Raw genomic sequence first — 115,343 nt, forward strand, 5'->3', positions numbered from 1 at the left:
TTCAATGGCTGAAGTATCATCCCAATGTCCCAAAGAAACAACTGTTTTCGTGGATGTACGAGATTATGAGGCAGCTGGCCCTGTTTCACAGGCTGCGGGGCAGGCCGTGCTATCAGTATGTCAATCCGTACAGCGTTATCGTAAGCAGCGAAGAGAAACTGTACCTGCTCGATGCGGGAGCAAAGTCCAGCGAGATCCTTATAAGAAAGATGCAGAGAAAGGCTGTGCGGGAAAATTTTCTGCCGCCCAAAGAGCATATATACCGTAAAGCGAGTGAAGCGCTTGACATATATGGCCTTGGAAGAACATGGCAGTATATACTGGCAGTCACGGAGCCGGATCCTCCGCTCACAAAAAGAGAAGAACAAAAGTTAAGAAAAATCATTTCCAGATGTCTGAACAGACAGTCAAAACATGCATATCAAAAAGTCGAAGAAATTCAAAAACATTTTCCAGCAGAAAGAATGAAAAAAACACAGTTCCAAAGAAGAAGTAAAGTGCTCGCAGCGGCAGTGATTTTAATACTCGCGGCTGCGGTAATAAAAGCAAAGGTCTATTCCGGCGGCCTTGCCGGCGCCGGGCGGCAGAACGCCGGCGTCAGTGACGCTTCCCCCAGAGGTAAAGAGGAAAAAGAAGAGACTGATGACAGTGACCTTTTGAAATTTGACATGGGTATGGTCTGTCTTCTGGAGCTTGAAGAATACGCTAAAGCGGCCGGATATCTTGAAGAGATAAGCCGGTACGGCGCAGACTGCTACGCCGCCATTGCAAGAAGTCTGGAAAAAGATACGGCTGCCGCGGAGAGCCGGAAACTGGAGGAGGCGCTCATACGCGCGGAGAAAAATATACCGGCCGGCAGAGAAGAGGTGTGCCTTAAGGGACTGATAAAAGGTTATACATTACTGGATACAGAAGAAGCGGGTGAGGAAATCGTGAGGCTGGGAGAAATATATCTCAGGCTTGGGGGTGAGAAGGGGGGTGCCAAAGAAGCGGATAAAGAAATAATGGAAGCTGTGGCGCTGTCCTATGAAGGAATGGATAAAAAGAGGGAAGCTGCCTCCATGTATGAAAAGGTACTTGAACATGAGGACGGGAATGAGAAAAGAGAGGAGCTGTACATGAAAATGACGCTAATGTGGGAAGGCACAGGTGATCGGGAGAAAGCCTGGGAGTGCTGCAGAAAAGGTATCGATGAACTGCAGGAATCGGCAAAACTCCGGCTTTTATATATCCGCCTTCAGTGTATGGACACTTCGGTTGGAAGAGAAGTATGTGAGGAGACGATAAGAGAATACATAAAGAGTATGCCAAAGCTGACTGGGCTGGAAGAGTTCAAGAAGCTGCAGAGAGAATATGATATCAGGGTGGAAGGGGAAGAAGTATGGGTCGGAAGATAAGAGAGATAACAGTTGTGATCATAATAATGCTTACAGTGATGGTCATTGGATACTCACAAGTTTCAAAGAGTCTGGCGGTAGATACGGATAAGGAGCCAAAGAGCGTTTTGGGGACGGAGGATAAGGACGGGACAGAAGGAACAATAGAGCCGGAGGAACCGGACGGGCCAAAAGAGCCGGACGGGCCCGAACCTCCGGAGAGACCGGACAGGCCGGTGGAAAAATATGAGTTTAAATGTCCCGCTCCGGACGGAAAAAACGGATATTATGTGACAGCCCCCAAGATAGAGCTTATCCACGTAAGTGAGTATGGAATCACAAAGTACCGTTTTACGGACAGTGAAGGCGGTACGGCTGAGGGAGAGCTGAAAGAAAGCGGAGACCGGGTCTGTATCGGGCCGGATCAGTTTAAGGACGGCGGCAACAGCATATATGTCTGGATGGAAGATGAAGAGGGAGTACAGGCAGAGGATTCCGAATACAGTAAAGAGTTGTATATAGATACGGCGCCGCCTGATATTCAGCTTCGGGCGCCGCGGGGACTGGATGCATGGTACCAGAAACAGGTTATGCTCAACGTAAAAGGAGATGACGGGGACAAAGGAAGTCAGGTGGAGCAGATATCAGTATATGCCGGTAAACAGCTGCTCGGCACGACTTCCAACTCTCAGGCAGCGTTCCAGATCAGCCAGACATCCGTTAAGGGAAATGGAGTTTCCGTCACAGTTGCTGTTGCTGACAGAGCTGGAAACAAGAAGGAAGTGACGAGGAAGCTTTATATTGACGGCACGCCCCCGGAAACCGCCATCCAGGGTATTGACAATTATATGATAACGAGCCGTCCGGCAGAGGTTCATTTCCAGGCGGAGGATGACAACGTGTTAAGTTCTGCTTCCGCAAAGATAGTCAGGGAGAGTCCTGAGGGGGAACTCGAGGAACTGACGGGAAATAAATGGGAGAGCGATGGAAGAGTCAGTGACATGCGCCGGCAGCTGAGCGAGGACGGAATATATAAAATGGAGCTCACGGCTTCGGATAAGGCCGGATTTTCAAGGAGCCAGACCGCACAGATCATCATAGACAAAAAGAATCCTGTCATCCGGTATGTAGATGAACTGGACAACCGTGTCATGAGAGAATTTCAGTGGGAGCATCCGATGGAAGAAGCGATCAAAGACTTTACATCGTATGTCTACGAGATAAGACTGGACGGAAAAATCTATACCCCGGGGAAAAAAGTGAAGACTGAGGGAGTGCACACACTCAGGATCAAGGCCGTAGACGCGGCGGGGAATGAGGCGGCGGCCCAGGCACGGTTTCTGATAGACAGGACTCCTCCTGAGATACTTTTTGAAGATGTGAAAGAAGGAGAAACGTACGAGGAAGAGTGTACCTTTAAAGTGACAGTAAAAGATGGCAACGATACGATAGAAGGGATATGGTTGGACGGAGAAAAGCAGGCGGTAAATCCGCGCAGTAAAGTCTATCAGTATACGGTTCAGGAATATGGAGAACATATCGTGCTTGTCAGAGCGTGTGACAGGGCCGGAAACCGCGCTGAGACAGACGTGGGATTTAAGGTTGTGAAGAAGGAAACCATACTTGATAAAATTATAAATCCAGTCAGACAAAGGCTTGTACCTGAACAGAGAAGTACAGGGGAAGCGGCAGGAAAGACGGATCACGGCAGCGTGAAAAAACGTACGGTCTTCCTTTTATCGGCCACGGCGGCCGGAAGTGCCGCAGGCATTGCGGTATACAAGAAGCGGAGAAGAAAAAAATGACCGGGACGGGGAACCGGCGTTGCACAAGAGAACTCCCGTATGACAGATCAGTCAGATGACCCTGTAAAGGGAAGATGCCAGGAAACCGGCGGCCGGTTCCTGGCATGTATCATGTATGATTTGATCTGAGAACGTTAGTTTACAGAGGAATCAGCTATCAGACTGTTTTAAGAAAATTTTCTACGTTCAATAAAGCAGCGCCTACCGCGGTAGCATATCTTTTAAAGCGGCAGATACGGAAATATTCAGCTTCCTCGTGGTACGTATTTCGTTCTATCAGTTTTTCCCTGATAATATCCTCAAAATCTTCCAGGTAAGGCCCTACGTATCCGCCTACAATAATAGAGCAGTCAAAGAGCATTTTAAGATTATTTACAGTGATAGCGAGGTATTCCAGATATTCATTCCATATATTTAAGTGGTAAGGACTCTTTTCTTTCACATATTCAAAGAACTTATCCAGGCTTCCGTCGGCGCTGTTGGAAAGAATAAGGGCTGATATATAAGCATCCACACATCCTTTTTTGCCGCAGTAACATAGACGCCCGTCATTTATTAAAGTAACATGGCCTATTTCTCCGCTTTCATAAGTCTCGCCAAAGTAAAGCTGGTTGTTCTGTAAAATAGCGCCGCCAACTGTGTTATTTAAAGAGAGGTAAAATGAATTCCGTATATCCTTTATGTTCCAACTCTCTGCCAGTCCGCCGGCATTGGCGTCATTGCAGATAAGGCACGGAAATCCGAGATACCGGGAAAAGGTCTCAGGGGTCACATTATTGAACTCAGTAAGACTGCCGTGCAGAACAGTCTGCTGTTCTACGTTGACCATGACGGGGAGGGCGATACCGACGCTTAAGATCTTCTCCCTGTCAATACCCGATCTGGCGGTCATTTCACTGATTTTATCGTGAAGTGACATATAATAAGATTCTTCCGGAATAAAATCTATTTTTACCCGGGTCTTCTCGACGATATTTCCGCTCAGATCGATCATTACCATATGCACGTGGTGTCTTGTGATATCAAGTCCGATAGAGTAATAAAGGTGCGGATTGTAAGTAAAGGCTTTGGGAGGGCGGCCGCCCTGGGACCCGAATGTTCCGCAGTCATAGATGTAATGGTTCTCGGACAGATATTTTAATATAAGGTTCACCGTTGGAAGACTCAGATCCAGCTGCTCGATCAGGTCATATTTGGAGACGGGACCGCCGTTCATATAAATATACTGGTAGACTTTATTCTGATTGTTTCTTTTTAGATCAATATTATTAGACATATGTTTTCCCCTTTGAAAAGAGTTCTGCGCTCATCTATCAATTTTAATTAATAGTGAAACTTAATTATAAGCAATATATATAACTTTATATTTCTTAGTTCATTATAGATATGAATTTTATTTGTGTCAAGCAGACAAAACGTTAAGAAACTTATGCATGGAATAGTATTGACATAACATATGCAGGGTGGTATAATTCATCCATAATATATAACCGTAATATATAAGTAAAATACTAAAGAGAGGAGGAACAAGATGGCATACTTCACAGGAAATATATATTCGGCAAAATTGCTTCAAGATACGCAGCTGCACGTTATTTTACCGCAGGATGGCCGGAGATATATATGGGATACAGATCCTAAGACATTAGTGCTTCTTCACGGGCTTTCAGATAATGCGTCAACATGGGCGAGACGTACGTCGATCGAACGATATGCGGAGAGATATAACCTGGCAGTAGTCATACCGGAGGTTCAAAGAAGCTGGTATTTTGATATGGCTGGCGGTGTGCAGGCATTTTCTTATATAACGGAAGAACTGCCGCTCATATTGGAACGTTTATTTCATCTGTCGACTTCGAGAGAAGATATGCTGATCGCGGGGCTGTCTATGGGTGGATACGGAGCCTTAAAATGTGCATTAAAGGCGCCGGAAACTTACGGATACTGCGGGGCATTTTCCGGGGCGTACGATATGAATGAAATCATACGGTTATCCCGGCAGGACGATGCCCCCGGGCTTTTGAAAGGAATCGACAGAGAAATATTCCCGATAACAGGAAGGAGGGAATATGTGCCGGAAGAATATCTCATACCTCACATACTTGAAGAAGGGCCGCAGGAAGGCTGTGAATTCCCGAAGGTATATATGGTCTGTGGAACAGAGGATTTTTTATATCCCCAGACTGAGAAGCTGAAGAAAATCTGTCAGGCAAAATTAAAGGAATTTTGTTATGAGGAGTGGCCGGGTATCCATGAGTGGGATGTCTGGGACAAAGCAATCGAAAGAATGCTGAAACTGTATTTAGGAGAAGGCAGAAAAGACAATTAGAGGAGGAAAGGTTATGAAATCAAAGGTGTTCAAAAGATTAAGTGTAGTTCTTGTTATGGTGATAGCTTTAGTATCGGTATCTGCATGCACTGCAAAAGAACCGGGTTCATCTGATTCCAAGAAAGAGGAGACTACAAAGAAGGATAAAAAGAGCGGAAAGACAAAAGTTGGATTTATAGTCCAGGACCTTACGATAAATTATTTCCTAAGTGTTGTAAAGGGAGTGGAAGATTTTCAAGACAAATATGACATGGAAGTGCAGGTCATAGATGGGCATTCAGATGCGCCGACGCAGGTTGACGCTGTTGAGAATCTGATCACGCAGGAAGTGGATTGTATCGTTATCTGTCCGGTTGACACAGTTGCGCCGGAAGCGGCAGTAAAAGAAGCGCAGGCAGCAGGAATACCTGTCATAACATGGTCTGAGAAAATTGAGGGCGCCGATGCGTGGATCGCTGTAAATAACTATGATTATGGTTTTGAAAATGGAAAGATTGCGGGCCAGTGGATATTGGATAATCTGGATAAACAGGAAGACGCCAAGGTTATGTATGTATATGTTAAGGAGAATGAGCAGCTGATCGAACGAGGAGAAGGAATGATGGACGGGCTCGCGTCTCTCGCGCCTGACGCAGAGACAGTTGCGGTACAGTCCGGCAACACGACGGAATCCGGGATGGAGGCAGTGGAGACAACACTTGCAAAGCATCCGGACTTGAATGTTATTGTATGCTCTAACGATTCGGTTGCCCTGGGCGCGTATGAGGCTATGGTATCAGCTGGCAAAAGTGACGCAAAAGTATGTATCACCGGACAAGACGCAGATGAAAAGAACCTGGAATATATTTCACAGGATACAATTTTAAAAGGAACCGTTGACATAGGAGCTTATAACCAGGGCGAATTACTCTGCCAGTCTGTAGAAAAAGTATTAAAAGAAGGCAAGGTAGCTGATCCGATATATGTGAGCTTTACACCGGTTACGATGGATAATGTAAAAGATGTGATGGGCAGGTAAAAGACAGGAAGAGCAGTACGACAGGAGAGACGCGTAATGAGTGAGTTTATCTTGGAATTAAAAAATATCACAAAAGTCTTCCCGGGTGTCCGGGCACTTGACAAGGTAACTTTATCCTTTAAGCCAGGCGAAGTTCATGCGATCGCAGGAGAAAACGGCGCGGGGAAATCTACATTTATAAAGATTATAACCGGGGCTCTGAAGCCGACAGAAGGAACCGTAATATATGACGGCGCAGAGGTAAAGAATAATTCCCCGGAAATATCTATGAAGCTCGGTATTGCGGCAATATATCAGGAATTCAATCTGTTTCCGGCGCTGTCAGTAGCGGAGAACGTCTATTATGGGCGTTATCCGCTAAAGCATCACATGGTGGATTACAGAAAGCTTGAAGAGGATACCCAGGCCGTACTTGACCAGCTTGGTGTATCTGTCAGGCCTCAAACGCTTGTGAAAGACTTAAGCGTGGGATATCAGCAGATCGTGGAGATCGCAAAAGCCGTTTCCTGTAATGCGAAAGTGTTGATCATGGACGAGCCGTCTGCACCTCTTACGGAAAATGAAGTGGCCCATTTGTTCCAGATCATAAAAAAGCTGAAAGAGCAGAAGATAACGATCATTTATATTTCCCACCGGATGGAAGAAATTTTTGAGATCTGCGACCGGGTATCAGTATTCAGGGACGGCCAGTACATAAAGACACTGGATGTTGCAGAGACCACGACGGACGAACTGATAAAAATAATGGTCAACCGAGATCTCGGACAGCAGTACCCGTCGAAAGAATACCAGAGATCAAATAAAGTTCTGGAAATTAAAAATCTAAATACAGAGCTTTTGAAGGATATCAATATTGAGGCGTATGCAGGAGAAATATTAGGGCTGGCAGGTCTTGTGGGAGCTGGAAGGACAGAAGTGGTAAGAGCTTTGTTTGGCGCGGATAAAAGGAGAAGCGGACAGTTCCTGATCGACGGCAGAGAGGTTAAAGTCAAAAAACCGATGGATGCTATCCGGGCAGGAATCGGTCTCATACCGGAAGACAGGAAACGTCAGGGGCTTCTGCTTAAAGAGAGTATCCGGCATAATATTTCATTTGCCAATTTTAAAGGAATATTAAAAAACGGTATGATCCATGAAAAAACGGACCGTTCTGTGGCACAAAAGTATGTGGATGCGCTTGAGATCAAGACGCCGTCCGTAGATCAGCTGGCAGGCAATCTAAGCGGCGGCAACCAGCAGAAAGTTGTTCTCGCCAAATGGATGTTTACAGACAGCAAGGTACTTATTTTTGATGAACCGACGCGGGGCATCGATGTGGGTGCAAAGCAGGAAATATATAAACTGATGCTGGAGCTGGTAAGCCAGGGAAAAGTCGTTATCATGATAAGTTCTGACATGCCGGAACTAATAGGGATGGCAGACAGGATTATCGTATTGCATGAGGGCCGTATAAGCGGGAGCATGGAGAAGAAGGAATTTTCCCAGGAGTATATTATGTCATTGGCGTCGGGAATCGGTCAGGAGCCAAGTGTGGAGGAATTGACATGAAAAAGAGAAAATTGGACTTATCAAAGTACGGAATCCTATTTGCCTGGATAGCTTTGATCATTATTTTTGCGGTGTGTGAACCAACATTTTTAAAGACATCCAACATCTTTAATATATTGAGGCAGGTCTCTATCGTAGGTGTCTGTTCGGTTGGAATGACTTTTGTGATTTTAACAGGGGGGATGGATCTGTCTGTCGGATCTGTTATCGGCGTTGCGGCTGTGGCAGGGGCATTGATGCTGTCAAAGGGGATTCCGATACCCGCTGTAATAATTGCTATCCTGCTGGTAGGGGCGGCGGCTGGCGCGTTCAATGCCTTCTTTATCAATGAGGTAGGTATCGCGCCGATCATTATGACATTAGGCACTATGACCGCGCTGCGCGGGGCAGCCTTTCTTTTATGCGGCGGCTTTCCCGTATATGGCATAACGAAAAGTTTTCTGCTGATCGGGCAGGGATATATAGGAGTTGTGCCGATACCGGTTCTCATTATGATAGCAACATTTATTGCAGGATATATTTTTCTCAACAGGCTTCCGTTCGGACGTTCTGTATATGGCATCGGCGGAAACATTGAGGCGGCCAGACTTTCCGGGATCAATGTAAAAAGAGTGTTGTATAAAGTATACATTCTGGCCGGCGCTCTGTATGCCCTTGCAGGACTGATGCTGATGGCACGGGTGAATTCAGGACAGGCAGCCTCCGGGGAAGGTTACGAGATGGATGTCATCACCGGATGTGTATTAGGCGGCATAAGCATCAGCGGAGGAGAAGGGAAAATCACCGGAGTCGTAACAGGAGTGCTTCTGATGGGAACGTTATCTAATGGTATGGTATTGATGGATGTCTCAGAATACTGGCAGAAAGTCGTTAAAGGGCTGGTACTGATACTTGCGGTAACTCTTGATAAGACGGTACAAAAGGGAAAGACAAGAAAGGCAGAATTATAATACCGGGAAGGCAATGAAGCGGACATCATCTTTATAGATCCTGGCTTTTACAGTATGAGCAGCGGGAATAAAAACAGATATTAAGAATCCCCGTAAAAAGGGAGGATGCCAGGTAACCGGCAGCCGGTTCCTGGCATGTATTATGAAAAAGTTTATTCAAAATAGTATTTTACTACTAGACAGTTGGTATATTCAGTATCAAATGTTTCTGTTCTTTATTTGATGATTTTAGTATAAGGTACACGTGTGAAGAAACAATGTTAAAGAAGTGAAAGTTTCTTTAATGATAAATGAATAAATTATGAACGAGCAGCGGCTATTTATCAGTGCCTGGTTTTATGCGCCGGAGGATGATAAGAGTGATCATTAAGTTGATATTTTCGACACCCTAACCTATAATATATATAAAAATTCAGTTTATGGAGGAAATATCATGGATTATGCAAAAGAATCACTGAAGCTGCATTACGAGTGGAAGGGCAAAATTGAGATGACGGCAAGAGCTGCAGTGGATAACAAAGAAGCTCTTTCGCTGGCATATACACCGGGGGTGGCGCAGCCCTGCCTTGAGATCAAAGAAGACATTTCCAAGAGTTATGAACTGACCCGCCGGTGGAATACGGTGGCGGTCGTGACAGACGGGACAGCTGTGCTTGGACTGGGCGACATCGGACCGGAGGCGGGCATGCCGGTCATGGAGGGAAAGTGCGTACTCTTTAAAGCGTTTGGTGATGTGGACGCCATACCGCTGTGCATCAGAAGCAAAGACGTAGATGAGATCGTCAATACGGTTGCGCTGATGGCAGGCAGCTTCGGAGGCGTGAATCTGGAAGATATCAGCGCGCCCCGGTGCTTTGAGATAGAGAAAAAGTTAAAAGAAAAATGTGATATTCCCATCTTTCACGATGACCAGCACGGCACTGCCGTGATCACTCTGGCAGGACTGATCAACGCGCTGAAACTTGTCGGTAAGAAGATCGAAGATATCAAGATCGTTACAAGCGGCGCGGGCGCGGCAGGGATCGCCATTATCAGGCTGCTTATCAGCATGGGAGTAAAGAATGTCATTATGACGGACCGCACAGGAGCAATTTACAGAGGCAGGGACGGTCTGAATCCTATCAAACAGGAGATGGCTGAGATCACTAACCAGAACTGCGAAAAGGGTACTCTGGAGGAAGTGATCAAAGGCGCTGATGTATTTATCGGTGTTTCTGCCCCCGGCACTATGACACGAGAGATGGTTCAGACAATGGCGAAAGACGCGGTCGTATTTGCGTGTGCCAATCCGACTCCTGAGATTTTTCCGGATGATGCAAAAGCCGGCGGTGCCGCAGTCGTATCTACAGGGCGCAGCGATTTCCCGAACCAGATAAATAATGTGCTGGCGTTCCCGGGTATTTTCAGAGGCGCGCTGGATGTAAGGGCGTCGGATATCAATGATGAAATGAAGGTTGCCGCGGCTTATGCACTGGCAGATCTCGTGAGTGAGGAGGAGCTGACTGCAGATTATATTCTGCCGGCGGCCTTTGATACACGCGTGAAAGATGCAGTGGCAAAAGCAGTAGCGGACGCTGCGGTTAAGAGTAAAGTGGCGAGGATACAGCCTTCTGTCTGATAAACATATTAAAACGAGAGCCTGCTGCAGACGGGAAAATATTTGGTTCTGCGGCAGGCTTTTATATTTATGTATAGTATATGTGAAATGAAAGATATAAAGTTGACAAATTAAGTCCGGTATGCTAAAGTTTTAACAAAGAGGTGAAAAGATGCTTTTAACGAGAGAAAATGATTACGCGATCCGTATGCTGCGGGCGATGAGAGACGGGCAGAAGCATACGATGAAAGATATATGTCAGGAAGAAGAGATTCCGGAAGCCTTTGCTTATAAAATAGTGCGAAAGCTCCAGAAAGCAGGAATCGTAGAGGTGGAGCGGGGCGCCGCAGGCGGATGCAGAATGGGCAGGAGTCTCACAGAGCTCACGCTGTACGACGTGGTGGCTGCAGTGGACGAGGAGCCGGTCATCATGCCGTGTCTCAGAAAATCGTGCAGCAGGAACACCGGCGGGAACGCATGTAAAGTTCATATGGAGCTTGCACAGATACAGAGAGTTCTTATGAGAGAACTGAAGGCGCGTACCTTATCGGAGGTGTTTTAAAAAGGAAAAATAATCCCTCCCTGGCGGGGGAGAATTTTTATAAAACAAAAGTGGACTAAATTCATCAAGTTTCGAGGAGGTAAGACTATGAATCAATGTTTTGGATGCAACACGTGTAAAAGCGCGGATAAACCGCTGGAGGGGTACATTGCGGGGCTTCCTATGGAGACATCCCACCACCGTGTAGAAAATCAGAGCACAAAATGTGCTTTTGGACTGCAGGGAGTCTGTTGCAGACTGTGCGCAAACGGTCCGTGCCGTATTTCACCGGAAGCTCCGCGGGGGATCTGCGGCGCAGACGCAGATACGATCGTGACGAGAAATCTTTTGAGAGCTGTGGCGTCAGGCTCAGGATGTTATATACATATCGTGGAGAATACGGCGCTCAACGTCAAAAATGTGGCTAAGACAAAGGGCGAGATCAAGGGAATCAACACACTGGACCGACTGGCAGCTCTTTTCTCAATTGAGGAAGCCGACGTACATAAAAGGGCGGAGGCTGTTGCCGACGCAGTGCTCAGAGATCTGTATCTGCCGGAATATGAGAAAATGGAGCTTACGGAGAAGATGGCATACGCACCGCGCTACGACAAGTGGAAAGAGCTTGGCATACTGCCGGGCGGCGCGAAGTCCGAGGTGTTCCACGGTGTGGTAAAGTGTTCCACGAATCTGAACTCAGACCCGGTCAATATGCTGCTTGACTGTCTGAAGCTTGGAATCTCAACTGGAATCTATGGGCTTGTGCTGACGAACCTGCTCAATGACATCGTGCTTGGCGAGCCGGAGATCCGCTTTGCGCCGGTTGGCCTGAGGGTCATCGATCCAGATTATATCAACATTATGATAACGGGACATCAGCATTCGATGTTTACATTTCTGCAGGACCGTCTGACGGATGCGGACATTGTGGAGAAGGCAAAGAAGGCCGGGGCGAAAGGATTCAAGCTTGTCGGCTGTACGTGTGTGGGGCAGGATCTTCAGCTTCGCGGCGCTCATTACACGGAGATATTCGACGGGCATGCAGGCAACAATTATACGAGTGAAGCGATTCTTGCCACAGGAGGAATCGATGCGGTCATCTCGGAATTCAACTGTACACTTCCTGGAATCGAACCGATATGTGACGAGCTGAAGATCAAGCAGATCTGTATTGACAATGTGGCGAAGAAAGCAAATGCGGAGCTTAAAGAATTTGACTTTGAGAACCGTCCGGCCGTTACAGAAGAGATCATCGACGAAGTGGTGGAGGCATATGCAGCCCGCAGAGGCACAGTCCCTATGAATCTCATGCGGGAACACGGCTACGAAAATACGCTTACGGGTGTCAGCGAAGTGTCTCTTAAGAAGTTCCTCGGCGGCAGCTGGAAGCCGCTCATCGACCTGATCGTGTCCGGGGATATAAAAGGTGTGGCAGGCGTTGTAGGCTGTTCCAACCTCACAGCCGGCGGCCATGACGTACTGACGGTGGATCTGGTAAAGGAGCTTATCGCAAAGGATATCATCGTTCTGACGGCAGGATGTTCCTCAGGAGGAATCGAAAACTGTGGTCTTATGACACCGGAGGCGGCGCAGTATGCGGGACCGAAGCTGAAGGCGGTCTGTGAAAAGCTGGGCATACCTCCTGTGCTGAATTTTGGCCCCTGTCTCGCCATCGGACGTCTGGAAATTGTGGCCACAGAGCTTGCAGAAGAACTGGGAGTCGATCTGCCGCAGCTTCCGCTCGTGCTGTCCGCCGCCCAGTGGCTGGAGGAGCAGGCGCTGGCAGACGGCTGTTACGGTCTGGCGCTCGGCCTTCCGCTTCACCTTGGCCTTCCTCCTTTCGTGACCGGAAGCAAGGTGGCCGTACAGGTGCTCACAGAAGATATGAAGCAATTGACCGGCGGGCAGGTGATCATCAATGGAGATGCAAAAGAATCTGCGGATATATTAGAGCAGATCGTACTGGAAAAACGACAGGGATTGAATATATAGAAAGGGGCGGTGCATATGAAACGTATCATGATCGATTATGAGAAATGCGACGGCTGTAAGAACTGCTCCGCAGCCTGTATGCAGGCTCACAGAAAATCAGAAGGAACGATATACGACCTTGATCTGACCGACCCGGAGAATGAGTCGAGGAATTTTATCCTGAAAGATGAAAAGGGCATGTACAAGCCGCTGTTCTGCCGCCACTGTGCGGAGCCGGAGTGCGTGAAATCATGCATGAGCGGAGCGCTTAAGAAAGACCCTGAGAGCGGGCACGTGTTTTATGACGAAAACAGATGCGGTTCCTGTTTTATGTGTGTCATGAACTGTCCGTTCGGAGTTCTAAAGCCTGACCGCGTGACAAAGAGCAGAGTGATCAAATGTGATTTCTGTGTAAATGCAGGCGGGGAACCATCGTGTGTGGCATCCTGTCCGAAAAAAGCTATATATGTAGAGGAGGTGCAGGAATGAAATATGTGATCATTGGTGCCGGGACAGCAGGTCTTACTGCGGCAAAAACCATCAGAAAAGAAGACAGCTCTGCAGATATATACGTGATCTCAGCAGATACATATGTACATTCCCGCTGTATGCTGCACAAATATATAGCAGGTGAACGAAGCGAGGAAGAACTGGACTTTACGGAAGAAAATTTCTGGGATGAATTTAACATAAACTGGGTGAAGGGCGTGCGTGTATCCACTGTCTGTCCCGAAGAGAAGAAGATCGAACTGTCCACAGGAGAAAAAATGGGGTATGACAGACTGCTTCTGGCAAATGGTTCAGACAGTTTTATTCCTCCTGTGGGAGAACTGAGAAAAGCCTCCAATGTTTTCGGCTTAAGGAATCTGTCCGACGCCCAGGCCATTGTGAAAGAGGCGGAATGTGCCGAACACGTACTTGTTATCGGATCCGGTCTTGTAGGGCTGGATGCGGCGTACGGACTGCTGGAGAGAGGGCGGAAGATAACGATAGTTGAGATGGCGCCGCAGATACTTCCCGTGCAGCTTGACGCCCATGCGGCGCATGCTTACCAGGAACTTTTCGAGCAGGCGGGAGTCCGCTTTATCCTCGGAAGAAAAGCAAGTGAAGCGGTGTGCGGATCGGACGGAAAGATCCACAAAGTGACACTGGATAACGGCGAGGAGATCCCTTGTGACCTTATTATCGTGGCCGCAGGTGTGAGACCGTCCGCGGCCTATCTGGAAGGAAGCGGCATCGCCTGTGACAGAGGGGTGACGGTGGACTCACACATGCAGACGAACGAGCCGGGCATATACGCCGCAGGTGATATCACCGGTCTTTCCGGAATATGGCCCAATGCCACAGACCAGGGCCGGACAGCCGGGCGGAATATGTGTGGTATCCATGCAGTGTATGAGGATACTTATGCGCTCAAGAACACGATCAACTTTTTTGGCCTTGTGACATTGTGCGTCGGCAGGATCCGCGAGGAGGAAGGCGACGATATCCGGATAAAAGAAGACAGAAGCCAATACAAACGGGCGATTCTGCGGGAGGGGAAAGTAGAAGGAATACTGCTGCAGGGAGATATCTCAAACGCAGGCACATGGCAGTACCTCATAAAGAACAAGATTGACGTAAGCGGAATTAAAAAGGATATCTTTCATATCAATTTTGCAGACTTCTATCACGTAGGTGAAAATGGCAAGTACGAGTGGGCTGCTGCGGGACAAAGTTAAAAAAGCAAAATCTAAAAGAGGCCGGGGACGTGTACTTTTTAAAAAGTACACGTCCCCGGCTCTGCTTTATTTTATCTGCGGTATGCGAACAGAGGTATTCCGTTTTTGGTAGGAAGTTCTACGAATCCCTGTGTGAGCGGCCTTACATAATCGATGAATTCGCTGCTGATGTCTGAGCCTTCGCTTATGATCCATTCGTCCGGAACCGGTTTTTCTTTGTTGCATATCATATTGACGTCGGCCGTGCCGTAAGAAAGCTCATACGGTACGCTCTTATTACGGATAAAGGTGATCATCTTGCCCGTCTCCCCGTCCAAAGCTACCTGCACGGCGTAGATACCGGCGTTTCCGGCTTCGTCCAGATCCACTCTTGACAGATGAGCGCAGGAACAGCGCTGGCATACATTCAGTTCGACAGAACGTACTTTGACTCCGATCCGTTCTTTGACAAGGTTTTCAAGATACTTGCCGGAACCGGTCAGCATCTTATGGCCGAAGTTGTCTGTCCCGACATCACTTGCATATTCGCAGATAAAGGTGCCCTTTCCGTCATTGATGCCTTCTGAGATGCATACAACAAGATTGGGTGTTGTCTTTAAAGATTCTTTTACTTTTTCTATAAATGCATCCTGGTCAAATGCAACTTCCGGGAGATAAATGAGGACCGGATTATCTCCGTCAAATTTCCGCGCCAGAATGCTGGCGGCTGTGAGCCAGCCCGCGTGCCGTCCCATGATCTCCACGATAGTCACGGACTGCTTGTTGTCATATACGGTAGCGTCTGTCGCGATCTCACGGACCGTTGTCGCGACGTACTTGGCCGCGCTTCCGTACCCGGGAGTGTGGTCGGTCTCGACAAGATCATTGTCGATCGTCTTCGGTACACCGATAAAGCGGATATCGCTGCCGATACCGGACGCATAGCGGGAAAGCTTGCTCACAGTGTCCATTGAGTCGTTTCCCCCGATATAGAAGAAGTAGCCAATGTTTTTTTCTTCAAATTTCTTAAAAAGTTCCGGGTACACCGGATCTTTTAAATCCTCAGGCAGCTTGTAGCGGCATGAGCCGAGGTATGCTCCGGGTGTGGTCCTTACAAGTTCCAGTTCATTGGTCGCGTCAAGCGCTCCGATGTCCATACAGCGGCCATGCAGAAAGCCTTCGATACCATTGATCATACCGAAGACCTGTCCTACACGTTCTGTCTGTTTCACGCCTTCCGATACGACACCGTACAGGCTTCCGTTGATTACGGCGGTGGGCCCGCCGGATTGTCCTACAATGATGTTTTTCTTCATATCCATTCCTCCAATTCTATGTAATTACTATATCGGATAATTTATGATTTTACAATCTGTAGCGAAACTTTTTACGAATATTCAGTTGGAAAAAGAGGAAGAATGCATTATACTAATAAACAGTTGATCAAGAAAGGAAGCAAATACAATGAAATATATTTCATTTGCAATACCATGTTATAATTCTGAAGCTTATATGGAACATGCGGTTGAAAGCATCCTTCCGGGCGGTGAAGCTGTGGAGATCATCATTGTAAACGACGGTTCCAGCGACCGGACGTCTGAGATCGCACACGAATATGCGGAAAAATATCCTGATATTGTAAAAGTTGTGGATAAAGAAAACGGCGGGCACGGAGATGCCGTGAATTCCGGCCTCAGCAATGCGCAGGGAAAGTATTTTAAAGTTGTGGACAGCGATGACTGGGTAGACGAAGAGGCGCTCCACAAGATACTGAAGCTGCTCAGAGATCTGGAGGAGGATGACGAGGAAGTGGACATGCTCGTCTCCAATTATGTCTATGAGAAGGTGGGAGTGACGCATAAAAGATGCGTCCATTACAGGAATGTACTCCCAAAAGATGAGATATTCCGGTGGGATGATATCGGGCACTTCCGGCTCGACCAGTATATACTCATGCATTCTGTCATATACCGGACGGCCATGCTTCAGTTATCCCAGATGCGTCTGCCGAAGCACACGTTTTACGTGGACAACATATATGTGTACTATCCGCTTCCCCATGTGAGGAAGATCTATTATCTGGATGTGGATTTTTACCGTTACTTTATCGGCCGTGAAGATCAGTCGGTCAACGAGAAGAACATGATCGCGCGGGTGGACCAGCAGATATTTGTCACAAAGTCCATGATCGAGATGTACCAGCTCAGAAGTGTGACGAGCAGGAAGCTGCGCCAGTATATGATCAATTATCTTGCCATTATGATGACTGTATCCTCCATACTTCTCATCCGCTCTAAAAAAGAAGAGAATCTGGAGAAGAAAAAGGAACTGTGGAAATATCTTAAAAAGAAAGACGTAAAGACTTACATGAAGATAAGATACGGCATTCTAGGCCAGACGATCAATCTGCCCGGCAAATCAGGAAGAAAGATATCTTCTCTTGCATACAGCGTGGCGCGGAGAATCATAGGATTTAACTAAATAAAGAATAATTTACCAGCCATGGTACATACTAGTAATAAAAGTGAAAAGGAGTATGTGACATGGCTATTGATTTTGAAAAGAGCAGAACGAAAGAGAATTTGATGAGAGCATTTGCAGGTGAGAGCCAGGCGCGCAACCGTTACACGATCGCGGCAGAAACAGCCCGTCATCAGGGAATGTATTCCATCAGCCAGATTTTCTTATTTACGGCAGACCAGGAACGCGCGCATGCAGAGAGATATTACAGCTTACTTAAGAGCCTGTCAGGCGAGACGGTCATAATCAGCGGCGGATATCCGATCGATCATTCAGACAGCCTGGCAGATCTTCTGAGGTCAGCGCAGCACAACGAGATGGAAGAGTATGAGGACGTGTACCAGGAATTCGGCGATGTTGCAAAAGAGGAAGGGTTTCTTGAGGCAGCATCCGCATTTTACCAGATAGCAGACGTAGAGGCGGTTCACGGCAAACGCTTCGGAAAACTTGCGGAGATGCTTGAGAATAATACGTACTATGAGCGCGAGGGCGAAGGGGCATGGATGTGCCTGAACTGCGGACATATACACCGCGGGAAACGTGTCCCGGAAGTATGCCCTACGTGCAGACATGAAAAAGGATATTTTATACCGGTAGAACTGGCACCTTATCTGGAGTGCGAATTTATGAAATAATCATATTGAAGGCAGAGGTAGCGTATGACAAGTCAGAAAGCAGATAATCTGTTAAATCTTGCATTAGATGCTACAGAAGAGGAGAGGGAGAAATCGCTGGAACTTGATGTGGGTTATAATCCTGTTGACAGACAGTGGGATCTGATCATCAAATATTCCGGCGACCTGGGACCTGTCAGGGAACTTGCGGACGAGGTGGTGGAACTGCAGAACGAATATGCGGTGATAACGATTCGGGAGTCTCTGATCGGGGCCCTCTCAGGACTTGTACAAGTAGAGTATATAGAAAAGCCTAAACGGTTATTCTTTCAAGTTGCCAACGGAAGACGGGTATCCTGTATTGATGAAGTACAGGGGGCCCGTTTTTCCTTATCCGGACAAGGTACGCTCGTGGCAGTGATCGATTCCGGCATTGACTACGCCAATCCGGATTTTAGAAATGACGACGGAACGACGAGGATAAAGGCACTGTGGGATCAGTCATCGGTTCCGGGAGACGGCGGGCAGCCGCCGGCCGGATATGCGATCGGAGTGGAATACAGTACAGAACGTATAAACGAGGCATTGAGCGCCGGTACAGAAGTGGGGATGAGAAGCATTGTGCCAAGCAGGGATACTTCAGGGCATGGAACGGCAGTGGCGGGAATCGCAGCCGGCAACGGGCGGGGAAGCTTAGGGCGGCAGTACAGGGGAGTGGCAGTTGAGAGTGAACTGCTTGTCGTAAAACTGGCCAGTCCGAGGAGAGACGGCTTCCCCCGCACGACAGAACTTATGCAGGGCATTGATTATGTGATCAGAAAGGCAGTGGAATATGAGATGCCGGTCGCTGTCAATATAAGCTTTGGAAATACATATGGCGCCCATGACGGAACGTCGCTCCTTGAGCGGTTTATAGACGACATATCCAACCTGTGGAAAAGCTGCATCAGTATTGGAGCCGGCAATGAGGCGGCGAGTGCGGGGCACACGTCCGGCATACTGACAGAGGGTCAGGAGACGGTGATCGAGCTGGCAGTGCAGGATAACCAGCCGACGCTGAATGTCCAGATATGGAAAGCTTACACGGACGTGGTAGACATATCACTCATTACGCCTTCCGGAATCCGGGTAGGACCGATCCAGGAGATCCTCGGGCCCCAGAGGTTCACGGCCGGCCAGACGGAGATACTCTTATACTACGGGGAACCAAGCCCATACAGCGCCTCCCAGGAGATATTTATAGATATGCTCCCGAGAGAGAGCTATATATCCGCCGGCATATGGAGAATCGTACTGTATCCCCGGAGAGTAGTGACCGGATTTTATGAGATGTGGCTGCCGAGCGAAAATGTGCTGAACCGGGGAACCGGGTTCACCTTTCCGACAGACGATGCGACGCTCACCATTCCGTCCACGGCAGGCAGGGCTATCGCGGTAGGGGCATACAATGCCCTCGACTTTACATATGCGGGATTTTCGGGGCGCGGATTTTCAGGAGACCGAAGATTCATAAAACCAGACCTCGCGGCACCGGGCGTAAACGTGACGACCGTGACCGTCGGAGGGGGCTATGCAGCATTTACCGGAACATCATTTGCGGCCCCGTTTGTATCAGGAAGCACAGCGCTTCTGATGGAATGGGGAATCGTGAGAGGAAATGACCCATATCTGTATGGAGAGAAAGTAAAGGCATACTTGAGAAGAGGAGCAAGACCCCTGCCCGGATTCACAGAATATCCCAATCCCCAGGTCGGGTATGGAGCGCTGTGCGTCAGAGACAGCCTGCCTGTATAAATGGGGAGTGGTTGAGTGATTTTGAATGATTGGGGGTGGACGGCGCGGGGCTGGGTGTACATGGCTGCGGCAGGACGCTCCGGCAGATGGGAAGCCGTAACTGTGGGAAGAGCCGGGAGCAGACAACCGAGCCTATTCGGAATGAAATCCTGAAGGGATTTCCTCCCTCAGAGGCTCTCGGGAATGTTATTTGAGATAACATTCCCGTGTCTGCTCCCGGCTCTTCCCGCAGCAACGGCTTCCACATCTGCCTCCGAACGCCCAGCCGCAGCCATGTACGCCCAGCCCCGCGCCTGTTCATCTCCAGGCTCATAAACACTTCAACCGTCAGAGTCCCCCGGGTCAACACAATGGATATAGCCAGAATATAAATCCATTGTACCAACCCAGGGAATCTTTCACGTTGAGGAAATTTGAGTTAAGTGAAATGTCAGGTGTCTGAGAGGCAGGGCTGGGTGGACAGCTGTCGGAGGGAGCTTTGTCAGGCGGTTAGTAAAAAGAATGCGGGGAACACAGACCAAACTCCGGACCACAAGTCCGGAGTTTGAGATGGCTACGGCGGGAAAGCATCAGGCTTTCCCGCCAAATCCATCTGAAGTCTGCGTTCCCCGCATTCTTTTTACTTATCGCCTGCAAGCGCACCGACCAGCCGGTCACCCAGCCCTGCCTCTCAGACACAGTACACTGCAAGCAACTCCCAAATTCCCTACAACAAAATTCCCAATTACTTGATGAATCCGAAGCAGTTGAGGATTACAACGAGCATCAGAACCGGCACGATCACGGCATAGAGCAGTTTCTGGAACTGTGAAAAGCCGCCGTCGCGTCCGTTGACGGTGAGTTCTTTTTCGAACTCTTTGAAGCCCCAGACCTTTGCCACGTAGAAACAGGTGAGGAGACAGCCAAGCGGAAGCAGGATGTATGCTGTGAAGGTATCCAGCCAGTTGTATATGTTGTAATACGATACTCCGTTCAGATCCAGGAACGGAAGTTCCACACCGCTCAGTATGCCGAAGCCAAGAGATACAATGACACCGCCGGCAAAAATAATGAGGGAGGTGATCGTTGTAGATTTTCTGTGTGAAATATGGGCGGTCTCTTCCAGCCACTTGTTCGGTATTTCAATGATCGTGAACAAGGTGGATAGAGCCGCAAACAGCAGGGCAATGAAGAAGAAGATACCGATGAAGCGCCCGCCCGGCAGTTTGGAGAATATCTGGGTCATGACCACGAAGATAAGTGAAGGACCGCTGGATACATCAACGCCTGCTCCAAAAGCAGAAGGAATGATGACGAAGCCTGCAGTCAGCGCGACAACAGTGTCGCAGACAGCTATCCATATAGAATCTTTTTTGATGTTATTGGACTTTGGAAGACTGGCGCCCAGGGTTACAAAGATACCCCAGCCGATTCCGATGGAGAACAGCACCTGCGTAGCGGCGTCGGCAAAAACCTTTACGCTCATTTTGCTGAAATCAGGTACAATATAATACTTCAGGCCTTCCGCTGCATTAGGAGTGGAGAAAACGGCCCAGATGCCGCATATGACTAACAGGATGAACAAAGCGGGCATAATAAACTTGGTGATCTTTTCTACAAGATTCGTAATACCAAAGAATAACAGAACGGCTACGACGATCATTATGATCGCGGTATAGATAAGCGGCTCTGCCGTCGCTGATGTGAAACCATTAAAATATACTTGCGTATCGGCGCCGAAATCTGCCCCTGTTATGTAAGCTACCGCATATTTCAGCACCCAGCCGCCGACGATGACATAGTACATGTCGATCAAAGTCGTACAGAGCATGGCGATCCAGCCGATAAACCTGTACTTTTTCTTGACAGCGCCGAACGATGCCGCCACATTAGCCCTTGCGTAGCGTCCGATGGCACTTTCCGCCTTGATAAGAGGGTAACCCATAAGCAAAGCCATGATAATATAAACGACAATAAATACACCGCCGCCCCCTCCGTAGGCCAGATACGGAAAACGCCAGATATTGCCAAGTCCGATGGCGGCCCCGGCAGCGACCATGATGTAACCAAAACGTGAACCCCATTGCGCCTGGTCTTTTGTACTGTTGCCAGTACCAGTCTCATTACTACTCATAACAACACTCCAATCTCTACTATATTTGAGAAGTGTTGAATTAAAAAAGGATGCGCTCACAGCAGCTGTGAGAGCATCCTTACCCAATCCAATCCTCTTTTTTAGTATAGCCTAACAGTATGCAATTGTCAAGAATTTATCCATTTCAGAGGGCCTGCGGAGGCCTCTTCGTGTACGGAAAAAGGAACAAAATAAAGCCAAGATTCACTAGACTTTTACAGGTACTGGGGATATAATGAATGTATACGTCAAGTTATAATAATATGTAGTATATTTTAAGGAGGAACAACAAAAATGGCAAGAAAAATGAAGACCATGGACGGTAACCAGGCCGCAGCGCATGCGTCATATGCGTATACTGAAGTTGCAGCTATTTACCCGATCACACCGTCATCTGTTATGCCGGAGCATGTGGATGAGTGGGCAACCGAAGGGAGAAAGAACATATTTGGACAAACTGTCCAAGTGACAGAGATGCAGTCAGAAGCAGGTGCAGCCGGAGCAGTACACGGTTCACTGGCGGCAGGTGCTATGACAACTACATTTACAGCATCTCAGGGATTATTGTTGATGATTCCTAACTTATATAAAGTAGCAGGCGAGCAGCTTCCGGGTGTATTTAACGTATCCGCCCGTGCGATCGCAAGCCATGCGTTGTCTATTTTCGGTGATCACTCAGACGTTTACGCCTGTCGTCAGACGGGTGCTGCAATGCTCTGCGAGTCCAGCGTGCAGGAAGTTATGGACCTGACACCGGTTGCTCACTGTGCGGCGCTGAAAGGGAAAATACCGTTCATCAACTTCTTCGACGGATTCCGTACATCTCACGAGATTCAGAAGATTGAGACATGGGATTACGAAGACCTGAAAGAACTCGTTGACATGGATGCGATCGATGAATTCAGAAACCATGCCCTGAATCCAAATCATCCCTGCCAGAGAGGTTCTGCTCAGAATCCGGACATCTTCTTCCAGGCAAGAGAGGCATGCAACCCATTCTATGATGCAATGCCGGCTATCGTGCAGGATTACATGGACAAGGTCAACGAGAAGATCGGAACAGACTACAAGCTCTTCAACTACTACGGAGCAGCAGACGCAGAGAGAGTCATCATTGCAATGGGTTCCGCATGTGAGACGATTGAAGAGACAGTAGACTATATGATGGCAGCAGGCGAAAAAGTGGGTGTTGTTAAAGTACGTCTTTACAGACCGTTCTGTGCACAGGCACTGCTTGACGCTATACCGGAAACAGTTAAGACGATCTCCGTTCTCGACAGGACAAAAGAGCCGGGCGCGTTCGGCGAGCCGTTATATCTGGATGTAGTTGCCGCATTAAAGGGCACGAAGTTCGATGCGGTTCCTGTATTGTCAGGACGTTACGGACTTGGTTCCAAAGATACGACACCAGCTCAGATCGTTGCAGTGTTCAACAATACAGAGAAAGCGAAATTTACGATCGGAATCGTGGATGACGTGACAGGTCTCTCTCTCGAGACAGGCGCGCCTCTTGTTACTACTCCGGAAGGAACGATCAACTGTAAATTCTGGGGACTCGGCGCTGACGGTACAGTCGGTGCGAACAAGAACTCCATCAAGATCATCGGCGACAATACAGACATGTACGCGCAGGCTTACTTTGATTATGATTCCAAGAAGTCCGGCGGTGTTACAATGTCACATCTGCGTTTCGGAAAGAAAGCGATCAAGTCCACATACCTGATCCGTCAGGCAAACTTTGTGGCTTGTCATAATCCTTCATACGTAGATAAATATAATATGGTACAGGAACTGGTCGACGGCGGAACATTCCTCCTGAACTGCCCATGGGATATGGAAGGACTTGAGAAGCACCTTCCGGGACAGGTAAAGGCATACATCGCTGACCACAACATTAAGTTCTACACGATCGACGGTATCAAGATTGGTAAAGAGATCGGACTTGGCGGACGTATCAATACAGTTCTTCAGTCTGCATTCTTTAAACTTGCTTCCATCATTCCGGAAGAAGAAGCGATCGACCTTATGAAGAAGGCCGCAAAAGCTACTTACGGAAGAAAAGGCGACAAGATCGTACAGATGAACTACGACGCTATCGACGCAGGCGCTAAGCAGGTAGTAGAAGTTTCTGTTCCGGACAGCTGGAAGAGCGCGGAAGATGAAGGTCTGTTTACACCGGAAGTTAAGGGCGGAAGAGAAGATGTTGTTGATTTTGTCAAGAACATCCAGTCCAAGGTTAACTCTCAGGAAGGAAATTCCCTGCCTGTATCTGCATTCAGCGAGTATGTGGATGGTTCTACACCGTCAGGTTCTTCTGCATATGAGAAACGTGGTATCGCAGTAGATATCCCGGTTTGGAAGGAAGAGAACTGTATCCAGTGTAACCGCTGTGCATATGTGTGTCCGCACGCAGTTATCCGTCCGGTCGCACTGACAGAAGATGAACTGGCTAAAGCTCCGGAAGGAACGAAAGCGATCGATATGGTCGGCATGCCGGGAATGAAATTTGCGATCACTGTATCAGGCTATGACTGTACAGGATGTGGTTCATGTGCTAATGTATGCCCGGGCAAGAAGGGTGAGAAAGCACTTGTCATGGAGAATATGGAAGCCAACGTAACGGTAAGCCAGGAAAGATTTGACTTTGGAAAAGAGATTCCGGTGAAACCAGAAGTTGTTGCCAAGTTCAAACCGGAGACAGTAAAGGGAAGCCAGTTCAAACAGCCTCTCCTCGAGTTCTCAGGAGCTTGTGCCGGATGTGGTGAGACACCATATGCGAAGCTGATCACACAGCTGTTCGGCGACAGAATGTACATTGCCAATGCGACAGGATGTTCTTCTATCTGGGGTAACTCCTCACCGTCTACACCGTATACGGTAAATGAAAAGGGACAGGGCCCTGCATGGTCTAACTCTCTGTTTGAAGACAATGCTGAGTTTGGATATGGTATGCTGCTCGCTCAGAAAGCGATCAGAAAGAGACTGAAAGAAAATGTAGAGACTGTGCTTGCTTCCGATGAGGCGTCAGCAGAGGTGAAGGCAGCATGTCAGGAATATCTGGATACGTTCAACAGCGGAGCGACAAACGGAGATGCTGCTGACAAGCTTGTTGCAGCATTAGAAGGATGTGACTGCGGGACATGCAGCGATATCGTGAAGAATAAAGACTTCCTCGCAAAGAAATCCCAGTGGGTATTCGGCGGTGACGGATGGGCTTACGATATCGGATTCGGCGGCGTTGACCACGTACTGGCAAGCGGCGAAGACATCAATGTGATGGTATTTGATACAGAAGTTTACTCCAATACAGGCGGACAGTCTTCCAAGGCTACAAAGACAGGTGCTACAGCACAGTTTGCGGCAGGCGGAAAAGAGACGAAGAAGAAAGACCTTGCCGGTATCGCGATGAGCTACGGCTATGTATATGTAGCACAGATCGCCATGGGAGCTGATTATAACCAGACTGTAAAAGCGATCGCAGAGGCGGAGGCTTATCCGGGACCGTCACTCATCATTGCTTACGCTCCATGTATCAACCATGGAATCAAGATGGGTATGAGCAAAGTTCAGACAGAGGAAGCACTGGCGGTAGAATGCGGATACTGGAACAACTTCCGTTTCAATCCTGCAGCTGAAGGAGCTAAATTTACGCTCGACAGCAAGGAACCTACAGGTGATTACCAGGCATTCCTTGACGGAGAAGTTCGTTACAACGCTCTGAAGAGAGCTAATCCGGAGAAGGCTGAGAAGCTGTTTGCGAAGAATGAAGCAGAAGCCAAAGAAAGATATGACTATCTGAAGAAGCTCGTAACACTTTACGGAGCAGAATAAGAGAAAGTACGCCGGGCGTTTGGCCCGGCGGATAAAAAGAGGAGGACGGGCCGCGCCTGTCCTCCTCTTTTTATAACATCTGCATGTGAATGCAGTCATTATCATAATATATTCTGCAGCAGCCGGTATAATTGTTCTGCCTCCACAGGCTTGATCAGATATTCATCGATGCCGGCCTTGTAGGCCATCTGGCGGTCCTCGTCAAACGCATTGGCAGAGAGGGCGATTACAGGTACTCTTACGGTCCGTTCCTGCTCAAGAAGACGTATTTCAGCGGTTGCTTCCAGTCCGTCCATGACAGGCATACGGATATCCATAAGGACTGCCTCATAATAACCTTCCGGTTTGCCGGCAAAAGCTTCCACTGCAGCCTGGCCGTTTTCAGCAGTGTCAACACATGCACCTTCCATCTCAAGAAGAGTCTGTGCGATCTCCCGGTTCAGTTCATTATCCTCCGCAAGAAGGATATGACAGCCTTGGAAGTTGATATCTGTTTTGGTATCTGCGTTATTCTTGGGTACGTTTATGCGGGACAGCGTATTGCAGAGGTCGGTTTTAAACAGTGGCTTGGATATAAAATAATCAGCCCCGGCCGCTCTTGCTTCGCTCTCGATCTCGGTGTAATCATAGGCGCTGATCATAATGATCATTGTATCTCTGCCCACGAGCTTCCGGATCTGCCTTGTCGTCTCCAGACCGTCCATTTCCGGCATCTTCCAGTCGATAAGCGCCAGTTCATATGCCTGGCTTCCGGCAAGAGACTCTCTGACATATTCTACAGCTTTACGTCCCGATGAAGCCCACGTGCACTCTGCGCCGGAGGAATCCAGAATAGCCGCCGCCTGCGTACCGGCACCTTCGTCGTCATCTACGATGAGTATGCGCATGCCGTTCAGCAGTTCCTGCTGCTTTCGCTGCTCTTCTTTCCATATTTCGTCTTCCACGAGCCTGAAGGGTATTTCTATAGAGAAGACGGTGCCTTCCCCAAGCCTGCTTTCCACATTTATAGTTCCGTTCATGAGCTGCACGAGGTTATATACGATGGAAAGGCCGAGCCCTGTGCCTGTCAGGTTGCGGGCCGTATCTGCGGCTTCCTGCTCAAACGGCTGATAGAGCCGTTTCATAAAATCTTCCGACATCCCTTTGCCGCTGTCCGTCACCTGAAAAGCAAGATAAGAATATCCGCAGCGGCGTTTCGACTCTTTTACATGCAGAGTGATCATTCCTCCTGCGGGCGTAAATTTCAGCGAATTTGACAGCAGGTTCATAAGGATCTGGTTCATTCTGAGTGCGTCTCCGAGATAGTACTGCTGCAGTGAGTCTTCACAGTATACTTCAAATTGGATATTCTTAAATACGGATTGGGAATATACAATTGCCGTGATGGAATTTATGAGTTCGTGGAGATCAAACTGCTCGTCTGTCAGGGCCATCTTGCCATTCTCTATTTTTGACATGTCAAGTATATCGTTTATGAGAGAGAGAAGATACCGTGAGGAGTCATCTATTTTTTTAAAACAGTTTACAGATTGATTCCTGTCGTCTATTTTCAGCTGACCGATCGTGCTCATACCTACGATCGCATTGATCGGGGTGCGGATATCGTGGGACATTCTGGAGAGAAAATCAGACTTGGCGTTGCTGGCAGCCTTCGCTTCTTCCAGCGCATCCCTGAGCAGCTGTTCCTGCCGTGCCTGCGCGGCGTGCTGTTCATCCAGCACCCGGAAAAGCATGACGGACAGCGTATCCTGTCCATACGGGTTGTCCACAGCGATGATATGTACGGAAAGCCAGTGGTAGTCTCCGTCATCCCCGAGCTGCCTGAACTCGGTAAAGATCTCACGGTTTCCATTTTGGAATTCACTCATGATATGATCTCTGTCGAAAAGCTCCCGGAATACTTCGCGGTAAGACGGGTAGATCGTCGTATAAGCTTCTTTAACGAGATGATCAAAATTGCTGCCGGATGTATTTTTACATATAAAGTTATCAGATATTATTTTATCAAAACTGTTCTTTGTCAGGTTGACATTCAGTATGAGAGGATAACCTGTGAGTACGGCGGCCCGGAGCAGCTGATTTTCAAGCAGCTGTTCCCTTTCTTTTTCCAGCTCGAGTCGTTTTGCCTCGGTAATGTCATTAAAGACAGCCTGTATGACTTCCTCGCCGTCTGCGTTTAAGAGACGGGCCATCGCTACACTTACGAAGCACTGTGAGCCGTCTTTGCGGCGGCCTTCTCTGTCATAATATACAATATCTCCGTCATTTTTCAGAGACTCTACCTTTGTGCGGTAAAGCTCCCTCTCTTCCTCCAGGACAAAGATGAACGGGTCTTTCACAGAGCTCCAGTATTCGGAACGTGTATAACCGTATATCTCCCATGCTCTTTTATTAGCGTGTATGATGCGGTGCGATCTGTCAGTCGTAAACTGTATAATTCCGCATGGGACAGTGTTGTAGAGCTGTGTGAGGAAGTTGTCCTGTCGGCGTATCTCGGAATTTGCCTCTGCCAGTGTCTCCTGAAGATGCCGGTAAGATTCTTTTGCAGCTTCCACCGGAAATAATTCTCCGTCCTGTATCGGTTCAAATGGGACAGAATTGTGTATGTGCACGGCTTCCCAGCCGTTCTCTATTCTGCGGTAGACGAAAGAACAGCGCTGATAGACATCCATACTCATCTCAGAAGTATCAGCAGCTAAAAGATGACTCTGTGCCTCGCAGAGATAGTAATCGTCTCCAAGCGGCATCGCTTCATATTCTTCCTCAGACATCGTGCATGGAATCATACCGCCGGCGCCTTCGAGAAAAGCTGCGCTGACAGCTTCGCGTCCCTCCGCTTTCTGATGCCTGCCTCCGCCGAGCCAGATGACATCTTCAGCGAGTGAAGACAGCAGAAGATCCAGGTCATTATTACAGAAATATGTTCTCAATATCTGATCTGAGAGCCGGATGATTTCTTCCTGCTCATTTTTGTTGTTCATAATCTTACTCCTTTATCCATACCGATAGATATAATCCTGGATTAAAACAAGTAACCCATTTATATATATTATCATAAAAGTAGAGCGAATACTATTGTTTTCACCGGGGCCAGGAGGCCCTGAGAAGAAAAGATATGCTAAAAATATATCATTTATTGACAAGCTTCCGTAAAAATGATACAAATGTACTATATGAATAATGAACTTGATAGAGGCGCGGTTTTCATCAGTAGCACAGAACGACAGTACGGGAGACTGTTCTGTGTGAAAGGGGAGACTGCCGAAGAATGTGTACATCCCGTGTGCATATTCTGGGACGTGCGCATAAGATGCCGCGGACTGTCACAAAAGTGGAGCGCTATCAGTGTATAATAAGTACAATATGTATAGAGACATTTATTATGCCGTGAATGCGCCTCCCGAGAGCGTTGTTCATGGCGTTTTTGTGATGTGGGGTGTTTGTGGTCTTGCGCATACCTATCACAGGAACTCAGGGAAAACAAGGGAAGAGAGAGGAAGTAAGATGAACAAAAGAAGTAAAAAAATCGTGTGGGGGACACTCGTTCTTCTGCTCATGCTGGCATGCAGTTCACTGACTGTATTTGCCGCGGAAGATGCGGCAGAGTATGTACCGGATATGTACGCATCTTTTTGGGCGCTCATACCGCCTGTCGTAGCTATCGTACTTGCGCTGATCACAAAGGAGGTATACAGTTCGCTGTTTATCGGAATCTTGATGGGCGGCATATTTTATTCCAACTTTACGTTTGAGAAGACGATCACGCACGTATTCCAGGACGGAATCATCGGTGTGCTGTCAGACAGCTATAACGTCGGTATTCTGGTATTTCTGGTCATTCTTGGCGTTATGGTCTGCCTTATGAACAAGGCCGGCGGTTCGGCCGCGTTCGGCCGATGGGCGGCGGAACACATCAAATCCAGAGTCGGCGCCCAGCTGGCGACTATCGTATTGGGCGTACTCATATTTATCGACGATTATTTTAACTGTCTGACTGTGGGAAGTGTTATGCGCCCTGTGACAGACAAGCACAACATATCCCGGGCAAAACTTTCATATCTGATCGATGCCACGGCGGCGCCGGTGTGCATCATCGCGCCGATATCTTCGTGGGCCGCGGCGGTGACCGGATTTGTAGAAGGGGAGGACGGACTTTCCATATTTATCCGCGCGATACCGTACAATTTTTACGCGCTTCTCACGATCGTCATGATGCTCGGCCTCGTGTTCATGAAAGTGGATTACGGTCCGATGCGGCTGCATGAGATCAACGCGGCAAAGGGAGACCTGTACACGACGCCGGACCGCCCTTATGCCAATGCGGAGCCGGAATCCGGTGAGGAGAGCAGGGGAAAGGTCATTGATCTTGTATTCCCGATCATACTTCTTATTATCTGCTGTGTCATCGGTATGATCTATACGGGAGGATTTTTTACAGGCGCAGATTTTGTCACGGCATTTTCCCAGAGTGATGCCTCTGTAGGCCTTGTGCTCGGCAGTTTCTTTGCATTCGCCCTCACGATCATCTTCTATGTGGTGAGGCGGGTAATGAAGTTCGGAGAATGTATGTCCTGTATCCCGGATGGATTTAAGGCCATGGTGCCGGCTATCCTTATTCTGACACTGGCCTGGTCTCTGAAAGCGATGACGGACAGCCTCGGGGCCGCCGCATATGTGGAAGCCATAATGAAGTCCAGCGCCAAAGGATTTGTGACGCTGCTGCCTGCGATCATATTCCTGGTAGGCTGTTTCCTCGCGTTTGCCACCGGAACGTCATGGGGGACATTCGGCATACTCATACCGATAGTTGTGGCGGTATTTGCGGGAAGCAATGAGAATATGATGATCATCTCCATCTCTGCGTGTATGGCAGGAGCTGTGTGCGGCGACCACTGCTCGCCTATATCTGATACGACGATCATGGCGTCCGCCGGGGCGCAGTGCAACCATGTAAATCATGTGACCACACAGCTTCCGTATGCGGTCACAGTGGCTGCGGTGTCATTTGTTACATATATTGTGGCCGGGTTCGTCCAGTCGGCATGGATCGCGCTGCCGGTGGGAGTTGTCTTAATGCTCCTTGTTCTGTTCGTGATCAGGGTCGGAAACGTGGACAAAGTATAGGATGTGAGAACTGGAAGACAGACTGGAGGTGGAAGCGTGGTGATGTACTGCCCAAAATGTAAAGAAGAATACCGTGACGGGTACACCGTATGTGCCGAATGCGGCACAAGGCTTGAACGTGGGTGTGAACCAGTAGTAAAGTCCGCTTCCGTTCAGGATGGTAAGATGGAGGCAATGCGTCCCGCAAAGCTTATATCTGTCGAGAATGCCGTTCATGCGCAGATGATCGCGGGCGTTCTGGAAGGAAACGGTATAAAATGCTGGATACGGGATAAGGAAAGCGGCGACTACATGAGTGTTTACATGGGGTATTCTGTGTTCGGAAAAGACCTTTACGTGGACGAAGCAGATGTAAAGCGGGCGGAAGAACTGGTGGACGGCATTGAGGCGCCGGTTCCTTCCCGGGAGACGGAGAACGGGGCAGAAGAGGAAATATCTGTTCCTCCGTTTTACAAAAACAGACGTACTGCCGCACGTATTTTAGTGGCCGCGTTGGCTGTAGCAGTTGCGGCCGGTCTCATACTGAATATATTTCAATCATTTTTTGGTTAATAAAAGAGAGCGTTTTATGAATAGCAGCCTAAAATTTAAGGCTGCTATTTCATGTTAAGGGAAAAACTGGTATAATGCTCAGTGTAGCAGGCTGCAGATTGGTCTATACTAATGATATATCTCCGGAGACGGAGAGACAGCCTGAATGATGAAAGGAGAATATGGACAGTTATGAGTGTAAAAGACTTACATGCATACGATTTGATACAGGAAGAGAAGCTTGAGGGGATAAAATCGCAGGGTTATCTGCTGAGACATAAGAAAAGCGGCGCGAGGCTTCTGCTCGTGGAAAATGATGACGACAACAAAGTATTTGCCGTCGGTTTCCGCACGCCTCCGTCCGACAGCACCGGAGTACCGCACATTATGGAGCATTCCGTACTGTGCGGTTCCAAAAACTTTCCGGCAAAAGATCCGTTTGTGGAGCTCGTGAAAGGGTCGCTGAATACATTTCTCAATGCCATGACTTATCCCGACAAAACGGTCTATCCGGTGGCAAGCTGCAACGATAAGGATTTTCAGAATTTGATGCATGTCTATATGGACGCGGTATTGTATCCGAATATATACGAGCATGAAGAGATCTTCCGGCAGGAAGGTTGGAGCTATAAGCTGGAGGATGCGGACGCGAAGCTGGAATATAACGGCGTTGTGTACAATGAGATGAAGGGAGCGTTCTCCTCACCGGAAGGCGTGCTCGACAGGGTCGTTCTCAACACACTGTTCCCGGATACGTCCTACGCAAATGAATCCGGCGGGGATCCGGAGGTGATTCCGCAGCTTACGTATGAGCAGTTTCTTGACTTCCACAGAAAATATTACCATCCTTCCAACAGTTACATCTATCTGTACGGCAATATGGATATGGAGGAAAAACTGGACTGGCTTGATAAGGAATATTTATGTAACTATGACGCAGAGCGTGTTGATTCGGAGATTAAATTCCAGCAGCCGTTTGAGCAGATGAAGGAAGTGACGATACCGTACTCCATAGCCAGTGACGAGCCCCAGGAGGACAATACGTATCTGTCCTATAATAAAGTCATAGGCACAAGCCTGGACCGGGAACTGTATCTGGCCTTTCAGATACTGGACTACGCACTGCTGTCAGCCCCCGGAGCGCCGCTTAAGAAAGAACTGACCGATGCGGGGATCGGCAAGGATATTATGGGGTCCTATGACAATGGGATCTACCAGCCGATTTTCTCTGTGATCGCAAAGAACGCCAATACAGAACAGAAGGAAGCGTTTATTGAAGTGATCGAGAATGTGCTCACCGGTATTGTAGAGAAGGGGCTTGATACGAAGGCTCTGGAGGCAGGGATCAATTATCATGAATTCCGCTACCGTGAGGCTGATTTTGGAAATTATCCGAAAGGCCTTATGTACGGGCTGCAGATGCTGGACAGCTGGCTTTATGATGACTCCAGGCCGTTTATCCACATTGAGGCGCTTGAGACATTTGAGTTCCTGAAAAAACAGGTCGGGACAAGGTACTATGAGGATCTTGTCCAGAAATATCTGCTCGACAATACCCATGGTGCTGTTGTGATCGTGGAACCGGAAAAAGGACGTACCGCCAGGATGGAGCAGGAACTGGAGTGTAAGCTTAAGCAGTATAAGAACAGCCTGAGCCGGGAAGAAGTGGAGGAGCTGGCAGAACGGACGAGAAGACTGGAAGCGTACCAGTCAGAAGAAGACAGTGAGGAAGACTTAAACCGTATTCCCGTACTGAAGCGGGAAGATATCTCCCGCGATATCGAGCCGATATTGAATGAAGAGATGACATTTGCAGGTATCCCTGCGGTTTTTCACGAAATAGAGACAAACGGCATCGGTTATGTGGATATTCTGTTCGATCTGTCCGGCGTGCCGGCGGAAGAGCTTCCGTATGTCGGGATCCTTCAGTCTGTGCTCGGCATCATCGATACGGAACATTATGACTACGGAGAATTGTTTAACGAGATCAATATGCATACAGGCGGCATCGGAACTACGCTGGAGCTTTACTCCGATGTCACGGATGTGCGAAGCAAAGCGTTCAAGGCAACGCTGGAGATCAAAGCAAAAGCATTGTACGGAAAGCTTCCGGTGGCGTTTGATATGATGGGAGAGATTCTGACCGCATCAAAGCTTTCCGACACGAAGCGGATCAAAGAGATCCTTGCTATGGCAAAATCACGGCTGCTCATGCGGTTCCAGTCTGCCGGGCATCTGACGGCGGCGCTTCGGGCCATGTCATACGGGTCTCCGTCCGCCAGATTTAAAGATATGACAAACGGCATTGAGTTTTACAGAAAGATCGCCGATATCGAGGAGCATTTTGAGGAAAGCAAAGACATGCTTGCAGAGCATTTACATCATCTTGCAGGACAACTGTTCCGTCCGGACAATATGATGTTCAGCTACACAGCTTCGCGGGAAGGGCTTGAAGGGATGGAGAGTCTGGCCGCGGGATTGAAGCAGAGACTCTTTAAAGAGACTCCGGATGAGACGCCGTGCGTCCTTCACTGTGAGAAGAAGAATGAAGGCTTCAAGACCGCGTCCAAAGTGCAGTATGTGGCGCGCACTGGCAACTTTATTGATAATGGCGCCTCCTACACCGGAGCGCTGCAGATATTGAAGGTCATCCTAAGCTACGAATATCTCTGGCAGAATATTCGTGTCAAGGGCGGCGCATACGGATGTATGAGCAACTTTAACCGTATCGGGGAGGGATACTTTGTGTCCTACCGCGACCCAAATCTGAAGCGGACGATAGAAGTGTACGAAGGGGTCGTTGAATATCTGAAGAACTTTACTGTCAGCGAGCGGGATATGACGAAATATATCATCGGCACGATGAGCAATCTGGATCAGCCTATGACGCCTGCCGCAAAGGGAGACCGCTCCATGAGCCTGTATATGAATAAAGTCAGCGCGGATATGATACGGGAAGAACGCAATCAGATCCTGGATGCCACACAGGGCGATATCCGTGCCCTGTACCGCGTCGTGGAAGCTGTGCTGAAGGCAGACCAGCTCTGCGTTATCGGCAGCGAAGAAATGATAGAGGAGAACAGAGAACTGTTTGAGACAGTCACAAGTTTCTGACAGGGGACATAGTAACGGCAGCAGGGGACGGGGGAAAATTAAAAAGTACACGTCCCCAATGACAAAGAAACATGTCCCGGATGAAAAAGGAGAACGTATGAAAAAGGATTTTAAATCAGGTTTTGTCACACTGATCGGCCGCCCGAATGTAGGGAAGTCAACGCTTATGAATCATCTTATCGGACAGAAGATAGCGATAACGTCCAATAAACCACAGACGACGCGCAACCGGATCCAGACGGTGCTGACGCTTCAGGACGGGCAGATCGTGTTTGTCGACACACCGGGGATCCACAAGGCAAAGAACAAGCTCGGAGAGTATATGGTAAATATAGCTGAGCGCACGCTCAATGAGGTGGATGTAGTGCTGTGGCTCGTAGAGCCGAGCACTTTTATCGGAGCCGGAGAGAGACATATCGCGGAGCAGCTCAAAAAGGTAAACACACCGGTCATTCTTGTCATAAACAAGGTGGATATGGTAAAAAAAGAAGAGATCCTGGAGGCCATTTCCGCTTATAAAGATATCTATGATTTTGCGGAGATAGTGCCGGTATCGGCGAGAAACGGGGATAACACGGATGAGCTTATGTCGGTTGTCATGAAATACCTGCCTTACGGGCCGCAGTTCTATGATGAGGACACTGTCACAGACCAGCCGGAACGGCAGATCGTGGCAGAGCTCATACGTGAGAAGGCGCTCCACAGCCTGAATGAGGAGATTCCCCACGGCATCGCGGTGGCGGTCGACAGCATGAAAAGGAACAGAAAAGTAATGCATATAGATGCCACTATAATATGTGAGCGTGATTCCCACAAGGGGATAATAATTGGAAAACAAGGGAATATGTTGAAAAAGATCGGGAGCACGGCCAGGTTTGAAATTGAAAAAATGCTCGGATGTCAGGTAAACCTTAAACTGTGGGTAAAAGTTAAAAAAGACTGGCGGGACAGTGAGTTTCTCATGAAAAATTTTGGATACAGAGAAGACGAATAAAAAGACACTGCCATGGGAGAACCTAAGCTTATAAAACGGAAGATGAGGTGATTCCATGGAAGACAGATACTGGGACAAATTTACCAGGACAGGAATGGTGACAGATTATCTTTATTATAAAGGGATGGATATCTGCCGCCACGTAATGGACCGTTGTGAGGCCGATACGGCTCCTACGGACGGGACATGCGGCGTAAGACAGACAGGTGGAAGAATCAGTGAATCAGATTACGGTGACAGGCATGGTGCTTCACGCATCTCCTATAGGTGAATATGACAGGCGGGTCGTGATCCTGACGAAGGAACGGGGAAAGATATCTGCATTTGCGCGGGGGGCAAGAAAGCCCCACAGTGCGCTTGTGGGTGTCACAAGCCCGTTTACCTTCGGCGAGTTTACGGTATACGAGGGGCGGACATCATATACGCTGGTGTCAGCCTCTGTTTCTAATTATTTCTCAGAGCTGCGGGTGGACGTGGAGGGAGCGTATTATGGCTTTTATTTTCTGGATTTTGCCGGTTATTATGCAAGAGAGAACAGCGACGAGACACTTCTCCTAAAGCTTTTATATCAGACACTGCGCGCGCTGACAAACCCGCACCTTGACAACCGGCTCGTCCGGTACATATTTGAACTGAAAGCAGTGGCCGTAAACGGGGAGGCGCCCCAGGTATTTGAATGTGTGCGCTGCGCAGACAAAGAGCGCCCCGCGGTGTTCAGCGTGTCAAAAGGCGGGCTTGTGTGCAGCGAATGCCAGAAGATTACCGGTGACGGCATACAGCTGCTTGCTTCCACGCTTTATGCGATGCAGTACATCATAAGCTCCCCGGTTGAAAAACTGTACACCTTTGCGGTTAAAGAGGAGGTTCTGGAGCAGCTTGGGAAAATTGTCCGCGCATATTTGGATGTTTATGTGGAAAAACGCTTCAAATCACTGGAAATACTGGAAACAATTGTGCGATAGGGCTTGAAAACGCGGTTGGTTAACTGTATAATAATTAACAATTATGAAACTTATAGAAGGCGAGGATGAGGATATGGTAGAAAAAACAATGGATAAGATTGTGGCATTGGCGAAATCAAGAGGATTCGTATACCCGGGGTCTGAGATTTACGGCGGGCTTGCAAATACATGGGACTATGGAAATCTCGGTGTAGAATTAAAAAATAATGTTAAAAGAGCATGGTGGCAGAAATTCGTTCAGGAGTCTCCGTACAACGTAGGCGTGGACTGCGCGATTCTGATGAATCCGCAGACATGGGTGGCCAGCGGACATCTCGGAGGCTTCAGCGATCCTTTGATGGACTGTAAGGAGTGTCACGAGCGTTTCCGTGCAGACAAGATGATAGAAGATTTCGCGCATGCCAATGGCCTTGATATCGGTGACAGCATTGACGGATGGAGCCATGAACAGATGGAAGCCTACATCAAAGAACATGAAGTTCCATGTCCGACTTGCGGGAAACACAACTTTACAGAGATCCGTGAGTTCAATCTGATGTTCAAGACATTCCAGGGTGTTACGGAAGATGCCAAGAGTGTCGTATATCTTCGTCCGGAGACCGCACAGGGAATCTTTGTAAACTTTAAGAATGTACAGCGTACATCCAGAAAGAAGATCCCGTTTGGAATCTGCCAGGTTGGCAAGTCCTTCCGAAATGAGATCACGCCCGGTAACTTTACATTCCGCACAAGAGAGTTTGAGCAGATGGAACTGGAATTCTTCTGCGAGCCAGGCACAGATCTTGAATGGTTTAATTACTGGAAGAAGTTCTGCCTGAACTGGCTGGAGACATTGGGATTAAAAGACGATGAAGTGCGCTACCGCGATCATTCTCCGGAAGAACTGAGTCATTACAGCAATGCGACTACAGACATAGAATACCTCTTCCCGTTTGGCTGGGGTGAACTGTGGGGCGTTGCAGACCGTACCAACTATGACCTGACCCAGCACCAGAATGTGTCCAAACAGGATATGAGCTATTTTGATGATGAGAAGAAAGAGAAGTACATTCCATATGTCATCGAACCTTCACTCGGCGCGGACCGCATGGTGCTCGCGTTCCTGTGCAGCGCATATGACGAGGAAGAGCTGGAAGGCGGAGACATGAGGACCGTCCTCCATTTCCATCCGGCGCTCGCTCCGATAAAGGTTGGTGTTCTTCCACTGTCTAAGAAGTTAAACGAAGGCGCAGAAAAGGTGTATGCGCAGCTCAGCAGGAAATATAACTGTGAGTTTGATGACCGCGGAAACATCGGCAAACGTTACCGCCGCCAGGATGAGATCGGCACGCCGTTCTGCGTGACATATGATTTTGAATCTGAGGAAGACGGCGCGGTAACAGTACGTGACAGAGACACAATGGAGCAGGAGAGAGTAAAGATCGAAGAACTGGAATCTTACTTTGCGAAAAAGTTTGAGTGGTAGAAATAAAATAACGATACTGTAGGTCAGTCCCCTTTTGCCGGATCGTGAACGAGGCAGAAGGGGGCTTTATGTATCTTGCATCACAGAGAAGGACGGAGGGTGAAAACATGCTTCGGAAGATAACAGAGGGAGAGCTTTTGAACATAATAAAAGACCGGAGACCGGGGGAGCAGCTTGATCTGCATGAGTCGCTCCTGGAGGACATGGATCTGTCGGGCTGGGATCTACATAACATTAATTTTAATAAAAGCGATATACGGAATGTGAACCTGGATAAGGCAAATATGGCATATCTGAAGGCTGACAATGCATTTTTCGGCGGTTCTTCGCTCAGAGGGACTGATCTGTCGGGCGCATACCTGCATTCGGCAGACCTGCGCGGGTGTGATATGACTGGTGCGGATATCCGCGGGGCAGATATGTTTGCGTCTGCTCTGGAGCACACAGTTCTGACAGATGTTAAAACAGATGATAAAACGAAGTATTTTCACTTATACTGCCCTGAAAAAGGGCCTTTTATCGGATGGAAGGTCTGCTTTGGCAGACGTATCGTCCAGCTTCTCGTACCGGAGGATGCAAGAAGGATCTCCGGCACGACGAATGAAGTGAAATGTGACAAGGCGAAAGTCCTGACGATCAAAAGTGTGGATTATCGTGAAAGCTATAAAGAGGCACATTCATACGTGGATGAGAACTTCGTATACCGAGCGGGTGAGATGGTCTATGCAGAAAATTTTAATCCTGACCGTTTTCTGGATTCGGCGGGAGGAATACATATCTGGCTGACAAGAGAAGAAGCCATCGCATATCTCGGCTGAGGAATGATAACAGTAAGAAACCGGCATACATGCGCTGTATGCCGGTTTCTTTATAAAAATATTCTTTTGTACTTCAGCTTTTACTTTTACGCTTCAGCTTTTCTCTTTTTTGCATGAATATTGATATCGGTCGTGTAGTTTTCCGGGTGTTTTCTTCTGTCCCTCAGTTCAGCACATGCAGTATAGAGAACGTCAGTAGAAGAGTTCAGGCCTGTCTCGCAGGAATCCTGAATAACGCCTACGATGAAACCAACACCAACGACCTGCATTGCCACGTCATTGGAGATACCAAATAAGCTGCAGGCCATAGGGATCAGGAGAAGAGAACCGCCTGCAACACCGGATGCGCCGGCAGCACTCAGCGCGGATAATACACAAAGGATGAAAGCGGTCGGGAAATCTACAGATATCCCCATTGTATGTGCGGCAGCCAGCACCATTGTTGAAATAGTAATAGCAGCTCCGGCCATGTTGATCGTTGCTCCAAGAGGAATGGAAATAGAATAAGTATCTTCATCCAGTCCCATATCTTCACAAAGTTCCATATTTACAGGAATATTTGCGGCGGAACTTCTTGTAAAGAACGCGGTGATAAAGCTTCTTGAAAGGCATTTGAATACAAGCGGGTACGGATTTGTCTTTGTGCAGAGGAATACGATAAGCGGATTCATAACCAGCGCGACAAATGCCATAGAACCTACCAGTACCATGATCAGTCTTCCGTATGTAAGCAGAGCGCCCAATCCCTCTGTGGAGATCGTTGCAAAAATAAGGCCCATGATACCAAATGGCGCACAACTGATGATCCATTTAACAGCCTGCGCAACAGCCTCGGAAATATTGTCGAGAGCTGTCTTTGTACCTTCGCTTGCCTTCTTGAGAGCAATACCGAAAATAACTGCCCATGCAAGAATACCAATGTAGTTCGCATTGACGATAGAGTCAACCGGGTTTGCCACAACGTTCATAAGCAGATTTGTCAATACTTCGATAACTCCGCTTGGAGGTGCGACGTCACTTTCGGCAGCTTCGGTAAGCGTCAGTGTGATAGGAGCCACATAGCTTGCCAGTACGGCTACAAGTGCGGATAAAAGGTTGCCGAGAAGATACAGAACGACAATAAATTTCATGTTTGTCTTCTGGCCCTTTCCCATGCGGCACAAAGCACTCATAACGAGGAAGAATACCAGGATCGGCGCAACGCCCTTCAGTGCTCCTACGAATAACTGGCCCAGGATAGAAATTCCTGACGCCTGCGGAACTGCCAGGCCAAGGATAATACCAAGAATCAATCCACAGATGATCCTGAGTACAAGACTGATACTGTTCCATTTGTTAATAATGTTTTTCATGTTTCTCATTTCGCAGATATATTGTTACATGTTATATCTGCTTTCCTCTCTTTCTTTTAGTTTCGTTTTCCCCAACGTGAGACTATTATCTCATATAGTTGTGAATAATGCTATATAAATTATAATTTAACTGACGCGATTTGTAAATAATAACATAGCCAATTTACTTATTGTGCAAAAAATGAAGTAAATCGTATAAAAAAACTTGGAATACATCATTGTATATGGATAAAATGAATGATATAATTAACTCGAAAATAACCGTCTGGGGATGGCGGTAATAAGATTGGGAGGTTTTAAACATGGGAGATATTAAAAACGACGGAATGATGTGGGCGCTCGTGAAAGAGAAACCAGAAGAAGGCTTGTGGATGAAGAGAGTCCCGGTTCCGGAAGTCGGACCAAACGACGTAAAGATCAAGATTCATAAAACAGCTATCTGCGGGACAGATGTACATATTTATCAGTGGAACGACTGGGCACAGCATACGATACCGGTAGGACTTACGGCAGGGCATGAATATGTCGGAGAAGTCGTAGAAGTGGGAGGCGGCGTTCAGGGCTTCCATATTGGAGACCTTGTATCCGGCGAAGGCCATATCACATGCGGAAAATGCCGCAACTGTCTGGAAGGCCATAAAGAAAACTGTAAAGACGCAAAAGGCGTCGGCGTCAACAGAAACGGAGCGTTCGCCGAATATCTCGTGATCCCGTCATCTAACGTATGGCCGTGTAATCCGGCGATACCGGAAGAGATGTACGCGATATTCGATCCATTTGGAAACGCTACGCACACAGCGCTCTCTTATGATGTGCTCGGAGAAGATGTCCTCATTACAGGAGCAGGACCGATAGGAATCATGGCGGCAGCCATTGTAAAGTTTTCAGGCGCACGGCACGTTGTCGTTACAGACCTGAATCAATACCGCCTGGATCTTGCCAAGAAGCTCGGCGCGACCAGAGTCGTCAATTTAAAAGAAGAAAAACTAACAGATGTAATGAAAGAGATCGGCATGACGGAAGGGTTTGATGTAGGACTCGAGATGTCAGGAAGCCAGCCGGGACTTTCCGATATGATCCACAACATGAAGCACGGCGGAAAGATCGCGCTTCTCGGACTCCAGAGAACTGACGCTGTAGTAGACCTTGAGACAGTTATATTCAACGGCCTGAATCTTCGCGGCATTTACGGAAGAAAAGTGTGGGATACATGGTACAAGATGTCTACCATGCTTCAGGCAGGACTCGATATCTCTGATATCATAACACATCATTTTGATATCAAAGACTATGAAAAGGGCTTCGAGGCAATGATCTCCGGCCAGTCAGGGAAAGTGATCTTAGACTGGGCACATGTGAATGATTAAATTATAAAGAAAGAAGGATTGATACCAATGGCACGTAAAGACGATATTTTAAGTATTTACACAAAAGAAGTGGAAGGAATAAAAGAGGCGGGACTTTTTAAAGGAGAGGCGCCGTTTGTTTCCCCACAGGGTTCCAGAGTAACAATGGAGGACGGAAGAGAACTTCTCTGTATGTGCGCGAACAACTACCTCGGACTTGGGAACAGCCCGCGTCTTATAGAGGCGGCCAAAAAGACATATGACGATAAAGGATACGGCGTTGCTTCGGTACGTTTTATCTGTGGTACGCAGGATATACATAAGAAGCTGGAAAAGAAGATCTCTGATTTCCTCGGAACGGATGATACGATACTGTATTCCTCCTGCTTCGATGCCAACGGCGGACTGTTCGAGACACTTCTCACAGCCGACGACGCGGTCATCAGTGACGAGCTGAACCATGCTTCTATCATCGACGGAGTGCGTCTCTGTAAGGCAAAGCGTTTCCGTTATAAGAACAATGATATGGAAGATCTGGAAGCAAAATTAAAAGAGGCGGATGAGGCCGGCGCCCGCGTGAAACTGATCGCTACAGACGGCGTGTTCTCAATGGACGGCATTATCTGCAACTTAAAGGGCGTATGTGATCTTGCCGACAAATATAATGCTCTCGTGATGGTCGATGACAGCCACGCCGTAGGTTTTGTCGGAAAGACAGGCCGCGGAACTCCGGAACACTGCGGAGTGCAGGGCCGTGTCGACATCATTACCGGAACGCTTGGAAAAGCGCTCGGAGGAGCTTCCGGCGGATACACATCAGGCCGCAGAGAGATCATTGATCTGCTCCGCCAGAGAAGCCGCCCGTACTTATTCTCCAACTCATTGGCCCCGGCGATCGCAGGAGCAAGCATCGAACTGTTCGACATGCTGGATGAAAGTACAGAACTGCGTGACCATCTGGAAGATGTCACGGCTTACTACCGCAAAGAACTGGTGGACAATGGCTTTGATATCATTCCGGGAACACATCCTTGTGTGCCTGTCATGCTGTATGATGAGAAGACGGCCGCAGAATTTGCAAAGCGTATGATGGACAAAGGCGTATATGTAGTAGCATTCTCATTCCCGGTAGTGCCGAAGGGGAAGGCAAGGATCCGTACACAGGTATGTGCAAGCCATACAAAAGAAGATATTGATTTTATCGTAAAATGCTTTAAAGAAGTCAGAAGTGAAATGGGACTGAAATAAGAACAGATCAGGCAGACAATACAGGCTGCAGTCTTTTATATAAGGACTGCAGCCTGTATTATTTTTCAGTCTATGAATCCGAGTTCTCTCGCCTTAAGCACCGCGTCAAGAGCGTTATTTACCCCCAGTTTGTGATAGGCGATAGAAGTGTGGGATTTGATCGTAGGTATTGCAAGCCCTGTAATGTCGGAGATTTCTGCATTCTTATATCCCTGTGACAGAAGGGAGAGCATCAGTGTCTGTTGTTTTGACAGCTTTACCGGGCGTCTGCTGTCTAACTGCGCGGCAATGCCTTTGTGGCACTTGGACATGGCGTGTGCCGCCAGAAGGACTTCACTCATAAACTGCCTTTTAAGCGGTCCGCGGTAGTCTTCCTTTTCCATAAGGGCAGCAGCTTTCTTAAGGATCGGTAGTACGGCGGCCCCTTCGTCGGCGATGATCCTTATAAATTCATAGGGCTGCATATCTTCGAGCACCGCAAGCAGGGTACGGGCGGCTTCTTTTTTATTTCCTTCGATCCAGTCGAGGACAGAAAGCAGAACACCTGCCTCCGCCGCGTCCAGCGGACGGTTCAGATTTTCACCATATTCTCTCAAAAGGAGCAGATATCTTCTCGCCTCTGCAAATTCACCGAGCGTTATGTAGGCGCGCGCCGTCGTAAAATGCTGAAAGGCCCGGAACAATTCCACATGCTCCATGTCAACGACAAAATAATTGTCAAGCCATTCTCTGGCAGCAGCCGCATTTCCATCCAGAAGAGCCAGCTTTGCCGTGTATGCTTTTAAATTAGGCACAAAAAACTGCGCCTCCGTTGCCACAAGATTGGAGAGGCCGGTTAAAACAGTGTCTGCCTCTTTCATGTTTCCAGTCTGCCATAAGATGCTGTGCTGCAGAACGATCACGCAGATACGCCCCTCTGTCTTGTTTTTGTCTGACAGACAGTCCAGTGTCGTCCTGAGCATCCGGGCCGCCTCCTCCATACGGTTCTGTTCGTAGAGAAAGCAGGTGCGTATGCCTGGCTTGATATAGACCCATTCTGCGCCCAGAAGAGGCGCGAAGGTATGGTCGATATCATCCAGAACATCCGGAGGCAGGGCAAGATCCGAATAATCAAAATTACTGCGGTGCATGTAGGGCAGATTGTGGGTAAACGACGCGATAGAAGTTGCAAGTCCCTCAGGCGTATATTTTTTTACAAAGCGGCCGAACATGGAGAACTGCTTGATTTTTTTGTGTATCGTTGTCCGGTAATCCACACTGAAAGCGAGCATGGAAAACTCTACGAAAGTAGAGCCGGTCTTTGCGATCTTTGGAAGATGAAGCATAATAGCATCCATATGCTCCGCAAATTCCCGGTGCCTGCTGGTGAGATAATAATACCAGGCGCTCAGGACGTGCAGAACAGGAGATTCTCTGTATGCATGTCTTGGAAAGTCTTTTTCAAAAAACGGGCGGAGAAATTCAGCATAGTCAGCCACAGATCCCCGGTGATTCTCAAATAAGAACAAGTAAAGATATGTGTCTATATTCTTAAAATCTCCGCTGTCCAGAGAAAATTTCAGAGCTCTCGTATAATCACTGTGATCCCGGTAATAAAGCGCGGCGGTTTTATAAAGTCCTCCCACATCTACACGTTCCTGTACAAGCCGTTCCCGTAGAAAATCCTGAAACAGATGGTGGTAACGGTAGGTATTCCCGTGAAGAAGGCTCAAAAAGGAGTTGGTGCGGCTTAAGTGTTCCATGACAGATGCAGCGTCCTCCCGGCCCGACAATACATTTGCCAGTTCCGGGTCAAACTCGTCCACCACCGCAGTGGCAAGACAGAAGTCTCGAAGGTCCTGCTCCCAGTTGTCCCAGAGCTGCGTCTTGAAATAGCGGGCAAAGTCATATCCTTCCCCTTCGTCCTGAAGCTGTCCTGATTTGGCCATGGCATTGATCCCGATCGCCCAGCCGTCCGTGGCCAGATAGACAAAATTGGCTTCTTCTGCCGTGAGAGTACGTCCCAGGCTCTCAAAATACCGCAGGATCTCAGCCTCTGTGAACCGAAGCTGCCTGGAAGTGATGATCTGTGACTGCGGATCTCTGACAAGCGTAGAGAATTCATCCGGAATGATATGCCGGGAGAGAATAAGAGTAACAAAACTAAAAGGCAGGCGTTTTATAACAGCAGGCAGTGATTTGATGATCTCTGCGTTGGTAATAAGATGCAGATCGTCCAGGACGAGCGCAAATGCCTCCTCCTGTGGTTCCATCTCGGCGATGAGCTGGATCGTATGCTCCACAGGGGAGGCAGAAAAATCCGGGTCCACCAGCACCGCGCGCATGGCATTGTTATCCGGCTGCAGGGAATAAAGCCCGGTTGCCAGCTGCTTGTAAAATACGGACGGGGCATTGTCATAGGAGTCGAGCCCGATCCAGATCGTCCTGCGTTCACACGAATTGAGCCAGAGAAGCGAAGAGACGGTCTTACCGCTTCCGGCCTGGGCTCCGACATAGATAAAGCGGAACTGTGCGGCGTGCATATATTTTTTTAAAAGCGCCTGTCTGGGGGCGCACACCTCCGGCAGCAGATTAGGGGTGAATTTATCGTTTAGAAATACGGGCGTTTCCTGTCCTGTCATGCTGGACTTCCTCCTGGATGTATTGACGCTTCGGTACACTGCGTTTTGCATACAGTATATCATATTTTACACCTTGAGGATACTTTTTCTAATACTGTATGAGGTATTTTGGCCTGATTAGGGGAGAAATCAGGCGACCGGGCGGAAGACGGAGCGTTTGCCTCAGCGGGTCTGTGTAAAAAAGCTGTACAAATCTAATACCGTATAATATCGTATCTGTATTTTAAATAGTACAATTAATAGATTAAATATCGAGTTCAAACTGATCCGCGTTAGTTCCGGCGCGGCGCAGAACTGTCCGGGTCTATGTTGGACGGGAAAGAAGGAGGTCAAGTTATGAAATACAAGAAAATCTGGTCCTGCATATTGACGACAGCCTGCGTGGTAAGTCTGGCAGCATGCGCAGCAGCGCCGGGCAATGAAGGAAACGGCGGTAAGGACGGAGGATCATCCAAAAAGGCAAAAAAAGCGACCGGCATGACAAAGAAAAATAACGAGGAAGTGTACGATCTTCTGGACTTTGATGATAAACAGGAGATGGAATTCGCGAAAAAGAACCTGCTCGCGGCACCTTCAGAGCTGGAGATCAAAGACGAAAACGGCAAGACGGTATGGAGCCAGAAGGCATATTCCTTCCTGGAAGACAGGGAGGCGCCGGATACCGTAAACCCGAGTCTGTGGCGCAGCACCCAGATGAACCATCTCTATGGTCTCTTTGAAGTGACGGACGGCATCTACCAGGTCCGGGGATATGATATGACGAACATTACATTTATACAGGGGGAGACAGGCTGGATCGTTTTTGATCCTCTGATCAGTACAGAGTGTTCCAAGGCTGCACTGGAGCTTGTGAACGAAGAACTGGGAGAGCGTCCTGTTGTGGGCATCGTGATGAGCCATCCTCATGTGGACCACTATGGAGGCATCAAAGGAATTATCTCTGAGGAAGAAGTGGCTGAGAGACGCATACCGGTCATTGCTCCGGAAGGATTTGAAGAACATGCGGTCAGTGAAAATGTATATGCCGGCAATGCTATGGGCAGGCGGGCCGGATACCAGTACGGAACGATGCTTGAAAGCAGTGAGACGGGGGCGATGGCGATCGGGATCGGGATGGGACAGTCCACAGGAACCATATCTTATATCCCGCCCAATGATATTATAAAAGCGACCGGAGACAGACGGACCATAGACGGTGTAGAGATGGAATTCCAGATGACGCCCGGGACAGAGGCGCCGGCGGAGATGAATACATGGTTTCCGCAGAAAAAAGCGCTCTGGATGGCAGAGAACTGCACGGGCACCCTGCACAATCTATACACACTGCGCGGAGCACAGGTGCGGGACGGAAATGCATGGGCAGAATACATTATGGAGGCGGTCACCCTGTACGGGGAGGAAGCAGATGTCGTATTTCAGGCGCACAACTGGCCCCACTGGGGAAACGGCGTGATCAGAAACTATATGAAAGATACGGCGGCCATGTATAAGTTTATCAATGACCAGACATTGATGTACATCAATGAAGGGTATACATCCGATGAGATCGCCAACATGATAACACTTCCGGAACGTCTGGAAAAAAACTGGTATACCCGCCAGTATTACGGAACGGTAGCGCACAATTCCAAGGCCGTATACCAGCGTTATATGGGCTGGTATGACGCAAATCCGGTGAATCTGAACAGGCTGGCGCCCACAGACCGGGCAAAAAAGTATATGGAATATCTTGGCGATGCCGATGCGGTGCTTCAAAAGGCAGAGGAAGATTATGAAAAGGGGGAGTATCAGTGGGTGGCAGAGATCACCAACATGATCGTATTTGCCGAGCCGGATAATGAAAGAGCGCGCAGCCTCTGCGCGGATGCCCTGGAACAGCTCGGCTATCAGGCAGAATCCGGGACGTGGCGGAATGCCTACCTTTCCGGAGCAAAGGAACTCAGGGAGGGGACCGAGGCTGATCCGGATATAAAGGCCAACGTAAGCCCTGACCTCATGAAGTCCATGACACCGGAGATGATGCTGGATTATCTCGGTATTCTGCTGGATGCCAACAAGGCGCAGGATGTGAACCTCAGGATCAATCTGAACTTTACAGATGAGGATCCTTACCTTCTCACGGTGGAGTCGGGCGTAGTCTTGTACCAGAAAAATGCCGGGGCTTTAGATGCAGACGCGACTCTTACACTGCCGCGGCTTGGAATGTTTGCGATACTCAATGACGATAAGGAGCAGCAGAAGAGCGTGATCCGGGTGGAAGGAGACCCGGAGGTGCTGGAGAAGCTGACAGAGCATATGGTGAAGTTCGATTTCTTCTTCCACATTATCGAGCCATAATTTAAAAGAACTGCAGTATTCTAAAAAAGTATAGAATTGCCGGAGACGGAGATGCTATAATATGGTATTGTATTAGACAGCAGTCGAATACGTTAACATATTGTGCGCCGGCATTGCAGTATTTATGTTAAGGCAGCAAGGGAAAGGAGTGTTTTACAATGGAAAAGGACAATACATGGAAGACATACAGCGCGGAGGAATGCGTAGAACTGGAACAGATCAACCGGTCCTACAAAAGCTGTCTGGATGAGGGGAAAACGGAGCGTGAATGCGTGAAGCTGGCGGTAAAGATGCTCAGAGAACACGGCTACCGGGATCTGAAAGAATTTATAGACGGGCAGAAAACACTGGGCGCGGGAGATAAAGTTTACGCCGTATGCATGGGAAAGAGCATCGCGGCTTTTCATATTGGTACGGAGCCGCTGGAAAAAGGAATGAATATTCTCGGCGCCCACATCGATTCTCCGCGGATCGACGTAAAACAGAATCCGTTATATGAAAATGAAGAGCTGTCTTATCTGGATACCCACTATTACGGCGGCATCAAGAAGTATCAGTGGGTAACGCTTCCGCTTGCGCTTCACGGCGTTGTGGCCAAGACGGACGGTTCTCTCGTTGAGATCCATATCGGTGATAAAGAAGAAGACCCGGTATTCGCGGTGACAGACCTGCTCGTGCACCTGGCGTCCAAGCAGATGGAAAAGAAGGCGAACGCCGTCATCGAGGGGGAGAAGCTGGACCTTCTCTTTGCGAGCCGCCCGCTCAGCAGTGACGGCAGCCTGGAAAAAGAAGAAAAAGATGCGGTGAAGGCAAATGTGCTTCGCATACTGGAAACGACCTATGGTATATCCGAAGAAGATTTTGTCTCCGCAGAGCTGGAGATCGTTCCGGCGGGAAATGCAAGGGACTGCGGTATCGACCGGAGCATGATCATGGCATATGGCCAGGACGACCGCGTATGCGCCTTTACTTCCCTGTTTGCGCTGCTTGATGTGGACAAAGTAGAGAAGACGGCGTGCTGTATACTCGTTGATAAGGAAGAGATCGGAAGCGTAGGCGCGACAGGCATGCACTCCAGATTTTTTGAAAATGTTGTGGCGGAGATGACCGCGCTGACCGGCGGATCTTCCGATCTGAGAGTAAGACGCGCGCTTCAGAACTCGAAAATGCTGTCGTCAGATGTAAGCGCGGCATTTGACCCGATGTTTGCAGAGACATTTGAAAAGAGAAGCTCTGCGTTCTTCGGAAAAGGCCTTGTATTCAACAAATTTACCGGAAGCAGGGGAAAAAGCGGTTCCAACGATGCGAATGCGGAATATCTGGCGGAGATCCGCAGGGCAATGGACCGGAAACATGTTGCGTACCAGTTTGCGGAACTCGGCAAAGTGGACGCCGGAGGCGGCGGAACGATCGCGTATATTATGGCAAATTACGGGATGGAAGTGATAGACAGCGGCGTGGCGGTACTGTGTATGCACGCACCGTGGGAGATCACGAGCAAGGCGGATGTATATGAAGCTTATAAAGGGTATAAAGCATTTATAGAAGAAATGTAGGAACGTCAAATATGAGAAGCGCCCGGACTGCTGAAAGACTGCAGTCCGGGCGCTTTGTTATTTGATCTGTAAACTTCTACACAAACACAAATCCTACGATCAGATAAGCAATGAGTGCAAGACCGCCGCACACGAGTGCGTATGGCAGCTGTGTCTTCACATGGTCGATGTGGTCGGCCGCTGCTCCGGTGGACGAAAGTACCGTCGTATCAGACAGAGGAGAACAGTGGTCGCCGAACACTCCGCCGCCTGCAACGGCAGCAAAGCTTGCGATCACGAGCAGTGTGAGCGTGCCGTCTGTAAAGCTGAACGCCAGCGGAAGCGCTATAGGCATACAGATCGCAAAAGTTCCCCAGGAGGAGCCGGTCGCAAATGCCATGACAGCGGACACGAGGAAGATGATAGCCGGCAGCATGTGCGGGGTAAGCAGGTCCTCCGTCAGGGAGATGATATAATTTGCCGTACCCATCTGTGAGCTCAGCGCGTTGACCGAATAGGCGAGAGCCAGCAGCATGACTGCAGGCAGCGCGCCTTTTACGCCGTCTGTCAGAGTATTCATGACTTCCTTAAATGGAATGCCCTGTATCATCATGCTCACGGTCATAAAGAGAACGACCATCAAAAAGGCTTCCATCGTCTTTGCAGAACTGAAGGCTATGTAGGTGCCGATCGCGATGCTGATGATCATGAGAACCGGGAAAATGAAGTTCAGGAACACCCGCGGCTTCAGACCCGGATACGCCTGCATCTCTGTGAGTTCTTTTCCGATAAGCGGCGTCGCGCCGTCGCGGATCACTTTACCTTCTTCAACCGCACGCTTTTCAGCCTTTTTCATCGGTCCGAAATCTTTGATGATGCCGGAAGCGATCACACCGACAAAGATCACCGCGAATATCGGATAGAAGTTAAAAGGTATTGCCTTTAAGAAGAGTGCGGACGCATCTTTTTCATCCACAATACATCCGACGCCGACGGCAAGCCCCATGAGGTAAGCGGCCCATCCTGTGATCGGCATGAGCACACTGACAGGTGCAGACGTGGAGTCTGCGATGTAGGCAAGTTTTTCACGGGATACTTTGGCCTTGTCCGTTATGCTTCTCATTACAGAGCCGACAAAGAGCGGGCTGAATGAATCACTGAAATAGATAAAGATCCCGAGCACCCACGCCATCAGCTGTGCGCCCCTGCGGCTTAAATTGCGGTCGTGCACTTTCTGGGAAAATCCCTGGATCGCGCCCGTCTTCTGGAAATAGGCTACGAGAATACCGATAAAAGTGTTCAAGAGCATTACCCACGAAAAGCTTGTAGTTCCGAGACTTTCTTTTAAAAGTGTCGGGAATCCGAAGACACCCTGGCCTGCCAGCAGCGTTCCGGTGATACACGCGATGGCAAGTGATATAACTGTGTTTCTCGTTGCGAAAGACAATACGATAGCAAGTATTGCCGGTATGATTGAAATAAATCCCATTGTTTCCATATAGAATTAAAATCCCCCTTCTCTTTAGTTCCTTCTATTACGTTAACTTTATAAAATTATCCGACCGGCTGACTGTGGCAGGCGGCGCAAAGTCCAGTTCTCTGCCGGCGATTCCCAGGATTTCCTCCGGACGTATCCACGGGCGGTTCTGCAGCGCGCTCGTCTCCTCGTGTGTCAGATACCCTTTATAGGTGGTCAGGCTTCTTCTGAGATAGCCGTCTCTTGCGCAGGCCTCTGCCACGCCGTTATTCAGTATGCTGCGGAAATGCGGCAGTACGGATGCGGCGTAGGCTACAGAAGTAGAGTTGGCGATCGCTCCCGGGATGTTGCTCACGCAGTAGTGGACAACACCTTCCTCCACATAACGCGGATTCTCATGCGTCGTCTCATGGAAGGTCTCGAGCGCGCCCTGTTCGTCATTGCTGATATCAACGATGACAGATCCCGGTTCCATCGAGCGTACCATTTCCCTCGTGATAAGATACTCCGTGCTGCCCTTCGGCCATTTTACACAGTTGAGCACCATATCCACAGAAGGCAGAAGCGCTTTGATATTTTCACGGCTTGAGATGACCGTATCAATACTCTGCCTGTATTCGTTCTGGAGGCGGCGCAGCGTTCCGATGCTGATGTCCGCCACGGTCACCCAGGCGCCGAGCGCGTGCAGTACGCTGAGGGCAGCCTGCCCAACTGTTCCCCCGCCTAAGATAAGTACCTTCATGCCAAGCGCGCCGCCAAGGCCGCTGACAAACTTACCTTTGCCTCCGTTGATCGTGAGCATGGATTCCAGTCCCATAAGGGCGCCCTGTTTGCCGGCGGCCTCGCAGTTGGGAGACCCGAACCGATGTGAGTCCTCCGCGGTGAACGCGATGACCTTCTTCTTAAGCAGCGCCTGCACCTCCTCCGGATGTGCGGCCGGATGGATACATGTAAAGACGATCTGGTTTTCCCGGAGAAGTCCGTATTCGGAAGGTTCAAACTCTTTTACTTTGGCGATAAAGTCACAGCTTTTATAGATCTCCTCTGCGGTATCTGTCAGGACAGCCCCTTCAACGGCATATTTTTCATCCGGAAAGCCCGCTTTCGCTCCGGCGCCTTTCTGGACATAGACCCGGTGACCGTCCGCGGCCAGTCCTGCCACTTCCACAGGAGTAGCGATGACCCGGTTCTCACCCGTCTTGATATCTTTTAATATTCCTACGTTCATATCCTTTTCCTCTCAATTTCTCTGTTAAATGCTGCAGGCCTCTGCCTGTCTTTTACGTTTTATGCAAATTATGCAGAAATGCTTTTATATTATACATGATTTATTCTCTTGCTGCAACAAAAAGTGACATGATAAATGCCGTTTCCGGCAATTGTGAATGGGAGTGCCAAAGGCCCCTGTTTTTTTGATTTCTTAGGGTTTAAGGGGTTGACGAACCCTGTCAAAAACAGTACAATATTATGTGCGACTTAGAAAGTAAAATTAGTTTAGGAGGTCATGAAAATGGCAAAATGGGTTTATATGTTTACAGAAGGTAACGCGACCATGAGGAACCTTCTGGGTGGAAAAGGCTCTAATCTTGCTGAGATGACAAATTTAGGTCTTCCAGTGCCACAGGGCTTTACGATCACAACAGAAGCTTGTACCCAGTACTATGAGGACGGGGAAAAGATCAATGACGAAATCATGGCACAGATCATGGAATCCATCACGAAGATGGAAGAGATTACAGGCAAGAAATTCGGAGACAAAGAGAATCCGCTTCTCGTATCAGTACGTTCAGGAGCAAGAGCTTCCATGCCAGGTATGATGGACACGATCCTCAACCTTGGTCTTAACGAAGAAGTTGTTGAAGTACTGGCTAATAAATCAGGAAACCCGCGTTGGGCATGGGACTGCTACAGAAGATTCATCCAGATGTACTCTGACGTAGTTATGGAAGTTGGTAAGAAATACTTTGAAGAGCTTATCGACAAGATGAAAGAGGAAAAAGGCGTTACTCAGGACGTTGACCTCACAGCAGAAGATTTACAGGTGCTTGCTGAGCAGTTCAAAGATGAATACAAAGAAAAAATCGGACAGGACTTCCCGACAGACCCGAAGGAGCAGCTGATGGGAGCCATCAAAGCTGTATTCCGTTCATGGGACAACCCAAGAGCCAACGTATACCGTCGTGACAACGATATCCCTTACTCATGGGGAACAGCTGTCAACGTACAGATGATGGCTTTCGGTAACATGGGTGATACATCAGGAACAGGTGTTGCATTTACACGTGATCCGGCTACAGGCGAGAAGAAGCTCATGGGCGAGTTCCTTATGAACGCACAGGGCGAGGACGTTGTTGCCGGTGTACGTACACCTCAGAAGATCGACCAGTTACAGGAAGTTATGCCGGAAGTATACGACCAGTTCGTTGGAATCTGCCATAAGCTTGAAGACCACTATAGAGATATGCAGGACATGGAGTTCACTATCGAAGATAAGAAACTCTACATGCTGCAGACACGTAACGGTAAGAGGACAGCTCAGGCTGCTCTGAAGATCGCCTGCGACCTTGTTGACGAAGGCATGATCACAGAAGAAAAAGCCGTTGCCATGATCGACCCGAGAAACTTAGATACATTACTTCATCCTCAGTTTGACGCTGCTGCGATCAAGGCTGCGACACCGATCGGCAAAGCACTCGGCGCGTCTCCAGGAGCTGCATGCGGTAAAGTTGTATTTACAGCCGACGATGCGAAGAACTGGGCTGCAAGAGGAGAGAAAGTGATCCTTGTCCGCCTTGAGACATCTCCGGAAGATATTGAAGGTATGAAGGCTGCGCAGGGTATCCTGACAGTCCGCGGCGGTATGACATCACACGCAGCCGTTGTTGCGCGTGGAATGGGTACATGCTGTGTATCCGGATGCGGCGATATCGCTATGGATGAGGCAAACAAGAAATTTACACTGGCAGGAAAAGAGTTCCACGAAGGAGATGCGCTCTCCCTTGACGGTTCTACAGGTAACATCTACGATGGCCTGATTCCTACAGTTGACGCTACGATCGCAGGTGAATTCGGAAGGATCATGGGATGGGCTGACAAGTACAGAACAATGAAGGTTCGTACCAATGCCGACACACCTGGAGATGCAAGAAAAGCACGCGAGCTCGGAGCAGAAGGTATCGGACTGTGCCGTACAGAGCATATGTTCTTTGAAGGCGACAGGATCGATGCATTCCGTGAGATGATCTGTTCCGACACAGTAGAAGAAAGAGAAGCAGCGCTTGAGAAGATCCTTCCGGTACAGCAGGGAGACTTTGAAGGACTGTTTGAAGCACTGGAAGGAAATCCGGTCACGATCCGTTTCTTAGACCCGCCGCTTCATGAGTTCGTTCCGACAGAGGAAGAAGACATCAAGAAACTTGCGGACGCTCAGGGCAAAACAGTAGATCAGATCAAGACGATCATCGATTCTCTCCATGAGTTCAACCCGATGATGGGACACCGTGGATGCCGTCTTGCAGTTACCTATCCGGAGATTGCAAAGATGCAGACAAAAGCGGTTATCCGCGCAGCGATCAATGTACAGAAAGCACACGCTGACTGGAGCGTTTGCCCGGAGATCATGATTCCGCTGATCGGCGATATCAAAGAATTCAAATATGTTAAGAAGATCGTTGTTGAGACAGCAGACGCAGAAATCGCTGCAGCAGGAAGCGACCTCAAGTACGAAGTTGGTACGATGATCGAGATTCCTAGAGCTTGCCTGACAGCAGACGATATTGCAAAAGAAGCTGACTTCTTCTGCTTCGGTACAAACGACCTGACACAGATGACATTCGGATTCTCACGTGATGATGCAGGTAAGTTCCTCGATGCATATTATGACGCTAAGATCTTTGAGAACGATCCGTTTGCCAAACTGGATCAGACAGGCGTCGGCCAGCTTATGGAAATGGCTATTGCCAAAGGAAGACCGGCAAATGATAAACTTCATGTCGGTATCTGCGGCGAGCACGGCGGAGACCCATCTTCTGTAGAATTCTGCAACAAGTTAGGCCTCAACTATGTATCCTGCTCACCATTCCGTGTGCCGATCGCAAGATTAGCGGCAGCACAGGCAGCTATCACAGCCAAGAATGCATAGTCAATAGAATAAGAATCATATTGAAAGCCGTCAGTTCTTTTTATTAAGGAGCTGGCGGCTTTTTTGTGGCAAAAATAATTAACTGTTCATTCTGTAATAATGGTATAATTGAGTAGATATCATTCAGAATTATGAAGGGGAGGGCTGTCTGGGTAATAAGTATTAAGACAGAGGCATAACGTATATGGGTTGATAGATGAGAGAAGTGCTGTATATGAGATTCCGAGTCTGTAGTGCGAATGTGAAGTGAACATAAAATTCCCGGGAGATTCGCACCAAAAAAGTTGCACAAAACAATCAGGCGTATTAGACTATAAGATAAATATGATTATATATCTAAAGAAATTCGTAGTATAGTACAAAAAGCTTTGTCTTTTTGTGCTGGAATTTAGATATATTTGCGTCGTTCCCCTTGTGGGAACGTGGATTGAAACGACATAGGGTACGTCCATAGTGATAAATATTACTCGTTCCCCTTGTGGGAACGTGGATTGAAACATCAAACCAGCCGTTGAAGATATGATACAGCCGCAGTCGTTCCCCTTGTGGGAACGTGGATTGAAACAACTCCGAACACTTCTACGCGAACCACTTTTTCGTCGTTCCCCTTGTGGGAACGTGGATTGAAACGTGTTTTTGAATATGGAGGAGATCACCACTCTTTGTCGTTCCCCTTGTGGGAACGAGGATTTAAAACTTTTAGCAGTCAACCACGCGTTAATGAATGACTGTTGTTCTCCTTGTGGGTGTCTGCTTCTCATTGTAGATGAAGATTCACGGCCTCCGGTGACAGTGACAGGCAAGGCGGAGGAGCAGATGATCCGTTATGAGGATCTACAGAAAATGGAGGGATAACAGGACATATGATAAGTGTATGTGCTCTCCATCCGTAAGGGTGGAGAGCTTTTTTCTACCAGCATTTTGGGAGGCTGTTTTATAAAAAATAAAGAAATTATTAGGATTTCCTAAAGAAGCGGGAATAAAGAGTGCAATTTTTCAGAAGTCTGCTATAATGTTCAGTAGGCTGTGATAAAGGAGAAATGGAATGGGAACCAGATGCAGAATAAAAAATCCAATACTGCCTAAATATGCCATATTTCCGCTGCTTGCCTGTGTGACGGTAAACTTTATGGCATACAACGGGACAGAAGTGCTGACCAGGTCGTGGAAACACTATGACCTGACACTTCCTTTTGACGGGATGGTTCCTGTCATACCGTGGTTTGTGGTGATTTATCTGGGCTGTTATCTGTTCTGGATTGCCAACTATATTCTGATAGCAAGGCAGGGAAAAGAGCACTGTTACCGCTTTGTGACAGCGGATATGATGTCGCGGATCGTCTGTGCGGTCATATTTCTGCTGCTTCCGACGACGAATGTAAGACCAGAGCTGGCCGGTGACGGACTCTGGGTAATGCTGCTTCGGATGATATATGAGATAGACCGTCCGACCAGACTTTTTCCTTCGTTTCACTGTCTGGTGAGCTGGTTTTGCTATATCGGCATACGCGGACAGAAGAATGTTCCGAAAGCATACCGGATGTTTTCCTGTCTGTTTGCGATTTTGATCTGTGTATCGACCCAGGTGACAAAGCAGCATTATATTGTAGATGCGGTCGGAGGGATCCTCGTGGCGGAAGGCACGTACTGGATCGCGTTTCACACAGAGTTATACCGTACTCCAAAGAACTTATTTGACAGACTGTACCGTCTGTGTTTTGAAAGAAGGAGAAGACCTGTAGAAAAGAGGGGGAACTGTGGGGAGCAAGAATAAGAAAATAGCAAATATGGTATTTCTCCTTGTAGTATTTGCGCTGACATTGTACAGTGTGTTTAAAGGCGAGGATCTGCGCGCCGTCCTGCGGGCCATTATCACGGTCAATCCGTGGTATCTGCTTCCTGGGATCGCCGGCGTCATCATCTTTATATGGGGAGAATCCATTATCATACATTACATGTTCGGGACTCTGAAGATACGCACGAAAAGATGGACTTGTTTCCTCTATTCCTGCGTGGGATTTTTTTTCAGTGCGATAACGCCGTCCGCAAGCGGAGGGCAGCCGATGCAGATTTATTACATGCGGAAGAATAAAATTCCGGTTCCGGTCTCGACATTGGTTTTAATGATTGTTACAATAACATATAAGTCGGTGCTTGTCGCGATCGGACTGTTTGTGGCATTTTTCCAAAGAGGTTTTGTGCACCGGTATCTGGAGGGGATCCTTCCAATCTTCTATCTTGGAGTCGCGCTGAATGTACTGTGCTGTATCGCCATGTCCATACTGGCGTTCCACCCGGCGCTGGCAAAGTGGATCATGATGAAATTCCTAAAGATACTGGAACGTATTCACATATTAAAGCACAAGCCGGAACGCACACGGCGTCTGGCGGAGTCCATGGACCAGTACAATGCTACGGCACTGTATCTGCGCACCCACGGAAGAGTGATAGTAAATGTGCTTATCATCACATTTCTGCAGCGCTTTGCCTTGTTCTTTGTCACGTGGTTCGTATACAAGGCATTCGGCCTGAACGGGGCGCATATCTATGATGTAGTCATGCTTCAGGCAGTTGTGTCGGTGTCGGTTGATATGCTGCCGCTGCCGGGAGGAATGGGAATCAGTGAAAATCTGTTCCTGATCATCTTTAAAGGCATATTTACAGCCGGGCTTCTGCTGCCCGGAATGGTTTTAAGCAGGGGGATCGCTTATTATGTACAGCTTCTGCTCAGCGCGGGCATGACTTTGTTCGCTCATCTTACGATCGGGCAGAAAGCGGCAGATAAAATATGAGTAAAGGAAAGAGAGAGTAAAATGATAGGAATCTATAATTATACGGTAGTGCTGACTTATGTGAGTCTTGCATCATCTGTATTCGGAATGACACAGGCAATCCACGGAAGATTTAAGACTGCCATCTTATGTCTGGCCATATCTGGTTTATGTGATATGTTTGACGGTAAGATCGCGCGGACGAAAAAGGACAGAACGGACGATGAGAAGGCATTTGGCATACAGATCGATTCTCTCTGCGACGTCGTCTGTTTCGGCGCGTTCCCGGCGCTGATATGTTACCTGCTCGGTGTGCGAGGCCCCATCGGCATTGCCATTATTATACTGTACTGTATAAACTCAGTGATCCGTCTCGCCTATTTTAATGTGATGGAGGCGAAAAACGCCCTCGTGACGGAAAGCGGAGAGAAGTATTACAGAGGACTGCCGATAACATCCATGGCGATCGTGCTTCCTCTTGTGTTTATGGTTCAGTTTTTTGTGCCGGACTGGGTGTTCCGCATCTGCCTGCACCTTGCGCTTTTGATCGTAGGTATATTGTTTATAGGCAACTTTAAGCTGAGAAAGCCGAAGAACGGCACGCTGGCGGTTCTCGTGGCAGTGGTGGGCGCCGCTGTGCTCATAATGATCATTTTCACGAATTACCGTATCAGCTTCCACACAGGCTGGCCGTGGTTCTGCAGAAGATGAAAGTGAGTATGACATGAAATATATTGACAGAGAAGGCAAAGTTACGTCGGACGACTCTGGCCAGGACAGACTGCTCAGGTGGATGTATACGCACCGCGCCGGGAGAGCTGCCCTAAGACTGCTTGTACGTCCCGGAATTTCAAGGGCCGGAGGATGGCTTCTGGAGAGAAACTGGTCGAGATGTCTCATAAAACCGTTTGTGAAACACAACGATATAGATTTGTCCTGCTTCAGAAAGCAGAAGTTCACATCTTACAATGATTTTTTTACAAGGCAGATAAAATCGGAATTCCGTCCCATGGAAGGCGGTCCTGATACACTTGTCAGCCCGTGCGACGGGAAACTGAGCGTGTATCCTGTCTTACATAACAGAGACGGGGCAGGTGAATTCTGCATTAAGAATACGAAGTATACGGTAGAATCTCTTCTGCGCTCCGCACATCTGGCAAAGCGTTATGAAGGCGGGTATGCCTGTGTATTCCGGCTGACAGTAGACGATTACCACAGATACTGCTATATAGACGACGGAGAAAAATCAGAGAACCGGACCATACCGGGGATCTTCCACACGGTCAATCCTGCGGCGAATGACGTGATCCCGATCTATAAAGAAAATACGAGAGAATATTCCCTGCTCAAGAGCCGGCATTTTAAGACCGTGCTCATGATGGAGGTGGGAGCCCTGATGGTGGGGCGCATCACGAATTATCACGGCGCCTGCAAGGTGAAGCGCGGACAGGAAAAGGGGCGGTTTGAGTTCGGAGGTTCCACGGTCATTCTATTGTTCCAGAAAGGGGCCGCCGACTTGGATAAACGTCTCATCGACAACACGGCAAAAGGCTTTGAGACGATCGTAAAGATGGGAGAGCGGATAGGAGCGGCTCCTGTCTGTTAGTGCGTACATTATCATCCGGTATTGACACAATGCGCCGGATGCCTTATATTTATAGATGTAAATTGAATAGGGGAGCTTATTAGATAGGCTGAGAGGAAGTTGTAAACTTCGACCCATATACCTGATTTGGATAATGCCAACGTAGGAACGTACAGCTAGTTTGTTTACGGGAAATGCTCAGGCATTTCCCGTTTTCCATTTCAAACCATCGAGAGTGGACGAGAGTTCATGAAGGGGTGCACCACCGCGGGTGTATTTCTTTCATGAACTCTTTTTTATTATATAGGCAGGTTCGTAGAACTTTCCTATATAACAAAAAAACCTCCGGGGAATGCACGCAATGTGCAGAGGAAAGCTGCTTCGCAGCCGCACATTGGCGCGCAAAGTGTACAAGTCTCTCATGAGTGAGGGACATGGGCAGGTGAAATGGACTTGTCTACTTTATTTATACGGCAATTATCTGAGGGGGACAGAAAGGAGGCGGTCATATGATGAAGGTCAACGGCAGAGAGCAGGAATATGTTCCGGGTACTTCTGTGGAGCTTCTGCTCAGACAGATGGAGTATCCGGAACAAAAAGTAGCGGTCGAGCGCAACGGGGAGGTCGTTCCCCGGAAACAATATGCACAGACGGTACTTGAAGACGGTGATACGATCGAAGTTGTGAGCTTTGTAGGAGGAGGTTAGTGTATGATCACGGAGGAAGAGATCCAGCGGGCGCTGGCAGAACGCCACTCCCCGGAGGTCCGGAAAAAGCTTGCCGGCGCCCGTGTCGCGGTCGCCGGTCTCGGAGGGCTCGGGTCCAATGTTGCGTTTGCCCTGGCCAGAATCGGGGTGGGGCATCTGCATCTTATTGATTTTGACAAGGTGGATATTACCAACCTGAACCGGCAGCAGTATTTTATCCGGCATATCGGCATGTACAAGACAAGCGCCCTGACGGAAGAGCTTATGGAGATCAACCCATACCTGGAACTTTGCCCGGAATGCGTCAAAGTGACGGAAGAAAATCTATTGTCTCTGTTTGCACAGGATGACATCGTGTGTGAGGCTTTTGACGACCCGGAGGCGAAGGCGGTGCTTGTCAACGGGATCCTGGAACATTATCCGGACAAGTTTCTTGTATGTGCATCGGGAATGGCAGGCTGGGGAGGCAATGACACCATACGGACGCGGAAGGTGACGGAGCGTTTTTATGTGTGCGGCGACGGGGTGAGTGAGCCGTCATACGGCAGGGGGCTGATGGCTCCGCGGGCCGCGCTGTGCGCTGCGCATCAGGCAAATTTGATCACGCAGTATATTATTGAAGGACAGATAGAATAGGAGGAAGTTATGATGGAACATACGACAGAGGATACATTTACACTTGGAGGACATACATTCACGTCACGCTTTATTCTCGGTTCAGGCAAATATTCCCTGGACCTTATCAAAGCAGCGGTGGAGCATGCCGGCGCGCAGATCATCACGCTGGCGCTGCGCCGGGCTGACGAGGGAGGGATGGCCAATATACTCGACTACATACCGGAACATGTCACGCTGCTGCCAAATACTTCAGGTGCGAGAAATGCGGAAGAAGCCGTGCGTATAGCCCGGCTCTCCAGAGAACTGGGCTGCGGTGACTTTGTGAAGGTGGAGGTGATCCGCGATTCCAAATATCTGCTGCCGGACAATTATGAGACAGTGAAGGCGACGGAGATATTGGCCAGAGAAGGATTTGTCGTCATGCCTTATATGTACCCGGATCTGAATGCCGCCAGGGATATGGCCCGGGCGGGGGCGGCCTGTATCATGCCGCTCGGTTCTCCTATCGGTTCCAACAAAGGGATCTGTACAAGAGACTTTATTCAGATCCTCATCGATGAGATAGATCTTCCGGTCATCGTAGACGCGGGGATCGGAAAGCCGTCTCAGGCGTGTGAGGCGATGGAGATGGGGGCTGCCGCCGTGATGGCCAACACGGCGATCGCAACGGCGGGCGATATTCCTTCCATGGCAGGGGCATTTTGCAAAGCGGTCGAGGCGGGAAGAGCTGCATATCTGTCCGGCATGGGCAGGGTCATGGACAGAGGAGCCAGCGCATCTTCTCCGCTTACGGGCTTTCTGCAGGATTAGAAGGAGGCATATTATTGTGGATGAACAAACATGTGTAAATGAGAGTATCTTGAATGACGATATCAGAGAATGGCAGAAAAAGAACCGGATCGATCATATGTCGTATCTGCCGGGGATGGAGGTTCTTAAGTCTGATGTGGAGGCGCAGGTGACGGCTGCCATGAACTCCTATGACTATACAAAGTATACGGCGGACGATGTACGCCGCGCGCTGGGACATGAGAACCGTTCTCCTGAAGACTTTGCGGCGCTTCTGTCCCCGGCGGCGCTTCCGCTTCTGGAGGAGGTGGCACAGTGCGCGAGGACAGAGACAAGGAAGCATTTCGGCAACAGCGTCAATATGTTTACGCCGGTGTATATTGCCAACTACTGTGAGAACTTCTGTATCTACTGCGGCTTCAACTGTCATAACAAGATCAGGCGCGCCATACTGAGCGCCGAAGAGATAGAAAGAGAGATGGAAGCGGTCGCCCGCAGCGGACTGCGGGAGGCGCTCATACTCACCGGGGAGAGCAGAAAACACTCGGATGTGGAATACATCGCAGGAGCCTGCATGACAGCGCGGAAATATTTTAAAGTCGTCGGTCTGGAAGTCTATCCGATGAATTCGGATGAATATGCTTACCTTCATAAATGTGGCGCAGATTATGTGACGGTGTTTCAGGAGACATACAATTCTGATAAATATGAAAGTCTTCATCTGTCCGGGCACAAACGTATCTTCCCGTACCGGCTGAACGCCCAGGAGCGGGCGCTGAGAGGCGGGATGAGAGGCGTCGGCTTTGCGGCGCTGCTCGGCCTGGACGATTTCCGCAAAGATGCATTCGCCACCGGAATGCACGCATATCTGCTCCAGAGAAAGTATCCCCATGCAGAGATCGCATTTTCCTGTCCGCGGCTCAGACCTATTATCAACAATGACAAGATCGATCCGATGGATGTGCACGAACCGCAGCTGCTGCAGACCGTGTGCGCTTACCGTCTGTTCATGCCGTTTGCAAGCATAACGATATCCACGAGAGAATGTGCCCGCGTGCGGGATCATCTCGTCAATATCGCGGCGACGAAAATCTCTGCGGGGGTTAGCACAGCGATAGGGGAGCATGTGGGGGATACGGAGGCAAAAGGAGACGGACAGTTTGAGATCTCAGATATGCGCTCTGTGGAAGAAGTGTACAACGGCCTGTTGGGGCAGAAGCTGCAGCCGGTGATGCAGGATTATGTATATGTATAGTGGGAGGAAGAACGATGCATGATAATATGGAGATGTCCCGGGGTGGCATCATTGCCGTGACAAACCGCCATCTGTGCCGCCGTCCTTATCTGGAGCAGGTGGAACGCATCTGTTTGAGACATCCGCCGGCTCTGATCGTGCGGGAAAAAGATCTGGCGGAAGAGGCGTATGAACGGCTGATCTGTGAAGTGCGGGACATCTGTGACGCATATGATGTGTTCTGTATTCCCCATACGTATATGGAAGCGGCAGAGCGCCTTCGATCATGTGCGGTACATCTGCCGCTTCCGCTTTTCAGATCATGCCGGGACAGGGCGCTTCGGTTCCGGTGGGCCGGCACTTCCGTGCATTCGGTGCAGGAGGCGCTGGAAGCAGAGGCGCTTGGGGCGGCCTATATGACGGCCGGGCATGTGTTTTCTACAGACTGTAAACGGGGAGTCCTGCCCCGCGGGACCGGATTTCTAAAGGGTGTTTGTGAGGCGGTGAATGTGCCGGTGTATGCTATAGGCGGCATGCAGGGGACAGAGACGTGCGTGAGAGAGATGAGTGCTTTCGGAGCGTCCGGCATCTGTGTCATGTCGGAGTGTATGAGATGGTAGGGACTCCTTTTACTTGTAACATAATCATATTTAGTCTATAGTGTATATATAAGAAGTACATTTAGAAAGGACAAAAGAGATGATTTATGACAATGTATTGGAAGCGGTGGGCGACACGCCGCTCATTCGTCTGAACCGTATGACCGGTCCCGGGGATGCGGAGATACTTGTAAAGTTTGAGGCGGTAAATGTAGGCGGTTCGGTCAAGACGAGAACGGCGCTTAATATGATCGAGACGGCGGAGAAAAAAGGTCTGATCCATAAGGATACGGTCATCGTAGAGCCGACGAGCGGCAACCAGGGCATCGGCCTTGCGCTGATCGGCGCAGTGAAAGGATATAAGACGGTTATCATCATGCCGGACTCCGTCAGTGAAGAGAGAAGGAAGCTGGTTCAGAATTATGGCGCCGAAGTCAGGCTCATCCACGATGCGGGCAATATAGGCGACTGTATCGACGAGTGTCTGCGGACGGCGCTTAAGATGGCGGAGGAAGATCCTGACGTGTACGTGCCGCAGCAGTTTGAAAATGAAGCGAACAGCGCGGCCCACCGGGAGCAGACGGGACAGGAGATTCTGAGGCAGGCAGGTAAGCCGATCCACGGATTCTGCTCCGGGATAGGAACCGGCGGCACCATCACCGGCATAGGTGAGGCGCTGAGAGCGGAGAACCCCGATATGGAGATATGGGCCGTTGAGCCGGAAAATGCAGCCATACTGTCCGGCGGGAAGGTGGGAACACATCTTCAGATGGGAATCGGAGACGGCGTCATTCCAGACATACTGAACCAGAAGATCTATGACGATATCGTGATCGTGACAGATGAAGAAGCGCTGAAGACGGCAAAAGAGCTTGCAGGAAAAGAAGGGCTCATGTGCGGCATCAGCAGCGGTACGAATGTGGCGGCGGCAGTGCGCATGGCAAAGAAGCTCGGCAGAGGAAAGACGGTGGTGACCGTGCTGGCCGATACGGCCGAGCGGTATTTTTCCACCCCGTTGTTTCAATAAAATGAAAAGAAAGTAAAAGGAGATAAGACATGGGTGTACTATTTTTAGAATATCCAAAATGAACGACGTGTAAAAAAGCCAGGAAATGGCTTGAGGATAACGGCGCTGCATTTGAGGCCAGACATATCATTGAAGACAATCCCACGGCAGAAGAGCTGGAAGAGTGGCATAAAAGAAGCGGTCTTTTGCTGAAGCGTTTTTTTAACACAAGCGGGATGAAGTATAAAGAACTTGGATTAAAAGACAGACTTCCCGAGATGAGTGAGAAGGAGCAGTATGAGATTCTCGCCACAGATGGAATGCTCGTCAAGCGTCCGCTCCTTATCGGGGCCGATTTTGCGCTGCCGGGCTTTAAAGAGCAGGAGTGGCAGAAGGTATTATAGTCCGCGGGCGCCCGTTATGAACGGACGCACTGTAAAGAATGGAAAACAGCAGTCCCGGAACCAGACCGTTTGACGGATGGTTTCGGGACTTTTAAGATTCAGGCAGCAGGGGGAGGAGCCGGGCCAGGTTTTCGACGGTTCTTTTATCTATGTAGTGTTCGATTTTTTCCACCTGTTCCAGTTCATTTTCCGTATGGTTCAAAAGGCAGAGAAAGCGATGCAGCACTTCATGGCGGTACAGAAGGTAATTGCCGGCCTCCCGGCCCTTTTGTGTGGCGGTCAGATACCCGTATTTTTCAAACTGGAGGTACCCTTTTTCTTTTAAAGTCCCGACCATCTTGGAGGCGGAGGACGGTTTTACGTGAAGCTGCGCGGAGAGTTCCTGGATCCGCACCACATCTTTTTCAAGGAGCATCCGGCATATCATCTCCAGATAGTCTTCCATAGAGGCGGTCAAGTCGTCATGGCAGTTCAGTTCGTACCCTTTCTGGGTGTAGAAGTTGTGTTCCATTTTATTTCCCCGATCATGAAAATTTGTAACCAAATACCGGTTTTTCTATATTATAGAAGTAGGAAAGAAAGTTTCCTTAGACTAAATTGTATGAGAGGGTGGTGAATTTTATGAACAGGGCCGTATGTCTGAATGATATAGAACCGGGGCAGAGCGCGGTGGTAAAGCAGCTGTTGTCGGACGGGAGCATACGCAGGCGTCTGCTGGATATCGGTCTGGTGGAAGGTACGCTCGTTGAATGTATTGGCCGCAGTCCTGGCGGTGATCCTTCCGCATATCTGATCCGGGGAGCGGTGATCGCTATCCGCTCGGAAGACAGCACACGCATAATGATACGGGAAATGAGGTGATAACATAGATGGGACTGACGATCAGATCAACTGGAAAAGGGGCGGCGGACACAGAGCTTATCATCAGAAAACCGTCGCCAGACGCAAAGGTGGCCGCTCTGGCCGGCAATCCGAATGTGGGAAAAAGTACGGTGTTTAACAATCTCACAGGCATGAACCAGCACACGGGAAACTGGCCCGGCAAGACGGTGACGAATGCCCAGGGCTTCTGTAGTACCGATAAGTATTCTTACGTGCTTGTCGATATCCCGGGCACCTATTCTCTCATGGCGCATTCGGCGGAGGAGGAGATCGCCCGGAATTTCATCTGCTTCGGTGGCGCCGATGAAATAATCGTAGTCTGCGATGCCACGTGCCTGGAGCGGAACCTGAACCTTGTGCTTCAGACGATCGAGATATGCGACGAGGTCATTGTATGTGTGAATCTGATGGACGAGGCAAAAAGAAAGCACATTGCCATTGACATAGAAAAACTGGAACATATACTGGGGGTTCCGGTCGTGGGCGCGGTGGCGCGGGAAAAGAAGAGTCTTGACGGTCTTCTTTTGAGGATGGATGAGATGGCGGACGCTCAGATGAACAGCCGGCAGCCGGTCAAAGTGCACTATCCCGAAGAAATAGAGCAGGCAGCGGAACTCGTCTTGCCGGCCGTGAAAGAAATCCTTGAAAGAAACGGCCGAAAAAGGCCGGCTGCAAAATGGCTGGCTTTAAAGCTGCTGGAAGGCGACACCTCTCTTCTGGAAGAGCTGAACAAAGCGACAGGAACGGATATATGTAAGGAGCCGGCGGTCTCCGGAGCGCTTAATGAGGCGCGCAGACTGCTGGAGAGCAGAGGTGTTGACCCGAATACACTAAAGGATAAGATCGTCTCCACTGTCGTAAAGCAGGCGGAGGATATCGGCAGAGCAGTTGTGCAAAGTAAAGAGCAGGGGTACCGGGGCCTGGACAAAAAGCTGGACAGAATCCTCACGAGCAGGAGAACCGGATATCCCGTCATGATCGCGCTTTTGGCGGCGATCCTATGGCTTACGATCACGGGGGCCAATTATCCTTCCCAGCTTTTGTCCCAGGGGCTGTTCTGGGTGCAGGATAAGCTCATGGAGCTTTTTGTACATATCGGGGCTCCAAAATGGCTGACCGGTATGCTTATTGAAGGTGTATACCGGGTGCTGGCGTGGGTCGTATCTGTCATGCTTCCGCCCATGGCAATCTTTTTTCCTCTGTTTACACTGCTTGAGGACGCGGGATATCTGCCCAGGGTGGCGTACAATCTCGATAAACCGTTTAAAAGGTGTTGTGCCTGCGGCAAACAGGCTCTAAGTATGTGCATGGGATTCGGATGCAATGCGGCCGGAATTGTGGGGTGCCGGATCATTGATTCCCCGAGAGAGCGGCTCATTGCGATGCTCACCAACAATTTTGTACCGTGCAACGGCAGGTTTCCGACGCTCATAGCGCTCATCACGATGTTTTTTATCGGTACGAAAAGCGCCGCCGGCTCCTCGGTCATTGCGGCGCTGATGCTCACGGCCGCAATTGTGCTTGGAGTAGTCATGACATTTGTCGTCTCGGGAATATTGTCCAGAACACTTCTGAAAGGCGTGCCGTCCTCCTTTACGTTAGAACTGCCTCCTTACAGGCGTCCGCAGATCGGGAAGGTTATCGTGCGTTCTATATTTGACAGGACGCTGTTTGTCCTGGGACGCGCGGTCGTCGTCGCCGCGCCGGCAGGTCTTGTCATTTGGTTTTTGGCAAATGTCGATGCGGGAGGTGTGAGTCTGCTCGCCCACTTAAGTGATTTCCTCGACCCGTTTGCCCGTCTCCTTGGTCTGGACGGAGTCATCCTCCTGGCTTTTATTCTTGGATTTCCGGCCAACGAGATCGTCGTACCGATCATGATCATGGCATATATGGCTCAGGGGAGTCTTCTGGAGCTGGATAGCCTTTCCGAGATGCACCGGCTCTTTGTGGATAATGGCTGGACGTGGGTCACAGCCGTCTGTACGATGTTGTTTTCGCTGATGCACTGGCCGTGTTCCACAACACTTCTCACGATACGCAAAGAGACGGGAGGGCTTAAATGGACGGCGGCAGCGTTCCTCATTCCGACGGTGACGGGCATGCTGCTCTGCTTTCTCGTGTCGCGCGCCGCGCTGCTGCTCGGATGATACGCTGGTAAAAAGTAACAAAATCAGAAGGCCTTTATGTTGTGCATTCTCATGAAAAACCGGGGCCGTCAAAAGTTGTGTTAGAGAATTTATTTTATTCGTAGTAAAATAAAAGAGAACAAGGAAAGAAAATGTCAGGAGAATGATGTGCGTTCTTCTGGCATTTTTGTAACGCCGGATAGAAGTGATAAAATAGGAGTGACAAGGATGTTTGACGTAGGAGAGTATATTGTATGTGGAAGATATGGCGTGTGCAGAGTAAAGGAGACAGGGCCTGTTCATATAACCGGCGCGCCAAGGAAAAGGCTGTACTATACACTTGTGCCCGTGTATGACAGCAACAGCAGGGCCTATGTACCTGTGGACAGCGAAAAGATTATAATGCGGCCTGTGATATCAGGAGAGCAGGCAAACGAGCTGGTGGATCATATAAATGATATCGATGCACTGTGGATTCAGGATGAGAAGAAAAGAGAAGCGGCGTTTAAAGAAGCGCTTTACAAATGTGACTGCAGAGAGTGGATAAAGATCATTAAGACGATCTACCGCCGCAGACAGGACAGAATCGCACAGGGAAAGAAAGTTACGGCGGGAGATGAGCGTTATCTGCACATGGCACAGGACAGACTGTACGGAGAGCTTGCGGTTGCACTCGGCATGAAGAAAGAAGAAGTGGAGGCATATATCATTGGCAGGGCAGAGGCGCCGGAACCGTAATCCGCTATTGGAATTCGTTCTCTGAAGGGGTATAATATAAATAAGACAAGTGGACGGATATTTATAGTTATCAACAAGGGAAGGAGTGGATCGTATGACAGATAATGTTATTATTGCAATAGGGCGTCAGTGCGGCAGCGGGGGGCATGAAATAGGCATGCGCCTTGCCAAGAAGCTGGACATTCCGCTTTATGATCATAATCTGGTGGCGATGGCGGCAAAGGAGCTGGATATCAGCGAGGAGGCGGCAAGGGAAGTGGATGAGACCGCCCTCAGCAGTTTCCTGGCATCTTATATCACAGGACCTGGCGACTATGTGGCTTACATGAATGCGGAAGATTATATGCGTCCCCTCAGTGAGAGGGTGTATAAGGCGCAGTCCGGTATCATCCGCAGGCTGGCCGGGAGAAGTCCCTGTGTGATCGTGGGAAGATGTGCGGACTATGTACTTCAGGACTGTCCGAACTGTGTCAGCGTGTTCATCTGTGCGGACAAGGAAGACCGGATTAAGAGAATAGCACAGCTTCAGGAACTTCCGGAGCGCAAAGCAGCGGAAAAGATCAAGAAAATAGACCGGGAGAGAAAGTATTATTATGAGACGAATACGGGAGAGGACTGGGGAAAGGCGTCATCCTATCAGCTTGTCCTCAATGTAAGCCGTCTCGGACTGAATAAATCAGTAGACATACTGGCCTCCCTGTTTGAAAGTCTCGGACAGTAAATAGGATAAAAACCGGGTCAGGCTCCGTCGCAGAGGAGCCTGGCTCTTTTTGTGAGATCAGATACGTATTGAACATCCGGCGTCTGTTAAGGTATAATGTATTAAGAAATATGAGCAGAAGGAGAGAAGTGATCATGATACAGGATATTGAGCCCCATTGTTTTTCAAATGAGTACAGGCCAAAAGCGCCGGACGGCGCAAGCTTTCTGTTGTGCTACAGCGGCAGAAAAGTGCTTTTGAGGAAGACAGGGCAGGAGGAGATAGCCTTTCCTACTTTTGAGGAAATGGAACCGTACACGGAAGGGCTGTATGAGGAATACACGTATCTGTTTTCTATAGACGGACAGCGTTTTTACCTGGGAGAGGGGATCGGTTTTTACGAGGCCGGGGATTTTACGCTGGAGGATACGGAGATATTCCGCACGGCAGTTCCACGGCATATGGCTTTCGCCGGCATTACAGGCGCCCAGCTTTACCGCTGGTATGGAAGCCACAGATTCTGCGGACGGTGCGGAAGCAGGACGAAACCGGACGGGAAGGAGCGTATGCTGAAGTGTCCGTCGTGCGGCAATATGGAATATCCGAAGATCATGCCCGCAGTCATTATCGGACTCACCCATGGGAACCGTCTGCTGATGTCCAAATATGCAAACCGGGAGTTCAAAAAATATGCGCTGCTGGCGGGTTTTGCCGAGATCGGGGAGTCGATAGAGGACACGGTGCGGCGTGAGGTCATGGAGGAGGTAGGACTGAAGGTAAAGAATATTACATACTATAAGAGCCAGCCGTGGTCTTTTTCGGACACGCTGCTTCTTGGCTTCTATGCCGAGCTGGATGGGGATGAGGAGATCACGCTGGATAAAGAGGAGCTGGCTTTGGCAGAATGGTTTGAGAGGGAGGATATCCCTGTGAAGGCATCGGATCTGAGCCTGACAAATGAGATGATCATGAGATTTAAGAACGCGGAGATGTAGAAACGGAGGATGAAGGTATGAACAGAGAGGATAACGTGTACAGCGCATATGTACAGATACTGAAGGAGGAACTTGTCCCGGCCATGGGGTGTACCGAGCCGATCGCGCTTGCGTATGCGGCGGCCAGGGCCAGGGAGGTGCTTGGGGAAGTGCCGGACAGAGTGCTTGTGGAGGCGAGCGGAAGTATTATCAAGAATGTCAAGAGTGTCATAGTGCCGAACACAGACCATCTGAAGGGGATCCCTGCGGCAGCGGCGGCGGGTATCATTGCCGGAAAGGCGGATAAGGAGCTGGAAGTCATTTCTGAAGTGTCGGACGGGGAGATTCAGCAGATGCGGGCGTTCCTTGAGAAGACAGAGATCAAGGTAGTTCACGTGGACAACGGCATCACATTTGATATTATCGTCACAGTGTATAAAGGAAAGGATCATGCGAAAGTGCGGATCGCCAACTATCACACAAATATTGTCCTCATAGAGAAGAATGGGGAGAAGCTGCTGGAGATTCCGGTGGAGGGTGAAAAAGAGGAAGGACTTACAGACAGAAGTGTGCTCAATATGGAATCGATCTGGGATTTTGTCCAGTCGCTTGACATAGAGGATGTGCGGGACGTGCTGGACCAGCAGATCGCCTATAATACGGCGATCTCAGACGAAGGGCTGAAGGGGGACTACGGCGCTAATATCGGAAGTGTGCTGCTTGACACGTACGGGGATGATATCAAGACGAGGGCAAAGGCGAAGGCCGCAGCAGGTTCCGATGCACGCATGAATGGCTGTGAGCTTCCGGTGGTGATCAATTCGGGCAGCGGAAACCAGGGGATCACGTGTTCTGTTCCTGTAGTAGAATATGCCAGGGAGCTTGCGTCCGGCGAGGACAAGATGTACCGTGCGCTGGCGCTTTCTAATCTGGTGGCCATTCACCAGAAGACGGGCATAGGCCGTCTGTCTGCCTACTGCGGCGCGGTCAGCGCGGGAGCTGCCGCCGGCGCGGGCATCGCCTATCTGTGCAGTGGAGGTTATGAGGAAGTCATCCACACGGTAGTCAACGCCCTAGCTATAGTGTCCGGTATTGTATGCGACGGCGCCAAGGCATCCTGTGCCGCCAAGATCGCGTCTTCTGTGGATGCAGGCATTTTAGGATACTATATGTATAAGAACGGCCAGCAGTTTTACGGCGGTGACGGTATCGTGACAAAGGGCGTGGAAGCTACGATCAAAAATGTGGGAAGGCTTGGAAAAGAAGGCATGCGGGAGACGAATGAAGAGATCATCAAGATAATGGTAGAAGAGTAACCGTGCAGTGAAGGAATGTGTATATAGGGAATGTGCATATAAAGACAGGAGATGATACGATGTCTGTGGAAGCAGCTTATATGGTACCTCATCCTCCGCTCATCGTGCCGGCGGTGGGACGTGGGCAGGAGCGGGCCGTCTCCGCCACGGCTGAGGCTTATCGGATGGCGGCGGAAGAAATAGCCCTTCTTCGTCCGGACACGATCGTGGTCACGTCGCCTCATGCCGTGATGTACCGGGATTATTTTCATATATCGCCGGGAACGGGGGCTTCAGGTGACTTTGGGCAGTTCCGGGCAGCGCAGGAGAAAATTGACGTGCGGTATGACGCAGAGTTCACTGCAAGGCTGGAGAGCCTGGCCGGGAGAGACGGCTTTCCGGCAGGAACCTGCGGGGAACGGCAGAAAAGCCTGGATCATGGAACGATGGTGCCGCTTTATTTTGTCAATGAGCAGTATAAAGAGTACAGGCTCGTCCGCATCGGCCTGTCTGGTCTTTCGCTTGCCGGCCATTACAGGCTTGGCGGATATATACAGAAGACGGCTAAGCGGCTCGGGAGAAAGACAGTGCTGCTGGCGAGCGGAGATCTGTCACATTACTTGAAAGAAGAGGGCCCTTACGGATACCGGAAGGAAGGGCCGGAATATGACAGGATGATCATGGATATCATGGGAGAGGGCGACTTTGCGCGTCTTTCGGATTTCTCCGAGGAGTTTCTGGAGAAGGCGGGCGAGTGCGGACACCGGTCGTTTATGATCATGGCGGGCGCGCTGGACGGCTGTGCGGTTGAGGCCCGCAGGTTGTCCTATGAAGGACCTTTTGGCGTAGGATATGGGATATGTTCGTATCATGTCACCGGCCGGAAGGCAGAAGAAGAGGAGAAGGAATCAGAAGGGCAGGACGGTCTGGATGCGTATGTCAGGCTTGCCAGACAGTCGCTTGAGACATATATCCGCACCGGGAGGCAGATGAAGATGCCCGGCGGACTGCCGGAAGAGATGACGGAAAGGCGGGCCGGAGCATTTGTATCTCTCAAAAAGGGGGGCGCGCTGCGCGGGTGTATCGGGACGATAGACGGTGTGCATAGTTCTCTCGCAGAAGAGATCATGGAGAATGCGGTCAGTGCGGGCGTCCGTGACCCGCGTTTTCCTCCTGTTGAGAAGGAGGAACTGGCGGAGCTTGCGTACAGTGTGGATGTGCTGGGAGATACGGAGGAGATTCAGGGACCGGAAGAACTGGATGTGAAGCGATACGGCGTTATCGTGAGCAGAGGCTGGAGGAGGGGACTGCTGCTTCCGAACCTGGAAGGAGTGGACACAGTCGAAGAGCAGATCGCCATTGCCCGGCAGAAAGCGGGAATCGGTGAGCATGAACCGGTGAAGCTGGAACGCTTCGAGGTTGTGAGGCACAGGTGACAGATATGAAAAAAGAATGCCGTGTATGCATGCACCGCTGTGTTCTGGACGAGGGCCAGACCGGGCGGTGCAGGGCGAGAATGAACAGAGGCGGTGAGATAATATGTGGGAATTACGGACACATAACAGCGCTTGCGCTTGACCCGATAGAAAAGAAGCCGCTCAGAAGATTTTTCCCCGGGACAAAAGTATTGTCTGTGGGGAGCTATGGCTGTAATCTGAACTGTCCGTTCTGTCAGAACCATGACATATCCATGAGAGGTGAAGACAGGCGCCGGAATGTTTTTCTTACGCCGGAAGAGCTGGCAGAGCGGGCGGCTGAACTTGGAGAAAAGGGAAATATCGGAATAGCTTTTACCTATAATGAACCTATGATCAGTTACGAATACATAAGAGATACGGCGCTTCTTGTCAGAAAGGCCAAAATGAAGAGTGTGGTCGTGACGAATGGGTCTGTAACGGAGGAAACACTCCGCCGGGTCCTTCCTTATATCGATGCCATGAACATAGATTTAAAGGGATTTACGGAGGAATATTATCATATGCTGGGAGGGGACCTGGAGACAGTAAAGCATTTTATTCAGTGTGCGGCGCAGGAATGTCACGTGGAACTGACAACTCTTATCGTTCCGGGCAAAAATGATTCCGCCGGGGAGATGAGGGAACTGGCCCGCTGGGCTGCAGGTATCGACCGGAAGCTTCCTCTGCATGTGACGAGATTTTTCCCTGCGTTCAGGATGGAGGACGGCTGTCCGACGGACATACAGACTGTATACAGACTTGCCGGAGAGGCGGCAAAGTACCTGGATCATGTGTACACGGGAAACTGTTGATAAAAAAAGTGGTATATGTGCCCTTGCAAAATGACGACAAAGAAGATAAAATGATTACTTAACCTGATTGCGGGGGTGGAATGTAAATGACATTATTAAAAGATATATTACTCGATACGACGTTAGACTGTCTGAAGATGCTGCCGTTTTTATTTGCGGCGTTTCTCGTCATTGAGGCTCTGGAGTATTATTCCGGCGAATTTACGGCGAGGCTTCTGGCGGGAGTCGGAAAGGCGGGGCCGGTAGTCGGCGCTGCGGCGGGATGTGTTCCCCAGTGCGGATTTTCAGTCCTGGCGTCCAATCTGTACGCAGGCGGAATCATCTCCGTGGGGACGCTGCTGTCCGTGTTTATTGCCACTTCGGATGAGGCGCTTCTCATTATAATGGGGAATCCGGGGAGGGGGAAGGATGTGGTCTTTCTTCTTCTCACAAAAGTGATCATCGCCGTGATCGCGGGGTATGTGACGGACATTTTTCTCTCACGGCGCATCGAGGTCCCGAAAGAGTGCGGGACGCTCTGCAGCGACTGTGGGTGCGAGGAAGACGGAGGGATCCTGAAGCCTGCGCTCCATCATACGGTGAAGATTTTTATCTATCTCTTTATTTTTACAGGTCTTCTGAACCTGTGCATAGAAGTGCTTGGTATAGATGAACTGTCTACGCTGCTGCTTGGCAATACAGTCTTTCAGCCTGTGATCGCGGCTGTGATCGGCCTGATCCCAAACTGTGCCGCGTCAGTCATCCTTACGCAGCTGTATCTGAACGGAGCCATCTCCTTTGCTTCGGTCATCGCAGGACTTTGTACCGGGGCCGGGATCGGTCTCGTTGTCCTGTTCAAGGTGAACAGACAGAGAAAAGAAAACATGAAAATACTAGCCGTGCTATTTGCGGTGGGCGTAGCAGCAGGGGTTGTACTTGAACTTGCCGGTGTTTTTTAGGCACAGAAGCCGGTGAAGGTAGGAACAGAAGAATATTTGCAGGTAAAAAACAGGAGAAGTCTGCGCCCTTTCCGGCCGGCCTTCTCCTGTTATTTCATTAAAACATTAAAATATGAGATGTCTTTACTCATCCTTATTGTGCGGATATTTCCAGATCCAGAGCGCGATCAGTCCGCCGATAATGTAGAGAATATTGACGAGGATCGCCTGGCTGTCTTTGAGGAACCATACGATCAATACGATGCAGACAAGGATCGCGATCAGCTTGAGAGCTGACAGCAGCCGTTTATCACGGCGTTCTTTGTATTCCTGGTGCTTTTCTTCACGTCTGCCCTCCAGATACTCTGTTATGTGTTCTTCTGTTATACGGTACGCGATCTCATCTGTAGGGGAGAAGCTGCGCAGGTGCTCCAGCAGGTCCTTGTATATGCTATGATAGGCTTCTTCATAATCCAGTTTTGATTTGGGAGTTTCTGCTTCCGGTTCTTCCGCAGTTTTGCCGGTACTTTTTTTGTCGTTTTCCTTAGAACTGTCCTCGGCGCTGCCGGTATTGTCTGCAGCTTTATCTTCGGCATTTTCAATAGTTTCTTCTGCCTTTGTCTCAGTGAGTTCTTCGGATTTCATCTCTTCACTCATCTTTAGTACCTCCTGTAAGTATTATGTAAGTATTAGAATATGCGTTAATCATAACAGGTTTGGCGCGGTAATTCAAACTTTCTGTCGAAAATATTCCTTTTATTACGTTTTTTAAAAGTTTGACAATTCCATTTAGAATTTATATGATGAGACTAAAGTGTATGAACAGATATTATGCGAGGAGGTCAATATATGAAATCTTACAGTAAAAAATTACATTTTCATCTTCCGTCAAGAAGAGGACTTGTAAATATCACACAGGATGTGCAGGATGCGGTCGGTGAAAGCGGCATAAAGGAAGGGATGGTTCTTGTCAATGCGATGAATATCACAGCCAGTGTATTTATCAATGACGATGAGAGCGGGCTTCATCAGGATTATGAGAAATGGCTGGAGGGGCTGGCGCCTGAGAAGCCATACAGTCAGTACAGACACAATGGTTATGAGGACAATGCGGACGCCCATCTGAAACGCACGGTCATGGGACGGGAGACTGTCGTCGCCGTCACGGAAGGAAGACTCGACTTCGGGACGTGGGAGCAGATATTTTACTATGAGTTTGACGGAAAGCGCGACAAAAGGGTGCTGGTAAAGATCATCGGAGAATAAGGCGGCGGGCGCGTACAAGTTGACAAATGTGCCGCAATCTGCAAAACTGTTATTTAAACACTGAAGATATTCGGTGATCAAAAGAGTAGTTTATGAGGAGGAAGGTTATGAAAAAGAAGTTTTTATTGATCTGTATGGCTGCGATGCTTGCGTTATCGCTGACAGCTTGCGGGGGAAACGACAAGAAAGAGGACAAAAAAGCAGATAAGAAAGAAGAGTCTGTCAAGAAAGAGGAAAAGGACATTGAGCTTACACTTCCGGCATCATTTTTTGATGAAGAAGGAATGGCGGATATCAATGAGGAGGCAAAGGCAGAGGGCGTGAAGGAAGTGAAGGTCAATGACGACGGGTCTGTCACCTATAAGATGGACAAGTCTACCCACGAAAAGCTTCTCAAAGAGATGAAAAAAGGAATCGATGAATCTATTTCTGAACTGCTGGAGGACAAGGAAAATTATTCTTCTTTTACAGAGATCACGTATAACGATGATGTGACGGAGTTTAAGATCATGGTAGATCCGGCGGCGTACGGCGGACTGCAGTCTTTTGGAGCGCTTGTGATGTATGCGGCAGGGAATATGTACCAGGGGATGAATCTTGTTCCGGAGGATGAGATCAATACGACAGTGCAGTTTATCAACAAGGATACACAGGAAGTGATAGAGAGCGGAGACTCCAAATCCATGGCTGACGAATACGAAGGTACAGAGTAGGACATGCACAATTAGTCGTCAGACGTCGAAGATAAAGAATTGCAATTCTGATTAGGTGTGATATAATATTCACAACTGAAGAGGATGAGGCTTAAGAAATATAGGAGGAATTAATATGGCTACAAAAACAGGAACTAAGAAACAAGAAACCGCAGCTAAAACGGAGCCTGTGAACGTAAAAGCAGACGCTGTAAAGGAAAAAGCGGAGACAGTAAAGAAGGCTGAGCCTGTCAAAAAGGCAGAAGCAGTAAAGGCTGAGCCGGAAAAGAAAGCACCGGTTAGAAAGACCGCAGCGAAAAAGACTACAGCAAAGAAGCCGGCAGTTAAAAAAGAAATGAAGGTAAATACAGTAGTAGAGTATTACGGCAAACAGGTAGAAGAAAAGGATATGGTTGCAGCAGTTAAGAAGGCATGGACGAAGTCCGGCAGGAAAGTCGGAGATATCAGGACCATGGAACTTTACATAAAGCCGGAAGAGGGCGCTGTATATTATGTTATCAACGGCACTGACACTGGGGCGGTTGCATTTTAAAGAAGCAGAGAATAAGAAAGGGAGACACTTCATCGGGTTGTGTCTCCCTGTTTTATTGATGTTAAAAGATTAATAAATTATTGATGTGACATTTTAGGGTATATTGCATATAATAACTACAGCATATAATTTATCAGTTACCGGTCAATTATGGGGCTTTAAGCCGATCAGTGTGTGGCATTTCCGTGTGGGATATGTTATCCTGATCCTTGCAGGCATATACAGGAAGCCGGCATTTATTTAAGAAAAAAGGTGATGACATGAAAAGAGAACTCGATTATTTTACAATAGAAGGCGCCTTTGGAGGAAACCAGGAGTGGTTTACCAACGTGGTGATGAATATCGGCGGCTGCGGCGCGGCCACGGCCTGTGACAGCTGTATATATTTTGCGCGCCGGCCCGATATGAGACAGCTATATCCATTTGACAGAGACGGGCTGACGGTAAAAGATTACAAAAGATTCAGCCAGATAATGAAACCATACATCAGACCGAGAGCAGGCGGGGTGAAGAAGCCTCAGTGGTATGTGGACGGACTGAGCCGTTATATCAGCGATGTAAATGCCAGGGAAGGCTGTGATATAAAGCTTCAGATGGACATTCTTCCGGGAGACCGCCCGTACACCGAGGCTGCGGAAAAAATCAGACAACAGATCGATGCCGGTTATCCGGTACCGTATCTTATGCTGAGACATAAGAATCAGAAGTTCAAAGACTTCATATGGCACTGGTTTCTCGTAGTGGGATACGAAGAAAAAGAAGATGGCCTTGAGATAGTGACAGCAACCTACGGGGAGGCGGCCAGGATATCCCTCCGGGAACTCTGGGACACCGGCCATGAAGAAAAAGGCGGGCTGATCCTATATAAATGAAAAGGGACACACTGAATTCAAATGGGGACAGGGCAAATTCAAATTGGGGACGGAGGAAATTTAAAAAACCTCCGTCCCCAATTGAATCTGCCATGTCCCTGTGTTACAATGGGCTGGTAAGTTTATGAAAAGGAGAGGTATGACTATGGCAAACCCAATCGTTACATTTGAAATGGAAAACGGCGACGTGATGAAGGCGGAATTATACCCGGATATTGCGCCGAATACTGTAAATAACTTTATCTCACTCGTAGGAAAGGGATATTATGACGGACTTATTTTCCACCGTGTGATCAGTGGATTTATGATTCAGGGCGGATGTCCGGACGGGACAGGCACAGGCGGCCCGGGATACAATATTAAAGGAGAGTTCAGCCAGAACGGTTTTTCAAATGATTTAAAGCATGGCGAAGGTGTTCTTTCGATGGCAAGAGCTATGCATCCGGATTCCGCAGGCTCTCAGTTCTTTATTATGCACAAGAATTCTCCGCATCTTGACGGTTCCTATGCTGCGTTCGGGAAAATTATCGAGGGTATGGATGTGGTGAACAAGATCGCGGCAGCGGATACAGATTACAGCGACAGGCCGCTGGAGGAACAGAAGATGAAAAAGGTTACTGTTGACACGGACGGTGTGGATTATCCGGAGCCTGAGAAAGCATAGGAAGGCATAAAATGGAACGGACGTTACAAAAACCGGCAGTGCGGGGGCTCCTCGCGCTGCTTTGCTGTGCATTGTGGGGGAGTGCGTTTCCATGTGTGAAGACGGGATATGAATGGCTGCACATTGAGACGACGGGAAGTCAGATATTATTTGCCGGGTATCGATTTTTCCTGGCGGGCGTCCTCACATTTATAATGGGCTCTGTCATGGAGAGACGTATCCTGCGCATGAAGAAAAGTTCGGTGCCGTACGTGCTGAGACAGGGACTGATGCAGACAACACTTCAGTATGTGTTCTTCTATATCGGGATGGCAAATACGACGGGGACGAAAGGTTCTGTTATAAATGCGTCCAATGCATTTATCTCCATACTCGCGGCGCCTCTTTTGATCAAAGGGGAGAAGCTGACGTGGAAGCAGGGCGTCGGCTGTGCGGTCGGTTTTCTCGGGGTGATAATAATCAATCTGGAACCCGGCGCATGGGGGGACGGATTTTCGTTCGGCGGAGAGGGCATGGTGTTGATCTGTACCGTATTCTATGGAATCAGTACGGTTATCATGAAAAAGATATCCCATCTGGAAAGCGCCATGACGATCACGGCCTACCAGCTTTTGTTTGGCGGTTTCATCCTCACGGTGATTGGATTTGCGGCAGGCGGACGTATTGCGGGATTTGACGGAAAGTCCGCCGCCCTTCTGATATATATGGCAATGCTGTCTGCTGTTGCATTCAGCCTGTGGACTATATTGCTGAAATATAATTCCGTAGGAAAGGTTGCTATTTTTGGATTCAGCATCCCTGTATTCGGCGTATTTTTGTCGGCCGTTATTCTCGGGGAACAGATCATTTCTCTGAAAAATTTTGCCGCGCTGATTTGTGTGAGCATCGGAATTCTGCTCGTCAACGGGCTGGCGGTGCAGTGTGGCAGGAAGAAAGAGCAGGTTTCTTAGGAAATCTGCTTTTTTTAGTATGGTGGCATGTTGCGATTGGATGAAACTGTACCTTGCAAAAAGCCACTTCTTGACGTACAATTAAGAACAGTAATTGTGTATACAAGATGGAGGGCCTGTGCCTTATGGATATGATCCAAACCGAAAAACTGGTATTTGAATATGAAAAGCGGGATGAGGAAGGTAATGTTATCGGAAAATCCCGCGCGATAGATGAAGTGGATATCGATGTGAAGGAAGGACAGTTTATTGCTGTTCTGGGACATAACGGTTCGGGGAAGTCAACATTTGCCAAGCATATGAATGCCATATTGGTTCCTACGGAAGGGACGATGTGGGTAAATGGAATGGATACGAAAGATCCGGATAAGCTCTGGGATGTACGGCAGTCTGCCGGGATGGTTTTTCAGAATCCGGATAATCAGATCATCGGAACCGTTGTGGAAGAAGATGTCGGTTTCGGCCCTGAAAATCTCGGTGTTCCCACGGAGGAGATATGGAAGCGTGTGGAGGAGAGTCTGAAGGCAGTCGGTATGATAGAGTACAGGAGTCATTCGCCGAACAAGCTGTCCGGCGGTCAGAAACAGCGGGTTGCCATAGCGGGTGTCGTCGCCATGGAGCCGAAATGTATTGTACTGGATGAACCGACAGCCATGCTGGATCCGGCCGGGAGAAAAGAAGTGTTGCGGACCGTGCAGGAACTGAGGCGGAAAAAGCATGTCACTGTGATCCTCATCACCCACTATATGGATGAAGTGGTGGATGCAGATAAGATATTTGTGATGGACCATGGGCGTGTTGTGATGGAAGGAACGCCGAGGGAGATATTTTCCCGGGTGGACGAGCTGAAGAGGTACCGTCTTGATGTGCCGCAGGCCACGATATTAGCCGATGAACTTAAGAAACGGGGAGTACCGCTGCCGGACGGCATACTGCGGAAGGAAGAATTGGTGGAGGCGTTATGTCAATTAGGTTAGAACATTTGAATTATATATACAGTCCCGGAACTGCTTATGAGAAGCAGGCGCTTAAAGATATTTGCCTTGAGATTCCCAATGGGGAGTTTGTGGGGATCATCGGTCATACCGGTTCCGGCAAGTCTACGCTTATACAGCACCTGAATGGCCTGATAAAGGCGACAAGCGGGGCACTCTATTATAACGAAGAAAATATATATGCCGAAGGGTATGATATGCGCAGTCTCCGGAGTCAGGTGGGCCTTGTATTCCAGTACCCGGAGCATCAGCTGTTTGAAGTGGATGTTATGACAGATGTCTGCTTCGGGCCGAAAAACCAGGGGCTCCTGCCGGAAGAGTGCAGGAAAAGGGCGTTGGAGGCGCTCCGGCTTACCGGACTGAAGGAGAAATATTATAATTCTTCTCCGTTTGAACTCTCTGGAGGACAGAAGCGGCGTGTTGCCATCGCGGGAGTTCTTGCCATGAGGCCGAAGGTGCTTGTGCTGGATGAGCCGACTGCCGGACTGGATCCGAAAGGAAGGGACGATATTCTCGACCAGATAGCATACCTTCACAGGCAGACGGATATGACGGTAATCCTCGTCTCACACAGTATGGAAGATATCGCAAGATATGCGGACCGCATTATCGTGATGAATAAAGGAACTGTGATGTATAACGATAAGCCGAAGAAAGTATTTGCGCATTATCGTGAACTTGAGAAAGTGGGACTTGCGGCTCCACAGGTGACATACATCATGCATGACCTGCAGGAGAAAGGATTTCCTGTGAAGACAGATGTGACGACGGCGGCAGAGGCTGCCGATGAAATAATGAAGGTATTGGAGAACAGAGGATGATTCGAGATATTACGATTGGACAATATTACCCTGCAAAGAGCATACTGCACCGGCTGGACCCAAGGGTAAAACTGGTGTCTACTTTGCTGTACCTTATTTCCCTGTTTTTGTTTAAAAGTATTCCGGGTTATATTGTTGCCACAGTATTTTTGGTCACAGTGATAAATATATCCAGGGTACCGTTCTCTTTTATTGTAAAAGGATTAAAGCCTATTATTATGCTGCTGCTCATCACGGTGCTGTTTAATCTGTTTCTGACAAGGGATGGAGAGGTGCTTTTTCATGCATGGATATTCACCATAACAGAGGGCGGCCTGAGAACCGCAGTTTATATGGCGGTCCGGCTTATATACCTCATTATCGGTTCATCACTAATGACCTTTACTACCACACCGAATGAGCTGACTGACGGGATTGAAAGCCTGCTGCATCCGCTGAACAAGATTCACGTACCGGTACATGAAGTGGCCATGATGATGTCCATAGCGCTCCGGTTTATACCGATACTGCTGGAAGAGACAGACAAGATAATGAAGGCACAGATCGCAAGAGGTGCGGATCTTGAGAACGGCAATATCATACAGCGGGCGAAGAACATGATACCGATACTCGTTCCGCTGTTCGTCTCAGCATTCCGCCGGGCCAATGACCTGGCCATGGCAATGGAAGCAAGATGCTACCGCGGCGGCGAAGGAAGGACAAAGATGAAACCGCTGCAGTACCAGAAAAGAGACTATATCGCGTATGTGTCAGTTATCATTTACGTTGCGGCCGTGTTCGTGATAGGAAGGTACGTGCCGCTGCACGTGTGGATATTTTAGCTGGCTGGTAATTGGGGACGGAGGTTTTTTAGAAAAACCACGTCCCCAATTAAAATCAGGGTGTCCCCATGGGTTTTATGTGGATAACATGCAAGTAAATGTGGAAAATGTGGATAAAGGACGAGGTGAAAATGAAGAAAGGGACAGGGCAAATTCAGTTAGGGACGGAGGAAATCGAGAAAAACCCCGTCCCCAAAATCTCCCAAAGGCGTATCCGGCTGGTTATTGCCTATGACGGTACGGATTACTGCGGCTGGCAGATCCAGCCTAACGGGATCACGATTGAGGAGGTGCTGAACGGTGTGCTGACGAAGCTGACAGGGGAGGATATCCATGTTATCGGTGCCAGCAGGACGGATTCGGGGGTTCACGCGCTCGGTAATGTGGCGGTATTTGACACGGCGTCTTCCATTCCTCCGGAGCGGATGGCGTACGCGCTAAATCAGCGGCTTCCGAAGGACATCGTTATTGTGCGGTCCGACGAAGTCCCGGCCGGCTGGCATCCGCGGTACAGAGATGTGGTGATCAAGACGTATGAGTATCATATTTACAATGCTCCGGTACAAAATCCGCTGAAGCGGAGGACAAGCACTCATATTTCCTTTCCGCTTAATGTGGAAAAGATGCGTGAAGGCGCCAAATATCTCATTGGGGAGCATGACTTTGCAAGCTTCTGCAACGTGCGCACATCTGTGAAGGATACGGTGCGGACGGTGACGGAACTGCGGATCGACAGTGACGGGCCGGAGATCATCATGCGGATCACGGGAAATGGCTTTCTCTACAATATGGTCCGTATCATTGCCGGGACATTGATACGTGTCGGACGGGGATTTTATGAGCCTGAGAAGGTAAAAGAGATACTGGAGGCAAAGGAGAGGACCGGGGCGGGGGTGACAGTGCCCCCGAACGGTCTGGTATTGGTGGAGATCGACTATGGAGAATAAGATATATTTTGACAACGGAAGCACATCCTTTCCAAAGGCGCCGGGCGTTGCGCAGGCGGTGGCTTCCCTTTTGGAGAACGGCGCATTTAACATTAACAGGGGCAGTTACGAGGGAGCCTATGAAGTGGCAGACAAGGTACTGGATACGAGGGAGAAACTGGCCGCTCTCTTTCACGCGGAAAGTTCCAGACAGGTTGTATTCACACCTGGCATCACCTATTCTCTGAACTATTTCATAAAGGGATTTTTGAGATCAGGTGATCATGTGATCGTAAGCAGTATGGAACACAATGCCGTTATGCGTCCGCTCAAACAGATGGAAGAACAGGGAGTTACCTACAGCGCCGTTTACACGGACGAAGAAGGAAACGTGCTTCCCGGGGATGTGGAGAGGGAGATAAAAGCAAACACACGGGCAGTCATCATGCTGCATGCCTCAAATGTATGCGGAACAATTGTGCCAATCCAGGAGACAGGCAGGATATGTAAGAAATATGGACTGTATTTCGCGGTGGATTCGGCGCAGACTGCAGGCACCATTGAGGTCGATATGCAGCAGATGAACATCGATTTTCTTGCATTTACAGGGCATAAAGGTCTGCTCGGCCCCCAGGGGATCGGTGGGTTTCTTATATCGGACAGATTGAATGAAAACATGGTCCCGTACATAGCCGGCGGTACCGGAAGCCAGTCAGATTCCCTTTATATGCCTGGGCAGCTGCCGGATAAATATGAAAGCGGCACGATGAATCTGCCGGGAATCATCGGACTGCATGCTGCCCTCTCCTATATAGAAAAGCAGGGGCTTAGTAACATCCACAGGAAAAAGATGGAGCTGGCAGGAGCTTTTCTGGAACAGGTTAAGCAGCTGCCCGGAGTGAAAATTATAGGAAGAAAAGATCTTAAGGAGCGGGTGGCAGTAGTATCACTCGATTTCGACGGACAGGACAATGCGGTGCTTGCCTTCCGGCTGGAGCAGGAGTACGGCATAATGACGAGAGTCGGGCTGCACTGTGCCCCGATGGCGCACAAGTCTCTGCATACATATCCGCAGGGAACCGTGAGATTTGCGTTCAGTGCGGACAATAAATATGAAGAAATAGAGCGCTGCACTGCTGCATTAAGAGAGTTATTATCAATATAGATATGATAAATAAAAGAATTTTCATATCGAAAAAAACAATAGGCCATATTTTCAGATTATATTGCCGTAATAAGAGGAAAGTGTTACGGTTATCTTAAATTGTCGAAGGGGTCAGACCCCTATGGTATATAGGGGTCTGACCCCTTTTGAAAAAGGAGGAAATTATGGCTGATTATCATGAGATGTGGAAAGACTTGGGGATGGATCTTGAGACGCATGACCAGTTGTGCGAGGTACTGCCGCAGGCATTCGGCGATGTCTATCTGTCGCAGGAAAACAGACCGGAAGGTATGGATTATTTTAACTTTGTGGTGGCCGAGATCCACGGGGTCCGCCCGGCGGAGCTGATCGAGCACCAGAAAAAGGGAGGAAAGGTTTTCGGTACGTTCTGTGTGTACGTTCCGGATGAAATTGTATTTGCAGCTGATGCTATCGCGACGGGACTGTGCGGCGGCTCCCAGTTCTGGGTCCCGGGCGGGGAGAAGGTACTCCCGACCAACACGTGCCCGCTTATCAAAGCGTCCGTAGGCGCAAGGCTGGACCGCACATGTCCGTTTTTCAGAATTGCGGATATGTATGTGGGAGAGACGACGTGTGACGGGAAGAAAAAAGCGTGGGAGATTCTGTCCGAGGACGTGCCGGTTCATGTGATGAACCTTCCGCAGATGAAGCGCGGCAAGGACATAGCGGCGTGGGCCGAAGAGATCGCCGAGTTTAAAGATAAGGTGGAGGAGTTCACCGGCAACACCGTGACGGCAGACAAGCTGGCGGCCGGCATTCAGCTGATCAATACGAAGAGAAAAGCGCTGCAGCGACTGTATGATCTGAGGAAGAACGAGAGACTTCCAGTCAGCGGGTGCGACGCACTGCTCATCTCTCAGATCGCGTTCTACGATGACCCGGCCCGGTTTGCAGAAATGACGAACAAGCTCTGTGACGAACTGGACGAGCGCGTGAAAAACGGAGTCAGTGTGGTAAAAGACGGTACAAAACGGATCATGCTGACAGGAACACCGCTGGCGATCCCGAACTGGAAGCTGCATAATATTGTAGAGACAAGCGGCGGGGCTGTAGTCTGTGAGGAAATGTGTACAGGCACACGTTATTTTGAGCATCTGGTGGACGAAAGCCGGACAACAGTAGAAGAGCAGATCCAGGCGCTGGCAGAACGGTACATGAACATCAACTGTGCCTGTTTCACGCCGAATGAGGGCCGTATTGACGATATACTCCGCCTTGCAAGAGAGTATAAGGTGGATGGGATCATCGATGTCAATCTGAAGTTCTGCAGCCTGTATGACACAGAAGGGTATTTTGTGGAACGAGCCATGAAAGAAGCAGGAATTCCGGTCCTCGGCATCGAGACAGATTACACGGACAGTGATGCGCAGCAGCTTCGTACGAGAGTAAGCGCATTTATAGAAATGCTGAACAATGCTTAAGCAATGAGGAGAGGAAAGTGGTTTGATGGATAAAGTACAGCATTATGTATTATTTCCGAATCACGACAACGGTATGCGGTTACATAGAGAGCTGAAAGCAGAGGGAGTCCGGGCGGTGATCGCCCCGACTCCCCGGTCTGCGAGCAAATGCTGCGGCATCTCTCTGCTGATCAAAAAGGATGATATAGAGACGGTGAAAAGATGCATCGAAGAGCACGGGATAGAAATATTGGATATTGTAGAAATAAAGAGAGATATAGATCCCAACAGGGATAAATATTGTTAGATGGAGTTTGCGTTATGAATTATGTAGGGATTGATATCGGCTCAACCGCCTCAAAGGTGGTTGTAAGAGGCGGAGCAGAAAAAGGATTTGTCCTTCCGACCGGATGGAGTAGCAAGGAGACGTCGCTGACGATCCAAAAAAAGCTTAGGGAAGACGGGATCGATGTCCTGTCAGAAGAGACAAAAGTCGTGGCTACCGGGTACGGGCGGGTGGCCGTAGAATTTGCCGACTATGTCATCACAGAGATAACCTGTCACGCCAGAGGCGGCCGTGAGTTGGCGGGAAATGACTGCGCAGTCATAGACGTCGGCGGCCAGGACACGAAGGTGATCCTCGTACAGAACGGGATGGTCAGCGACTTTCTCATGAACGACAAATGTTCTGCCGGTACAGGAAAGTTTCTTGAGATAATGGCAAACAGGCTCGGTATAACTCTGCAGGAATTATTCGATCTGGCAAAGACAGGGGAAGTTCTTTCTATCAGTTCCCTCTGTACCGTATTTGCGGAGTCGGAGGTGATCAACTATATCGGAGAGGGCCGTAAACGGGAGGATATAGCGGCGGGAGTCGTGGACTCCGTAGCGGCGAAGGTGGCGCAGCTGTGCAGGAAAAAGAACCTCCCGCCCAAGGTGATACTGACAGGCGGGCTGAGCGGCAGCAGTTATTTTACAAAAATATTATCGGAGAAGGTCGGCCAGACAGTGGAGCCGACGGAATACGGCAGGTATGCGGGAGCGCTCGGAGCGGCGTTTCTGGCGGAAGAGAAGTCAAGATAATTGACTTCTTTTTGATTGGATAAAATGCAATTATTTCTTCAAAACGGCAAAATTATTTTGAGGAAATCCGGTTAAATCCGAAAAAAGGCTATACAAGCGTTATATTTATGATAATATATAATTACTTATCAAATCTGTGGGAGGATTGAAAATTATGGAGATGTTGTTAAAGCTGGTTCCTGTTTTTGGGATTCTTGCTCTGCTTTTTGCTGCATATCTGGCAGCGAAAGTGAACAGACAGGAAGAGGGAACCGACAAGATGAAAGAAATTGCAGGAGCCATCAGCGATGGCGCCAAAGCATTTCTGACAGCGGAGTACAAGATACTTGTATTCTTTGTGATCGTTCTGTTTGTGCTGATCGGAGTTGGGATCGGCAACTGGATCACGGCGGTCTGCTTTGTTGTGGGGGCGTTATTCTCCACACTGGCCGGATACTTTGGAATGCAGGTAGCCACAAAGGCCAACGTAAGGACAGCGAATGCCGCTAAGACAAGCGGTATGAACAAGGCCCTTTCCATCGCGTTTTCCGGCGGTGCAGTGATGGGAATGTGTGTGGCCGGGCTGGGCGTGCTCGGAGTCAGTACGATATATCTGATCACCGGCAATGTAGAAGTGCTTTCCGGCTTCAGTCTCGGTGCGTCCTCTATCGCGTTATTCGCGCGTGTGGGAGGCGGGATCTATACGAAGGCAGCCGATGTGGGTGCCGACCTTGTCGGCAAGGTAGAGGCAGGAATTCCGGAAGACGATCCGCGTAATCCCGCGGTTATCGCAGACAATGTGGGCGACAATGTAGGCGATGTGGCCGGAATGGGAGCTGATCTGTTCGAGTCCTATGTGGGCGCATTGATATCGGCTCTGACGCTGGGGATCGTCTACTTTAAGGCGCCGGGAGCAATATTCCCGCTCATCATAGCAGGACTTGGCCTGATCGGTTCTATTCTCGGAACCTTTTTTGTCAGAGGAGATGAGAAATCGAATCCTCATAAGGCGCTGAAGATGGGAACATACGCGACGAGTGTTATCGTTGTGATCGTGGCATTTATATTCAGCAATTACTTTTTCGGAGACTTCAAAGCGGCCATCGCCATTGTGGCAGGGCTCGTTGTAGGTCTGCTCATCGGTATCATCACGGAAGTATACACTTCCGGTGACTATAAGTCAGTTAAGGAGATAAGCGAGCAGTCTGAGACCGGCGCCGCTACGACGATCATAAGCGGTCTGGCGGTCGGCATGAAATCTACGGCTGTCCCGATCCTGTTCATCTGTGTCGGTATTTTTGTCGCATTTCAGGTGTGCGGCCTGTACGGCATCGCACTTGCGGCGGTCGGCATGCTCTCCACGACAGCGATCACTGTTGCGGTGGATGCTTATGGGCCGATCGCGGATAACGCCGGCGGTATCGCCGAGATGTCCGGTCTGGAACCGGAAGTGCGCAGGATCACCGATAAGCTCGATGCAGTCGGCAATACGACGGCAGCCATCGGCAAAGGATTTGCCATCGGTTCCGCAGCGCTCACAGCACTTGCGCTGTTCGTTTCGTACGCAGAGGCAGTACATCTTAAGACAATAGATATTCTGGACAACCGGGTGATCATCGGTCTGTTCATCGGCGGCATGCTCCCGTTCCTGTTTTCATCCATGACGATGCAGTCAGTATCCAAGGCGGCATATCAGATGATCGAGGAAGTAAGACGCCAGTTCAAATCCATGCCAGGCATTATGGAAGGAACGACAAAACCAGATTATAAATCCTGTGTCGCGATTTCAACGACAGCCGCGTTGAAGGAAATGCTCGTACCTGGAATCATGGCAGTGGCAGCGCCGCTTGTCATCGGAATCGTGCTCGGACCTGCCGCCCTTGGAGGGCTGCTGACCGGAGCGCTTGTGACCGGTGTGCTCATGGCGATCTTCATGTCCAATGCAGGAGGCGCGTGGGACAATGCAAAGAAATATATTGAAGACGGCAATCACGGAGGCAAGGGTAGTGAAGCTCACAAAGCGGCAGTAGTCGGCGATACCGTCGGCGATCCGTTCAAGGATACGTCCGGTCCGTCCATCAATATACTGATCAAACTGATGACGATCGTGTCACTCGTATTTGCACCGTTGTTCTTGTCCATCGGAGGATTACTGTAAAGAACCAAAAGCAGTCCCATCCGGTGTCTACTTGAGCAGGACGTGAATTTATAAAAAGCTGCCGATTCGCAGAAGCATAACATTCTGCGGGTCTGCAGCTTTTTTCTGATCCGGAGGAGAAAAAGCCAGTGGTATCTGTCATGTGGGGCGTTCTTACAGAGGAGTTCTGACCGTATTTGCTTCCTCCGGGAGTTTGTGGTAGCATAGAGGCGGTGCAACAATTGGAAAAGAGGCGGACAGTATGACAAAAGTTGATATTATATCCGGTTTTTTAGGAGCCGGAAAGACGACATTTATCAAGAAGCTGATCGGTGAAGTGTTTTTGGATGAGAAGATCGTGCTTATTGAAAATGAATTTGGTGAGATCGGAATTGACGGCGGTTTTTTGAAAGACGCAGGAGTGGAGATCACGGAGATGAATTCAGGATGCATCTGCTGCACCCTTGTGGGTGATTTTGGCAGGGCACTCCAGAAGGTGTTAAAGGAACATACACCGGACCGGGTGATCATCGAGCCGTCAGGGGTCGGCAAACTCTCCGATATCGTCCGTGCGGTCCGGGATGTAAAGGAAGAGGCGGACATAGAGATCGGCAGCCTCATCACTGTTGTGGACGGCAGAAAAGCCGGACTGTATCTGAAGAACTTCGGTGAATTCTTCCGGAATCAGGTGGAACATGCGTCCACTATCGTTATGAGCAGGACACAGATGATGGAGGACGATAAGATAGAAGCGTGCGTAAAAATGCTGCGCCGGGAGAATGCGGATGCGCCGGTCATCACTACAAGATGGGATGTGCTTGGCGGAAATGCCATACAAAATGCACTGACCGCGCAAAAGGGACAGGCCGGCCTTCTGGACGGTGAACATCTGCACAGCCACGGGGCGCATGCTTGTTCTCATGGGCATGGACACCATACGTGCAGCCACAGCCATGAGGAACATCCACACCTCCACAGCCACGGAGAGAACTGCGGCTGTGAGGAGCACCACCATGCGGATGAAGTGTTCACAAGCTGGAGCTGTGAGAGTGCGCACAGATATACAGAAGAAGAGCTTGATTATGCAGTCAAGGCACTGGCGGAGACAGAGGGATACGGCATCGTTCTCAGGGCAAAGGGAATCGTTCAGATGACAGACGGAACGTGGAGACAGTTCGACCTCGTGCCGGAGGAATGTGAAATACGGCCGGGGCAGCCGGATTACAGCGGCCGGCTCTGTGTGATCGGGACAGACTTAAGGGAAGCAGAACTTGAAAAGCTGTTTCATGTATAGCGTGCAGACAGAGGGGAGGAAAAGACGTGGCAATACCATTATTTATCTGTACCGGACTGCTGGACAGCGGCAAGACGACACTCGTGAAAGAGACGCTGATGGAGCAGGACTGGATCGAACCTGGCGTTACGCTTCTTCTTCAGTGTGAAGAGGGCGAAGTGGAGTATGAGGAGGCATATCTGAAGGAAAAGGATATGGCGGTGCTGAAAATAGAGCGGCCGGAACAGCTCAGTACGGAGTTTTTAAAAAACTGTGAGAAGCAGTATCACCCCGCCCAGGTGGTCATTGAATACAACGGCATGTGGAAGCTTGAGGAGCTGCTTAAGACACAGCTCCCCCGCGGCTTTGAACTGCAGGGTGTATATTCGACGGTGAACGGCGCAACACTTGGTATGTATCTTGCGAATATGAGAAATCTGCTCATGGAGCAGCTTACAGAGTCCGAGCTGATCGTAGTAAACCGGTGCCCGAAAGGAATGGACCGTTCCGGTTTCCGAAGAGCGGTAAAAGTCCAGAATCCGATGAGCCAGCTTATCTTTGAGGACATGGAAGGACATATCATGGAACCGTCTGAAGAGGACCTTCCTTACGATGTAAAAAGAGAGATCATCGAAGTGGGAGATACAGATTTTGGAGTCTGGTATGTGGACGCTTATGAGCATCCGCAATATTATCTTAACAAAGAGATACGTTTTCTCGCCCAGGTGTTCCGTCCGAAAGGAATGGAAGAGACGATGTTTGTGCCCGGACGAAAAATAATGACATGCTGCGCGGCGGACATCCGTTTTTGCGGATATCCGTGCAAGTCCGGCAAAAAGGCGGTCTTTGAGCCGCGTCAGTGGATGCGGGTCAGGGCAAGATTTGAATATGAGGCTGTGACAAGCTTCGGCAGCGAACAGCCCGTACTATATCTCATCGATTTGCAGCCGGCCCGGGCGCCGGAGGAAGATACCGTATATCTCGGATAAGCGGGATAAAAACAGAGTCCTGTACGAGGAAGTTCTCCTCGTACAGGACTCTTATACGTCAATCCGGCGCAGTTATGTTTTATTACATTTTACTCAAGGCCGCTTCGTCGGCCACGATGATCACGTCATTGTGCATCTGAAGGATGGAGGCCGGAACTGCAGGTGTCACAGGACCGTTCACTACTTTGTCCAGGATGTCGGCCTTATCGCTTCCGCTTACGACGACGAGAACCTTGCGCGCCTGCATGATAGTTTTGATGCCCATTGTGTATGCCTGTCTCGGCACATCTGCCTCTGAGGCGAAGAAACGTTTATTGGCCTCGATCGTGCTTTCTGTCAGATCTACGCAGTGCGTTTCTTTTTCAAACTCATCGGCGGGCTCGTTGAAGCCGATATGTCCGTTATGGCCGAGTCCGAGCAGCTGCAGGTCGATGCCTCCGCAGCCTGCGATAATGTCATTGTACGCGGCGCATGCCTTGTCGGAGTCTGCCTCCAGTCCGTCAGGGACGAAGGTGCGTGTCTTGTCAATGTTGATATGGTCAAACAGATTGCTGTTCATGAAATAACGGTAACTCTGGTCATGGTCCGGACCAAGCCCCTTGTATTCATCCAGATTGACACTTGTAACGTCGGAAAAGTCCAGATCTCCATTTTCATAAGATTGGATCAGATTCTTGTACGTGCCGATCGGGGTGGAGCCTGTCGCAAGCCCAAGCACGCAGTCTGGCTTTAAAATAACCTCGGCAGAGATAATGTTGGCTGCTTTGCGGCTCATGTCCTCATAGTCTTTCGCTCTGTAAATTTTCATAGTGTTCTCCATTTCCTTTCTTTTTTAATATATGTACAGCCTCATACGGCCGGCTGCAAGGAGCAATTCCCTTACTAATTAGTATATCAATAAGTCAGAAGATTTCAACAAATAAATAATTATTAGAAAGAAGGTACGCGTCATTGTGCAGATTTGCTAAAAAAGCGCATAAAATATTGTCGTTGGAGACATGTTAAAAGGAAAAAGGTGAAAGAACTTTCAGAACGTTCAAAGCATATTGAAAATAAAAACATACAGGCCTATACTTTATATCAGACAGAGCAAGGAGGGAGAAGAACATGAATGAACGAATCAAACAGCTGGAGGGAAAACTGATCGTTTCCTGTCAGGCGCTGCCGCACGAACCGCTTCATTCTTCATTTATTATGGGAAGGATGGCGCTGGCCGCCAAAGAAGGAGGGGCGTCCGGTATCCGTGCGAATACGAAGGAGGATATCGCAGAGATAAAATCTCAGGTAGATCTTCCGGTCATCGGTATTGTGAAGAGAGATTATGAAAACTGCAGTGTATATATCACCCCGACGATGAAAGAGATAGATGAGCTCATGGAAGTAAAGCCGGAGATAATTGCCATGGACGCCACGACAGACAGAAGGCCGGGCGGCGCAACGCTCGATGAATTCTTTGCGCAGGTCAGAAAGCAGTATCCAAACCAGCTGTTCATGGCTGACTGCTCTACCGTGGAAGAGGCCCTTCACGCGGACGAACTTGGTTTTGACTTCATCGGGACGACAATGGTCGGTTATACAAAGCAGAGCAGACATCTGAAAATTGAAGAAAATGATTTTGAAGTTTTGAGAGAAATTGTTGCCAAAGTAAAGCATCCGGTCATCGCAGAAGGCAATATCAACACACCTGAAAAAGCAAAAAGAGTCATTGAACTCGGTGCATTTGCCGTAGTGGTAGGTTCCATAATTACGAGGCCGCAGCTGATCACAAAGTCTTTTGCGGATGTATTGGAATAAACAGGTAACAATATAACTGATATATTCATGTAAAAGGAGAAATGTATTATGAGAAATCTGGACAAGTACAAAGGAGTTATCCCGGCATTTTATGCCTGTTATGACAAGGATGGAAACATCAGTCCCGAAGGTGTGCAGGCGCTGACACGTTATTTTATCGAAAAGGGAGTAAAAGGCGTATATGTGAACGGCTCTTCAGGAGAGTGCATATACCAGAGCGTGGAGGACAAAAAGACCGTCCTTGAAAATGTGATGGAAGCTGCCGAGGGAAGGCTCACCGTTATCGCCCACGTTGCCTGTAACAATACAGAGGACAGCAAAATACTGGCTGCCCATGCTGAGAAACTCGGTGTGGATGCCATCGCGGCGATCCCGCCTATTTATTTCCACCTGCCGGAGTACGCTATTGCCGAATACTGGAACGATATAAGCGCGGCAGCTCCAGAGACAGATTTTGTCATCTACAATATACCACAGCTGGCAGGCGTTGCACTTACGATGGACCTGTTTGCAGAGATGAGAAAGAATCCAAGAGTCATCGGTGTCAAGAATTCCTCTATGCCGGTGCAGGACATCCAGATGTTCAAAGCGGCGGCGGGAGAAGATTATATCATCTTCAACGGACCGGATGAGCAGTTTATGAGCGGACGCGTCATCGGGGCAGAAGGCGCCATCGGAGGAACATACGGGGCCATGCCGGAGCTGTTCTTAAAGCTCGACGAACTCGTGAAAGCAGGAGAGATGGAAGCGGCGAGAGACTTACAGTACGCCATCAATTCTATTATATACAAAATGTGTTCCGCCCATGGCAACATGTACGGCGTGATCAAAGAGATCCTTAAAAAGAACGAAGGGCTTGAGCTTGGCGGCGTGCGCAGACCGCTTCCGTCACTTGCCGGATCAGATATGGCTGTCGTAGAGGAAGCCGCACAGATGATCATGGATGCAAAAGCGAAATATTTATAGGACAACACTTTAGGAGGAAGAGAAGATGCAGGGTTTTACAGTCATTGATCTGGTTATTCTGATCGTATATTTGGCAGCGGTGTTATTCGCCGGCCTTCATTTTGCCAAGAAAGAAATGAAGGGAAAAGAATACTTTAAAGGGGACGGAACCGTGCCGTGGTGGGTAACTTCCGTATCTATATTCGCAACTTTGTTAAGTCCTATATCCTTCCTGTCTCTTGCGGGAAATTCTTATGCCGGGACATGGATCATGTGGTTTGCGCAGCTTGGCATGCTGCTGGCGATCCCGCTTACGATCAAGTTTTTCCTTCCGATATACAGTAAGCTTGACATAGATACGGCTTACCACTATCTGGAGCTGAGGTTCGGAAGCAAGGGACTGCGCGTGCTCGGGGCGGTCATGTTTATTATCTATCAGGTCGGACGTATGTCCATCATTATGTACCTGCCGTGTATGGTGCTTGGAAGCCTGACCGGGATCAGCGTGAATGTTCTTATCATCATCATGGGTGTCATTGCCATTATCTACTCGTACACAGGCGGACTTAAGTCCGTACTCTGGACAGACTTTATCCAGGGTTCTGTCCTTCTGATAGGCGTGACATTTGCGCTCGTATTTCTGCTTGCCAATATCGACGGAGGGATCGGAGCTGTATTTCACGCCTTTACGGCAGAGCATAAATTCCTTGCGGTCGACCAGCCGATCTTTGATGTAAATGTATTAAAAGACAGTGTATTTATCATGATCGTCGGAGCTGGATTAAACACGATGGGCTCTTACGTATCAAGCCAGGATATTGTACAGCGTTTTACAACAACGACGGACACGAAGAAGCTGAATAAGATGATGCTCACAAACGGAGCGCTGTCCATCTTTATCGCGACTGTATTTTATCTCATCGGCACAGGATTGTATGTGTTCTATCAGCAGAACGCACTTCCGCCGGCAGCGGCACAGGATCAGATATTTGCGTCCTACATTGCCTTTGAACTTCCGGTAGGTATCACAGGGCTTCTGCTGGCCGCTATCTATGCGGCTTCGCAGTCAACGCTGTCCACAGGACTTAACTCCGTGGCGTCCAGCTGGACGCTGGATATCCAGGCAAGACTTTCAAAGAAGGAATTAAGCTTTGAAAAGCAGACGAAAATAGGACAGTACGTATCACTCTTTGTCGGGATCTTTGCGATCATCATTGCCATGGTACTGGCAAACGGCGGAGTGAAATCAGCGTATGAATGGTTCAACGGGTTCATGGGTCTTGTGCTTGGTATCCTTGTCGGGACATTTATACTTGGGGCGTTTACGAAGAAGGCCAATACATTCGGAGCTGTCGCGGCATTTATCGCAGCGTCTGCCGTTATGGTCGGCATCAAATATTTTGCCCCGGCCGGAAGTGTTTCCATCTGGTCCTACTCACTTATCTCCATCGCGGTGTCTCTCGTGGTAGGTATACCGGCGAGCCTGATCTGGAGAAAGGTAAAAGGAGACTACAGTGTACCGGCGCCGGACACGACAGTATTTAAAAATTAAGGAAAAGAAGAAAGGAGTCCGCGGACATGATTTTTGGAAATATCCGTAATTTAGATGAATATCCGTTCCTGGAGCGCCAGGTGAAAGAATGTTTTGACTATGCCGGGGAACATGATCTTAAGGCATATGAAAAGGGGAGTCATGAGATAGATGGAAACAGGCTGTTTGTCAATATTGTGGAATACACGACAACTGACGCACAGAACCGTTTCTGGGAAGCGCACAGAGATTATCTGGACATACATGTGATGCTCACCGGACAGGAACAGATCGACGTGAACTTTATCGAAAATATGGAGCAGAAGGAGTATGTGCCGGCGGACGATTTCCTTCCCATGGACGGCGAAAAGAACGGTCATGTAGTGCTTAAAGAGGGGGATTTCCTCATCTGCGCCCCCCACGACGCGCACCGTACCGCCGTGCAGGTAAATGGGCCGGAAGCGGTCAAAAAGGCAATATTTAAAGTACAGATTCATTAGAAACGAGGAGGGTCAGTCTTCTGCTGCGGCAGAGGGCTGGCCCATTCAGGCATGAGATTGCGGAAAATATCGTCTTATATTATAATGATAACAGCGGGCTGTGCCTCGAAGAGACCGTAACACAAAAAGAGTGCCTTCCACTGTTTTAAAATATTACAAAAGGCTTGGGAGAATATATGAAGAAATATGTAAGTATCGATATCGGCGGCACAGCTATCAAGTATGGAATGATAGATGAGGATGGCCGTATACTCACAAAGCGTGAGATGAAGACGGAGGCGCACAGAGGCGGGCCGTCGATTCTGGCCAAGGCGTCCGCCATTGTGGAGGAATTTAAAAACAGCGAAGAGATCAGCGGGATCTGTATATCTACGGCCGGAATGGTAGATACAGAGAAAGGGGAGATCTTTCACTCTGCTCCGCTCATACCGGAATATGCAGGCACAAGGTTCAAGGCAGTTCTGGAGGAACGTTTTGGTATTCCGTGTGAGGTGGAAAACGACGTAAACTGTGCGGGGCTTGCGGAGTCTGTGTCCGGCGCGGCTGTGGGGAGCAAAAGTACACTGATGCTCACCGTCGGCACCGGGATCGGGGGCTGCATCGTGCTGGACGGCAGGATATACCACGGCTTCAGTAACAGCGCATGCGAGGTAGGTTATATGAGGATGTGCGGCAGTGACTTTCAGACGCTTGGAGCCGCAAGTATCCTGACGAAGAAGGTGGCGGAGCGAAAGAGTGAGCCGGTGGAATACTGGAACGGCTACCGCATTTTTGAGGAGGCTGAAAAAGGAGATGACATCTGCATCCGGGCCATCGATGAGATGGCGGACATTCTCAGCATGGGAATCGCCAATATCTGTTATGTTCTGAACCCTGAGACGGTGGTGCTCGGCGGGGGCATCATGGCGCAGGAGGATTACCTGAAGGAGAAGATAGAGGCGGCGGTCTCCCGCTATCTTATTCCAAGCGTGGCGGACCGTACGAAGATCTGTTTCGCAAGGCACAGGAATGATGCCGGGATGCTGGGAGCATTTTACCACTTCAGAGAAAGACAGTCCGGGGAGAGACGCAAAGCAGAGGCGTAGACAAAGAGAAGGCTGGTGGGTCATGGAGTATTATGTAAAGTCCGTAGTACCGATTATTGAATCGAATTATGATAATTTTACAACCGTAGAAAAGAATATAGCCGACTTCTTTATCCAGAACAGGAAGAAGATGGACTTTTCAGCCAGGGCGGTGGCGGAGCTGCTCTTTGTGTCCGAGGCGTCCCTCTCCCGGTTTGCGAAGAAATGCGGCTATCGGGGCTACCGGGAGTTTGTGTACCAGTATGAGGAGACCTTTGTAGAAAAGAAAGAATCCATGACCGGCAATACGAGAATGGTGCTGAATGTGTACCAGGAGCTGCTCAATAAAACATACAGTCTTGTGGACGAAGTACAGGTGGCCAGGATCAGCCGTTATCTGAACCGGGCTGCCCGGGTATTTGTCTGCGGGATGGGGAGCTCAGGGCTCACTGCCAGAGAGATGAAGCTCAGGTTCATGCGCATCGGCGTTGACATTGATTCCATACAGGACAGCGACCTTATGCGGATGCAGGCTGTATTTCAAAATGAGACATGTCTCGTGTTCGGCATCAGCATAAGCGGTGAGAAAGAAGAAGTGCTGTATCTGCTCAAAGAGGCACATGAAAGAGGGGCCAGGACTGTCCTGGTGACGGCGAAAAACAATGAAGAGTTCGATAAATTCTGCGACGAGGTGCTGCTCATTCCGTCTCTCAGACATCTGAACCACGGAAATGTCATCTCTCCCCAGTTTCCGATCCTCGTGATGCTTGACATTATCTACTCTTATTATCTTGAGCAGGATAAATATGAGAAAGAGACACTGCACGACAACACGCTGCGGGCGCTGCAGCGGAAAAAGCCGGAGAAATATATATGATCATCCGGCAAAACAGCGCTGAGAGGAGAAAAGGTATGTTGATCAAAAACGTAAAAGTATTTAAAGAAGATAAGACATTTGAAGACGGTGAGATCGTGATCAGGGACGGTCTCATATCCGGAGAGAGGGAAGACGGAGGGGAAGTCATCGACGGGGAAGGCTGCTACGCCATACCGGGGCTTATCGATATCCATTTCCACGGATGCAAGGGCTATGATTTCTGTGACGGGACAAAGGAGGCCATTCATGAGATCGCAAAGTACGAGGCGTCCATCGGTGTGACCGCCATTTCACCGGCCACAATGACACTTCCGGTGGAGCAGCTGGAGGAGATTCTCGCCACTGCCGCGGCGTATAAAAAAGAGGCGGCGGACGAAGCAGACCTGATCGGCGTAAATATGGAAGGACCGTTCATCAGTAAAGAGAAAAAAGGAGCCCAGGACGCCACATATATTATCCCGTGTACGAAAGAAATATTTCACCGGTTCCAGAGCGCAGCCCAGGGGCTTGTCAAATATATTGGCGTGGCGCCGGAAAGGGAAGGCGCGCTGGAATTTGTAGAGCAGGTGAAGGATGAAGTGAATGTATCGCTGGCACATACGAATGCAAGCTACGAGGATGCGAAAGCAGCTTATGACAGGGGGGCGGACCATGCGGTACATCTCTACAACGCCATGCCGCCGTTTACCCACCGTGCTCCGGGCGTTATCGGCGCTGTGGCGGACAGTGAGCATGTGACGGCGGAGCTGATCTGTGACGGGGTGCACATTCATCCGTCAGTCGTCCGCGCCACGTTCAAGATGCTCGGAGCGGACCGCATTATCCTGATCAGTGACAGTATGCGCGCGACCGGCATGCCGGATGGGGAATACACGCTTGGCGGGCTTGCGGTGAATGTGACGGGCAGCCGCGCTATCCTTGTGTCAAACGGCGCTCTTGCAGGCTCCGCGACGAACCTTCTGGACTGTATGCGCACGGTGGTGAAGGAGATGGGCATCCCGCTTGAGACTGCTGTCGCGTGCGCGACTATGAATCCGGCAAAAAGCCTCGGTGCGTATGACAAGTACGGTTCGCTCACACCAGGTAAGAAGGGAAATGTAGTGCTGCTTGACAAAGAATTGAACCTGAAGGCTGTCATCAAAGATGGAAAAAGGATTTAGATAAAATGGACAGAAGAGAAGGCGCCTGCCTTATGTGCGGCAGAGAGCTTGTATATTATGACAAGGCAGGAAAAATGAAGTGCTCCGTCTGCGGGCAGAGCTTTGAGAGCCATGCGTCCTGTGAAGAAGGGCATTTCGTATGTGACGGCTGTCACGCCGAAAAAGGAATCACAGCGATAATGGAAGGATGTCAAACGACCACATCCCGCAGTCCGATCGCTGTCATGCAGGAACTCATGGAGAATCCGTTCATATATATGCACGGGCCGGAGCATCATGTGATGGCCGGCGCTGCACTTCTGGCCGCATATCACAACTGCGGCGGTGACATTGATATCTCTCAGGCGCTTGAGGAGATGCGGGCCAGGGGAAGTGAAGTCCCAGGCGGTGTGTGCGGCATGTGGGGCTGCTGCGGGGCTGCGGTGAGTACGGGCATCTTCATGAGCATCATCACGAAGGCGACGCCCCTCACCGGCCGGTCGTGGCAGATGTCCAACCGGATGACGTCCAGGGCGCTTGCCGCGATCGCAGACCTGGGCGGACCGCGCTGCTGCAAGAGGGACTGCTTCACCGCCGTGAAAGAAGCGGTGGCGGTGGTGAGGGAAGAGACCGGCATAGAGATGGAACTGCCTGAGCGCATTGTATGTACATTTTCCAAAGAGAACAGACAGTGCCTGAGGCAGAAGTGTCCATATCACTTAGACGGATCTTTTCCTGAGAAATAAAATTTCCTGCTTGACAAAAAATAAGAAATACGTTACCATTTCAGACAACAAGACAAGAATCAGAGAAAAAGCTTTGAAAAGAAAAAGTAACAGCCAGCACACCCTTACAGAAAGCAGCCGGAAGATGAGAGGCGCATGAAAGAGCAGGCTGTGAATACATCTTGGAGCTTCACACCGAAACCTTCACCTAAAGAAGGCAGGTAGGCTGTGACGCGGGGCATGCGTTATCGTGCACAAGCTGTAACTGCAGCTTACAGAGACCGGCAGCGTGAGCTGCAGGTGAATGAAGGTGGTATCACGGGAGCATAACCTCGTCCTTTTTATAAGGATGAGGTTTTTTTGTTGGCGTATGCGGCAGGAATTTGCAAAGGGGTCAGACCCCTATGGCCATAGGGGTCTGACCCCTTTGCAAATTCAACTAATTATCAGACAATATATTAAAGGAGAGGTAAGCTATGGGAATTTATGAAGAATTACAGGCGAGAGGTTTGATCGCCCAAGTGACGGACGAGGATGAGATCAGAGAATTGATCAACAATGGGAAAGCGACGTTTTACATCGGTTTTGACCCGACGGCGGACAGCCTTCATGTGGGACATTTTATGGCGCTCTGTCTCATGAAGCGCCTGCAGGATGCCGGCAACAAGCCGATCGCTCTTATCGGAGGAGGGACAGGTTATATCGGTGATCCGTCCGGAAGAACCGATATGCGTTCCATGATGACGCCGGAGACGATCCAGCACAACTGTGACTGTTTCAAAAGACAAATGAGCAAGTTTATCGATTTCTCCGAAGGCAAGGCGCTTATGGTCAACAATGCGGACTGGCTGCTGGATTTGAACTATATTGATATGCTGCGGGAGATCGGGCCGCATTTCTCCGTGAACCGGATGCTGGCTGCCGAGTGCTACAAGCAGAGGATGGAGAAGGGACTTACTTTCCTGGAGTTCAATTACATGATCATGCAGAGCTTTGACTTTTACATGCTGTACCAGAATTACGGCTGCAACATGCAGTTCGGCGGCGACGACCAGTGGGCCAACATGCTCGGCGGCACAGAGCTTATCCGCCGCAAGCTCGGAAAGAACGCGTGCGCCATGACGATCACGCTGCTTCTGAATTCTGAGGGCAAGAAGATGGGCAAGACGCAGAATGGCGCGGTCTGGCTCGACCCGGAAAAGACGTCACCGTTCGATTTCTACCAGTACTGGAGAAATGTAGGCGATACGGACGTGCTGAAATGTATCCGCATGCTGACCTTCCTTCCGCTGGAGGAGATCGACAAAATGGACGGCTGGGAAGGAGCCCAGCTCAATACGGCGAAGGAGATTCTTGCCTATGAGCTGACGAAGCTTGTTCACGGGGAAGAGGAGGCCAGGAAGGCGCAGGAGTCCGCGCGTGCGCTGTTCAGCCAGGGCGCAGCCGCACAGATGCCTACCGCAGAGATCACAGGTGACGATCTGGAGGACGGGCGCATCGATATCCTTACACTTCTGTTAAAGAGCGGCCTCGTACCGTCCAAGTCAGAGGCAAGACGCGCTGTGCAGCAGGGCGGCGTAGCTGTGGACGGGGAGAAGGTCACAGACATCCAGGAGATCTTCCCTTCAGACGCATTTGCGGGAGAAGGCATGATCTTGAAAAAAGGTAAGAAAAATTTCCGCAAAGTTGTGTTAAAATAAACGTAACGGCGGACAGCCGCAAGAAGGAGGAGTGGACAATGGCATTTAAAGAAAAAGCAATTGAGGAACTGAGCTTCAATCCATTTGAAAAGATATCGAAGCAGTGGATGCTCATCACGGCAGGCGACGAACTTAAGTCAAACACGATGACAGCAAGCTGGGGAGGTGTCGGCATCATGTGGGGCAGACCGGTCGTTACGGCATATATCCGCCCCCAGAGGTATACGAAGGAATTTGTAGATATGAATGATACCTTTACCATATCTTTTCTGCCCGAGACGCAGCGCAAGGCGCTGAACGTATGCGGTTCCGTGTCCGGCCGCGATGTGGAGGACAAGTGGAAAGAAGCAGGCCTTCATCCGTATTACGCCGACGGTACTGCGGCAGTGGAAGAAGCAGAGATGATCTTCGTGTGCAGGAAACTGTATTACCAGGAAATGTATCCCGAATGCTTCACAGAGACGGAGTGCGATACAAAATGGTATCCCGAGGCGGATTATCATACGATGTATATTGCGGAGATAACAAAGGTGCTCGTTAAATAAGCAAAGAAGGATGTGGATCTAACTGAATTAATTTAGATCCACATCCTTTTTTGATGGCTTTCTCTGCCTTTCAGAACAGAGGGATACTGCCGGTACGGCGAAGAATTCACCATACCGGCGAAGCAGGTGCAGGATAATAAAAATCTTTACGGCACCATTTTAAAATATTGGACGCTGTAAGGCGGCAGATCTATCTGTCCACCCAGCGTTACCTCCTTACCGGACAAAAGCTCCGCGGCACTGCCTTCAAAACTGCCGTGGGCAGCCGTATAAGGCTGGTCTGCCGCGTTGATGGCAACGAGCACGCGTTCCCCTCCAAAACAGCGCTCGAAGATGAGCTGGTGGTTCTGGATCACGACGTTCTTATAATCTCCATTACACAGAGCTTCGCTGTTCTGGCGGATCCGGATCATTTTTTTGATGTATTCGGTCAGCTCATTCGGCTTTGGCGCCTCAAAGCATGGTCTCAGGGCATAATCATTGTCCGGGCGCTTTTCTCCCGGTTCTCCCCACTCGCTTCCGTAATAAATACATGGAATGCCCGGCATTCCAAGCAGCAGTCCGTATGCCAGCGGAAGGTGGTTCTTGTCTGTGAGAATGCTGGCGATCCTCTCCACGTCGTGGTTATCTACAAATGTGATGAGGTGTTTGCCCCGGTACAGGCACCACTGGTCAGAGCCGTATTGCCGGTGCAGGGAATGTGCGATCTCAAACATGTTCATGGAGTTGAAACTGGAGAAGATCCCCTTGTAGCATTCATAGTTCGTACAGCTGTGAAGCATCTCGTCATTGACGATCAGATTGTAGTCGCCGAACAATACCTCCCCTATGAGGGTGAATCCCGGCTTGAGTTCCGACGTAAAGGACCGGAGCCTTCTCATAAAATTATGATCCAGGCTGTACGCCACATCAAGGCGCAGCCCGTCGATGCCGAACTCATTGATCCAGCCCCGGATGCAGTCCAGCAGATAGTCCGTTACAGCGGGGTTCTGAAGGTTCAGTTTCACAAGCTCAAAATGTCCTTCCCAGCCTTCGTACCAGAAGCCGTCATCGTAGCCGCTGTTGCCGTCAAAGTTGATATGAAACCAGTCTTTGTAAGGAGAATCCCACTTCTTTTCCTGAACATCTTTAAACGCCCAGAATCCACGTCCGACATGGTTGAACACCCCGTCCAGAATGATCTTTATCCCGTGTGAATGCAGTGCGCCGCACACCTCTTTGAAGTCGTCGTTCGTACCGAGGCGGCAGTCTACCTTTGTATAGTCTCTCGTGTCATAGCCGTGACTGTCTGACTCAAATATCGGATTCAGGATGATGGAATCCACGCCGAGTTCCTCCAGATAATCCGCCCAATCTTTTATCTTTTGTATGCGCGGCACACAAAGTCCGTCATTATGGACCGGAGCCCCGCAGAAGCCGATCGGGTAGATCTGATAAAATACACTGTTATAAGCCCACATATATTATACCTGCTTTCTTTTCATACTGTCTGCGGCACCAGTCTTTGGAATCATTTATGTGCATTGAAGACCGGCGCCAGAATCAGTATAACACAGATAAGGGTTGGAAAAAAGGAGGTAAAACTATTGTAAAAGCCCGGAGGCTGTACTATATTTTAGTATATACACCACGTCGGCTGGCTGACGAAGGAGATGATCGGAAAGAGAGGGACAAAAGAGATGTCTGAGAAATTGATTTATACGATGGATTATGCTTCACTTGTTGATCTGTTTGTGCGCGCGGGTCTTGAGATCAGTCCGGATGAGCCGGAACCGGAAGGACTGCTCACATGCTTTGAACTCATAGATGAAGCTGCCGGCAGAAGGATCGGTGCGGCGGGCATCGTGTATGACAAAGGAGAGTATATCCTCCGCTGTGTAGCCGTGGAGGAGGAATTCAGAGGAAAGGGATTTGGTAAGCGGCTCGTCGGTGCGGTTATGGATGAGGCCGGAAGGCGGCAGGCAGACAGAATCTGGCTCACCGCGAAAGTGCCGGATTTTTACAGGAAGTTTGGGTTTACAGTCGTGCCAAGAGAAGAGGCACCGTTTGAAACGAAGTGTATCACATGTCCCCAGTATCACAATGGATGTGACTCTGAAGTAATGGTGTATTATTGGGGCAATCATAAGGGCACGGCCCAATAAAAAAGGCAGACCCCGCCGGAGGCCTGTCTTTTCTAAGAGGGGGCTGCCCCTCTTCGTTTTAAGAATAGGAGGAACCAGATAAGAAGGATGATTCCTTTGAAAATGCTGGAGATAGTTATGCTCCACCAGATTCCGTTCAGTCCGAGCGCTGTCTGTGTCAGCAGCATGGCAAAGGGAATCCGCGCTGCAGTCAGTACGATGCCCACGACAGACGGCGGAACTGTGCGGCCAAAGCCGGCAAACGCTCCGGCAGTCGTGATCTCCACACTCATGAACAGCTGGGACACCCCGAGGATCATAAGATAGTCCACCCCAAGCGGCAGCACGTCAGGTTCTGAGATAAAGATGTTAAATATCGGCGCCGGGCACAGGATGAGCAGCAGCGTACATATGACACCCCACACAAGTACCACACCCATGGCGGATGTATAGCCCTTTTTGATGCGGCTTCTGTTCCCTGCTCCGTGATTCTGTGCCACGAAAGAGTTGACTGCGGCAGCAAAGCCGTCGGCGGTCATCCAGGAGATGGACTCGATCTGGGAACCGACCTTCTGGACCGCGATGGCCGCATCGCCGTATCCGGCCACAAGCCGGGCGATGATCATAGACATGCCTGTGAAGATAATACTTTGTATAGAAGTAGGAAGCCCGATCTTAATTATGGGCATCATATATTTTCTGTCGGGCTTTTCTGTGATCTTTATGCTGCGGAACACCTGTGTGTCCTTTGAAGCAAAGTAAAAGAACATCATTGTCACGATACACTGTGCGACTACGGTGGCGATGGCCGCGCCCATGACTCCAAGCTCCGGGAAAGGGCCGAGACCGAATATAAGGACCGGATCGAGCACGATATTGATGACCAGTCCGGCTGAGGTCGCCAGAAAAGAAGAACGGCTGTTGCCGACGGCGGTCAGTATGCCGGTAAATGTCTGGTTCAAAAAAGAAAATATAACAAAACCGCACGTAATCTGCAAATATATTTTGGCGTCCGCGATCACATGCGGACTGTTCAGCCGGAAGAAACCGATCAGAGGACCGTTCAGCAGCACGCAGACAAGCCCATATATAATACCGCAGAAAGCCGTGAGCTGGAACGCATTGTCGGCGTAGCGCGAAGCGTCTGAAGTCTGGCCGGCTCCAAGCGCGTGGCCGACATTTACCTGGCCGCCCATCTTCGCCAGTGTTGCCAGGCCGTTGGAGAGCCACATATACATACCCGCGGCGCCTACTGCTGCCACAGCGTTGCTTCCGATGCGGCCGATCCATATCATATCCGTCAGATTGTATGCCATCTGCACGAGAGAGGTTGCCATGATCGGCAGGGCTAGCCGGGTGAGCGACGACAGGACAGGCCCGTTTAATAAATCAACATTTTTTCTCATTTCCAAATACCCCCAAGGTAAGATATTATAACATAAATTTCCGGGAAAAAGGAAGGCCAACATGCGAAAATGTGTAAAGAAACAGTAGAAAATGTATAAATATTACAGGAGGTTGATGACAGATGATTCAGATCGACAAGGAAAAATGTATTGGATGCGGTGCCTGCAAGAGGGACTGCCCGGCAGACGCTATCAAGATAAGAGAAGGGAAGGCAGAAGTGTTCAAAGACTGCCTGCACTGCGGACACTGTGTCGCCGTCTGTCCGGTAAATGCAGCGGCAATTCCGGAATACGACATGGCAGAAGTAGAAGCGTATGAAAAGGAGAAATTTACACTTGATGCAGACCACTATCTGCGCGCGGTAAAATTCAGAAGGAGCATCCGCAGTTATACGCCGGAGAAAATCGGGCGGGAGACTGCAGAACGCATCCTGAACGCAGGCCGTTACACTGCGACCGCAAGAAACCGCCAGGCCTGTACATATGTGTTTATCCAGGACAGGCTGGATGAATTCAAAGAGCTTGTCTGGAAAGAGATACCGTCCATAGTGGAGAACCTCAGGGAAAGCGCGCCTGAATATGCCAGAACATTTGAGTATTTTTATTTAAAATGGAAGCGCAGTCCGGAGGATGACACCTTCTTTTTTAACACGCCTGCATTTCTCGTGATCGCGTCCGACAATCCGCTGGACGGCGGTCTGGCGGCGGCAAATATCGAAAATATGGCTGTGGCGGAAGGCCTCGGCGCACTGTACAGCGGCTACATGATGCGGGTGATCGGCGCGAGCCAGGCTCTGCGGGACTGGCTTCAGACGGGAGAAAAAAAGATATCGTGCTGTATGCTGCTCGGATATCCGGCCGTATCGTACAAAAGAACCGCGCCGCGCAGGAAAGCGGACATTATATGGAAATAAAACATAAAATATTTGAAAAGCTTTCATAAACTTATCACAATTACCTGCTAACATAACGTCACTGAACCCGATAACAGACAGTGAAAAGGCAGGTTGATACGTGAAGAAAAGAAAAAGTATAGCAATATGCCTTGCGGCGGCAGCCGCAGGTATTGTAACAAGCGTAAGCGCGGTAAAGGCGATCAGTGAGACAGATGACAGCAGGAAACAGACGGATGTTGAGACGGCAGCGCTGACGAAAGAGCAGGAAATGTCGCTGCAGAAGATCAAAGAGACTTATAATGTCTCGAAGCAGGAGGAGACAGCCAGAGAGCTGGAAGAAAAAAAGAATTCTCAGAATTATACGGCAGACAATATGCTGACAGTGTACGATCCGTTTGGAACAAATACGCAGTCATTGTACGTATATTTTAACACAGATGAAGCCGTAAGCGCAGCTTACACGGTGCACGCCGCCGGTGAGGCGGCCGGTGACTTCAGCAGGCAGGTATATGAGGACGGAACATACGAGACGGAGCACGAATTTCAGGTGATCGGGCTCGTGCCGGATACGGTAAATCACATAACGATTACTTTGACCGCAGAAGACGGAACGGTCACGGAAAGAGAGATCGACCACGAGATGGGAAGTCTGCTCGGCACGGAAGAGGTGCAGCTTGACGTGACGGAAAAAGGGAATGCCGCCGAACTGGAGGACGGCCTGTACGTCGTGCTCGGAAACGACAGTACGGCGCTTGATTTTATATACTATTACGATAACGAAGGCACACTGCGCGGTGAAGTGCCGATTCTCGGATACCGCGGCCACAGGCTTATATTTGACGATGATCATATGTACTACAGCATATCGGAGACAAAGATGGCGCAGGTGAACCGGGTTGGGCAGGTCACCAATGTGTATGACCTTGGAAATTATGAACTGCATCATGATTACGTATTTGACAATGACGGAAATATGCTTATCCTTGCATCGGACCAGACTCAGGACAGTATTGAAGATATAATTCTCTGTCTGGATACAGATACGGGCGGTGTTACGGAAGCGCTTGATCTGGAGGAACTGTTCGGCAGTTATAAGGATGAATGTACGGCCGATGATGACGGGGAACTGGACTGGATGCATATAAATACGATTCAATGGCTCGGCGATGGAGACATACTTTTAAGTTCCAGGGAGACGTCTTCCATCATTAAAGTGGAAGACTTATATGGCACGCCGGAAGTGTCATATATAATAGGCAGTAAGTCTTTCTGGGAAGATACAGAATACGAGAGTCTTGTGCTGGAGCAAAACGGAGACTTTACCGTGCAGGGCGGCCAGCATTCTGTAACCTATGTGGAGGATGACGGCCTGGGGGACGGCCGGTATTATCTGTACATGTATAATAACAATATTGGTATGAGTGAGACAAATCCCGATTTTGACTGGGCATCCGAAGGGCTTACAGAAGACTCTGCCAAGGAAGGGGAAACTTCCTATTACTATGAATATCTTGTGGATGAAGATGCCGGGACATTTGAACTGACGGATTCCTTTGAAGTGCCTTATTCCGGCTATGTAAGCAGCGCCCAGAATCTGGAAACGAATACGGTCATCGACTCCGGATTCAAAGGACTCTTTGCAGAGTACGATAAGGACCACGAGCTTATCGCATCCTATACCATGAACGTTGAAAAATTTATATACCGGGTCTATAAATACAATTTTGACGGATTCTATTTTAACCGGAAGAAGAGTTAAAACCGGCAGATTATGGTATAAAAAGGTCAAAAAATGGTTGACACACGTGGGTGCGTATAATATAATAAAGCAGTATGACATGAGATGAATCAGTTTGAGCCAAAGCCCCGGAACAGACTGACTTCTGAATATAATAATAATTTTAATGGAATGTAATTATCACAGGAGGTTAACCAATGAAGACTTATATGGCCAGTCCAGACAAGATTGAAAGAAAATGGTATGTAGTTGACGCTGCGGGATATACATTAGGACGTTTAGCATCAGAAGTAGCTAAAGTTTTAAGAGGAAAGAACAAACCGGAATTCACACCGCACATCGACACAGGTGATTATGTAATCGTAGTAAACGCAAAAGACATCAAAGTGACAGGCAAGAAGATGGAGCAGAAGATGTATTATAATCACTCTGATTATGTAGGAGGTTTCAAAGAGACTACATTAGCAGAGATGATGGATAAGAAACCGGAAAAAGTGATTGAACTTGCTGTAAAGGGAATGCTTCCAAAAGGACCTTTAGGAAGAGCAATGATCAAAAAGCTTCATGTATATGCTGGACCTGAGCATGAGCAGCAGGCTCAGAAACCAGAAGAGCTGAAATTTTAAGGAAAGGTTTGAAAGGAGGATATAGAAAGTGGCTAACGCAAAATTCTATGGAACAGGAAGAAGAAAAAAATCTATCGCAAGAGTATATTTAGTACCTGGAACAGGCAACATTACTATAAATAAAAGAAGCATCGACGAATACCTTGGTCTTGAGACATTAAAGGTTATCGTACGCCAGCCATTAGTCGCAACTGAGACAGACGGCAAATTCGATGTTATCGTCAATGTAAAAGGCGGCGGTTACACAGGACAGGCAGGAGCGATCCGCCACGGCATCGCAAGAGCACTTCTGCAGGCAGATGCAGATTACAGACCGGTACTTAAGAAATCCGGATATCTGACACGTGACCCACGTATGAAAGAACGTAAAAAATACGGTCTCAAAGCAGCACGTAGGGCACCACAGTTCTCAAAGAGATAAGCAATTGCATATTTATAATGCATGGAAACCCACAGACATTATGTTTGTGGGTTTTTTTTAGATGATAACTGTGATACACTTATCTTAATAAATGATGCTGGGAGGGGTGGCATTGTACCAAATAGACAATTTTAAAGAAATGAATAGACTTGAAAAAATAGCGATTACAAAACATGCAAAGGAAAGACTGGAAGAACGTGGGATAAAAGTTGATGATATTACTTATTGCATTGATACAGGTGAAATAATTAAACAGTATGAGGATGACAAACCATTGCCAAGCTGTTTAATATTAGGAGAAACAACGGATAATAAATATATGCATATAGTACTTAGCAGAGGTAAGGACTTTATCTATTTGATAACAGCCTATTATCCTGACCCTGCACAATGGGAATCAGATTTAAAGACCAGAAAGGAATGATAAATATGTTATGTATGGAATGTGGTGCTAAAGCTTATAAAGGATTAACGACAGATGTGACAGATTTGGGAAGTTGTCTGGTCATTGTCAGAAATGTTCCCTGTTATAAATGCACAGAATGCAATGAGGTGATTTACACGGCAGATGTAGTGAAACAGTTGGAAAAAATAGTGGAGCAGGCAAAGAAAGTAATGCAGGAAATTTCAATTATTGATTATAGAAAAGTGGCATGATTTATGAACTTAAAGAAGTATGTGCACATATAAAATCCTGTGGGTAACTAACACGTAACTTACAAATGCCTTCAAAATCCCTTATTTTGAGCGTTCGGAGTTATCAAAGAGATAAGGAATCGAATATATTTATTATATGGAAACCCACAGACATCAAGTTTGCGGGTTTTTTTGATGGGATAACTGTGGTATACTTATAGTGTAAACAATATGTATTGCATGTGTTATGTATTGTTAAGAATATATATTAAGGAATGAAAGGTGGAGGAGTATTTAATGCCAGAAATATCATTATTTTATGGGATCAGAGTGACAATGTATTATGATGATCACAATCCACCACATTTTCATGCAGAGTACAATGGACATAAAGCAATAGTGGAAATAGATGGAGTAAGAGTAATAAGAGGCGCTCTGCCATCAAAACAGCTAAAATTGATTTAAGCATGGTGTGTTTTGCATCAGGATGAATTGATGCAGAATTGGGAATTATCGAAAGATGGAAAACCCTTGAATAGAATTAATCCTTTAATCTAGGAGGTGGTGATATGTTTCCAAAGGTGGTACAGGTGATACCAACGAAAGATTACTCGGTTTATGTATATTTTGAAGATGGAAAGATAGTCTGCTATGATATGGCTGCCATGATTGAGAAAGAGGTATTCCGTCCATTAAAAGACCTCGATGTTTTTATGGATACCTGCACAGTGATGAATGATACTCTTGCATGGGATATCGGCGGAAATCGGGATAACACGATGTGCTTGGATATTGACCCGGATACGTTGTATGAATTGCCGTTTGCGAAAGAAGAAATAGCGTAATATATGGTAAGAAGACAATATGCGCACATACAAAACGGTATCGGTAACTAACAAACATTGATTATAGCAAAGCTGCATGATCCAGGTGATCAAATGCATCACTGTTTGAAAAACATGGACAGGCAGTGTATAATATTTTTAGATGACAGAAAAGGAGTTGGTTTGATCCGGCGCACTTGATATTATAAAATCGGTAATATAAGTGAAACGTGGAAAACAGATAATCATTAACTTTATAAGAACGAGAAAGCCTGTCGGTTGGTTCAGGTCTTGTTTTTATAGCTTAAAATGATTATTTTTGTTTTCCCCATAGTAACTGGCCTTTGAGCTGTGGGAAACATATTCTGCAGCTTTTTTTGTTGTAGAAAATACGATAGAAAGGAAAAAATAAAATGCTTCAATTATTAAGACCTTACCTAAGAAAACCTACTCTTTTTGAGAAGAGTAAAACGAAATTCTGGGATGATCCCTACATCTCACAAAGCATGTTAAAAGCACATTTGGAACCTGATCTAGAGGGGGCGACACGCAAACATGATTTCGTAAAACAATCTGTCGATTGGATCTCAAATTTACTGCCAATATGCAGATACAAAAGGATCATTGATCTGGGCTGCGGTCCGGGCATTTATGCAGAACTATTCCATGCAAAGGGGTATCAAGTTACAGGCATGGACATTTCTGAAAATTCAATACAGTATGCTCAGAAAACAGCGAAAGAAAGAGGGCTGGATATTTCATACAAAAAGGGTGATTATATTCAATGCCCGATCGGCGGAGAATATGATCTGGCAACAATGATCTACTGCGATATGGGCGTTTTATCTCATGCAGAGCGAAAAGCCTTATTGCGTAAGATATTTGATGCGTTGGCGCCGGGCGGTTGTCTTCTATTTGATGTATTTACACCTCATGAGTATGAACATCGTACAGAATTTAAGATTTGGAATTACGAGGAAGGAGGATTCTGGCGTGAAAAGCCTTACCTGCTCTTGCATTCACTTTACCGGTATGACTATGATAATACGTTTCTTAACCAGTATATTGTTATAACAGATAAGGATGTAACTTGTTATAACAATTGGGAGCATACATTTGTGATTGAAGAATTGGAACAAGAATTACGGGAGGCGGGATTTCAAAGCTTACAGTTTTACGGAGATGCAGCCGGCGCGGAATATACACAGAACAGTAAAACTATATGTGTTGCGGCCAGAAAAGATATTTGAACCAGCAGTATTGCCGGCTGGTTCCATTGCTTACCTGTCAATTAAGATTATGGGCGGCGTAATTCTAAAAGAGGGCAGCTAAATAAATATTTTTAAATAAACAGCATATAACAGTTGACAACAGTTTGACACTGTTATATACTGTTTATAGAAGCAAGGAGGGATGAAATGAAGCTGATCATTAACAATTCATCCATGCAGCCGATATATGAACAGATCGTCACCCAGATCAGGACGATGATCATGAAAGGCACCTTAAAAGAAGAAGAGATGCTGCCGTCGGTGCGGGTGCTGTCCAAAGAGCTAAGAGTCAGCGCTCTCACTGTAAAAAAAGCTTATGATGCCCTGGAGCAGGAAGGATTTGTCGTTACCGTCCACGGAAAAGGAAGCTTTGTGACTTGCGCAAACCAGGAGCTTATGATGGAGGAGAAGCGCAGGGAAGTAGAAGCTGATATGGAAGCGGCCATACGAAAAGGGAAAAGCTGCGGGATGAATAATGAAGAAATCACACAATTATTTCATATTCTTTTGGAGGAGTAGTTATGCTGGTAGAAATGGAACATGTAAAAAAGCATTATAAAGGTTTTGAACTTGACTGTTCACTGAATGTGGAGGAAGGACGCGTAACCGGGCTCATAGGGCCGAACGGCGCGGGAAAGAGTACGGCGTTTAAATCTATACTTGGCCTGATAGGCATAGACGGGGGAAGCGCCGTTGTGTTGGGAAAGCAGGCAGAACAGCTTTCCACGGAGGAAAGGGAGCAGATCGGAGTCGTGCTTTCGGATTCCGGATTCAGCGGTTATCTGACAGTGAATGATATCATCCCTGTACTTAACAATCTGTACCGCAGGTTTGACAGAGATCATTTTTTGAGAATGTGTGAAGAATTTAATATACCCCGCAGCAAAAAGTTAAAGGAATTTTCTACGGGAATGAAAGCAAAACTCCAGGTGATCAGCGCAATGTGCCACGGCGCACGTCTTCTTATTCTCGATGAACCGACGGCAGGTCTGGATGTGATCGCAAGAGATGAACTGCTGGATCTGCTCCGTGGTTACATGGAAGAGGGAGACCGTTCGATCCTTATCAGCTCCCATATATCCAGTGACCTGGAAGGATTATGTGATGATCTGTACATGATCGTGGACGGAAGGATCACATTCCATGAAGATACAGATGTACTTCTGGATCAATATGGAATATTGAAGCTGACAGAAGAGCAGTACGATAAGATAGACAAGGAGTATATACTGGCCCGGAAGAAGGAAGGCTTCGGAATAAGCTGTCTGACTGCGCATAAGCAGTTTTACATGGAAAATTACCGTGATATCGTGATTGAAAAGGGAAGCATTGACAAGGTGATTACAATGATGATTCGAGGTGAAGCATAATGAAAGGATTACTGATCAAAGATTTCAAACTGTTGAAAGGCCAGAAAAACTTCTTCTTTATTGTCTGTCTGGTGGGGGTCATGCTGATGGTGACAAGCGCAAGCCCTTCTTATGTTATAAGTTATATGACTTTCGTGTTTTCCATGTTTACGCTCAGTTCTGTCAGCTACGATGAGTACGACAACGGTCTTGCATTTCTGTTCTGTCTGCCGGTCACCCGGAAGAAGTATGTGAGGGAAAAGTATGTATTCGGGTTTCTGCTTGGAGGAACGGCGTGGACTGTATCCACGATCGTGATATCAGTTTATGCGATGATGAGAGACCCGGGTGTAAAGTGGCAAAGCTGGCTGGACACAGCGGGGGCCTACCTTCTGTTATTTTTGCTGTTCCTGCTCATTGTCCTTCCGATCCAGTTTAAATTTGGGGCAGAAAAAGGAAGAATTGTGATGGTAAGTGCGATCGGAATCTTAATTTTAGTCTGTTATGTGGGAATGAAGGCGGCCAAGTGGTTAAATGCTGATGTAGATATCATACTGGCGCGGCTGTCCGCGGCTGCTCCGGGAAGACTTTTTGCCGCCGCGCTCGTTATCTGCTGCGTGATGGCAGTGATATCGTATAAAGTATCGCTGAACATTATGAAAAAGAAAGAATTCTGATGGTGCATACCGGGTGCATTTGGTGTATAATATAATTAAATATTCATTGGTGGAGACGGCAGAGCCGATAATTGTATAATGCTTCTTCCTGTGCAGTTTAACTGCATGGGAAGAAGTTTTTTCTATCCAATTATGACAGCAGAAGGGGGAATTGACATGGGAGAAGGGCAGGACAATGTCCAGTTTGACAAGATGACAAAGACGCCGGTACCGAATCTGATCATAAGACTCGGAATTCCGACTGTCGTCAGTATGCTCATAACGAGTATTTACAATACGGCGGATACATATTTTGTGAGCAGGCTCGGAACGAGCGCGAGCGGAGCCGTAGGAGTTGTATTCAGTCTTATGGCCGTGCTGCAGGCGTTTGGCTTTATGTTCGGCCATGGCGCGGGCAGTATCATATCCAGGAAGCTTGGAAAGAAAGACAAGGAGAGCGCCAGCAGATTTGCCTCGACGAGTTTTTTTCTGGCTATAGCTGCCGGGGTATTCATCGGTGCGGCAGGTATTGCGTTTCTGACACAGTTCATGCGTCTGCTTGGAAGCACGGAGACGATACTGCCGTATGCAAAGCAATACGGATTTTACATATTGCTGGCGGGCCCGTTTATGACGGGAAGCTGCGTGCTGAACAATATTCTCAGATACGAGGGCAGGGCGGCGTACGCCATGATCGGACTTACAACGGGGGGCATCCTCAATATGGCAGGCGACCCGGTACTTATGTTCGGCCTTCATATGGGAGTGGCCGGCGCGGGGCTTTCTACGGCGCTCTCTCAGATGATAAGTTTCCTGATCCTTCTGGCCATGTTTCTGAGCGGAAAAACGGACAGCAAGCTTTCGGTGCGGCTAATAACAAAGGACGTAAGCGACGTTGTGCGCATCGTCACTACTGGTTTTCCAAGTCTTATCCGCCAGGGGCTTGGAAGTGTTTCGACGCTGCTTTTGAATCATCAGGCGGCGGTGTACGGAGACGCGGCAGTGGCGGCCATGAGCATTGTCAACCGTATATGTATGCTCATCTTCTCTGTGGGACTCGGGCTCGGGCAGGGATTTCAGCCTGTAGCTGCTTTTAACTACGGGGCGGAAAAGTATGACAGAGTCAAAAAAGGCTTTTGGTTTACGGCAGCGGCCGGCGAAGCGGTCATCGGCAGTCTGGCGGCGGTGTGTCTGCTCGTATCTGCGCAGGTCATCGGCGTATTCCGCAATGACCCGGAGGTCATCCGGATCGGAGTCTTTGCGCTGCGCTGCCAGTGTGTCGCCTGCTTTTTCCAGCCGGCGGCGGTATGCACCAACATGATGTTCCAGAGCGTGGGAGAGAGCGGGAAGGCGTCGTTCCTGTCGTCGCTTCGGAGCGGGATCTGTTTTATCCCGCTCATATTGATCCTTCCTGCAGTATTCGGTCTGAGAGGAGTGCAGACAGCCCAGACAGTGGCGGATGTTCTGGCATTTCTCATATCTGCCCCGCTCGCGGTCTGGTTTCTCCGTAAGCTGGACAGAAAAGGGCAGGATGGAGCCGGTGATGACGGCGGTATTTAGATATTTTCTTGCTGATCTGAATTA

Annotated in this window: 103 protein-coding genes, 2 riboswitches and 1 other annotated feature (1 of these 106 cut by a window edge); of the genes, 90 read left to right on the forward strand and 13 right to left on the reverse strand. The window is 48.9% G+C overall.

Annotation, left to right across the window (positions count from 1 at the left end):
- Together LAJLEIBI_RS00840 and LAJLEIBI_RS00845 are read left to right on the forward strand one after the other, a co-directional pair.
- Window positions 1–1,397, forward strand: the 3' portion of a protein-coding gene (locus tag LAJLEIBI_RS00840; RefSeq protein WP_040435807.1) for a serine/threonine-protein kinase. The gene continues 91 nt to the left of window position 1, outside the view; the window shows 1,397 of its 1,488 coding nt (coding positions 92–1,488); its start codon lies off the left edge, out of view; it ends in the stop codon at window positions 1,395–1,397.
- Complete coding sequence (locus LAJLEIBI_RS00845) at window positions 1,382–3,181, forward strand: hypothetical protein (RefSeq protein WP_006444455.1); 1,800 nt, start codon at window positions 1,382–1,384, stop codon at window positions 3,179–3,181. Before LAJLEIBI_RS00840 ends, LAJLEIBI_RS00845 begins: the two co-directional genes overlap by 16 nt.
- Before the next feature lie 157 nt (window positions 3,182–3,338).
- Here LAJLEIBI_RS00845 and LAJLEIBI_RS00850 read toward each other — a convergent pair whose 3' ends face one another.
- Complete coding sequence (locus tag LAJLEIBI_RS00850) at window positions 3,339–4,457, reverse strand: ROK family protein (protein WP_006444454.1); 1,119 nt, start codon at window positions 4,455–4,457, stop codon at window positions 3,339–3,341.
- Window positions 4,458–4,712: 255 nt separating this feature from the next.
- Between LAJLEIBI_RS00850 and LAJLEIBI_RS00855 the strand changes: the two genes are divergently transcribed.
- The 9 genes from LAJLEIBI_RS00855 (at window position 4,713) to LAJLEIBI_RS00895 (ending at window position 14,856) form a co-directional block, all read left to right on the forward strand.
- Complete coding sequence (locus LAJLEIBI_RS00855; protein WP_006444453.1) at window positions 4,713–5,510, forward strand: alpha/beta hydrolase; 798 nt, start codon at window positions 4,713–4,715, stop codon at window positions 5,508–5,510.
- A gap of 13 nt (window positions 5,511–5,523) precedes the next feature.
- Window positions 5,524–6,528 (forward strand): sugar ABC transporter substrate-binding protein, encoded by a 1,005-nt coding sequence (locus LAJLEIBI_RS00860; RefSeq protein ID WP_006444452.1) that lies wholly within the window; start codon window positions 5,524–5,526, stop codon window positions 6,526–6,528.
- 36 nt (window positions 6,529–6,564) lie between these two features.
- Window positions 6,565–8,076, forward strand: a complete 1,512-nt coding sequence (locus tag LAJLEIBI_RS00865; RefSeq protein ID WP_006444451.1) for a sugar ABC transporter ATP-binding protein — start codon at window positions 6,565–6,567, stop codon at window positions 8,074–8,076.
- The gene (locus LAJLEIBI_RS00870) at window positions 8,073–9,026 is read left to right on the forward strand and encodes an ABC transporter permease (RefSeq protein WP_006444450.1); all 954 of its coding nucleotides are present in this window, start codon (window positions 8,073–8,075) and stop codon (window positions 9,024–9,026) included. The genes LAJLEIBI_RS00865 and LAJLEIBI_RS00870 overlap by 4 nt, the downstream gene beginning before the upstream one ends.
- 433 nt (window positions 9,027–9,459) lie before the next feature.
- Window positions 9,460–10,644, forward strand: coding sequence for an NAD(P)-dependent malic enzyme (locus LAJLEIBI_RS00875; protein WP_006444449.1), 1,185 nt, complete (start codon window positions 9,460–9,462; stop codon window positions 10,642–10,644).
- Window positions 10,645–10,795: 151 nt separating this feature from the next.
- Complete coding sequence (locus tag LAJLEIBI_RS00880; RefSeq protein WP_006444448.1) at window positions 10,796–11,185, forward strand: RrF2 family transcriptional regulator; 390 nt, start codon at window positions 10,796–10,798, stop codon at window positions 11,183–11,185.
- Between the two features lie 87 nt (window positions 11,186–11,272).
- Window positions 11,273–13,156 (forward strand): anaerobic carbon-monoxide dehydrogenase catalytic subunit, encoded by a 1,884-nt coding sequence (gene cooS, locus LAJLEIBI_RS00885; protein WP_040435806.1) that lies wholly within the window; start codon window positions 11,273–11,275, stop codon window positions 13,154–13,156.
- Between the two features lie 15 nt (window positions 13,157–13,171).
- Window positions 13,172–13,624, forward strand: coding sequence for a 4Fe-4S dicluster domain-containing protein (locus LAJLEIBI_RS00890; RefSeq protein WP_006444446.1), 453 nt, complete (start codon window positions 13,172–13,174; stop codon window positions 13,622–13,624).
- Window positions 13,621–14,856, forward strand: coding sequence for an NAD(P)/FAD-dependent oxidoreductase (locus LAJLEIBI_RS00895; protein ID WP_006444445.1), 1,236 nt, complete (start codon window positions 13,621–13,623; stop codon window positions 14,854–14,856). The genes LAJLEIBI_RS00890 and LAJLEIBI_RS00895 overlap by 4 nt, the downstream gene beginning before the upstream one ends.
- Before the next feature lie 71 nt (window positions 14,857–14,927).
- Here the strand turns inward: LAJLEIBI_RS00895 and LAJLEIBI_RS00900 are convergent, their stop codons facing one another.
- A complete protein-coding gene (locus LAJLEIBI_RS00900) occupies window positions 14,928–16,151 on the reverse strand; it encodes a 6-phosphofructokinase (RefSeq protein ID WP_040435805.1) in 1,224 nt (407 codons plus the stop codon).
- 148 nt (window positions 16,152–16,299) lie between these two features.
- On the opposite strand from LAJLEIBI_RS00900, the gene LAJLEIBI_RS00905 reads away from it, so the two are divergent.
- From LAJLEIBI_RS00905 to LAJLEIBI_RS00915, 3 genes are all read left to right on the forward strand, one after another.
- A complete protein-coding gene (locus LAJLEIBI_RS00905) occupies window positions 16,300–17,316 on the forward strand; it encodes a glycosyltransferase family 2 protein (RefSeq protein ID WP_040435803.1) in 1,017 nt (338 codons plus the stop codon).
- Window positions 17,317–17,378: 62 nt separating this feature from the next.
- The gene (gene rbr, locus LAJLEIBI_RS00910; protein ID WP_006444442.1) at window positions 17,379–17,990 is read left to right on the forward strand and encodes a rubrerythrin; all 612 of its coding nucleotides are present in this window, start codon (window positions 17,379–17,381) and stop codon (window positions 17,988–17,990) included.
- Window positions 17,991–18,014: 24 nt separating this feature from the next.
- Complete coding sequence (locus tag LAJLEIBI_RS00915; protein ID WP_006444441.1) at window positions 18,015–19,763, forward strand: S8 family peptidase; 1,749 nt, start codon at window positions 18,015–18,017, stop codon at window positions 19,761–19,763.
- Between the two features lie 724 nt (window positions 19,764–20,487).
- On the opposite strand, the gene LAJLEIBI_RS00920 is transcribed toward LAJLEIBI_RS00915, so the two are convergent.
- The gene (locus LAJLEIBI_RS00920; protein WP_006444438.1) at window positions 20,488–21,876 is read right to left on the reverse strand and encodes a sodium-dependent transporter; all 1,389 of its coding nucleotides are present in this window, start codon (window positions 21,874–21,876) and stop codon (window positions 20,488–20,490) included.
- Between the two features lie 294 nt (window positions 21,877–22,170).
- Here LAJLEIBI_RS00920 and nifJ point away from each other — a divergent pair, with 294 nt between their 5' ends.
- Window positions 22,171–25,707, forward strand: coding sequence for a pyruvate:ferredoxin (flavodoxin) oxidoreductase (gene nifJ, locus LAJLEIBI_RS00925; RefSeq protein WP_006444437.1), 3,537 nt, complete (start codon window positions 22,171–22,173; stop codon window positions 25,705–25,707).
- A 101-nt stretch (window positions 25,708–25,808) separates the two neighbouring features.
- Here the strand turns inward: nifJ and LAJLEIBI_RS00930 are convergent, their stop codons facing one another.
- Window positions 25,809–28,688, reverse strand: coding sequence for a hybrid sensor histidine kinase/response regulator (locus LAJLEIBI_RS00930; RefSeq protein ID WP_006444436.1), 2,880 nt, complete (start codon window positions 28,686–28,688; stop codon window positions 25,809–25,811).
- A gap of 201 nt (window positions 28,689–28,889) precedes the next feature.
- A riboswitch (Lysine riboswitch) is annotated at window positions 28,890–29,057 on the forward strand.
- Between the two features lie 205 nt (window positions 29,058–29,262).
- Between LAJLEIBI_RS00930 and LAJLEIBI_RS00935 the strand changes: the two genes are divergently transcribed.
- The 8 genes from LAJLEIBI_RS00935 to LAJLEIBI_RS00970 all read left to right on the forward strand — a co-directional run bounded on the left by LAJLEIBI_RS00935 (window position 29,263) and on the right by LAJLEIBI_RS00970 (window position 38,715).
- Window positions 29,263–30,831 (forward strand): Na+/H+ antiporter NhaC family protein, encoded by a 1,569-nt coding sequence (locus LAJLEIBI_RS00935; protein ID WP_455570308.1) that lies wholly within the window; start codon window positions 29,263–29,265, stop codon window positions 30,829–30,831.
- 42 nt (window positions 30,832–30,873) lie between these two features.
- Complete coding sequence (locus LAJLEIBI_RS00940; RefSeq protein WP_006444432.1) at window positions 30,874–31,383, forward strand: putative signal transducing protein; 510 nt, start codon at window positions 30,874–30,876, stop codon at window positions 31,381–31,383.
- Between the two features lie 171 nt (window positions 31,384–31,554).
- A complete protein-coding gene (locus LAJLEIBI_RS00945; protein ID WP_006444431.1) occupies window positions 31,555–34,476 on the forward strand; it encodes an insulinase family protein in 2,922 nt (973 codons plus the stop codon).
- Window positions 34,477–34,573: 97 nt separating this feature from the next.
- Complete coding sequence (gene era / locus LAJLEIBI_RS00950; protein ID WP_040435907.1) at window positions 34,574–35,470, forward strand: GTPase Era; 897 nt, start codon at window positions 34,574–34,576, stop codon at window positions 35,468–35,470.
- Between the two features lie 55 nt (window positions 35,471–35,525).
- A complete protein-coding gene (locus tag LAJLEIBI_RS00955) occupies window positions 35,526–35,741 on the forward strand; it encodes a hypothetical protein (protein WP_006444429.1) in 216 nt (71 codons plus the stop codon).
- On the forward strand, window positions 35,689–36,432 hold the full coding sequence (recO, locus tag LAJLEIBI_RS00960) for a DNA repair protein RecO (protein WP_040435798.1): 744 nt from the start codon (window positions 35,689–35,691) through the stop codon (window positions 36,430–36,432). Before LAJLEIBI_RS00955 ends, recO begins: the two co-directional genes overlap by 53 nt.
- 73 nt (window positions 36,433–36,505) lie before the next feature.
- Complete coding sequence (locus LAJLEIBI_RS00965; RefSeq protein WP_040435797.1) at window positions 36,506–37,897, forward strand: glycine--tRNA ligase; 1,392 nt, start codon at window positions 36,506–36,508, stop codon at window positions 37,895–37,897.
- Between the two features lie 68 nt (window positions 37,898–37,965).
- Entirely contained in the window at window positions 37,966–38,715 is a 750-nt protein-coding gene (locus LAJLEIBI_RS00970; protein WP_083790651.1) for a pentapeptide repeat-containing protein, read from the forward strand.
- Window positions 38,716–38,801: 86 nt separating this feature from the next.
- On the opposite strand, the gene sstT is transcribed toward LAJLEIBI_RS00970, so the two are convergent.
- Window positions 38,802–40,067 (reverse strand): serine/threonine transporter SstT, encoded by a 1,266-nt coding sequence (sstT, locus tag LAJLEIBI_RS00975; protein ID WP_149301996.1) that lies wholly within the window; start codon window positions 40,065–40,067, stop codon window positions 38,802–38,804.
- Between the two features lie 302 nt (window positions 40,068–40,369).
- Here sstT and tdh point away from each other — a divergent pair, with 302 nt between their 5' ends.
- Both tdh and LAJLEIBI_RS00985 read left to right on the forward strand, forming a co-directional pair.
- Entirely contained in the window at window positions 40,370–41,434 is a 1,065-nt protein-coding gene (gene tdh, locus LAJLEIBI_RS00980; RefSeq protein ID WP_006444424.1) for an L-threonine 3-dehydrogenase, read from the forward strand.
- Between the two features lie 27 nt (window positions 41,435–41,461).
- The gene (locus LAJLEIBI_RS00985) at window positions 41,462–42,661 is read left to right on the forward strand and encodes a glycine C-acetyltransferase (protein ID WP_006444423.1); all 1,200 of its coding nucleotides are present in this window, start codon (window positions 41,462–41,464) and stop codon (window positions 42,659–42,661) included.
- 65 nt (window positions 42,662–42,726) lie between these two features.
- On the opposite strand, the gene LAJLEIBI_RS00990 is transcribed toward LAJLEIBI_RS00985, so the two are convergent.
- Window positions 42,727–45,282, reverse strand: coding sequence for a winged helix-turn-helix domain-containing protein (locus tag LAJLEIBI_RS00990; protein WP_006444422.1), 2,556 nt, complete (start codon window positions 45,280–45,282; stop codon window positions 42,727–42,729).
- Between the two features lie 336 nt (window positions 45,283–45,618).
- Here LAJLEIBI_RS00990 and LAJLEIBI_RS00995 point away from each other — a divergent pair, with 336 nt between their 5' ends.
- Window positions 45,619–47,619, forward strand: coding sequence for an alkyl/aryl-sulfatase (locus LAJLEIBI_RS00995; protein WP_040435795.1), 2,001 nt, complete (start codon window positions 45,619–45,621; stop codon window positions 47,617–47,619).
- Between the two features lie 158 nt (window positions 47,620–47,777).
- Entirely contained in the window at window positions 47,778–49,175 is a 1,398-nt protein-coding gene (locus tag LAJLEIBI_RS01000) for an aminopeptidase (RefSeq protein WP_006444419.1), read from the forward strand.
- Window positions 49,176–49,251: 76 nt separating this feature from the next.
- Here the strand turns inward: LAJLEIBI_RS01000 and LAJLEIBI_RS01005 are convergent, their stop codons facing one another.
- Both LAJLEIBI_RS01005 and LAJLEIBI_RS01010 read right to left on the reverse strand, forming a co-directional pair.
- A complete protein-coding gene (locus LAJLEIBI_RS01005) occupies window positions 49,252–50,643 on the reverse strand; it encodes a Na+/H+ antiporter NhaC family protein (RefSeq protein WP_205689580.1) in 1,392 nt (463 codons plus the stop codon).
- A 46-nt stretch (window positions 50,644–50,689) separates the two neighbouring features.
- Window positions 50,690–51,859, reverse strand: a complete 1,170-nt coding sequence (locus tag LAJLEIBI_RS01010) for an alanine dehydrogenase (RefSeq protein ID WP_006444417.1) — start codon at window positions 51,857–51,859, stop codon at window positions 50,690–50,692.
- A gap of 282 nt (window positions 51,860–52,141) precedes the next feature.
- Between LAJLEIBI_RS01010 and ppdK the strand changes: the two genes are divergently transcribed.
- The 13 genes from ppdK to LAJLEIBI_RS01070 all read left to right on the forward strand — a co-directional run bounded on the left by ppdK (window position 52,142) and on the right by LAJLEIBI_RS01070 (window position 64,485).
- Window positions 52,142–54,772: a pyruvate, phosphate dikinase gene (ppdK, locus tag LAJLEIBI_RS01015; RefSeq protein WP_040435794.1), complete on the forward strand. Its 2,631-nt coding sequence runs from the start codon at window positions 52,142–52,144 to the stop codon at window positions 54,770–54,772.
- 720 nt (window positions 54,773–55,492) lie between these two features.
- Window positions 55,493–55,627, forward strand: a complete 135-nt coding sequence (locus LAJLEIBI_RS18645) for a hypothetical protein (RefSeq protein ID WP_279232023.1) — start codon at window positions 55,493–55,495, stop codon at window positions 55,625–55,627.
- A 190-nt stretch (window positions 55,628–55,817) separates the two neighbouring features.
- On the forward strand, window positions 55,818–56,546 hold the full coding sequence (locus LAJLEIBI_RS01020; RefSeq protein ID WP_006444414.1) for a phosphatase PAP2 family protein: 729 nt from the start codon (window positions 55,818–55,820) through the stop codon (window positions 56,544–56,546).
- Window positions 56,530–57,564 (forward strand): lysylphosphatidylglycerol synthase transmembrane domain-containing protein, encoded by a 1,035-nt coding sequence (locus LAJLEIBI_RS01025; protein WP_006444413.1) that lies wholly within the window; start codon window positions 56,530–56,532, stop codon window positions 57,562–57,564. Before LAJLEIBI_RS01020 ends, LAJLEIBI_RS01025 begins: the two co-directional genes overlap by 17 nt.
- Before the next feature lie 21 nt (window positions 57,565–57,585).
- Window positions 57,586–58,254, forward strand: coding sequence for a CDP-alcohol phosphatidyltransferase family protein (locus LAJLEIBI_RS01030; protein WP_006444412.1), 669 nt, complete (start codon window positions 57,586–57,588; stop codon window positions 58,252–58,254).
- A 13-nt stretch (window positions 58,255–58,267) separates the two neighbouring features.
- Window positions 58,268–59,149 (forward strand): phosphatidylserine decarboxylase, encoded by an 882-nt coding sequence (locus LAJLEIBI_RS01035; protein ID WP_006444411.1) that lies wholly within the window; start codon window positions 58,268–58,270, stop codon window positions 59,147–59,149.
- 58 nt (window positions 59,150–59,207) lie between these two features.
- Window positions 59,208–59,315, forward strand: a riboswitch (TPP riboswitch).
- 322 nt (window positions 59,316–59,637) lie between these two features.
- Window positions 59,638–59,835: a sulfur carrier protein ThiS gene (thiS, locus tag LAJLEIBI_RS01040; protein ID WP_006444410.1), complete on the forward strand. Its 198-nt coding sequence runs from the start codon at window positions 59,638–59,640 to the stop codon at window positions 59,833–59,835.
- A 3-nt stretch (window positions 59,836–59,838) separates the two neighbouring features.
- Complete coding sequence (thiF, locus tag LAJLEIBI_RS01045) at window positions 59,839–60,471, forward strand: sulfur carrier protein ThiS adenylyltransferase ThiF (protein ID WP_006444409.1); 633 nt, start codon at window positions 59,839–59,841, stop codon at window positions 60,469–60,471.
- A 9-nt stretch (window positions 60,472–60,480) separates the two neighbouring features.
- Window positions 60,481–61,263: a thiazole synthase gene (locus LAJLEIBI_RS01050; RefSeq protein WP_006444408.1), complete on the forward strand. Its 783-nt coding sequence runs from the start codon at window positions 60,481–60,483 to the stop codon at window positions 61,261–61,263.
- A 16-nt stretch (window positions 61,264–61,279) separates the two neighbouring features.
- Window positions 61,280–62,497: a 2-iminoacetate synthase ThiH gene (thiH, locus tag LAJLEIBI_RS01055; protein WP_006444407.1), complete on the forward strand. Its 1,218-nt coding sequence runs from the start codon at window positions 61,280–61,282 to the stop codon at window positions 62,495–62,497.
- A 14-nt stretch (window positions 62,498–62,511) separates the two neighbouring features.
- A complete protein-coding gene (locus LAJLEIBI_RS01060; protein WP_006444406.1) occupies window positions 62,512–63,096 on the forward strand; it encodes a thiamine phosphate synthase in 585 nt (194 codons plus the stop codon).
- Between the two features lie 79 nt (window positions 63,097–63,175).
- Window positions 63,176–64,102 carry a cysteine synthase A gene (gene cysK, locus LAJLEIBI_RS01065; RefSeq protein WP_006444405.1) on the forward strand — a complete coding sequence of 309 codons (927 nt, stop codon included), beginning with the start codon at window positions 63,176–63,178 and terminating at the stop codon, window positions 64,100–64,102.
- A 29-nt stretch (window positions 64,103–64,131) separates the two neighbouring features.
- Window positions 64,132–64,485: an arsenate reductase family protein gene (locus tag LAJLEIBI_RS01070; RefSeq protein ID WP_083790650.1), complete on the forward strand. Its 354-nt coding sequence runs from the start codon at window positions 64,132–64,134 to the stop codon at window positions 64,483–64,485.
- Between the two features lie 91 nt (window positions 64,486–64,576).
- Here LAJLEIBI_RS01070 and LAJLEIBI_RS01075 read toward each other — a convergent pair whose 3' ends face one another.
- The gene (locus tag LAJLEIBI_RS01075) at window positions 64,577–64,996 is read right to left on the reverse strand and encodes a metal-dependent transcriptional regulator (RefSeq protein ID WP_006444403.1); all 420 of its coding nucleotides are present in this window, start codon (window positions 64,994–64,996) and stop codon (window positions 64,577–64,579) included.
- 110 nt (window positions 64,997–65,106) lie between these two features.
- On the opposite strand from LAJLEIBI_RS01075, the gene LAJLEIBI_RS01080 reads away from it, so the two are divergent.
- From LAJLEIBI_RS01080 to LAJLEIBI_RS01120, 9 genes are all read left to right on the forward strand, one after another.
- The gene (locus LAJLEIBI_RS01080; RefSeq protein ID WP_006444402.1) at window positions 65,107–65,346 is read left to right on the forward strand and encodes a FeoA family protein; all 240 of its coding nucleotides are present in this window, start codon (window positions 65,107–65,109) and stop codon (window positions 65,344–65,346) included.
- A gap of 8 nt (window positions 65,347–65,354) precedes the next feature.
- Window positions 65,355–67,514 (forward strand): ferrous iron transport protein B, encoded by a 2,160-nt coding sequence (feoB, locus tag LAJLEIBI_RS01085; protein ID WP_006444401.1) that lies wholly within the window; start codon window positions 65,355–65,357, stop codon window positions 67,512–67,514.
- Window positions 67,515–67,721: 207 nt separating this feature from the next.
- Entirely contained in the window at window positions 67,722–68,231 is a 510-nt protein-coding gene (locus LAJLEIBI_RS01090) for a CarD family transcriptional regulator (protein ID WP_006444400.1), read from the forward strand.
- Between the two features lie 94 nt (window positions 68,232–68,325).
- A complete protein-coding gene (locus tag LAJLEIBI_RS01095; RefSeq protein ID WP_006444399.1) occupies window positions 68,326–68,952 on the forward strand; it encodes a cytidylate kinase-like family protein in 627 nt (208 codons plus the stop codon).
- Window positions 68,953–69,086: 134 nt separating this feature from the next.
- Window positions 69,087–69,926 carry an NAD(+) diphosphatase gene (gene nudC / locus LAJLEIBI_RS01100; RefSeq protein WP_040435791.1) on the forward strand — a complete coding sequence of 280 codons (840 nt, stop codon included), beginning with the start codon at window positions 69,087–69,089 and terminating at the stop codon, window positions 69,924–69,926.
- A 17-nt stretch (window positions 69,927–69,943) separates the two neighbouring features.
- Window positions 69,944–71,221 carry an L-cysteine desulfidase family protein gene (locus tag LAJLEIBI_RS01105; protein ID WP_006444397.1) on the forward strand — a complete coding sequence of 426 codons (1,278 nt, stop codon included), beginning with the start codon at window positions 69,944–69,946 and terminating at the stop codon, window positions 71,219–71,221.
- A 59-nt stretch (window positions 71,222–71,280) separates the two neighbouring features.
- Window positions 71,281–72,636 carry an AmmeMemoRadiSam system protein A gene (gene amrA / locus LAJLEIBI_RS01110; protein WP_040435790.1) on the forward strand — a complete coding sequence of 452 codons (1,356 nt, stop codon included), beginning with the start codon at window positions 71,281–71,283 and terminating at the stop codon, window positions 72,634–72,636.
- 5 nt (window positions 72,637–72,641) lie between these two features.
- Window positions 72,642–73,469 (forward strand): AmmeMemoRadiSam system radical SAM enzyme, encoded by an 828-nt coding sequence (gene amrS / locus LAJLEIBI_RS01115; RefSeq protein ID WP_040435788.1) that lies wholly within the window; start codon window positions 72,642–72,644, stop codon window positions 73,467–73,469.
- An 86-nt stretch (window positions 73,470–73,555) separates the two neighbouring features.
- On the forward strand, window positions 73,556–74,407 hold the full coding sequence (locus LAJLEIBI_RS01120) for a putative manganese transporter (RefSeq protein ID WP_006444394.1): 852 nt from the start codon (window positions 73,556–73,558) through the stop codon (window positions 74,405–74,407).
- Window positions 74,408–74,530: 123 nt separating this feature from the next.
- Here LAJLEIBI_RS01120 and LAJLEIBI_RS01125 read toward each other — a convergent pair whose 3' ends face one another.
- Entirely contained in the window at window positions 74,531–75,043 is a 513-nt protein-coding gene (locus LAJLEIBI_RS01125) for a hypothetical protein (RefSeq protein ID WP_006444393.1), read from the reverse strand.
- 192 nt (window positions 75,044–75,235) lie between these two features.
- On the opposite strand from LAJLEIBI_RS01125, the gene LAJLEIBI_RS01130 reads away from it, so the two are divergent.
- The 17 genes from LAJLEIBI_RS01130 (at window position 75,236) to LAJLEIBI_RS01210 (ending at window position 90,993) form a co-directional block, all read left to right on the forward strand.
- Entirely contained in the window at window positions 75,236–75,652 is a 417-nt protein-coding gene (locus LAJLEIBI_RS01130) for a secondary thiamine-phosphate synthase enzyme YjbQ (protein ID WP_040435787.1), read from the forward strand.
- A 107-nt stretch (window positions 75,653–75,759) separates the two neighbouring features.
- Window positions 75,760–76,365, forward strand: a complete 606-nt coding sequence (locus LAJLEIBI_RS01135) for a hypothetical protein (protein ID WP_040435785.1) — start codon at window positions 75,760–75,762, stop codon at window positions 76,363–76,365.
- A gap of 115 nt (window positions 76,366–76,480) precedes the next feature.
- The gene (locus LAJLEIBI_RS01140) at window positions 76,481–76,897 is read left to right on the forward strand and encodes a DUF6465 family protein (RefSeq protein WP_006444390.1); all 417 of its coding nucleotides are present in this window, start codon (window positions 76,481–76,483) and stop codon (window positions 76,895–76,897) included.
- Between the two features lie 260 nt (window positions 76,898–77,157).
- On the forward strand, window positions 77,158–77,769 hold the full coding sequence (locus tag LAJLEIBI_RS01145; protein WP_006444389.1) for a hypothetical protein: 612 nt from the start codon (window positions 77,158–77,160) through the stop codon (window positions 77,767–77,769).
- Between the two features lie 145 nt (window positions 77,770–77,914).
- Complete coding sequence (locus LAJLEIBI_RS01150; RefSeq protein ID WP_040435784.1) at window positions 77,915–78,433, forward strand: peptidylprolyl isomerase; 519 nt, start codon at window positions 77,915–77,917, stop codon at window positions 78,431–78,433.
- 11 nt (window positions 78,434–78,444) lie between these two features.
- Complete coding sequence (locus tag LAJLEIBI_RS01155) at window positions 78,445–79,383, forward strand: DMT family transporter (RefSeq protein WP_006444387.1); 939 nt, start codon at window positions 78,445–78,447, stop codon at window positions 79,381–79,383.
- Between the two features lie 125 nt (window positions 79,384–79,508).
- Window positions 79,509–80,360 carry an energy-coupling factor transporter ATPase gene (locus LAJLEIBI_RS01160; RefSeq protein ID WP_040435783.1) on the forward strand — a complete coding sequence of 284 codons (852 nt, stop codon included), beginning with the start codon at window positions 79,509–79,511 and terminating at the stop codon, window positions 80,358–80,360.
- On the forward strand, window positions 80,345–81,199 hold the full coding sequence (locus tag LAJLEIBI_RS01165) for an energy-coupling factor transporter ATPase (RefSeq protein WP_006444385.1): 855 nt from the start codon (window positions 80,345–80,347) through the stop codon (window positions 81,197–81,199). The genes LAJLEIBI_RS01160 and LAJLEIBI_RS01165 overlap by 16 nt, the downstream gene beginning before the upstream one ends.
- On the forward strand, window positions 81,196–82,020 hold the full coding sequence (locus LAJLEIBI_RS01170; RefSeq protein WP_006444384.1) for an energy-coupling factor transporter transmembrane component T family protein: 825 nt from the start codon (window positions 81,196–81,198) through the stop codon (window positions 82,018–82,020). The genes LAJLEIBI_RS01165 and LAJLEIBI_RS01170 overlap by 4 nt, the downstream gene beginning before the upstream one ends.
- 197 nt (window positions 82,021–82,217) lie before the next feature.
- Window positions 82,218–82,967, forward strand: coding sequence for a tRNA pseudouridine(38-40) synthase TruA (gene truA, locus LAJLEIBI_RS01175; protein WP_040435903.1), 750 nt, complete (start codon window positions 82,218–82,220; stop codon window positions 82,965–82,967).
- Window positions 82,957–84,111 carry an aminotransferase class V-fold PLP-dependent enzyme gene (locus tag LAJLEIBI_RS01180; RefSeq protein ID WP_006444382.1) on the forward strand — a complete coding sequence of 385 codons (1,155 nt, stop codon included), beginning with the start codon at window positions 82,957–82,959 and terminating at the stop codon, window positions 84,109–84,111. The genes truA and LAJLEIBI_RS01180 overlap by 11 nt, the downstream gene beginning before the upstream one ends.
- 164 nt (window positions 84,112–84,275) lie before the next feature.
- Window positions 84,276–85,553, forward strand: a complete 1,278-nt coding sequence (locus LAJLEIBI_RS01185) for a double-cubane-cluster-containing anaerobic reductase (protein ID WP_040435781.1) — start codon at window positions 84,276–84,278, stop codon at window positions 85,551–85,553.
- A gap of 25 nt (window positions 85,554–85,578) precedes the next feature.
- Window positions 85,579–85,839 carry a putative Se/S carrier protein gene (locus LAJLEIBI_RS01190; protein WP_006444380.1) on the forward strand — a complete coding sequence of 87 codons (261 nt, stop codon included), beginning with the start codon at window positions 85,579–85,581 and terminating at the stop codon, window positions 85,837–85,839.
- A 14-nt stretch (window positions 85,840–85,853) separates the two neighbouring features.
- Complete coding sequence (locus tag LAJLEIBI_RS01195; protein WP_006444379.1) at window positions 85,854–86,615, forward strand: acyl-CoA dehydratase activase; 762 nt, start codon at window positions 85,854–85,856, stop codon at window positions 86,613–86,615.
- A 154-nt stretch (window positions 86,616–86,769) separates the two neighbouring features.
- Window positions 86,770–88,752 (forward strand): sodium-translocating pyrophosphatase, encoded by a 1,983-nt coding sequence (locus tag LAJLEIBI_RS01200; RefSeq protein ID WP_006444378.1) that lies wholly within the window; start codon window positions 86,770–86,772, stop codon window positions 88,750–88,752.
- A 241-nt stretch (window positions 88,753–88,993) separates the two neighbouring features.
- On the forward strand, window positions 88,994–90,025 hold the full coding sequence (locus LAJLEIBI_RS01205; protein ID WP_006444377.1) for a CobW family GTP-binding protein: 1,032 nt from the start codon (window positions 88,994–88,996) through the stop codon (window positions 90,023–90,025).
- Window positions 90,026–90,051: 26 nt separating this feature from the next.
- Window positions 90,052–90,993, forward strand: a complete 942-nt coding sequence (locus LAJLEIBI_RS01210; protein ID WP_006444376.1) for a TIGR03943 family putative permease subunit — start codon at window positions 90,052–90,054, stop codon at window positions 90,991–90,993.
- Window positions 90,994–91,075: 82 nt separating this feature from the next.
- Here the strand turns inward: LAJLEIBI_RS01210 and nagB are convergent, their stop codons facing one another.
- A complete protein-coding gene (nagB, locus tag LAJLEIBI_RS01215; RefSeq protein ID WP_040435780.1) occupies window positions 91,076–91,801 on the reverse strand; it encodes a glucosamine-6-phosphate deaminase in 726 nt (241 codons plus the stop codon).
- Between the two features lie 299 nt (window positions 91,802–92,100).
- Here nagB and LAJLEIBI_RS01220 point away from each other — a divergent pair, with 299 nt between their 5' ends.
- From LAJLEIBI_RS01220 to LAJLEIBI_RS01265, 10 genes are all read left to right on the forward strand, one after another.
- Window positions 92,101–92,787, forward strand: a complete 687-nt coding sequence (locus tag LAJLEIBI_RS01220) for an N-acetylmannosamine-6-phosphate 2-epimerase (protein WP_006444373.1) — start codon at window positions 92,101–92,103, stop codon at window positions 92,785–92,787.
- Window positions 92,788–92,835: 48 nt separating this feature from the next.
- Entirely contained in the window at window positions 92,836–93,753 is a 918-nt protein-coding gene (locus LAJLEIBI_RS01225; RefSeq protein ID WP_006444372.1) for a dihydrodipicolinate synthase family protein, read from the forward strand.
- A gap of 25 nt (window positions 93,754–93,778) precedes the next feature.
- A complete protein-coding gene (locus LAJLEIBI_RS01230; RefSeq protein WP_006444371.1) occupies window positions 93,779–95,284 on the forward strand; it encodes a sodium:solute symporter family protein in 1,506 nt (501 codons plus the stop codon).
- A gap of 26 nt (window positions 95,285–95,310) precedes the next feature.
- Window positions 95,311–95,763 (forward strand): NanQ anomerase/TabA/YiaL family protein, encoded by a 453-nt coding sequence (locus LAJLEIBI_RS01235; protein WP_006444370.1) that lies wholly within the window; start codon window positions 95,311–95,313, stop codon window positions 95,761–95,763.
- A 176-nt stretch (window positions 95,764–95,939) separates the two neighbouring features.
- On the forward strand, window positions 95,940–96,848 hold the full coding sequence (locus LAJLEIBI_RS01240; protein WP_006444369.1) for an ROK family protein: 909 nt from the start codon (window positions 95,940–95,942) through the stop codon (window positions 96,846–96,848).
- Between the two features lie 22 nt (window positions 96,849–96,870).
- Window positions 96,871–97,704 carry a MurR/RpiR family transcriptional regulator gene (locus LAJLEIBI_RS01245; protein WP_006444368.1) on the forward strand — a complete coding sequence of 278 codons (834 nt, stop codon included), beginning with the start codon at window positions 96,871–96,873 and terminating at the stop codon, window positions 97,702–97,704.
- A gap of 35 nt (window positions 97,705–97,739) precedes the next feature.
- On the forward strand, window positions 97,740–98,864 hold the full coding sequence (gene nagA / locus LAJLEIBI_RS01250; RefSeq protein ID WP_040435902.1) for an N-acetylglucosamine-6-phosphate deacetylase: 1,125 nt from the start codon (window positions 97,740–97,742) through the stop codon (window positions 98,862–98,864).
- 5 nt (window positions 98,865–98,869) lie between these two features.
- Window positions 98,870–99,589 (forward strand): DUF5714 domain-containing protein, encoded by a 720-nt coding sequence (locus LAJLEIBI_RS01255; protein WP_006444366.1) that lies wholly within the window; start codon window positions 98,870–98,872, stop codon window positions 99,587–99,589.
- Window positions 99,590–99,653: 64 nt separating this feature from the next.
- Window positions 99,654–99,911 (forward strand) — a binding site (T-box leader).
- 133 nt (window positions 99,912–100,044) lie between these two features.
- Window positions 100,045–101,268: a tyrosine--tRNA ligase gene (gene tyrS / locus LAJLEIBI_RS01260; RefSeq protein WP_006444363.1), complete on the forward strand. Its 1,224-nt coding sequence runs from the start codon at window positions 100,045–100,047 to the stop codon at window positions 101,266–101,268.
- Between the two features lie 38 nt (window positions 101,269–101,306).
- Window positions 101,307–101,813 (forward strand): flavin reductase family protein, encoded by a 507-nt coding sequence (locus LAJLEIBI_RS01265; protein WP_006444362.1) that lies wholly within the window; start codon window positions 101,307–101,309, stop codon window positions 101,811–101,813.
- A gap of 146 nt (window positions 101,814–101,959) precedes the next feature.
- On the opposite strand, the gene LAJLEIBI_RS01270 is transcribed toward LAJLEIBI_RS01265, so the two are convergent.
- Window positions 101,960–103,273 (reverse strand): alpha-amylase family glycosyl hydrolase, encoded by a 1,314-nt coding sequence (locus LAJLEIBI_RS01270; RefSeq protein ID WP_006444361.1) that lies wholly within the window; start codon window positions 103,271–103,273, stop codon window positions 101,960–101,962.
- Between the two features lie 219 nt (window positions 103,274–103,492).
- Between LAJLEIBI_RS01270 and LAJLEIBI_RS01275 the strand changes: the two genes are divergently transcribed.
- Entirely contained in the window at window positions 103,493–103,957 is a 465-nt protein-coding gene (locus LAJLEIBI_RS01275) for a GNAT family N-acetyltransferase (protein WP_083790657.1), read from the forward strand.
- Window positions 103,958–103,989: 32 nt separating this feature from the next.
- Here LAJLEIBI_RS01275 and LAJLEIBI_RS01280 read toward each other — a convergent pair whose 3' ends face one another.
- Window positions 103,990–105,342, reverse strand: coding sequence for an MATE family efflux transporter (locus LAJLEIBI_RS01280; protein ID WP_040435779.1), 1,353 nt, complete (start codon window positions 105,340–105,342; stop codon window positions 103,990–103,992).
- Between the two features lie 122 nt (window positions 105,343–105,464).
- Between LAJLEIBI_RS01280 and LAJLEIBI_RS01285 the strand changes: the two genes are divergently transcribed.
- From LAJLEIBI_RS01285 to LAJLEIBI_RS01345, 13 genes are all read left to right on the forward strand, one after another.
- Complete coding sequence (locus tag LAJLEIBI_RS01285) at window positions 105,465–106,256, forward strand: nitroreductase family protein (protein ID WP_006444357.1); 792 nt, start codon at window positions 105,465–105,467, stop codon at window positions 106,254–106,256.
- 100 nt (window positions 106,257–106,356) lie between these two features.
- Window positions 106,357–107,997, forward strand: a complete 1,641-nt coding sequence (locus tag LAJLEIBI_RS01290; RefSeq protein ID WP_006444356.1) for an aryl-sulfate sulfotransferase — start codon at window positions 106,357–106,359, stop codon at window positions 107,995–107,997.
- Between the two features lie 176 nt (window positions 107,998–108,173).
- The gene (rplM, locus tag LAJLEIBI_RS01295; protein ID WP_006444355.1) at window positions 108,174–108,602 is read left to right on the forward strand and encodes a 50S ribosomal protein L13; all 429 of its coding nucleotides are present in this window, start codon (window positions 108,174–108,176) and stop codon (window positions 108,600–108,602) included.
- 28 nt (window positions 108,603–108,630) lie between these two features.
- Complete coding sequence (rpsI, locus tag LAJLEIBI_RS01300) at window positions 108,631–109,023, forward strand: 30S ribosomal protein S9 (RefSeq protein ID WP_006444354.1); 393 nt, start codon at window positions 108,631–108,633, stop codon at window positions 109,021–109,023.
- Between the two features lie 106 nt (window positions 109,024–109,129).
- A complete protein-coding gene (locus tag LAJLEIBI_RS01305) occupies window positions 109,130–109,447 on the forward strand; it encodes a DUF4258 domain-containing protein (protein WP_416390391.1) in 318 nt (105 codons plus the stop codon).
- 14 nt (window positions 109,448–109,461) lie between these two features.
- Window positions 109,462–109,680, forward strand: a complete 219-nt coding sequence (locus LAJLEIBI_RS01310; protein WP_330580818.1) for a YgiT-type zinc finger protein — start codon at window positions 109,462–109,464, stop codon at window positions 109,678–109,680.
- 276 nt (window positions 109,681–109,956) lie between these two features.
- Complete coding sequence (locus LAJLEIBI_RS19750) at window positions 109,957–110,124, forward strand: DUF4160 domain-containing protein (protein WP_006444351.1); 168 nt, start codon at window positions 109,957–109,959, stop codon at window positions 110,122–110,124.
- Between the two features lie 104 nt (window positions 110,125–110,228).
- The gene (locus LAJLEIBI_RS01320; RefSeq protein WP_006444350.1) at window positions 110,229–110,504 is read left to right on the forward strand and encodes a DUF2442 domain-containing protein; all 276 of its coding nucleotides are present in this window, start codon (window positions 110,229–110,231) and stop codon (window positions 110,502–110,504) included.
- A 392-nt stretch (window positions 110,505–110,896) separates the two neighbouring features.
- Complete coding sequence (locus LAJLEIBI_RS01325) at window positions 110,897–111,733, forward strand: class I SAM-dependent methyltransferase (protein WP_006444347.1); 837 nt, start codon at window positions 110,897–110,899, stop codon at window positions 111,731–111,733.
- Between the two features lie 168 nt (window positions 111,734–111,901).
- On the forward strand, window positions 111,902–112,273 hold the full coding sequence (locus tag LAJLEIBI_RS01330; RefSeq protein WP_006444346.1) for a GntR family transcriptional regulator: 372 nt from the start codon (window positions 111,902–111,904) through the stop codon (window positions 112,271–112,273).
- A gap of 5 nt (window positions 112,274–112,278) precedes the next feature.
- Window positions 112,279–113,124: an ATP-binding cassette domain-containing protein gene (locus tag LAJLEIBI_RS01335; RefSeq protein ID WP_040435899.1), complete on the forward strand. Its 846-nt coding sequence runs from the start codon at window positions 112,279–112,281 to the stop codon at window positions 113,122–113,124.
- On the forward strand, window positions 113,124–113,780 hold the full coding sequence (locus LAJLEIBI_RS01340; RefSeq protein ID WP_006444344.1) for an ABC-2 transporter permease: 657 nt from the start codon (window positions 113,124–113,126) through the stop codon (window positions 113,778–113,780). Before LAJLEIBI_RS01335 ends, LAJLEIBI_RS01340 begins: the two co-directional genes overlap by 1 nt.
- Window positions 113,781–113,912: 132 nt before the next feature.
- Complete coding sequence (locus LAJLEIBI_RS01345; RefSeq protein WP_243132961.1) at window positions 113,913–115,319, forward strand: MATE family efflux transporter; 1,407 nt, start codon at window positions 113,913–113,915, stop codon at window positions 115,317–115,319.
- Window positions 115,320–115,343 lie beyond the last annotated feature (24 nt).

Origin of the sequence: [Clostridium] hylemonae DSM 15053 (genome assembly GCF_008281175.1) — a bacterium.
Classification (GTDB): Bacteria; Bacillota; Clostridia; order Lachnospirales; family Lachnospiraceae; genus Extibacter; species Extibacter hylemonae.

Excerpts from the sequence above, each read along its gene's own strand:
- LAJLEIBI_RS01190 (WP_006444380.1), top strand. The coding sequence starts at position 85,579 with ATGGATAAAGTACAGCATTATGTATTATTTCCGAATCACGACAACGGT.
- tdh (WP_006444424.1), top strand. The coding sequence starts at position 40,370 with ATGGGAGATATTAAAAACGACGGAATGATGTGGGCGCTCGTGAAAGAG.
- LAJLEIBI_RS01235 (WP_006444370.1), top strand. The coding sequence starts at position 95,311 with ATGATTTTTGGAAATATCCGTAATTTAGATGAATATCCGTTCCTGGAG.
- LAJLEIBI_RS00955 (WP_006444429.1), top strand. The coding sequence starts at position 35,526 with ATGGAAGACAGATACTGGGACAAATTTACCAGGACAGGAATGGTGACA.
- LAJLEIBI_RS01170 (WP_006444384.1), top strand. The coding sequence starts at position 81,196 with ATGATTCGAGATATTACGATTGGACAATATTACCCTGCAAAGAGCATA.
- LAJLEIBI_RS01150 (WP_040435784.1), top strand. The coding sequence starts at position 77,915 with ATGGCAAACCCAATCGTTACATTTGAAATGGAAAACGGCGACGTGATG.
- LAJLEIBI_RS00865 (WP_006444451.1), top strand. The coding sequence starts at position 6,565 with ATGAGTGAGTTTATCTTGGAATTAAAAAATATCACAAAAGTCTTCCCG.
- LAJLEIBI_RS00935 (WP_455570308.1), top strand. The coding sequence starts at position 29,263 with ATGCTGGCATGCAGTTCACTGACTGTATTTGCCGCGGAAGATGCGGCA.
- LAJLEIBI_RS01245 (WP_006444368.1), top strand. The coding sequence starts at position 96,871 with ATGGAGTATTATGTAAAGTCCGTAGTACCGATTATTGAATCGAATTAT.
- LAJLEIBI_RS00920 (WP_006444438.1), bottom strand. The coding sequence starts at position 21,876 with ATGAGTAGTAATGAGACTGGTACTGGCAACAGTACAAAAGACCAGGCG.
- LAJLEIBI_RS00995 (WP_040435795.1), top strand. The coding sequence starts at position 45,619 with ATGAAATACAAGAAAATCTGGTCCTGCATATTGACGACAGCCTGCGTG.
- LAJLEIBI_RS00965 (WP_040435797.1), top strand. The coding sequence starts at position 36,506 with ATGGTAGAAAAAACAATGGATAAGATTGTGGCATTGGCGAAATCAAGA.
- amrA (WP_040435790.1), top strand. The coding sequence starts at position 71,281 with ATGTCTGTGGAAGCAGCTTATATGGTACCTCATCCTCCGCTCATCGTG.
- LAJLEIBI_RS00905 (WP_040435803.1), top strand. The coding sequence starts at position 16,300 with ATGAAATATATTTCATTTGCAATACCATGTTATAATTCTGAAGCTTAT.
- LAJLEIBI_RS01280 (WP_040435779.1), bottom strand. The coding sequence starts at position 105,342 with ATGAGAAAAAATGTTGATTTATTAAACGGGCCTGTCCTGTCGTCGCTC.
- nudC (WP_040435791.1), top strand. The coding sequence starts at position 69,087 with ATGATACAGGATATTGAGCCCCATTGTTTTTCAAATGAGTACAGGCCA.
- LAJLEIBI_RS01135 (WP_040435785.1), top strand. The coding sequence starts at position 75,760 with ATGAAAAAGAAGTTTTTATTGATCTGTATGGCTGCGATGCTTGCGTTA.
- LAJLEIBI_RS00945 (WP_006444431.1), top strand. The coding sequence starts at position 31,555 with ATGAGTGTAAAAGACTTACATGCATACGATTTGATACAGGAAGAGAAG.
- LAJLEIBI_RS01270 (WP_006444361.1), bottom strand. The coding sequence starts at position 103,273 with ATGTGGGCTTATAACAGTGTATTTTATCAGATCTACCCGATCGGCTTC.
- LAJLEIBI_RS00855 (WP_006444453.1), top strand. The coding sequence starts at position 4,713 with ATGGCATACTTCACAGGAAATATATATTCGGCAAAATTGCTTCAAGAT.
- LAJLEIBI_RS01155 (WP_006444387.1), top strand. The coding sequence starts at position 78,445 with ATGGAACGGACGTTACAAAAACCGGCAGTGCGGGGGCTCCTCGCGCTG.
- rbr (WP_006444442.1), top strand. The coding sequence starts at position 17,379 with ATGGCTATTGATTTTGAAAAGAGCAGAACGAAAGAGAATTTGATGAGA.
- thiS (WP_006444410.1), top strand. The coding sequence starts at position 59,638 with ATGATGAAGGTCAACGGCAGAGAGCAGGAATATGTTCCGGGTACTTCT.
- LAJLEIBI_RS01200 (WP_006444378.1), top strand. The coding sequence starts at position 86,770 with ATGGAGATGTTGTTAAAGCTGGTTCCTGTTTTTGGGATTCTTGCTCTG.
- rplM (WP_006444355.1), top strand. The coding sequence starts at position 108,174 with ATGAAGACTTATATGGCCAGTCCAGACAAGATTGAAAGAAAATGGTAT.
- nagA (WP_040435902.1), top strand. The coding sequence starts at position 97,740 with ATGTTGATCAAAAACGTAAAAGTATTTAAAGAAGATAAGACATTTGAA.
- LAJLEIBI_RS01165 (WP_006444385.1), top strand. The coding sequence starts at position 80,345 with ATGTCAATTAGGTTAGAACATTTGAATTATATATACAGTCCCGGAACT.
- nagB (WP_040435780.1), bottom strand. The coding sequence starts at position 91,801 with ATGAAAATTTACAGAGCGAAAGACTATGAGGACATGAGCCGCAAAGCA.
- LAJLEIBI_RS01285 (WP_006444357.1), top strand. The coding sequence starts at position 105,465 with ATGATTCAGATCGACAAGGAAAAATGTATTGGATGCGGTGCCTGCAAG.
- LAJLEIBI_RS01195 (WP_006444379.1), top strand. The coding sequence starts at position 85,854 with ATGAATTATGTAGGGATTGATATCGGCTCAACCGCCTCAAAGGTGGTT.
- LAJLEIBI_RS01080 (WP_006444402.1), top strand. The coding sequence starts at position 65,107 with ATGAACAGGGCCGTATGTCTGAATGATATAGAACCGGGGCAGAGCGCG.
- LAJLEIBI_RS00870 (WP_006444450.1), top strand. The coding sequence starts at position 8,073 with ATGAAAAAGAGAAAATTGGACTTATCAAAGTACGGAATCCTATTTGCC.
- LAJLEIBI_RS01340 (WP_006444344.1), top strand. The coding sequence starts at position 113,124 with ATGAAAGGATTACTGATCAAAGATTTCAAACTGTTGAAAGGCCAGAAA.
- LAJLEIBI_RS01005 (WP_205689580.1), bottom strand. The coding sequence starts at position 50,643 with ATGGGATTTATTTCAATCATACCGGCAATACTTGCTATCGTATTGTCT.
- LAJLEIBI_RS01095 (WP_006444399.1), top strand. The coding sequence starts at position 68,326 with ATGACAGATAATGTTATTATTGCAATAGGGCGTCAGTGCGGCAGCGGG.
- LAJLEIBI_RS01225 (WP_006444372.1), top strand. The coding sequence starts at position 92,836 with ATGAGAAATCTGGACAAGTACAAAGGAGTTATCCCGGCATTTTATGCC.
- cooS (WP_040435806.1), top strand. The coding sequence starts at position 11,273 with ATGAATCAATGTTTTGGATGCAACACGTGTAAAAGCGCGGATAAACCG.
- LAJLEIBI_RS01035 (WP_006444411.1), top strand. The coding sequence starts at position 58,268 with ATGAAATATATTGACAGAGAAGGCAAAGTTACGTCGGACGACTCTGGC.
- LAJLEIBI_RS01160 (WP_040435783.1), top strand. The coding sequence starts at position 79,509 with ATGGATATGATCCAAACCGAAAAACTGGTATTTGAATATGAAAAGCGG.
- LAJLEIBI_RS01125 (WP_006444393.1), bottom strand. The coding sequence starts at position 75,043 with ATGAGTGAAGAGATGAAATCCGAAGAACTCACTGAGACAAAGGCAGAA.
- nifJ (WP_006444437.1), top strand. The coding sequence starts at position 22,171 with ATGGCAAGAAAAATGAAGACCATGGACGGTAACCAGGCCGCAGCGCAT.
- LAJLEIBI_RS18645 (WP_279232023.1), top strand. The coding sequence starts at position 55,493 with ATGAATGACTGTTGTTCTCCTTGTGGGTGTCTGCTTCTCATTGTAGAT.
- LAJLEIBI_RS01220 (WP_006444373.1), top strand. The coding sequence starts at position 92,101 with ATGAATGAACGAATCAAACAGCTGGAGGGAAAACTGATCGTTTCCTGT.
- LAJLEIBI_RS00970 (WP_083790651.1), top strand. The coding sequence starts at position 37,966 with ATGTATCTTGCATCACAGAGAAGGACGGAGGGTGAAAACATGCTTCGG.
- LAJLEIBI_RS01075 (WP_006444403.1), bottom strand. The coding sequence starts at position 64,996 with ATGGAACACAACTTCTACACCCAGAAAGGGTACGAACTGAACTGCCAT.
- LAJLEIBI_RS01090 (WP_006444400.1), top strand. The coding sequence starts at position 67,722 with ATGTTTGACGTAGGAGAGTATATTGTATGTGGAAGATATGGCGTGTGC.
- LAJLEIBI_RS01120 (WP_006444394.1), top strand. The coding sequence starts at position 73,556 with ATGACATTATTAAAAGATATATTACTCGATACGACGTTAGACTGTCTG.
- LAJLEIBI_RS01345 (WP_243132961.1), top strand. The coding sequence starts at position 113,913 with ATGACAGCAGAAGGGGGAATTGACATGGGAGAAGGGCAGGACAATGTC.
- LAJLEIBI_RS00850 (WP_006444454.1), bottom strand. The coding sequence starts at position 4,457 with ATGTCTAATAATATTGATCTAAAAAGAAACAATCAGAATAAAGTCTAC.
- LAJLEIBI_RS01185 (WP_040435781.1), top strand. The coding sequence starts at position 84,276 with ATGGCTGATTATCATGAGATGTGGAAAGACTTGGGGATGGATCTTGAG.
- LAJLEIBI_RS01145 (WP_006444389.1), top strand. The coding sequence starts at position 77,158 with ATGAAAAGAGAACTCGATTATTTTACAATAGAAGGCGCCTTTGGAGGA.
- LAJLEIBI_RS01205 (WP_006444377.1), top strand. The coding sequence starts at position 88,994 with ATGACAAAAGTTGATATTATATCCGGTTTTTTAGGAGCCGGAAAGACG.
- LAJLEIBI_RS01275 (WP_083790657.1), top strand. The coding sequence starts at position 103,493 with ATGTCTGAGAAATTGATTTATACGATGGATTATGCTTCACTTGTTGAT.
- era (WP_040435907.1), top strand. The coding sequence starts at position 34,574 with ATGAAAAAGGATTTTAAATCAGGTTTTGTCACACTGATCGGCCGCCCG.
- LAJLEIBI_RS00985 (WP_006444423.1), top strand. The coding sequence starts at position 41,462 with ATGGCACGTAAAGACGATATTTTAAGTATTTACACAAAAGAAGTGGAA.
- LAJLEIBI_RS01030 (WP_006444412.1), top strand. The coding sequence starts at position 57,586 with ATGATAGGAATCTATAATTATACGGTAGTGCTGACTTATGTGAGTCTT.
- LAJLEIBI_RS19750 (WP_006444351.1), top strand. The coding sequence starts at position 109,957 with ATGCCAGAAATATCATTATTTTATGGGATCAGAGTGACAATGTATTAT.
- LAJLEIBI_RS01020 (WP_006444414.1), top strand. The coding sequence starts at position 55,818 with ATGGGAACCAGATGCAGAATAAAAAATCCAATACTGCCTAAATATGCC.
- LAJLEIBI_RS00890 (WP_006444446.1), top strand. The coding sequence starts at position 13,172 with ATGAAACGTATCATGATCGATTATGAGAAATGCGACGGCTGTAAGAAC.
- thiF (WP_006444409.1), top strand. The coding sequence starts at position 59,839 with ATGATCACGGAGGAAGAGATCCAGCGGGCGCTGGCAGAACGCCACTCC.
- amrS (WP_040435788.1), top strand. The coding sequence starts at position 72,642 with ATGAAAAAAGAATGCCGTGTATGCATGCACCGCTGTGTTCTGGACGAG.
- LAJLEIBI_RS00930 (WP_006444436.1), bottom strand. The coding sequence starts at position 28,688 with ATGAACAACAAAAATGAGCAGGAAGAAATCATCCGGCTCTCAGATCAG.
- LAJLEIBI_RS01230 (WP_006444371.1), top strand. The coding sequence starts at position 93,779 with ATGCAGGGTTTTACAGTCATTGATCTGGTTATTCTGATCGTATATTTG.
- LAJLEIBI_RS01330 (WP_006444346.1), top strand. The coding sequence starts at position 111,902 with ATGAAGCTGATCATTAACAATTCATCCATGCAGCCGATATATGAACAG.
- tyrS (WP_006444363.1), top strand. The coding sequence starts at position 100,045 with ATGGGAATTTATGAAGAATTACAGGCGAGAGGTTTGATCGCCCAAGTG.
- LAJLEIBI_RS00940 (WP_006444432.1), top strand. The coding sequence starts at position 30,874 with ATGTACTGCCCAAAATGTAAAGAAGAATACCGTGACGGGTACACCGTA.
- LAJLEIBI_RS01265 (WP_006444362.1), top strand. The coding sequence starts at position 101,307 with ATGGCATTTAAAGAAAAAGCAATTGAGGAACTGAGCTTCAATCCATTT.
- LAJLEIBI_RS00875 (WP_006444449.1), top strand. The coding sequence starts at position 9,460 with ATGGATTATGCAAAAGAATCACTGAAGCTGCATTACGAGTGGAAGGGC.
- LAJLEIBI_RS00990 (WP_006444422.1), bottom strand. The coding sequence starts at position 45,282 with ATGACAGGACAGGAAACGCCCGTATTTCTAAACGATAAATTCACCCCT.
- feoB (WP_006444401.1), top strand. The coding sequence starts at position 65,355 with ATGGGACTGACGATCAGATCAACTGGAAAAGGGGCGGCGGACACAGAG.
- LAJLEIBI_RS00860 (WP_006444452.1), top strand. The coding sequence starts at position 5,524 with ATGAAATCAAAGGTGTTCAAAAGATTAAGTGTAGTTCTTGTTATGGTG.
- LAJLEIBI_RS01105 (WP_006444397.1), top strand. The coding sequence starts at position 69,944 with ATGAACAGAGAGGATAACGTGTACAGCGCATATGTACAGATACTGAAG.
- LAJLEIBI_RS01310 (WP_330580818.1), top strand. The coding sequence starts at position 109,462 with ATGGAATGTGGTGCTAAAGCTTATAAAGGATTAACGACAGATGTGACA.
- LAJLEIBI_RS00895 (WP_006444445.1), top strand. The coding sequence starts at position 13,621 with ATGAAATATGTGATCATTGGTGCCGGGACAGCAGGTCTTACTGCGGCA.
- LAJLEIBI_RS01130 (WP_040435787.1), top strand. The coding sequence starts at position 75,236 with ATGAAATCTTACAGTAAAAAATTACATTTTCATCTTCCGTCAAGAAGA.
- LAJLEIBI_RS00845 (WP_006444455.1), top strand. The coding sequence starts at position 1,382 with ATGGGTCGGAAGATAAGAGAGATAACAGTTGTGATCATAATAATGCTT.
- ppdK (WP_040435794.1), top strand. The coding sequence starts at position 52,142 with ATGGCAAAATGGGTTTATATGTTTACAGAAGGTAACGCGACCATGAGG.
- LAJLEIBI_RS01050 (WP_006444408.1), top strand. The coding sequence starts at position 60,481 with ATGATGGAACATACGACAGAGGATACATTTACACTTGGAGGACATACA.
- LAJLEIBI_RS00915 (WP_006444441.1), top strand. The coding sequence starts at position 18,015 with ATGACAAGTCAGAAAGCAGATAATCTGTTAAATCTTGCATTAGATGCT.
- LAJLEIBI_RS01240 (WP_006444369.1), top strand. The coding sequence starts at position 95,940 with ATGAAGAAATATGTAAGTATCGATATCGGCGGCACAGCTATCAAGTAT.
- LAJLEIBI_RS01140 (WP_006444390.1), top strand. The coding sequence starts at position 76,481 with ATGGCTACAAAAACAGGAACTAAGAAACAAGAAACCGCAGCTAAAACG.
- sstT (WP_149301996.1), bottom strand. The coding sequence starts at position 40,067 with ATGAAAAACATTATTAACAAATGGAACAGTATCAGTCTTGTACTCAGG.
- LAJLEIBI_RS01325 (WP_006444347.1), top strand. The coding sequence starts at position 110,897 with ATGCTTCAATTATTAAGACCTTACCTAAGAAAACCTACTCTTTTTGAG.
- LAJLEIBI_RS01255 (WP_006444366.1), top strand. The coding sequence starts at position 98,870 with ATGGACAGAAGAGAAGGCGCCTGCCTTATGTGCGGCAGAGAGCTTGTA.
- LAJLEIBI_RS01060 (WP_006444406.1), top strand. The coding sequence starts at position 62,512 with ATGCATGATAATATGGAGATGTCCCGGGGTGGCATCATTGCCGTGACA.
- LAJLEIBI_RS01320 (WP_006444350.1), top strand. The coding sequence starts at position 110,229 with ATGTTTCCAAAGGTGGTACAGGTGATACCAACGAAAGATTACTCGGTT.
- LAJLEIBI_RS00880 (WP_006444448.1), top strand. The coding sequence starts at position 10,796 with ATGCTTTTAACGAGAGAAAATGATTACGCGATCCGTATGCTGCGGGCG.
- cysK (WP_006444405.1), top strand. The coding sequence starts at position 63,176 with ATGATTTATGACAATGTATTGGAAGCGGTGGGCGACACGCCGCTCATT.
- LAJLEIBI_RS00900 (WP_040435805.1), bottom strand. The coding sequence starts at position 16,151 with ATGAAGAAAAACATCATTGTAGGACAATCCGGCGGGCCCACCGCCGTA.
- LAJLEIBI_RS01180 (WP_006444382.1), top strand. The coding sequence starts at position 82,957 with ATGGAGAATAAGATATATTTTGACAACGGAAGCACATCCTTTCCAAAG.
- LAJLEIBI_RS01000 (WP_006444419.1), top strand. The coding sequence starts at position 47,778 with ATGGAAAAGGACAATACATGGAAGACATACAGCGCGGAGGAATGCGTA.
- LAJLEIBI_RS01010 (WP_006444417.1), bottom strand. The coding sequence starts at position 51,859 with ATGAACGTAGGAATATTAAAAGATATCAAGACGGGTGAGAACCGGGTC.